Genomic DNA, 115,343 nt, shown 5'->3' on the forward strand with positions numbered 1-115,343 from the left:
AAAATGGTGCGATAAAAGACCCGCGTCATTTTTCACCCCGACTTCGTGACGTAAACCCGCCCACAGTTCAGCAGACTTCAGGGTGCTAAGCGACATGATTTTAACCATCAGCCTTTCCAGCGTAGTGCGCTGGGTGGGGGACAGCGGCTGAGCGCTCTGAGGGGACGGGGTGGTATTGTTCACGGTATGATCGCTGGGGATGGGTGCACCGGGGCCACTAAGAGGTTGCATGGCGAAATCCTTAACTCATGGGGCAAAATCCGGAGCGCCGGAAAAGTGTGATTCATTATAATAACAATCCGGCCCAGTGATTGACAGCATCACACGATTATCGCTTCAGGCGAATTGTGGCAGTATAGGCCCTCACCGTGATAATGCAGGAGCCTGATTGTGAAAATCCTCGTTGATGTTTTTTTGGTATTTAATAATCATCTGAAATAAAAGGACTTATTTCTTCCTGTATCCACGAGTTGACCACGCTTCGAACAAAAAGCCCCGCAATGTTTGCGGGGCTTTCTTTTGTCAGGGCATATCAAATGGCCATTTCGAGCTGGTTCAGGCATAAACCTGCAGTGTTTTTGATGGCAAAAAAAGAACACTTCTTTGAGTGACATTTTCTGCAATTCAACTTAGCGCGTTATTTCGCTATCGGTAAGTGGGATGTTTTCAACATGCCCGCCCGAGAATTTAATCCCCGTTACAACGCTTCTTTGTGACCCCTGTTTACCGGGTTCTTCGAGTATATATTGTACAATGTATTGCCCATTATCGGGGAATCGATAAAATCCGGGCGGAATGCACAAATTACCACGGTCTATGGTCAGATCAGGTGAGTCTTTTACTGACAACGGCTGTGGAGGTGTACCTCTGGGATTTATTGAGATCAGTGAGGGCTGGGAATTACCAGCATCTGGAACTCTGAAGCATATGTTTTCCCCAACCTTACTAACCGTTGTTGTTTCGTCTGCTTTTAATCGGTCACCTGAACCTGGGCATCCAGTCAGAAAAAAAATTGAGGTAATCAATAAAAGAGAATTTTTTTTAGTTTTATTCTTCATCATCATCCCCATGGAAAGTAGCGCATTGTTTCATTGTACTTTTGTTTGATCACTGCTTCGCTCAGGTCACCATCCAATGTAATATCGCCTCTTCTTCTGAGAGTTATCCATAAATGCATAACCGTAATTTTTCAATATAAAATGGTCTGCAATAATTTGGGCCTGTTGTTCCATTGGATAGCGCCTTAAAGGCCGGCCATCCAGCCTGTAGCGATAGCTGACAGCAAAACTGATTAAACCTCTCGCGATAACTTCATGCCTCTTTCACGTTGCCATACGTGGCTCATTTCATGAATGAAAAGGTGCTTATAGGGATAGTCAGCTACGGAACTGAAAGTCGGTATCAACACCGTCATACGCGCATTAAAAAACTCGCACCGAAACAGGTGACATCTTCGCCAGCCGCTCATGCCGATGTCGCCCTTATCGGCGAGCTGGATGAACAATGGAGCGTTGTTGGCAGCAAGGCCCGACAGCACTGGCTCTGGGATGCATACAATACAAAAACAGGCGGTGTTCTGGCTTACACCTTTGGCCCACGAACCGATGAAACGTGCCGTGAACTGCTTGCGTTGCTCGCTCCTTTTAACATCGGCATGATGACCCGCGACAACGGGGGCAGTTATGCCAGAGAAGTGCCGAAGGATAAGCCTCTGACCGGCAAGATTTTCACTCAGCGTATTGAGCGTAACAACCTGACACTGAGAACCCGAATCAAAAGGCTGGCTCGCAGAACCCTCTGCTCCTCACGCTCTGTTGAGCTTCATGAAAAAGTCATCGGTGCCTTTATCGAAAAATACATGTTCTACTAATCGAAGGCATCACCCTCTGTCTCAGCACCGGTACACGGCGGAGTGAGGGTAGTACACTAAGGGGTGAGCAGGTAGGTGGTACATAACTGCGTGACATTCCTGGAAACTAAAAATGGGAAAAAACGCACAGTCCCGATTTCTCAGGTTGTCTCTGATGCCATCAAGACAAGAGAGAGCGGCACCCTGTTTGATGTTAAGTACCGGGAATTTTGCCTGATCCTGAAGAGGGTTAAACCTGATTTGCCGAAAGGGCAGGCTGCACACGTGCTGCGTCATACATTCGCGAGTCATTTTGCGATGAACGGTGGGAACATTATCGCGTTACAGAGGATACTTGGCCACGCCATCATCCAGCAGACCATGGCTTACGCGCATTTTGCGCCTGATTATCTTCAGGATGCAGTAGCGTTTAATCCGCTGGGGGGAGGGCTAACTGTCCACACAGTGACCACATGGTAATGATTTTGATCGGTTTATAATGGCTTATTTGGGCGGTGTGAGAAATGGCCTGTTTGCATCATCGCCCATAATACTGATAAGGTTATGTGTATGTATTATAATGCTTTTACATATATTCCAGACTGTTGTAAGGCAGCCGCTACGGGTATGGGGAATTGATTTTTATGGAAGTAAAAAAAGTGCTCAAGATCCTCGTTGATGAAAATATGCCGTACGCCCGTGAGTTATTTAGCCACACGGGTAACGTGGTTGCTGTACCAGGACGTCCGGTGCCGCAGGCCGAACTGAATGATGCTGATGGGCTGATGGTACGTTCGGTCACTAAGGTCAACGCTGAGTTACTGAGCGGTAAACCCGTGAAGTTTGTCGGCACAGCCACCGCCGGGACCGATCATATCGATGAGGCATTTTTGCAGGAACAGGGGATTACCTTTTCTGCCGCGCCGGGATGTAATGCGATTGCGGTAGTGGAATATGTTTTCTCGGCTTTGCTGCTACTGGCGGAGCGCGATGGTTTCCTGCTACAAGACCGTACGGTCGGCATTGTCGGGGTTGGCAATGTGGGGAGGCGGTTGCAGGCCCGCCTGGCGGCGCTGGGCATTCGTACATTGTTGTGTGATCCGCCTCGCGCTGATCGGGGAGATGAGGGCGATTTCCTGCCATTGTCCACTCTGGTGAACGAGGCTGATATTCTCACTTTCCACACGCCGTTATTTAAACAGGGTGAATATAAAACCCTGCATTTGGCCGATGAAGCGTTACTGATGGCGCTTAAGCCTGGCACGATTTTGATTAACGCCTGCCGTGGGCCGGTAGTGGATAATGCCGCTTTGTTAAAGGTACTGGAGAAACGCCGCGATCTGAGTGTGGTGCTGGACGTTTGGGAACCCGAGCCGGAGCTGTCTCTGCCGCTACTGGACAAAGTGGATATTGCGACCGCGCATATCGCGGGTTATACGCTGGAAGGCAAAGCGCGTGGTACCACTCAGGTCTATGAAGCCTGGACGACATTTCTTGGTAAGCCGGAGCATATTGCGCTTGATACGTTGCTGCCAACGCCGGAATTCGCTAGCGTGACCCTCCACGGTAAGTTGGATCAGTCAACGCTAAAAAGACTGGTTCATCTGGTGTATGATGTGCGCCGCGATGATGCGCTGCTGCGTAAAGTAGCCGCGATAGCGGGCGAGTTCGATCGGTTACGTAAGCATTATCAGGAACGTCGTGAATGGTCTTCGCTACACGTAATCTGTGATTCGGAGCAAACGGCGACTCTGCTGGCGGAACTTGGCTTTAAGGCGCGTTTCCAGCCCGCTTCCTGACGTGAGTCTGGCAGCTTGTTAAGGTTGCTATAAGGTATTAGAAATAATCTTATTTTCTGGGCGGTGTTGTCACCGCCTTATGTTTTTGTGTCATTGTCTGGAGTAAACCAACATGTCTGACGGCTGGAACATTGCGCTATTGGGCGCGACAGGCGCCGTAGGGGGGGCGGTACTGGAACTGCTGGCGGAACGCCAGTTCCCGGTTGGTGAGCTGTATTTGCTGGCGAGCGAACGCAGCGCGGGCGAAAATTTGCGCTTTGCCGGTAAAACGTTGCTGGTTAACGATGCCAGCGATTTTGACTGGTCTCAGGCGCAGTTGGCATTTTTTGTCGCAGGACGAGAAGCCTCCGCGCGTTATGCCGATGAGGCGGCAAACGCGGGTTGCCTGGTGATTGATAGCAGCGATTTATTCGCGCTGGAACCGGATGTGCCGCTGGTGGTGCCGGATGTGAATCCACAGGTGCTGGCCGATTACCGTAACCGCAATATCATCAGTGTGGCGGACAGCATGACCAGCCAGTTACTGTGTGCTATCAAGCCGCTGGTTGATCAGGCCGGTCTTGGGCGCTTGCAGGTGACCAGCCTGATCGCCGCCTCGGCTCACGGTAAGGCAGCCGTAGATTCACTGGCGGGCGAGAGTGCTCGTTTGCTGAACGGTTTACCGGCTGAAGAGACATATTTTGGTCGTCAGCTGGCCTTCAACATGCTGCCGTTATTGGCCGATGCTGAAGGTAGCGTGTTGCAGGAGCGCCGTTTAATCGACCAGGTGCGCAAAGTGTTGCAGGACGCAGGTTTGCCGATCTCGGTGACAACCGTTCAGGCACCGGTTTTCTATGGCAATGCGCAAATTGTGCATATCGAAAACTTGCGCCCGATGTCGGCAGAAGAAGCGCGAGAAGTACTGATGCAGGCAGACGATATTGCTCTGTCTGATGAAGATGACTATCCGACTCAGGTGGGGGATGCCTCCGGCAACGTGCAGCTCAGCCTGGGGTGTGTGCGCAACGATTATGGCGTACCGGAGATGCTGCAGTTCTGGTCGGTGGCTGACAACGTGTGTTTTGGCGGCGCGTTGATGGCGGTGAAAACCGCTGAGAAGCTGGTGCAGGAGTATTTTTACTGATGTCCGAAGCAGTCTTGCCGCAGCAGGCCATCAAGCTGGCGCTGGGCATTGAATATGATGGCAGTCGCTACTATGGCTGGCAGCGGCAGCAGGAAGTACGATCGGTGCAGGAAAAACTTGAACAGGCGCTTGCCAGTGTGGCCAACCATCCGGTTAACGTGTTTTGTGCTGGACGCACGGATGCTGGCGTGCACAGTACCGGGCAGGTAGTGCATTTTGACACCACCGCGCAGCGTAAGGATGCCGCCTGGACGCTGGGCGTGAATGCTAATCTGCCGGATGATATTGCGGTACGTTGGGTTAAATCTGTTCCTGATGATTTTCATGCCCGGTTTAGCGCCACGGCGCGACGTTACCGCTATGTCATCTATAACAGTCGCTTGCGTCCGGCAGTCCTGCACCATGGCGTCACGCACTTTTACCATCCTCTGGATGTGGAAAAAATGCAACGCGCTGGACAGGTTCTGTTAGGCGAAAATGACTTCACGTCGTTCCGGGCGGTGCAATGTCAGTCACGCTCTCCCTGGCGCAATGTGATGCACCTGAATGTCAGCCGCTTTGGTGCTTACGTGGTGGTGGATATCAAAGCTAACGCGTTTGTCCATCATATGGTGCGCAATATTGTCGGCAGTCTGATGGAAATAGGCTGTGGAAATCAGCAGGAAAGCTGGATGGCAGAGCTGCTGGCAGCGAAAGATCGCACGCTGGCCGCAGCGACAGCCAAAGCTGAAGGGCTTTATCTGGTCGCCGTCGATTATCCTGAACATTTTGATTTACCACGTCCGCCGATGGGTCCACTGTTCCTCGCGGATTAAATCTGACCTGGAGTATCAAGGAAACTGCTATGGAACTGATTCATATCGTCATTGATTTTATTCTGCACATTGATGTCCATTTGCAAGCGATGGTTGCGCAGTACGGCGTCTGGATTTATGCCATTTTGTTTCTTATCCTGTTTTGCGAAACTGGGTTGGTTATTATGCCGTTCCTGCCGGGTGACTCGCTGTTGTTTGTGGCCGGTGCTCTGGCGGCAGTTCCGGATAGTGCGCTGAATGTACACATCATTGTGCTACTGATGGCGGTAGCGGCTATCGTTGGTGATGCGGTTAACTATACTATTGGCCGGTTATTTGGCGATAAATTGTTCAGTAACCCAAACTCGAAGGTTTTTCGTCGCAGCTACCTCGATAAAACACATCAATTTTTCGAGCGTCACGGTGGGAAAACGATTATCCTGGCGCGCTTCGTGCCGATTGTTCGTACCTTCGCGCCGTTTGTTGCTGGTATGGGTAAAATGTCCTATCGACATTTTGCGTTGTTCAATGTGGCGGGCGGCCTGATTTGGGTGCTGTTGTTCTCATATGCCGGTTACTTCTTCGGCAACCTGCCTGTAGTACAGCGGAACATACATTATCTGATTATTGCGATCCTGGTGGTATCGGCCCTGCCGGGCGTAGTGGAAGTTCTGCGCCATCGTCGTGGGGCTCGACAGACGAAATCGCAATAACACCTCGCTAAGCTGACGCCCGGTGACGAGATTTTTCCCACCGCATCGGGCGGTTCAGTAACCCTAAAAAGAGCGTGGGATAGGTCTGGGACAGATTTGGAAAGGTCGGCGTTGACCTGATTTATCGTTCGAAGTGGTGTGGTAACTCATTGATGAATATGTAGCGAATTGTCGTATTATGTGGTGTAATACCGTCTAAATGTTATACCAAAATTGGCGTTAACTCGTTGATTTAAAATGATTAATCACATATAGAGTCATCAATGAGCTGGATTGAACGAATTCTCAACAAGAGCACTATCACTCCTTCGCGCAAAGCCAGTATCCCGGAAGGTGTCTGGACCAAATGCGACAGCTGCGGGCAGGTTCTGTATCGCGCCGAGCTGGAACGCAACCTGGAAGTTTGCCCGAAATGCGATCACCACATGCGTATGCATGGTCGTGAGCGTTTGCATAGCTTACTGGACGAAGGATCGCTGGTTGAGCTGGGTAGTGAGCTGGAGCCAAAGGATGTGCTCAAGTTCCGGGATTCAAAAAAATATAAAGATCGTCTGGTGGCGGCTCAGAAAGAGACCAATGAGAAAGATGCGCTGATCGTGATGAAAGGTACGCTGTATGGCATGCCCGTTGTCGCGGCGGCATTTGAGTTTTCCTTTATGGGGGGCTCCATGGGATCGGTGGTTGGCGCGCGTTTTGTCCGTGCAGTCGAGCAGGCGTTGGGAGATCATTGCCCAATGATCTGTTTTTCTGCTTCCGGGGGTGCCCGTATGCAGGAAGCGCTGATGTCGCTGATGCAGATGGCCAAAACCAGCGCGGCGTTGGCGAAAATGCAGGAGCGTGGTCTGCCGTATATTTCCGTGTTGACTGATCCGACAATGGGCGGGGTTTCCGCCAGCTTCGCGATGCTGGGCGATCTGAATATCGCTGAGCCAAAAGCGTTGATTGGTTTTGCCGGACCGCGCGTTATTGAACAGACGGTGCGTGAGAAGTTGCCGCCCGGTTTCCAACGCAGTGAATTCCTGATCGAGAAGGGTGCGATTGATATGATTGTGCGCCGTCCGGTAATGCGTTTCAAACTGGCGAGTATCCTGGCGAAGATGATGAATTTGCCGGCACCGCGCGAAGACAGCGTGACTGAGATGGTGGCTGACGATGCACCCCAGCCATGAGCCTGACTGATGATGGAAGGGGTGAATAGCCCCTTTTACCAATGAACCGTAATGTTATGAACGGGACTAATGGATAATCTTCCTCAAGCCACGTCGCCTTTGGCTGCGTGGCTTCATTATCTTGAGAATCTTCATACTCAAGCTATCGAACTTGGGCTGGCTCGCGTTCAGCGTGTGGCGACACAGCTCAATCTGTTAACGCCTGCTCCAGTGGTATTCACCGTCGCCGGGACCAATGGCAAAGGAACGACCTGTCGGACGCTTGAAACATTGCTGCTGGCAGCGGGATACCGGGTTGGGGTCTACAGTTCTCCGCATCTGTTACGTTACACCGAACGGGTGCGCATTCAGGGTGAAGAACTGGCGGAATCCGAACACACCGCCTCGTTTGCTGATATTGAAGCAGGGCGTGGTGATACCTCTCTGACTTACTTCGAGTACAGTACGCTTTCTGCGCTGTGGCTGTTTAAACGCGCGGAACTGGATGTGGTTATCCTTGAAGTTGGGTTGGGGGGGCGCCTGGACGCCAGCAATATTGTGGACGCGGATATCGCCGTCATTACCAGTATCGCGTTGGATCATACCGACTGGCTGGGGCCGGATCGTGAAAGTATTGGTCGCGAAAAAGCCGGGATATTCCGTCGGGGAAAACCCGCCGTAGTGGGGGAACCGGAGATGCCGGCAAGCATTGCCACAGTGGCTGATACACTGGGAGCAAACTTGCTACGGCGTGGGCGCGACTGGTCTTTTACCGTGGGTGAGAACGACTGGTCATTCAGTGATGCGCAGGGCGCTTTGAATGGGTTGCCACTGCCGCAAGTACCTCTGCCTAATGCGGCAACTGCGCTGGCTGCGCTGAGAGTCTCTCCCCTGACGGTGGATGCCTCGGTTATTTACGCCTGGCTGGATAAAGCGATTTTACCGGGCCGTTTTCAAACGGTCTCGCAGGTTCCCCGAATTATTCTGGATGTGGCGCATAATCCTCATGCGGCGGCTTATCTTGCCGACCAACTGAGCACGTTGCCGAAAACGGGCAAAGTACATGCGGTAGTGGGGATGTTGCATGACAAAGATATTGCCGGAACGCTGGCTTGCCTGGCGACGCAGGTTGATTACTGGTACTGCGCGCCGCTGGATGGTCCACGTGGTGCCAGCGCAGAGCAACTCATGACGCATTTGTCTGAGGCCAGGGCCTTCCCCAGTGTGGCCGGGGCGTTTAACTGTGCTCGTCAGCAGGCGTTGGCGCAAGATATTGTGTTGGTGTGTGGTTCGTTCCACACCGTTGCACAGGTAATGGAAACGATGGAAACGGAGAGCGGCAGTGGCAAGTAAGTTTCAAAACCGTTTAGTCGGGACCGTCATTATTGTGGCATTGGGCGTCATTATTCTGCCAGGTTTGCTGGACGGTAAGAAAAAACATTACAAAGAAGAGTTCGCGGCGATCCCGCTGGTGCCGAAACCGGGTGATCAGCAGGAGACGGATATGGTGCCGCCGGTAACACAATCACTGCCGGCTCAGCCGCCGGAAGGCGCTGGTACGGCAGTGGAAGGGTACAGCAACGATAACACCTCACAGGCGGAGAGCGGTTCAACTGCGCCGCAGTCGACGAACCGCCCAACGGTTGTGTCGCCGCCGCCGATGCAACCGTCCAGGTCGGATCAGCAGCAAACTCAGGTTGAGAAAACGAAGCCGGTAGAAAAACCTAAACCGACGGTGGCGCAGAAACCGAAACCGAGTGAAAAACCGCAGATTCAGCCGACAGAACCGCAGCAAACGCAGCCTGTTCCGCAGGAGCGTGCGCCAGTTGGTCAGGCTTATGTGGTGCAACTGGGGGCGTTGAAAAATGCCGCCAGGGCAAGTGAAATTGTCGCGCAGTTACGTCTGTCGGGTTACCGTGCTTTCACGGTGCCTTCCACGCCAGTCCAGGGGCAAATCACCCGGATCTACGTGGGACCGGATGCATCAAAAGCGAAGATGCAGGCGGCAGTCAGCGAGTTGAAAGGGATCTCAGGGCTGAGTGGCGTAGTGAAACCTTACAGCGCTCGTTGATTGACGGTTGGTAGCCGCGGCGATGTAAAAACCAGAGAGTCTTGCTGGCGGTTTACTCAGCGGGACCGCTCAGGTCTGATTATTTTAAGTAAATCAGCAATTCATCTCTCTGGTGGTCATCGCTGGGGGGGCACCTGTTGTCAGGGAGCGTAATGGCTGATTTTTTTGTCTGGTTGTTTTCATCAAACGGGGAAAGGAAAACCCACGCAAACGTTTTCTTTTTCTGTTAGAATTCGGCCCGAACTCAGGTCGCCTCCCTCTGTTACCTATGCTGCTGCGGCGTCATTTGTCACAGAGGGATACGACCGGGGAGGGCAACGTAGCTGGAAGAGTTCATGGTCTGGATAGATTACGTCATTATTGCAGTTATTGGTTTTTCGGCTCTTGTCAGCCTGATCCGGGGATTCGTTCGGGAAGCGTTATCTCTTGTGACCTGGGGTTGCGCATTTTTTGTCGCCAGTCATTATTACTCCTTCCTCTCTGTTTGGTTTACCGGTTTTGAAGATGAACTGGTGCGAAATGGAATCGCCATTGCGGTGTTATTCATTGCCACATTGTTAGTCGGGGCGATTGTGAACTACGTAATTGGCTCGCTGGTTGAAAAGACGGGCTTATCGGGTACCGACAGAGTACTGGGTGTCTGTTTCGGGGGATTACGCGGCGTGCTGATCGTGTCAGCTATCCTGTTTTTCCTTGATACATTCACGGGTTTTTCCAAAAGTCCGGACTGGCAACAGTCCCAGTTGATTCCCCAGTTCAGTTATATCATCAGGTGGTTTTTTGACTATCTGAAAAGTACGTCGAGTTTTTTACCCCGGTAATTGAGCCGGGGGTGCGGCTTATGAGGAAATGACCCTATGTGCGGTATTGTCGGGATCGCCGGTTTTATGCCGGTCAACCAGTCGATTTATGACGCGTTAACGGTGCTTCAGCACCGTGGGCAGGATGCCGCAGGAATCGTTACCATTGATGCATTGAATTGCTTCCGTTTGCGTAAAGCCAACGGCCTGGTTAGCGATGTTTTTGAAGCACGCCATATGCAGCGTCTACAGGGTAATATGGGCATTGGTCATGTTCGTTATCCTACCGCGGGAAGCTCCAGTGCTTCAGAAGCACAGCCTTTTTACGTCAACTCGCCTTATGGCATCACCCTGGCGCACAATGGCAACCTGACGAATGCTCATGAACTGCGCAAACAGTTATTTGAAGGTGGTCGTCGTCACGTTAATACCACCTCTGATTCTGAAATTTTGCTCAATATCTTTGCTCAGGAACTGGATCGTTTTCAGCATTACCCGCTGGAAGCCGAAAATATTTTTGCGGCGGTGGCGGCGGTGCATCGGCAAGTTCGTGGCGCTTATGCCTGTGTGGCGATGATCATTGGTCACGGGCTGGTTGCCTTTCGCGATCCCAACGGCATCCGTCCGCTGGTTATCGGTAAACGTGGCCTGCCTGATGGTCGCACTGAGTACATGGTGGCCTCTGAAAGCGTGGCGTTGGATACGCTTGGTTTTGAATTCCTGCGTGATGTCGCCCCAGGCGAAGCGGTCTATGTCACCGGAAAAGGACAGCTGTTCACCCGGCAGTGTGCTGATAATCCACAGTGTAATCCATGTCTGTTCGAGTACGTTTATTTTGCTCGTCCGGATTCGTTCCTCGACAAAATTTCTGTCTATAGCGCTCGTGTACGCATGGGCACTAAGCTGGGTGAGAAAATTGCCCGTGAGTGGGAAGATCTGGATATCGATGTGGTTATCCCGATTCCGGAAACGTCCTGCGATATCGCGCTGGAAATCGCCCGTATCCTGGACAAACCATACCGACAGGGGTTTGTGAAAAATCGTTATGTCGGCCGTACCTTTATCATGCCAGGGCAGCAGTTACGTCGCAGCGCAGTTCGTCGCAAGTTGAACGCCAATCGCGCCGAGTTCCGTGATAAGAACGTATTGCTGGTGGATGATTCTATCGTTCGTGGTACGACCTCTGAGCAGATCATTGAAATGGCGCGCGAAGCCGGAGCGAAAAAGGTTTACCTCGCGTCTGCCGCACCGGAAATTCGTTTCCCAAATGTCTATGGGATAGATATGCCCAGCGCCACCGAGTTGATTGCGCATGGCCGCGAAGCAGAAGAGATCCGCCAACTGATAGGGGCTGATGCCTTGATTTTCCAGGGGCTTGACGATCTGATCGACGCAGTACGTGAGGAGAACCCGGATATCACCCAATTCGAATGCTCGGTGTTTAACGGTGTCTACGTGACCAAAGATGTCGACCAGCAATATCTGGAGTATCTCCAGTCGCTGCGTAATGATGATGCCAAAGCGCTGGCGCGTCAGAGTGAAGTTGAAAACCTGGAAATGCACAACGAAGGCTAATGCTCTCAGGTGGGTTAGCAGGTAGTATGATGGGCTGGAAGTGATTCCAGCCCATTTTTTTACTTCTGACCGGGAAGGGCAGAAACAGCGAAGGATTCTTATGAAACGACTTATTATTGGTATCTCAGGTGCCAGTGGCGTGATTTTCGGCATCCGTGCTCTGCAGGTGTTGCAGCAGGTTGACGGGGTGGAAACTCATCTGGTGATGAGCCAGGCCGCACGTCAGACTCTGGCGTTGGAGAGCGACTATACCGTACGTGAGGTTAACGCGCTGGCCGATGTGGTCCATGATGTACGCGATATTGCGGCCAGTATCTCCTCCGGTTCTTTTAAAACCGACGGTATGGCGATCCTTCCCTGTTCGATGAAAACCCTTTCCGGTATTGTTCACAGCTACAGCGATGGGCTGCTAACCCGGGCTGCCGATGTGATATTGAAAGAACGCCGTCGGCTGGTGTTATGCGTACGAGAAACGCCTCTCCATTTAGGTCACCTGCGGATGATGATGACGGCTGCCGAGCTTGGCGCGATCATTATGCCGCCGGTCCCGGCTTTTTATCATCGTCCAAAAAATGTGCAGGAAATAGTCGACCAAACCGTTAATCGCGTCCTCGACCAGTTTGAGATAACCCTCGATAAAGATCTGTTTACGCGCTGGCAAGGTGCATAGCTGCTGTCGGTTTGCACCAACTAAGTGCATTTGGTGCCGTAAAATCGCTTTTTGTGCAGGAAGTGCACCAAAATAAAACATGGTTGCCACACTGTTATGGCAAATCAACCAAAGGTTTACCCGCTGGGTGCGCGTTGGCGCCCGCTTGAGATGGATAGCTCTGGTTGCGCAGTAATGGGGCAGTCAGAAGCAAAAGTGGCACGAAACCTGCACATGACATTGGCGGTTACTGCGCTAAGCACATACGACTCAATAAAAAAGACCAAACTTGAGGGGAATCTATGAAAAAGCAGGTCCTTGCTCTTTCTCTGCTACTGGCCCTGGGGGGGAGTAGCGCATTCGCTGCTGGGCCAAAAACGCTGCGGATCGGTACCGATCCGACCTATGCTCCGTTTGAATCTAAAAACGCTCAGGGGCAGTTGGTTGGCTTTGATATCGATCTGGCGAATGAGATCTGCAAGCGTATGCAGACCAAATGTACTTATGTAGAAAGTGATTTTGATGCGCTGATCCCTTCACTGAAAGCGAAAAAAATCGATGCGATTATCTCTTCACTGTCAATAACCGAGAAGCGTCAGGAAGAAATCGCTTTCTCAGAAAAACTGTATGCAGCAGACTCCCGCCTGATCGCACCAAAAGGTTCGAAGATTCAGCCGACGGTGGCCTCGCTGAAAGGCAAAAACATTGGTCTGTTGCAAGGAACCGTGCAGGAAACTTATGCTAACCAGTACTGGCGTCCGCAAGGGGTTACTATTACGCCTTATGCTAACCAGGACCTGGTTTATCAGGATTTGGCCGCTGGACGTATCGATGCGGCTTTTCAGGATGAAGTCGCTGCCAGCGAAGGTTTCCTGAAGCAGCCAGCCGGTAAAGGTTACGCTTTCGCCGGGCCGTCAGTGAAAGATGATAAAATCTTTGGCGTGGGCACTGGCATGGGCATACGTAAAGAAGATACCGCGTTGAAAGCGGCTATCGACAAAGCGTTTGATTCCATGTGTAAAGATGGTACTTACCATAAATTAGCAAAAAAATATTTCGACTTTGACGTGTACGGCGGTTAAAAAAACCTGTCATGGGGGCCGGTCAGTTCGCTGACAGCGGCCCCCGTTTTGTACGCTATAGGCGGATAAAACGCGAAGTTACTACCAGGACAGGACATGCTTATGCTGTATGGTTATTCTGATGTTATTTTTAAAGGTGCGATGGTGACCCTGGAACTGGCCCTCAGTTCCGTGTTGCTGGCCGTGATCCTTGGTTTGATTGGCGCCGGGGCCAAACTTTCCCGCAATCGCCCACTGGCGTTGCTCTTTGAAGCATACACTACCTTGATCCGCGGCGTGCCCGATCTGGTGCTGATGCTGTTGATTTTCTATGGCTTGCAGATAGCCCTGAATCAGTTGACTGATCTGCTGGGCCTGGCACAGTTTGATATTGATCCGATGGCCGCAGGCATTATCACCCTCGGCTTTATCTATGGCGCCTATTTCACTGAAACTTTTCGTGGGGCTTATATGGCCGTACCGAAAGGGCAGATCGAAGCGGCGACCGCTTTCGGCTTCACCTCTTCTCAGACCTTCCGTCGTATTCTGTTCCCAGGCATGATGCGTTATGCGTTGCCAGGCATCGGCAATAACTGGCAGGTTATCCTGAAAGCGACCGCTCTGGTTTCGCTACTGGGGCTGGAAGATGTAGTGAAAGCGACGCAGCTGGCGGGGAAAAGTACCTGGCAACCGTTCTGGTTCGCTATTGTCGCTGGGGTGATTTACCTGATTTTTACCACGCTCTCCAACGGGGTGTTGTGGTGGTTGACGCGTCGTTATTCGGTGGGCGTAAGAAGGGCTGATTTATGATAGACATTATTCAGGAATACTGGAAAGCCCTGTTGTGGACCGACGGTTACCGTTTTTCCGGTGTGGCTATTACACTGTGGCTGCTGGTTATCTCTGTGGTGCTGGGCGGCAGCCTGGCGGTGTTGTTGTCAATTGCGCGTGTTTCATCGATTAAAGCGGTGCGATTCCCGGTCTGGCTGTTCACTTACGTCTTTCGTGGTACGCCGCTGTATGTGCAGTTGTTGGTGTTTTATTCCGGCATGTATACGCTGGAAGTGGTGAAAGGAAACGAGCTGTTGAACGCGTTCTTCCGTAGTGGGCTTAACTGTACGCTACTGGCGTTAACGCTGAATACCTGTGCCTACACCACGGAAATGTTTGCCGGCGCTATCCGTGCGGTTCCGCATGGTGAGATTGAAGCGGCGCGCGCTTATGGTTTCTCTACCTTTAAACTCTACCGTTGCATTATTATGCCTTCGGCCTTGCGTACTGCGCTGCCGGCCTACAGTAATGAAGTGATCCTGATGCTGCATTCCACGGCTCTGGCTTTCACTGCGACGGTACCCGACCTGCTGAAAGTGGCGCGCGATATTAACGCCGCCACCTATCAGCCTTTTACCGCGTTTGGTATTGCGGCAGTACTGTACCTGATTATCTCGGCTGTGTTGATTAGTCTGTTCCGCAAGGCGGAAAAACGCTGGCTGAAGCACGTTAACTCCTCATCGACCCATTGAGCAAAATTATGAGTAATAACAAATTAAACGTTACCGAACTACACAAACGTTATGGCGAACATGAGGTGTTGAAAGGGGTCTCTTTGCAGGCGAATGCTGGTGATGTTATTAGTATTATCGGTTCGTCCGGTTCGGGTAAAAGTACCTTTTTGCGGTGCATCAATTTCCTGGAAAAGCCCAGTGAAGGCACTATTTCCGTTAATAACCAGGTGATTAACCTGGTACGCGATACCGATGGTCAACTGAAGGTATCCAATAAAGAACAGCTGCGCGCACTGCGTACCAGTCTGACCATGGTCTTTCAGCACTTTAATCTGTGGAGCCATATGACGGTGTTGCAGAACGTGATGGAAGCGCCGATCCAGGTATTGGGCCTGAGCAAGGCTGAAGCGCGGGAGCGAGCGATCCGCTATCTGGATAAGGTCGGGATTGATGAACGCGCCCGTGGCAAATATCCGGTTAACCTCTCTGGTGGTCAGCAGCAGCGTGTTTCTATTGCCCGGGCGTTGGCCATGGAGCCGGAAGTGCTGCTGTTTGATGAACCTACTTCCGCACTTGACCCTGAGCTGGTGGGGGAAGTGCTGAAGATCATGCAGAAGCTGGCGGAAGAAGGTAAAACCATGGTGGTGGTCACCCACGAGATGGAGTTTGCCCGCCATGTCTCCAGCCATGTCATCTTTCTGCATCAGGGTAAAATTGAGGAGGAGGGGCCGCCACAATCGTTGTTCAACAATCCGCAAAGCCCCCGCCTGCGGCAGTTTTTGTCAGGGGCGCTAAAATAAATTCTGGTTATAGTGCACATTACCGCGGCTTGCATCATCCCTGTCGCTGACCTGAGTTAACTCACAGGGAGATGCTCTTGTCATCGGGCTGAAAAGCGAATGATTGTGGGGAAGCCGCGTGATGACATCAGTCCTTGCCTGGGGGCTGGTGTCATGGTCTGTCGCCGTGGCTCACACTACATCCTCCAGGGCTTGCCCAAGCTGAGCCCAGCGGAAGCTAAAACCAGATTCCACCAGCCGCGTTGGTAGTAGGTGTTGTCCACTGAGTACCAGCACCGCCGATTCTCCCATCATCAACTTGATTACCGCAGCTGGCGTGCGCATAAACGCGGGACGATGCAGAACATGCCCCAGCATGGCGGCAAACTGTTCGTTGCGCACCGCGCCAGGCGCGACCAGATTGAATGGACCATACAGGTGCTTATTCTCCAGCAGCCAGAGTATGGCGTTCAACATATCGTCCAGATGGATCCACGGCAGGTACTGCTTGCCGCTGCCCATAGGGCCGCCGATCCCCAGCTTAAAGGGGCGTTTCATTTTGTGCAGTGCGCCGCCTTCTTTCGCCAGCACCAGGCCCGTTCGCAACAGGCAAACCCGTGTTTTCTCGTTTTCCGCCATCAGCGCCAGCGCTTCCCAGCGGGCGCAAAGCCGGTGGGTGAATTCATCGCTGCTGGTATCATCCTCGGTCAGTAGCTGTTCTCCACGGTCACCGTAATAACCGGTGGCGGAACCGGAGATAAAGACTGATGGTGGAGAGCGACTGGCATTGATCAATGTGGCCAGTTGTTCGGTTATTTGCCAGCGGCTCTCGCAGAGCCGCTGTTTTTGTTGTTCACTCCAGCGCTTATCCGCAATCGGTTCGCCAGCCAGATTAATCACTGCATCAATCCCATCCAGATCATGCCGTTTCAAGTCTGACCACACATTCACCCTGTCACCCAGTTTGAGGCGGGCGTTGGCGACGTCACGAGTCACCACGCTAACGTGGTCACCGCGTTGCAGCAGACGTGGGATCAACTGACGACCAATCAGGCCAGTGCCGCCGGTCAGTAAAATATGCATAGTGTCTGTCCTTCAGCGATAAGGTAAAAAAATCAACCGCATTCGTTCAGCTTAGAAGATGTTTACCGGAACGTCGGCGCAGTACAGTCATTCACCGCACCACTAAGCCAGAGATGCCAGATTCAGGCCATTAGCCGGAAGGCTATTCTGAATGGTTAATCCGCTGTTCAGAGAGATTGCCTTCCGACAAAAAAGTGGGTAAACAAGATGCAGACACCACTTTCTGAGGATCTCAGAATGAATTATCCAACGGTTACGCTGTGGTCAGATGCCTGTTTTTTCAGTCCGTATGCGATGTCCGTTTTTGTCGCCCTGACTGAAAAGGGGATCCCGTTTTCCCTCCAACATATTGATCTCACCAGCCAGCAGCAGTTGGCACCGTCCTATAGTGACGTTTCATTGACTCGTCGTGTGCCGACTTTGCAGGTAGAGAACTTCCTGCTGTCGGAATCCTCCGCTATTGAGGAGTACCTGGAGGAGCGTTTTCCGGCCCCGGAATTTGAGCGTCTGTATCCACAGAACCTTGAAAAACGGGCCAGAGCACGTGAAATTCAGGCCTGGATACGCAGTGATTTTGCGTCACTCCGTCAGGAGCGCCCGACGGAAGTGTTGTTCGCCGGAGAAACATTTGCTCCATTGAGTGAATCGGCGCAGCAGTCGGCGGCTAAACTGATTGCGGCTGTAGAGCGTCTGCTGCCAGCGGGCCAGCAGAATCTGTTTGGCGAATGGTCAATTGCCGATACCGATCTGGCGGTGATGCTCAACCGGCTGGTGCTGCACGGTGATACGGTGCCGGAGAACGTGGCGAACTATACCCATTTTCAGTGGCAGCGTGCGTCGGTCCAGCTGTGGTTGTCAGAATATTCAACGCGCCTCTGAATAACACGCTGGGATTATAATTTTGTCCTGCACCGTGGCACACTGTGCGGGTAACAGTCAACGAGCGCTGAGGCGCCAGAACGAATAAGGATTACGCATGGTTGAGCAAGACAGCGGCACGGAGTGGGTGGATATCGTTAGCGAAGATAACGAGGTGATTGCACAGTCCAGTCGCGCGCAAATGCGGGCACAGTGTTTGCGTCATCGCGCGACCTACATCGTGGTTCACGATGGGATGGGTAAAATTTTAGTTCAGCGTCGCACTGAGACAAAAGATTTTATGCCGGGCATGCTGGATGCGACCGCCGGGGGGGTGGTGCAGAGCGGGGAAGAACTGCTGGAATCCGCTCGCCGGGAGGCGGAAGAAGAACTGGGTATCGCTGATGTGCCGTTCGCGGAGCACGGGGTATTCTACTTTGAAGATCAACACTGCCGCGTCTGGGGAGCATTGTTCAGTTGTGTTTCGCATGGACCGTTTGCGATGCAGGAAGAAGAGGTGGCGGAGGTGTTCTGGATGACGCCGGAAGAGATAACCGCCCGCTGCGATGAGTTCACCAATGATTCGCTGAAAGCGTTGTCATTGTGGTTGAGTCGCAATAATAATGAATCAGACCGCTCAACAACTGTCCCGCAGGCATAATTTAGGGATAATCGGTTGAGATTGCCACGTTTCCCCCCCGAGACGCGCCAGCAGCGCCCGCCCGGCTTCCACGCCAATCTGCCGGTGGGGGACTGACATCGTGGTCAGCGTCGGCTGGCAAACCTGGCTGACATCGCTGTTGCCAAACCCCACCACGGCCAGATCCTCCGGAACTTTAATGCGTCTTCTCTGGCACTCGTATAGTGCGCCACAGGCCAGTTCATCGGACAGACAGATCAGCGCATCCAGTTCGGGCCAGTTAAGCAAAAACTCCGGCAGTTGCTGCGCCCCCGTTGAAAAATTTGCGGGTGCGGCGGCGTTGATAACCCGGTGTGGCGACATATGGTTCAGGCGCATGGCTTTATGCCAGCCCTGCAGAAGCTGCTGGAAAATCCATTGTTCCTGATTGGCGCAAAGCAAACCGATATGCTGTCGTCCACGTTCGATCAGCGTTTGCGTCAGTCGGTACAGCGCTTCAACATTATCAATGCCGATATTCATATCCAGTGGATCGTTGCGGATGGCGCCGATTTCCAGCACCGGGATGGCGGCATTTTTCAGCCATTGACGGACGCTGTCGCTATGCTCCACGCTAAGCAGGATCGCCGCCGCCAGATTGCAGGACAACAGCGTTGCCAGTAGCTTCTCTTCCCGTTCAACCCGATGCTGTGATTCGGCCAGCATTATCTGGTAGCCTGCGGGTTGCAGGATCTGCTGCAGCCCGGCAAACATCTCGGTACAGCCGGCTTCCGCCAGACTCGGCACCACCATGGCAATGTTCCAACTGGAGGCCGACGCCAGACTACTGGCGGTTAGGTTGGGCAAATAACCCAGTTCACTGACCGCCGCTTCAATTTTTTCCCGTAGTTTGTCGGAGACTTGATCTGGGGTACGCAACGCACGGGAAACGGTCATGGTTCCCACCCCGGCCAGGTTGGCGACATCCGCCAGGGTCACGCGCCCGGTACCGCGCCGTTTTCGGTTTGGGTTTGTCGACATCTTAGCTATGCTCCAGGCCGCTTGACGGGCCCCTTCCTTGAAGTCATATCGCCGTGTAGCCACGGCAAAGAATGGCCTTAGTATACGCCGTTTTGCTCACGGATGAGCGGCTCCTGTATGAAACGGCATGAAATGATAGCGCTATCACAAATTAGCAATACTGCTGATGATAGCGCTATCTTTGTGAATACTGTCACGGATGGCGTGCTAACTGTTGATTACAGTTTATCCAGTTAAGGCTGACGGGAAGGAAACGATGCTTAGCAGATGGTTGAATGAAGACACCGTACAAGTAGCCGAAACGGCTGAAGACTGGCAGGCGGCGCTGAAGGTTTGTGCGCAACCCCTGTTGCAGCAAGGCGTGATTAACCAGGCCTACCTTCTGGCGATTATTGCGAGTCACCAGCAATTGGGCCCTTATTATGTGTTGGCTCCAGGACTGGCGATGCCGCATGCCCGACCGGAAGATGGTGCAAACGCGCTGGGGCTTTCTCTACTGAAGCTGCGGCAGGGTATCAGTTTTGCGTCGGCGGAAAACGACCCGGTGGATCTGATTATCTTGCTGTCTGCCCCGGATCGGCACCGCCATATTAAATTGATTGCTGCGCTGGCGGAATTATTCAGTGATGAAGAAAAGATGGCGCAGCTTCATCGCAGTGAAAATAAGGAGGATGTCCTGAGAATAATAACAACCTGTTAGTTTTTCCTTTATTAAAAATAGCCCTGTTTTACAACGTTGAATAATCAGCGTCGACCCTCTGCACCTCAAATATAACCAAGGTGAAATGATGAAAATTATGGCAGTTTGCGGCTCCGGCCTGGGAAGCAGTTTTATGGTTGAAATGAATATCAAAAAAGTGCTGAAGAAATGGGAGAGAGAGGCAGAAGTGGAACACGCTGATCTTGCTTCTGCCACTCCTGGCGCGGCGGATCTTTTCGTGATGGCGAAAGACATCGCTGAAAGCGCCAGTGTACCGGCGGATAAGCTGGTGGTGCTGGATAATATTATTGATATTAATCAGCTGGAAACCCGGCTCGCCGCCTGGTTTGCCACACATTAACGACGTGAGGAAGCGGCTATGTTTATTCAGGAGACGCTGAAGTTTGTGGTCGATATTCTCAAGGTGCCTTCCATTCTGGTTGGACTGATCGCGCTGATTGGGTTGGTGGCACAAAAGAAAAGCTTCCCGGACGTGGTAAAAGGAACGGTAAAAACCATTCTGGGTTTTATTGTGTTGGCGGGAGGCGCCAGTGTACTGGTGAGTTCGCTGAATCCGTTGGGGGGTATGTTTGAACACGCTTTTACTATTCAGGGGATTATTCCAAATAATGAAGCGATAGTTTCAATCGCATTGGAAAAATACGGTGCGGCTACCGCGCTCATTATGGCTTTTGGTATGGTGGCTAATATTATTGTCGCCCGTTTTACCCGGTTGAAATATATTTTTCTCACTGGTCATCACACCTTTTATATGGCTTGTATGATCGCCGTTATTCTTAGCGTGGCTGGATTCGACAGTATTTCGTTGGTGTTTACTGGCTCGCTGACGCTTGGCCTGATTATGGCTATCTTTCCGGCGCTGGCTCAGCGTTATATGCGTAAAATCACCGGGAATGATGAAATCGGTTTTGGCCATTTCGGTACGGTAGGTTATGTGCTGGCCGGATGGATTGGCAGCAAAACCGGTAAATCCTCCCGCTCAACTGAAGAGATGAGTCTGCCGAAAAACCTGAGTTTCCTGCGTGACAGTTCGATCTCCATTTCCCTGACTATGATCGCCATTTATATGATCCTCGCGGGGTATGCCGGCAAAGACTACATCGAAAGCCAGTTGAGCGGTGGTCAGAATTTCCTGGTGTGGTCGATAATCCAGGCGATCACGTTTGCTGCCGGGGTGTTCATTATCCTGCAAGGGGTGAGGCTGATTCTGGCGGAAATTGTCCCGGCGTTTACCGGCTTCTCGGAAAAACTGGTGCCTAACGCCCGTCCAGCGCTGGATTGTCCGGTGGTCTATCCCTATGCGCCGAATGCCGTACTGATTGGTTTCCTGTTCAGTTTCCTCGGTGGTCTGGTGGGGCTGTTTCTGCTTGGCCAGCTCAAACTGGTGCTGATCCTGCCCGGCGTCGTGCCGCATTTTTTTACCGGCGCGACCTCTGGCGTGTTCGGCAACGCCACTGGCGGACGACGCGGGGCGATGGCCGGGGCTTTCGCCAATGGTCTGCTGATCACGTTCTTACCGGTGTTGTTGCTGCCTGTGCTGGGGGCGATTGGTTTTGCCAATACCACCTTCTCGGATGCGGATTTTGGCGTAGTGGGCATTGTGTTGGGCAATCTGGCCCGTTACCTGTCAAAAGATCTGATCATGCTGGTCATGGTCAGTGTTTTTGCTCTGCTGGTGGCTCATAACTACCTGGGAAAGCGCGGAAGGCCGCAATCAGGTGAAAAACAAACGGAGGTGAAATGATGAATCAGCTTCAGGAATTGCGGGAATTTGCCCGCGCGATCAGGCTGGAAACGCTAAAGTCGCTGACCGGGCTGGGGTTTGGTCACTATGGCGGCAGTCTGTCGGTGATAGAGGCACTGGCGGTACTGTACGGTGATGTTATGCGTATTAATCCGGCTAATCCGCACTGGCCGGAGCGCGACTATTTTGTCCTTTCCAAAGGTCATGCCGGACCGGCGTTGTACAGTACGCTGGCGTTGAAGGGATACTTCCCACTGGAGAAACTCAGCACACTGAATCAGAACGGCACGATTCTGCCCAGTCATCCTGATCGACTGAAAACGCCTGGCGTTGATGCCACTACCGGTTCACTGGGGCAGGGGGTCTCTATCGCAGCCGGCATGGCGCTGTCACATAAATTAGCCCAGCGTTGTAACCGGGTATTTTGCATCCTTGGCGATGGCGAGTTGAACGAAGGGCAGTGCTGGGAAGCGTTTCAGTTTATTGCCCACCATAATTTGCACCAACTCACGCTGTTGATTGACTGGAATAAGCAGCAACTGGATGGCACCCTCGAAGAAGTGATTAAACCTTTTGATTTATCAGCTAAATTCCGTGCGTTTGGTTTTGAAGTACAGACAATTAAAGGTGACGACATCGCGGCGCTGTCGGCGGCCCTGCGTCCGGTACGCGATGCACAGCAGCGTCCGTTGCTTGTCCTGCTTGACAGCGTCAAAGGTCAGGGAGTGCCTTACCTGGAACAGCTCCCCAACTCACATCATTTACGCCTGACACCGGAGCAAAGAGTGGAAATCGACAAAGCTATTGCACAACTGGAGGCCTGCCATGTTTAACGTCGCCAGTATCGGACAAAAAGACACCCAGGAAATGCGCAAAGTGTATGCCGCCATGATACGGGAACAGGCCGGTCAGCAAGGGCCGGTGATTGCGCTGGAAGCGGATCTGATGAGTTCAATGGCCATGGACACAGTGCAGCGTGATTTTCCGCAGCAGGTGATTAACTGCGGGATCATGGAAGCAAACGTCATCGGTGTGGCTGCCGGGTTGTCACTGACTGGACGTACCCCTTTTGTGCATACCTTTACCGCGTTCGCCAGTCGCCGCTGCTTTGATCAACTGTTTATGTCTCTCGATTATCAGCACAATAATGTCAAGGTTATCGCTTCCGACGCGGGAGTGACCGCTTGTCATAATGGCGGCACTCATATGTCGTTCGAAGATATGGGTATCGTTCGTGGGTTGGCGCATTCGGTGGTGCTGGAGGTCACGGATGCCGCGATGTTCAAAGACATCCTCCATCAACTGCTCGGTCTGGAAGGGTTCTACTGGGTGCGCACCATCCGCAAGCAGGCGGCAAAGGTCTATGAAGAGGGGGCGAGTTTCACCATTGGCAAGGGCAATGTATTACGGGATGGTCGGGATATCACGCTGATAGCCAACGGCATTATGGTCGCGGAAGCACGTCAGGCGGCAGAGCAACTGGCGAAAATGGGGATCAGCGCGGCAGTCATTGACATGTTTACGCTCAAGCCGATTGATCGGCCATTGATTGAACGTTATGCCCGGCAGACGGGGCGGATTGTCACGTGCGAAAATCACAGTATTCATAATGGGTTGGGTTCGGCAGTGGCAGAGGTATTGGTTGAAACCTGCCCGGTGCCAATGCGCAGAGTGGGGGTGAAGGCGCGTTATGGCCAGGTGGGGACACAGGATTTTTTACAGCAAGAATATGGCCTGACGGCGGAGGCGATTGTGCAGGCCGCCCGGGAATTGGTTGCTGACTGAGTGACGGAGAGGTCGGCTCATTAGCATGATGAGTAACAGAACAGTGCTCTCCACGACAGAGAGCACTGGGGAGCTTTAACCGTAGGCCTGGTTTAATGGGCTGGGTTGCTCTGGCGTATTCTTTCACCACGACGTCGCAGTAGTTCCATGACTACCAGCAGTAACAGTGAGGCGCCAATCATCAGTGAGGCCGCCGCCGCAATGGTGGGGTCAAGATTTTCACGGATACCGGCAAACATCTGAATAGGCAGTGTACGTTGGCGAGGGCTGGCGAGGAACAGCGTGACCACGACTTCATCAAACGAAGCAGCAAAGGCAAACAGCGCACCAGAGAAGACTCCCGGAGCAATCAGCGGCAGGGTGACTTTGCGAAAAGCGAGGAACGGTGAGGCCCCCAGACTGGCGGCGGCTCGTGACAGATTGGTGTCGTAACTTTTCAATACCGCGACGACAGTGATCACGACAAAAGGGACACCGAGCAAGGCATGGGCCAGTACCAGCCCCAGATAGCTGTTGAGTAGCGAGAGTTTAGCGAAGAAGAAAAACATCCCCACCGCAATGATGACCACCGGGGCGACCATAGGTGAAATCAGTATCGCCATGACCAGCCCTTTACCGCGGAATTCCCCGCGGACCAGTCCCATCGCCGCCAGCACGCCCAGCACGGTGGCCAGTAACGTCGCCAGAGGGGCAACGATCAGGCTGTTGAACAGCGCATTCAGCCACTCCTGAGAATGAAAAAAAGTTTGATACCAGCGCAGTGAAAAATGGTTGATCGGGTAGCTGAGAAACGAGCTGGCATTGAACGATAACGGCACAATCACCAGGATTGGCACGATCAGAAAGAGTAACACTGCGACGGAATAAAAATTAAAAAAGATATTCCACAAGCGCAGGAGCTGGCTACCATTTTGTCTCATCATTATGTGTTCTCCTTAATGGGTCGCCGTTTCGGCAGAGGTACGGGTAACACGCACGTAAACGACGTACAACAGCATGACGATAATCAACAACTGGCTTCCCAGTGCGGCTGCCATTCCCCAGTTCATGGTGCTGTTGGTAAAGAAGGCCACGAAGTAGCTGACCATTTGATCGTCCGGGCCACCAAGCAGGGCAGGTGTGACGTAATAGCCTATCGCCATCATAAAGACCAGTAGTGCGCCAGCCGCCACGCCCGCGTAGGTCTGCGGTACATAAACACGCCAGAAGGCGATAAAGGGATGGGCGCCCAGTGACACGGCAGCGCGGATATAACTTGGGGAAATGCCCTTCATCACCGCATATAGCGGCAGAACGATAAACGGTAGCAGAATGTGGGTCATGGAAATGAACACCCCAATGCGGTTGAAAACCAGGGCCAGCGGATGGTCGATAATGCCGAGACCCAGCAGGGCGTGGTTAATCAGTCCCCCGGACTGCAGCAGAACAATCCAACTGGCGGTGCGCACAATCAGCGAGGTCCAGAACGGCAGTAACACCAGGATCATCAGCAGATTAGCGCGGTTTGTCGGTTGTTTTGCCAGCCAGTAAGCCAATGGATAGCCAATGCCGACGCAGAGCAGCGTGACCACCAGCGCTATCCACAGGGTTCGCAGTAGCACATTAATATACAGCGCCTGACTGGCCGGCAGTTTAGTTATCTCACCGGTTTTGCTGTCGACTTTGCGGTCGAATACTGCCAGCAGATAGTAGCTGGTCAGTGGTCTGGCGGCACGTTGCAGTGTCTGCCAGGTGGATAATTCTCCCCACAGCGGTTGTTTCGCTATCATTGTGTCTTTTACGTTGATGCCGTCAGCCGGTATCAGACGGGGAGCGGTAATGAGCAAACGACGGAAGCTGGGGTTTTCATAGCTGATGCGTTTGGCGACGGTGGCGATTTGTCCGTGTTCGCGCGCGCTAATCAGCTCTTTACCAAGTAAGGCATACAGGGATTCATCGGGCAGTTCCTTACCCGACCACTGTTGCAGTGCGACAGTGGTTTTTGGCAATGTATCGCTAAATTCAGGGTTTTCCACGCTTTTGCTGAGAATGGACAGGATCGGCAAGATAAAACAGACCACGACAAAAGTGAGCAATGGCGCTATCAGTAGCAGTGAGCGGCGAGTTTTTGCTCGATCCACCTGGCGTAACCGTTGGTTGAGGGACAACCGACTGTTGGCAGGGGAGAGACGGGGGGATCCTATAACCGTATTTTGGCTCATTGCTGGCTCCTTTTATGATCGGCTGTCGGGCCAGCGAGTTGGCCCGACAGGTCTGACTTACCTGGCCGCCCAGGCGTTAAAACGTTGTTCGAGTTCTTCACCGTGTTCCAGCCAGAAATCACTGCTGACCTGTAGTGACTGGGCAAGGTTTTCCGGCGCGGTGGGGAGGGTACGTAAGCGTTGCGGATCGAGCATTTTCCCGGCGTTGATATTGGTTGGGCCGTAGGGGATGTTTTCCGCGAACACTTTCTGATTCTCCGCCTGGTTGGCAAAGGCGATAAATTGTTCCGCCAGCGCTTTGTGCGGTGAGCCTTTGACGATGGCCCAGTTATCGAGATCATACAGTGCGCCGTCCCAGACGATGTTGAAATGATGCCCTTCATCCTGCGCCGCACCGATACGGCCATTGTAGGCGGAACTCATCACCACATCGCCGGAAACCAGCCACTGTAGTGGTTGCGCCCCCGATTCCCACCACTGGATATAGGGCTTGATCTGATCCAGCTTTTTAAACGCGCGATCGACACCTGCGGGAGTGGCCAGCACTTTATAAACGTCCTCACGTTTGACGCCATCAGCCATTAGCGCAATTTCCAGAGTATATTTGGCGCTCTTACGCAGTGCGCGTTTGCCAGGGAATGCGTTGATATTCCAGAAGTCGGCCCAACTGACCGGCCCTTTTTTCAGTTTGTCGGCATCATAGGTCAGCACGGTGGACCAGACAAAAATACCGGCACCGCATTCGGACACGCTGGCAGGAATAAAGTCTGCGGGTTTCCCTAATTTGTTCCAGTCCAGTGTTTCGAACAGGCCTTCCTCACAACCGCGTTGTAGCTCCGGGGTTTCCAGCTCCACCACATCCCAGCCGATTTGACCGGTTTCCACCATTGCACGGATACGGGCCATTTCACCGTTGTATTCTCCGGCGTCAATCGTCCCCTTACCGGCAGCGGTGAACGGTTTGTAGAATGCTTTGTCTTGCGCGTCCTTGTTGGTGCCGCCAAAGGAGATAACTGTCAATGTTTCTGCCTGCGCATGCAGCGCGAATGTCGCCAGAACCAGTGCCGCTAACATTTTAGCCATGCCAATACCCTCGTTGTTATGGTTATCAGCAGGTGAACCTGCTGACCTGATTAGGACTGTATTTGTGTTAAATCCTTTTGACTCAATGCGCTAAAATAGAAGAAAGCAGACCAAGCGCGCGTTTGAACTGTGCATCCGGAATGGTCAGGGGATACAGGAAGCGGATCACGTTGCCGTGTACGCCGCAGGTCAACAGGATCAGCCCCTGAGCCAGCGCTTTTTGCTGGATATCGTGAGCGATGGTGGCGGAGGGTTTGCCAGTGGCGGGATCGTTAAATTCAGCCGCCACCATTGAACCTCTGGCGCGTACTTCAGCCAGCGCCGGGTTACCGCTGTTGCTGAGGGTCTCCACCAGTTCGGCGCCAAGACGTAGCGCGCGATCACACAGTTGTTCTTCGGCGATAATGTCAAGTACCGCCAGTGATGAGGCCACTGCCAGTGGGTTACCGGCATAGGTGCCGCCCAGTCCGCCCGGCAGTGGGGCGTCCATGATTTCCGCACGTCCGGCAACGGCAGAGATTGGCAGGCCCCCACCGAGGCTTTTCGCCATGGTTATCAGGTCAGGTTTGGCTTGTGGATAGTATTCACAAGCAAACAGTTTACCGGTACGGGCGAAGCCGCTTTGTATTTCGTCTGCGATCAGCAGAATGCCATGCTGATCGCAGAGCTCGCGCAGTTTGTTGACAAATTGGGACGGGGCGATGTTAAAACCGCCTTCGCCCTGAATCGGTTCGAAAATAATGGCGGCAACATCCTGTGGACTGATGTCACAGCGAAAAATAGTCTCCAGACTTGCTATAGCGTCTTCAGTACTGTAACCCTGCAAAGCGTTAGGATAGCGAGCGTGAAATACTGCGCCAGGAAAAGGGCCAAAGCCGGTTTTATAGGGGAGCACTTTGCCAGTCAGCCCCATGGTCATCAGGGTACGGCCGTGGAACGCGCCAGTGAACGCGATAATACCGGCTCGTCCGGTTGCCGCTCGGGCAATTTTTACCGCATTTTCTACCGCTTCCGCACCGGTGGAGAAAAAGGTGGTTTTAGCCGGACCATCGATGGGGACTCGTTGGTTCAGGCGTTCGGCCAGCAGCAGATAGTTCTCATAAGGGATGACCTGAAAGGCGGTATGAGTGAAACAGTCCAGTTGATGGCGTACCGCGTCGACCACTTTCGGATGGCGGTGCCCGGTATTGAGAACCGCGATGCCGGCGGCAAAATCGGTATACTCTCGTCCCTGATGATCCCACAGCGTGGCGTTTTCCGCCCGAACGGCGTAAAAATTACACATGACGCCAACACCACGCGGTGTGGCAGCTAAACGGCGCTGTTGAACTTCACTGTTGCTCATGTTTTTACCTCATCAGATGGCAGCGCGTGGTTCGTTCCACGCACATTGGGCTATCTGTTTTTTACCGTTTTGTGGAATTTATAATCCAGAGCCAGTTTTTTTTATTTGGAGGTACCAATTTTGCGAACGTTACTTGGCGACCTTCTCGCACACCGTTTAAGTCAGGCTCCCGCCGGTGCGCTGAATAAGCGGTTGTACGATGTTTTGCAGGCCGCTATCCAGGAAGGTGCCATTGCCACTGGCAGCCGTCTGCCTGCTTCACGCGATCTGGCGAAAGAACTGAAGGTTTCGCGCAATACGGTGTTGGCGGCCTACGAACAGTTGCAGTCCGAGGGTTACCTGCAAACCCGTACCGGCAGTGGTACCTTTGTCTGTGAGCAACTGCCGGAGATCGTGCTGGAAAACAGCGAACCACTGCCAGCACAGGGCACGTCGTTTCATTATGTCAGCTTGTCCCGGCGAGGAACGCGTGTGCTTGGGCGCAGCGGAGCAGGTGCTTACCAATGGGGTGCTTTCATGCCCGGTGTTCCTGATGTTAGCCATATGCCACATGATATCTGGCGAAAAATTCAGCTGCGGCTCAGTCGCCGGATGCCGGTGGAGGCGCTGAGCTATTCCAGCCACGGCGGTTGCCTGCAATTGCAGCAGGCGCTGGCGGACTACCTGCGGGTGAGCCGTTCCCTGCATTGCAGCTATGAGCAGATCCTGATCACGGCTGGAACCCATCAGGCGCTGGATCTGTTGGCGAAAATGCTCTGCGATCCTGGGGATGGTGCGTGGATTGAAGAACCTGGCTATTGGGGATTTCGCAACGTACTGGCGGTGAACGGGATTGAATTGCTGCCCACGCCGGTTGATGAACAGGGGATGATGCTGCCGGATGTTGCCGCTCTGAGTGGGGTAACCCGCCTGCCAAGACTGATTTGCGTCACGCCGTCGCACCAGTATCCGTTAGGTGCGGTGATGAGTTTGCAGCGTCGTCAGCAACTGCTGGCACTGGCGAAGTCGTCAGGAAGCTGGGTTGTGGAAGATGATTATGACGGTGAATTTCGTTTTGGCGACAGCCCTATCCCGGCGCTGCAAGGGTTGTCGGCGGATGCCCCGGTAATCTATCTTGGTACCTTCAGCAAAACGCTCTATCCCGGCCTGCGCCTGAGCTATATGGTGGTGCCGAAGCCTCTGGCGGCGAGGATGAAAATGGCCTATTCCGAGTTGTATCGCGGCGGGAACGGTTTGGTGCAACTGACACTGGCTGAGTTTATCCGGGAGGGGCATTATGCCGCCCACGTACGTCGGATGCGCCAGCTCTATAGCCGTCGCCGCGCTGCGTTAGTGCAGGTGATCACTAACAGCCTGGGCTCTGCGTTTCTGGCGCAGCAAAGCAATGCCGGGCTGCACCTGATCCTGTCGCTGCCAGAGCACATCGATGACGTGGCGCTGGCCGCTGAACTGGAACAGAACGGTGTGTTGACCCGGCCGCTTTCAGCCTACTACTTGCAGGGCGCCAGCCGCCGTGGCTTGCTGTTGGGTTATGCCTGCGTCGAGGAACAGAACATGGCGGCCACCTTTGAACCGGTACGCAAGTGCCTGCAACGCCATCTGCAACCGGCCTGAAGTCATGCATTAAAATGAGGCGAGGCGCACTATGGTGGTGCGTCATGCTTGCCTGATCCTCTTGCTTTATTTTTGTGGATAAAATTTAAAAGAATTAAAAATAAATATAATCATATTGTTGTATGAGTTTTCTGCCTGTTTGTTTTCCATCGATTGCCAAATTCTGCTTGTCGAAAGGAAAAATGTTGTGATAGAGCTAAAAGAGCTCCCGACGGCCAGGTCTTCCCCTGCTAATGCTGTTGGTCATTTATCCTGTCTGGACGAGAAAATACCATGAGAAAGCTGGTCAGTTTTAGGAATATCAAGAAGAGCTACGACGGTGAAAAGCTGGTGGTACGCAATCTCAATCTGGAGGTGGAGGAGGGTGAGTTTCTGACTCTGCTGGGCCCCTCCGGATCAGGAAAAACCACCAGTCTGATGATGCTGGCCGGGTTTGAAACACCGACCGATGGTGAGATTTTTTTGCGTGATCAGCCGCTGCATACACTGCCGCCGCATCAACGCGATATCGGTATGGTATTCCAGAATTATGCGTTATTTCCACATATGACAGTAGCAGAAAATCTGGCTTTTCCGTTGTCAATTCGTCGTCTCAGCAAAGCCGATGTGAAAGAGCGAGTCAGTCGGGTACTGGATATGATCAAGTTGACCCCGCTGGCTGACCGTTATCCGGCACAGATGTCCGGTGGTCAGCAGCAACGCGTGGCGTTGGCGAGGGCACTGGTGTTTGAGCCGAAGCTGGTGTTAATGGATGAGCCGCTTGGCGCGCTGGATAAGCAACTGCGTGAGCATATGCAGATGGAAATCAAACAGTTGCATAAGATGCTGGGGTTGACTATTGTCTATGTCACCCATGATCAAAGCGAGGCGATGACCATGTCGGATCGTGTGGCGGTGTTTAACGATGGCATGATCCAGCAAATGGACCGTCCGGATCGGTTGTACGAACAGCCGACCAATGCTTTTGTCGCTCAGTTTATTGGGGAAAACAACTGCCTGCTGGCGACACAGATGGGCAGCCAGGAAAATTATTACCGCGTTCAACTGGATGATGGAACACAGTTGGATGCGTTAAAGGTACGACCGAGTTCATCCGGTAAAAAAATCCAGCTCAGTATCCGCCCGGAGCGGGTTAACGTGAATGCGCCGGAGGCCGGTGATCAACAGGTTAGCGCCCGTATTCAACAGTTTATCTACCTCGGTGATCATGTACGGATGCTGACTGAAGTCAGTGGACAGGGTAATTTTATGGTCAAACTCAGTCCGACGAAGATGGACAGCCGTTGGCAGGTTGGCAGTGAAGTTATGCTGTCATGGCAACCACAACATTTGCGTGCGCTGGATGTGATGATTCAGTAACACCTGGCGTAAAAAAGGCCGCAGCAGCGGCCTTGTATGCGTTTCTGTTGGCAACCAACTTACTGGTGGCTTTCAGCCTGTTTGGACTGGATAGCCGTCAGGGCGATGGTGTAGACGATATCGTCAACCAATGCGCCACGCGACAAGTCGTTAACCGGTTTGCGCATCCCCTGCAACATTGGCCCGATGGAGATCAGATCGGCTGAACGCTGTACCGCTTTATACGTGGTGTTACCGGTGTTCAGATCCGGGAAAATAAACACCGTAGCGCGACCCGCGACCGGTGAGTTTGGCGCTTTGGATTTGGCCACATCGGCCATGATCGCGGCGTCATACTGCAGTGGGCCGTCAATGACCAGATCCGGACGTTTTTCCTGTGCGATACGGGTTGCTTCACGTACTTTTTCCACATCACTCCCCGCACCGGAATTACCCGTCGAGTAGGAGATCATGGCCACACGAGGTTCGATACCAAAGGCCGCGGCAGAATCCGCAGACTGGATAGCGATTTCGGCCAATTGCTCTGGATTGGGATCCGGATTAATTGCACAGTCACCGTAAACCAGCACCTGCTCTGGCAGCAGCATGAAGAACACCGAAGAGACCAGCGAGCTGTTTGGTGCGGTTTTGATCAGCTGCAGCGGCGGACGGATGGTATTGGCGGTGGTATGAACCGCACCGGACACCAAGCCGTCCACTTCACCACGTTCCAACATCATGGTGCCAAGCATCACGTTATCTTCCAGTTGCTCTCTGGCGACCACTTCAGTCATTCCCTTGTTCTTACGCAGTTCGACCAGACGAGCAACGTAATTTTCACGTACTTTTTCAGGGTCGACAATCTCGATTCCTTTGCCCAGTTCGACCCCCTGCACCGCCGCGACACGCTGGATCTCATCCGGATTACCCAGCAAGATACAGGTGGCGATGCCACGTTCGGCACAGATAGCCGCCGCTTTTACCGTACGCGGCTCATCGCCTTCCGGCAGAACAATGCGTTTGCCCGCCTGACGGGCTAACTCGGTAAGCTGGTAGCGGAAAGCCGGTGGCGACAGGCGGCGGCTACGCTCAGAAGCGGCGGTCAGCGATTCGATCCATTTATCATCAATATAATTGGCAACGTATTCCTGCACCCGTTCGATACGTTGGGTATCATCGCTGGGCACTTCGAGATTGAAGCTTTGCAGGCTCAGGGAGGTCTGCCAGGTATTGGTTTTCACCATAAAGACAGGCAAGCCGGTAGCAAATGCGCGCTCGCACAGTTGCTGGATTGGCGCGTCAATTTTGTAGCCGCCGGTCAGCAGGATAGCCCCGATTTCTACGCCGTTCATTGCCGCCAGACAGGCGGCAACCAGTACATCAGGGCGATCGGCTGAGGTCACCAGCAGCGATCCCGGACGGAAATGTTCCAGCATGTGTAGCAGGCTACGGGCACAGAACGTGATCGACCTCACGCGGCGAGTATTGATATCGCCTTCGTTGATCACTTCAGCATTCAGGTGGCGGCACATATCAATAGCGCGAGTGGCTATCAGGTCAAAACTCCATGGTATACAGCCCAGTACTGGCAAGGGACTGTTCGCAAACAGCAGCTTTGGATCGATATTGGCGACGCTGGCCTTGCTGGAGTCATCAAAGATTTCCGACAGATCCGGGCGAGTACGGCCTTGATCGTCAACGGGAGCATTCAGCTTGTTGATGATGACCCCGGTAATGTTTTTGTTCTTACTGCCGCCGAAGCCACTTTGCGTTATCTCAATGCGCTCTTTCAACTGTGTTGGAGAGTCGTTGCCCAGCGACATCACGAAGATAATTTCTGCGTTCAGTGTCTTGGCGATTTCATAGTTCAGTGCGGAAGCAAACTGGTGCTTACGGGTTGGCACCAGGCCTTCAACCAACACCACTTCAGCATCTTTGGTGTTTTCGTGGTAACGCGCGATGATCTCTTCCATCAGCACGTCTTGCTGGTTCGAGCCCAGTAGTGACTCAACCCGGCTCATCTGCAGCGGTTCTGCCGCCGGGATAGAAGAGCTCTTACGAATGATATTGGTGGTGTGATCCGGGCAATCGCCGCCTAAACGCGGCTGGGCGATGGGTTTGAACACACTCAGACGCACGCCTTTACGTTCCATGGCACGAATAACGCCGAGGCTGATACTGGTAAGGCCGACGCTGGTGCCGGTCGGGATAAGCATAATAGTACGGGACACGATAAACCTCTCCGCTCATATCCTTTTATTGACCTCGTCGCGACAGGTTAATTCACTTCGGTTACTTACTGGAATAAGTATTTGAAGAGGCGTTAACGTGCTGCTTTTTGAGCTGTCAACAATTCTGGATATTTTGTTTGGTGTCGGAAAACAACACCGCCAGTAAAAACTGGCGGTGTGAGTATCTCTTAAGCCGTCAGGCGGCTGGCATCCTGGGCAATCACCAATTCTTCATTGGTTGGGATGACCAGGGTTGGTCGGGTGCCTTCTTTATTAATGAAGCCCGCTTTGCCGAAGCGAGCGTCCAGGTTGCGTTGGTGATCCACTTCAAAGCCCAGCAGCGCCAGTTTATTCAGTGTGAGCTCACGAACCATAGTGGCATTCTCACCGATGCCGCCAGTGAAGACAACCGCGTCCAGACGACCCTCCATCAGCGCCGAGTAAGAACCGATGTATTTCGCCAGGCGGTGGCAATACACGCTCATTGCCCGTTTCGCGTCTTCTTTAGTGGTGTAGTTCTCTTCCACATAGCGACAATCGCTGGTCACGCCAGTCAGACCCAACAGGCCAGACTCTTTGGTCAACATTTTATTGATGGCGTCAACACTCATCCCCAGCGTGTCGTGCAGGAAGAAGACAATGGCTGGATCGATATCACCGGAACGCGTCCCCATGACCAGGCCTTCCAACGGGGTTAGCCCCATTGAGGTATCCACGCACTCACCGTTACGGATTGCCGAGACAGAACCGCCATTACCCAAATGGCAGGTGATAATGTTCACCTGCTCCAGTGGCTTGTTCAGCATTTTGGCTGCTTCATGAGTAACATAGTAGTGGCTGGTGCCGTGTGCGCCATAGCGACGAACGCCATGCTCTTTATACAACGCGTACGGCAGGGCATAAAGGTAGGATTCTTCCGGCATAGTCTGATGGAATGCGGTATCGAAAACGGCGACATTCTTATCAGAAAGGTGCGGAAAATTTTTCATCGCTTCACTGATACCGATCAGGTGCGCCGGATTATGCAGTGGCGCGAAGGACGACGCATCTTTGATGCCCTGAAGAACATGCTGGTCGATGATCACTGACTTCGTCAGCTTCTCACCACCATGAACAATACGGTGACCTATCGCAGTGATTTGTGCAGACAGTTCAGGTTTTTGTGCCAGGATAGACTTAACAATGAAATTAAGTGCTTCGCTATGGGCTGCGCCAGCGCCCAGTTCCGCTTCCTGCTTAGCGCCTTCCATTTTCCATTTGATCCGGGCTTCTGGCAGATGGAAACATTCGGCTAAACCGGAGAGGAATTCATCACCGGTTGCCGGATCGATAATGGCAAACTTGAGTGAGGAACTACCGCAGTTCAGAACCAAAACTAACTTACTCGACATGGAAGGTCCCTATTGGTTAGATGTGGTGAAAAAAAACTCAGTCAGCTTATCAGCGTAGCGCATGAAAGCTGGTACATTAATGATGAATGTTATGCTGTCGGTAAATTTTGTCCGAAAGCAAAAAAATTGCATAAAAATGCCGAGATTTTTTGAATTTTGCCTCGCTCCCTGCGCGGGCTTCAGCAAACTGGCCGCACAAATGGTAACAGCCAGTAAATCAGCGGGGACAGGATAACCAGAGTGTCCTTTAAAGACAAAATATTTTGAAAGATGTAAGATAAAGTTGTTGTGTTGTGTTTTTTGTTTAACTTCTATCTCAAAAATTGAGGTCAGACATGGCTAATGAATCCGGCTCAGTCGGTTGGTTTAAACTGTTCCAGCATGGACAGCATTATATGAAGACATGGCCTGTCGATAAGCGCCTCGCTCCAATGTTTCCAGAGAATCGAGTGACGAAAGCTACCCGTTTTGCTGTCCGTTTTATGCCGCCGCTGGCGGTGTTCACTATGGCCTGGCAGGTTGCGTTGGGTGGACAGCTTGGTCCATCTGTCGCTACCGCAGTGTTTGCCTGTAGCTTGCCGATGCAAGGGCTTTGGTGGTTAGGTAAGCGATCGATAACGCCATTGCCACCAGGATTGTTGAACTGGTTCCATGATGTGCGGGAAAAACTGTTGGCTGCAGGCCAGGCGCTGGCGCCGGTAGAAGGTAAACCGACCTACCAGTCACTGGCTGATGTTCTGAAACGGGCATTCAAACAGTTGGATAAAACCTTTCTCGACGATCTGTAATGTCGCGGGGTTTTCTCCGCTGTTCAGGCGAAAACCCGGTTTACATCAAAAAAGCGTTGGTTTGTTATGCCGTGTTAATGCGGGTTATGCGATCCTTACGTCATCCCCTTCAACGTTATATCTTGTCCCTGCGACACAGGAGTGAATGATGGAAATGACCCATGCCCAACGGCTGATCCTCTCCAACCAGTATAAAATGATGAGCATGCTTGATCCGGATAACGCCGAGCGTTATCGCCGTCAGCAAACGATTATTGAACGTGGCTATGGTTTGCAAATGCGTGAACTCGATCATGAGTTTGGCCAACTAACCGAGGATGTCTGCCGCACCATTATCGATATAATGGAAATGCACCATGCGCTGCACGTGTCCTGGACCAATTTGAAAGAAGCTTCCGCGATTGAAGAGCGGCGCCTGGCCTTCCTTGGGTTTGATGCGGCGACGGAAGCTCGCTACCTCGGCTACGTACGCTTTATGGTTAATGTGGAAGGGCGTTACACTCATTTTGATTCTGGCTCCCACGGTTTTAATGCGCAGACGCCAATGTGGGAAAAGTATCAACGCATGCTGACAGTATGGCACACCTGCCCAAGGCAGTACCATTTGAGCGCGAATGAAATCGCGCAGATTATCAATGCCTGAGTGAGAAGGAAAAACGCAGTGAAGTGTAAAGGTTTTCTGTTTGATTTAGACGGTACGCTGGTGGACTCACTTCCGGCAGTCGAGCGAGCCTGGGCAAACTGGGCCCGGCGGCATGGTATTGCCGCCGATGAAGTGTTGAACTTCATTCATGGCAAGCAGGCTATCACCTCACTGCGCCATTTTATGGTTGGGGCTTCGGAAGAGGAAATCCAACAGGCGTTCTCCGCGCTGGAAAAAGCCGAAGCGGAAGACATTGATGGCATTGTTGCACTGCCAGGCGCGCTACAGTTGCTTTATACCCTAAACGAATTGGATATTCCGTGGGCGATTGTTACCTCTGGCTCTATACCTGTCGCCTCGGCTCGTCGGCGCGCTGCCGGGTTACCTGAACCGGAGGAATGGGTGACGGCCGAGCGAGTGCAGAATGGCAAACCAGCGCCGGATGCTTACCTGCTTGGTGCTCAATTGCTGGAACTGGAGCCGGAAGAGTGCGTAGTCGTGGAAGACGCGGCGGCCGGGATCCTCTCTGGGCTGGCGGCGGGCTGTCATGTGATTGCGGTTAACGCGCCGGTTGGTTCCCCCCGATTGGAAGAGGTGGATATGCTGATCAACTCACTGGAAGAGTTGATTATTCACAAAAGTCCGGACGGCACTATCGCGGTGCACCGGAAACACTAAATGATGATTTAACCTCGCATTAGCGGGGTTTATTTTATGGTAATTTTTGCCATGTTCTCCCTTCGCAAAGAGACTGATCGTGAATAAAGAGCTGATCTGGGTTCTCAGTCTGTTAGTCATCGCTATTCTTCTGTTTATCTGCGGCAAATTACGGATGGATGTGGTGGCGCTACTGGTCATCGTCGCTTTCGTCCTCAGCGGTACACTGACCTTACAGGAAGCCACGATGGGCTTTAGCGATCCCAATGTTATCCTGATTGCCGCATTGTTCGTGATTGGTGAAGGATTGGTGCGTACCGGTGTGGCGTTGAGAATGGGCGAATGGCTGATCAAAGTCGCTGGCAGTAGCGAAACTAAAATGCTGGTGCTGCTGATGGCAACCGTGGCCGGGCTGGGGGCGTTTATGAGTTCAACCGGGGTGGTTGCTATTTTTATCCCGGTAGTGATTGGCGTGGCGGCAAAAATGAACACCTCCCCCGGACGACTGATGATGCCATTGAGTTTTGCCGGGCTGATCAGCGGGATGATGACCCTGGTGGCAACGCCGCCAAATCTGGTGGTTAACAGTGAGCTGCTGCGCAACGGGATACCGGGATTCGGTTTTTTCGATGTCACGCCCATCGGGCTGGTGGCGCTGGTGCTGGGGATTGGTTACATGTTGGTAGCCCGGCTCTGGCTGGTAACGCCGACTCATCAGGATGAGGCTAAAAAGCGTGTCAGGAGGACCTTCCGCGATTTAATCCACGATTATAAGCTCAGCGGACGGGCACGAAGGTTAGCGGTGCGCCCCGGTTCGTCATTGATTGGTCGCCCGTTGGATGATTTGCAACTGCGCCAACGTTACGGCATCAATGTGGTTGGGCTGGAACGCTGGCGTAAATTCCGACGGGTGATGGTTCCGGTGACAGGCACCACCGAGTTTTATTCCAATGATGTTCTGCTGATTGATATGTCAGCGGCAGAGATCGATTTACGCGAATTCTGTAGCGAAAATCAACTGGAGCCGATGATCCTGCGGGGTGAGTATTTTTCAGATCGCGCGCAGGACGTAGGCATGGCGGAGGTGTTGGTTATCCCGGATTCGGAACTACAGGGAAAGAACCTGCGGGAAATCGCCTTTCGTACGCGTTTTGGCGTCAGCGTTATCGGGGTACGTCGCCGGGGGGCGGTGCAGGACGGGGCGCTGAATGATCTGGCGCTGGAACTGGGTGATATTCTGCTGGTGATCGGCGACTGGAAAAAAATCACTCAACTACAGCAGCAAAAGCGTGATCTGATTGTGCTTAATATGCCCGTTGAAGTGGACGATGTCGCGCCTGCCAGCAGCCAGGCGCCGCATGCAATATTTTGTCTGGCGCTCATGGTGGCGATGATGCTCACCAACGAAATACCCAATCCGGTCGCGGCGTTGATTGCCTGCCTGCTGATGGGGAAGTTTCGCTGTATCGATATGGATAGCGCCTATAAAGCTATCCACTGGCCGAGTATTGTTCTGATTGTCGGCATGATGCCCTTTGCACTGGCGTTGCAGAAAACCGGCGGCGTGAAGTTGATCGTTGACGGGCTGATGGACCTGGCCGGGGGCAGAAGCCCATATGTGATGTTGCTCTGTCTGTTTGTGCTGTGTGCCACTATCGGTCTGTTTATTTCGAATACGGCTACGGCAGTACTGATGGCGCCAATCGGCGTAGCTGCCGCGCAGCAAATGGGCGTCTCTCCCTATCCTTTCACGTTGATCATTGCCGTGGCGGCTTCAGCGGCCTTTATGACGCCAGTTTCATCACCGGTAAACACGCTGATACTGGGCCCCGGGGGATATCGCTTCAGCGATTTTGTGAAGGTTGGCGTACCGTTTACTCTGTTGATCATGGTGGTCAGTGTGTTGCTGGTACCGGTACTGTTTCCGTTTTAACCGCTTAAAGTGATTCCTGGCTTATCTCGTCCAGAGAAAGATTAAAGCTGGGAACAAACACCTCGACGAAATAGTCCATCTCTGGGCTGTGGCGTTCTGTCAGCGTTTTTTCCAGTCTCGCTTTGGCCAACTGAAACTCGTGGTTGCCAGCGGCGAGCTCTTCCAGACATTTCAGGTAGGCGCACAGCGCGTCGGCTTGTTTGACAATAGCCGTCTCGTCTTCACTGCGCTGATGTTCATCCAGCAATGGGCGATAAGCGTCACGCAGTTCTTCTGGCAACATCTCAATCAGTTTCAACTGGGCGATTTTCTCAATTTTCTTGTATTCATGTGCGATCTGCGCGTTGTAGTACTTCACCGGCGTAGGGAGATCGCCGGTCAATACTTCACTGGCATCATGATACATCGCCATCAGTGCGATGCGCTCGGCATTGAGATTGCCGTTAAACTTGTGGTTTTTTATCACGGCGAGGGCATGAGCCACCATCGCGACCTGCAGACTGTGTTCGGAGACGTTCTCCGTGCGCACGTTGCGCATCAGCGGCCAGCGGTTGATCAATTTCAGACGGGAGAGATGGGCAAAAAAATGACTTTGACTCATGGGGGGCTGTTTTCCTGTGTCTGGGGAACAGAGCCGAAAATCCGGCCCCGAAACCCCAGTATAACCTGATCACCCGGCAAGAAGCAGTGCTATCGGTAGACATCCTGTCGGGGAGCAGGGGAATTACTGATGATAGTTCTCAAGGAAACGGCCAAATTTACCCACCGCCATTTCCAGGTCATTCACATGCGGCAGTGTAACGATGCGCACATGGTCAGGCCACGGCCAGTTAAAGGCGCTGCCCTGAACCAGCAATACTTTTTCCTGCAGCAGGAAATCCAGTACCATTTTCTGATCGTCATGCAGGTTAAACTTGTTCGCATCGATCTTCGGGAACATATACAGAGCGCCATCCGGTTTCACGCAACTGACGCCAGGAATATCGTTGATCAGTTCCCACGCACGTTGGCGCTGTTCGTACAGTCTGCCTCCCGGCATGATAAATTCGCTGATGCTCTGATAGCCGCCCAGCGCGGTTTGAATGGCATGCTGTGCCGGGACATTGGCGCACAGGCGCATTGACGCCAGCATTTCCAACCCTTCAATATAACCCCTGGCATGCTTTTTCGGGCCATTAAGCACCATCCAGCCCTGGCGAAAGCCAGCCACACGATAGGTTTTAGACAGACCATTGAAGGTGATAGTCAGCAGATCCGGTGCCAGTGCGGCGATGGAATGGTGCTGTGCTGCGTCATAGAGGATCTTGTCGTAAATTTCATCAGCGAAAATGATCAAATTATGCTGACGGGCCAGTTCAACGACTTCTTGCAAGAGCGCTTTACTGTAGACTGCACCCGTTGGGTTGTTCGGGTTGATTATCACAATACCGCGAGTACGCGGGGTGATTTTACTCCGAATATCATCAAGATCGGGGAACCAGCCAGCTGACTCATCGCAGAGATAGTGCACGGCTTTACCGCTGGAAAGTGAGACCGCCGCAGTCCACAAGGGATAATCCGGGGCCGGAACCAGCATCTCGTCGCCGCTGTTTAATAGTGCCTGCATCGACTGAACGATCAGTTCGGACACGCCGTTGCCAATATAGACATCTTCCACGGTCATGTCGTGCATGTCGCGTGCCTGATAATGTTGCACAATGGCCTTACGGGCAGAGTAGAGCCCTTTAGAATCGCAATAGCCCTGCGCACTAGGCAGGTTGCGGATCACATCAACGAGGATTTCGTCAGGCGCTTCAAAACCAAATGGGGCAGGGTTGCCAATATTGAGCTTGAGGACTTTATTACCTTCTTCTTCCAGTCGCTTTGCTTCTTTTAACACCGGGCCACGGATGTCATAGCAAACGTTGTCCAGTTTGCTGGATTTATCAATTGGGATCATTTCTTATGCCTTTGACGGAACTGCATTCCTGCCGTGGAAAAATGAATCCGCACAATGTACTCCTCTCTAAAGCGCTTTTGAAGTGGGATCATGCGCTTTAGAAACATCCATTTGGCGTAGGCGGTGTTTTTATCGCTATTGGGTAAAATCTGGTGGATTTATGGGGGTGGTAGGATTGTCAAATTGTTCTTAATAAATTGATTGGAAAGTGAACTTGATGACAATCTGTTCTCCTGAGCGAAGGTGACACCAATGTTTGCGTCATTTCGTTGTCCGGATGGGTAACATGGCATTGAATGATAAATTTTTGTTCCAGCTGACCAAGCTAACAGCATTTGACCAATAAAATCTGACTTTATTGATAAGAATAATCTCATTTGGGCTTAAAAAGTAACCGACAGTATGTCAGGATAATGCCCATGGGAGTTTTACGCGGAGCGTTTCTGTATTCACAGACAAGATGTTCTCCCGTTTTTGGTCTTAAATGTTAAGATTAATTTATTATTGTTATACTGTGATTACAGTGTTCCGATTGTTCAATTTCTTATGGTTGTTTTACACTGACAGTACTGTGGGCCAGGTTTGCCTGTCAGACTGCGGAGTTAATTGACCATTTCAGCGCTGCTTTCCGCAATTTATGGGTTAGTGTTGCGTGCATTAGTGATGTATCAGATGTAAGAACCTGTTGGCGGCTCGATCTGCAATGCCTGTCGCAGATAATTATGGCCGCTGAGGTTGCAACATCTGCGGAAGAACGAGATATAGCGGAGACTTAACATCGCTCATATCACGCCATTGTTATCGCCATATCTCTTTGATACGGCTGGTAATGACACCAGGGTAGTTGTTATTAAAAATCTTATAAAGTGAAGAAAACATGACTAGTGCAAATCGTCCAATTCTCAATCTTGACCTCGATCTGCTGAGAACCTTCGTCGCTGTTGCCGATCTGAACACCTTCGCGGCGGCAGCGGCGGCAGTCTGCCGTACGCAGTCTGCCGTCAGTCAGCAGATGCAGCGGTTGGAACAATTAGTAGGTAAAGAGTTGTTCGCCCGTCATGGTCGCAACAAACTGTTGACCGAACATGGCATTCAACTGTTGGGATACGCAAGAAAGATCCTGCGTTTTAACGACGAGGCCTGTACCTCCCTGATGTACAGCAATATTCAGGGGGTGTTAACCATTGGTGCATCTGATGATACGTCAGATACTATTTTACCGTTCCTGCTAAACCGGGTGACCTCGGTCTATCCTAAATTGGCCATTGATGTGCGGGTGAAGCGTAATCCGTTCATGATGGAAATGTTAAATCAGGGTGAGGTTGACCTGGTGGTGACCACCTCCAGCCCGATGAATTTTACCTGGCAAGTATTACGGACGTCGCCAACGCTCTGGTACTGTGCGGCCGACTACATCTTCCAGCGCGGAGAAGCAATCCCACTGGTGCTGTTGGATGAGCCAAGTCCGTATCGTGATATGGCCATTGATCATCTCAACGAGGCAGGTATCCCGTGGCGCATTTCTTATGTCGCTTCAACGCTGGCTGCGGTACGCGCCGCTGTGAAGGCGGGGCTGGGGGTCACGGCCCGCCCGGTAGAGATGATGAGTCCTGAGTTACGTGTTATGGGGGCGGCTGAAGGCTTACCCGTTCTCCCGGATACGGAGTATTTACTTTGTCGTAATCCGGAAAGCGACAATGAACTGGCACAGGCCATCTTCAATGCCATGGAAGCGAGCAGTGATCCCTATAACCTGACCGCGACGGGACGCGACAGCGCTTCTTTCTCGGATGACGATGAATAAAATCTTCGCGATTTGTTGTGGCAATCGGATGATGATTTTTTAGAGGCGAATACAGCCTGAATAATTCACGCTGCAGTAAGAGGACCGGTGCGCGTTCTGCTGAGCCAGGACGGGTCAGTGAGTAGGGTGGCTCACATCGCAACGTACCTGCAGCCTGAAGTCGGTCGCATTTTAAAAGCCTTCCAGCGTCTAATGACACTGAAAGGCTTTTTTTATGGTTTTTTATCCCCAGTACCGGTGGGGATGTTACGCTTTTTTTCTCCTGTTGATGCCATAATATCACCTCCTCCCACGAATCATTTTGATGCGTTATCAATTCGCCGCCTCAGACCTTGAATTGATCTTGATCAATCTACAGGCCAGGTCAATTTTTTCTCATAAAAGATAAAAGTGTGTTCTGGATCAAAAAAATAACCCTATAAAGGGGCAGGAAAAAGACGTAATTCCTGCGAGAATAGAGTCTACTAAATCCACGATACATGTAGGGGAATATCCATTACACTTATATTCACTGGGTGAAACTGACTCGATTTAGCTCACTTAGTGCGCATCATATGTTAAATAAATGTATCTAATGTAAACTAATGTCTTGAGTGATTCGCTAAGGTTGCTGAAAGGTTATAGAAATAAGTGAAAAAATTATAAAATTGCTGCATAATCAATAAAGACAGCAGCCTTCATGCGGTTTTTTATTTTTCCTTTAAATCGTGTGGTGGGTAACCTGCCGACTATCAGAGCAGGACGCCAGACACCACGTGTTGAATATAAGCAGAGTGTATGTCAACAACTACCGAAGTCGTCGCTCATCACTGGGCGTTTGCCGTATTTCTCATCGTTGCGATCGGACTGTGTTGTGCAATGCTGGCCGGGGCATGGTTTTTGGGCGGAAAAGCACGTGGACGCTATACCAATACGCCTTTTGAGTCTGGGGCCGCCCCCGTCGGGACCGCCAAGCTGCGCATGTCTGCGAAGTTCTATCTGGTTGCAATGTTCTTCGTCATCTTCGACGTTGAAGCCCTCTATTTATACGCATGGTCGACCGCCATCCGCGAGAGCGGGTGGGTAGGCTTTGTCGAAGCCACTATTTTCATTTTGGTACTGCTTGCTGGTCTGGTTTATCTGGTGCGTGTCCGCGCTCTGGATTGGGCCCCGGCGCCCCGGCGTCTCGTGGCCAGGCCAACGACCATTTCGCACGCCAATCGTCATACGCAGTAACAGCGAGGCATAAAGATGGATTATACGCTCACCCGCGCAGACCCGGACGGTGAGAATGACCGTTACCCACTGCAGAAACAGGAGATCGTTAGCGATCCTCTGGAAAAGCATGTCAACCAAACCGTTTATATGGGCAAGCTTGAGCATGCTTTGCACGATATGGTGAATTGGGGACGTAAAAACTCTCTGTGGCCGTTTAACTTCGGTCTTTCTTGTTGTTATGTCGAGATGACCACCTCATTTACTGCGGTCCATGATGTCGCTCGCTTTGGCTCGGAAGTTATTCGTGCCTCGCCGCGTCAGGCTGACTTCATGGTGGTCGCTGGTACCTGTTTCACCAAGATGGCCCCGGTGGTGCAGCGTCTTTACGACCAGATGCTGGAACCGAAGTGGGTTATATCAATGGGAGCCTGTGCCAACTCAGGTGGCATGTACGATATTTATTCTGTGGTACAGGGTGTGGACAAGTTTCTGCCGGTTGACGTGTATATACCCGGTTGTCCACCGCGTCCTGAAGCTTATATGCAAGCGCTGCTTCTGTTGCAGGAATCGATCGGTAAAGAGCGCCGTCCACTGTCGTGGGTGGTGGGCGATCAGGGGGTTTATCGCGCCAATATGCCATCAGAACGCGAAAGGAAGCAGGGTGAACGCATCGCGGTCACGAATCTGCGTACGCCTGACGAGATTTAAAGTGCGTTATTAATGGATGTGGTCTGACTGATCTGGCGCATAAAAAATACAACACGCGCCCGCCTCATCCTGACGCTAACACCGAGTCACACACATGGTGAACGACTTATGACAGATTTAACCACGCAACAACTCGCACAGCCTGAATGGCAAACCCGCGATCATCTGGATGATCCAGTTGTCGGCGAGCTGCGTAATCGTTTTGGGCCAGATGCCTTTACCATTCAGCCAACCCGTACCGGTGTTCCGGTCGTCTGGGTGAAGCGTGAACAGTTACTGGAAATAACCGAGTTTCTGCGCAAACTGCCGAAACCGTATGTGATGCTGTATGACCTCCACGGAATGGATGAACGTTTGCGCACCCATCGCGCTGGATTGCCTGCCGCAGATTTTTCTGTTTTCTATCATTTTATTTCCATTGAACGTAATCGCGACATCATGCTCAAGGTGGCATTGTCTGAAAAAGACCTGCATGTGCCAACCCTGACCCGACTTTTCCCTAACGCAAACTGGTATGAGCGTGAGACCTGGGAAATGTTCGGCATTACCTTCGATGGTCACCCTCATCTGACGCGCATCATGATGCCGCAGAGCTGGGAAGGGCATCCTCTGCGCAAGGACTATCCGGCGCGCGCCACCGAGTTTGATCCGTTCGAGCTGACTAAGCAGACGGAAGACCTGGCGATGGAGGAGATGACTTTCAAGCCTGAAGAGTGGGGCATGAAGCGTGGCACCGCCAACGAAGACTTTATGTTCCTCAACCTTGGGCCGAACCACCCCTCTGCGCATGGCGCTTTTCGTATCATTCTACAACTGGATGGTGAAGAGATAGTCGACTGCGTGCCTGATGTGGGGTATCACCACCGTGGCGCGGAGAAGATGGGTGAGCGTCAGTCATGGCACAGCTACATTCCTTATACTGACCGCATTGAATACCTGGGTGGCTGCGTCAATGAAATGCCATACGTGCTGGCTGTTGAGAAACTGGCCGGGATCAAAGTGCCGGAGCGCGTTGAGGTCATCCGTGTGATGCTTTCAGAGCTGTTCCGCATCAACAGCCATCTGCTATACATTTCTACTTTTATTCAGGATGTTGGGGCAATGTCCCCGGTGTTCTTTGCCTTTACCGATCGCCAGAAAATTTATGATGTGGTGGAAGCCATTACCGGTTTCCGGATGCATCCGGCCTGGTTCCGCATTGGGGGAGTAGCGCATGACCTGCCGAAAGGGTGGGAGCGCTTACTGCGTGAGTTCCTTGACTGGTTGCCAAAACGTCTGAAGGCTTACGAACAAACCGCGCTGAAAAATTCAGTGTTAATTGGTCGCGCCAAAGGCGTTGCCGCTTACGGGCTGGATGAGGCTCTGGCGTGGGGAACCACCGGGGCTGCCCTGCGTGCCACAGGCCTGGATTTCGATGTGCGTAAATGGCGCCCGTATTCCGGTTATCAAAACTTCGACTTCGAGGTGCCGATTGGCGATGGCGTGAGTTGCGCTTATAGCCGGGTCATGCTGAAGATGGAAGAAATGCGTCAGAGTTTGCGCATCCTGGAACAGTGCCTGAAAAATATGCCGGAAGGCCCGTTCAAGGCCGACCATCCACTGACCACGCCGCCGCCGAAAGAGCGCACGTTGCAGCATATCGAAACGCTGATCACTCACTTCCTGCAGGTTTCCTGGGGGCCGGTGATGCCAGCCAACGAATCCTTCCAGATGATTGAGGCGACCAAAGGGATTAACAGCTACTACCTGACCAGCGACGGTAGCACGATGAGCTACCGTACACGTGTGCGTACGCCAAGTTTCCCCCATTTGCAGCAGATCCCTTCGGTGATAAACGGCAGCCTGGTATCCGATCTGATCGTGTACCTCGGCAGTATCGATTTTGTTATGTCAGACGTGGACCGCTAATTATGCACGATCAAAAAATTGCGATCGAAACGATCGAAGATAACGCGACTTTTGTGCTGAGTGCAGCTGAACATGACGCCATCGAGCATGAAAAGCACCATTACGAAGATCCTCGGGCTGCATCGATCGAAGCGTTGAAAATTGTTCAGAAGCAACGAGGATGGGTACCGGACGGCGCGATCAACGCGATCGCTGACGTCTTGGGTATCCCGGCCAGTGACGTGGAAGGCGTGGCGACATTCTACAGCCAGATCTTCCGTCAGCCGGTTGGTCGTCACGTGATCCGGTATTGCGACAGTGTGGTGTGCCATATCACCGGGTATCAGGGGATCCAGGCGGCGCTGGAAGAGAATTTGCAGATTAAGCCAGGCCAGACCACGGCGGATGGACGCTTCACGCTGCTGCCAACCTGCTGTCTCGGTAATTGCGACAAGGGGCCGACAATGATGGTGGATGAAGATACCCATGTGCACCTGACGCCGGAAAATATCGCTACTTTACTGGAGCAGTATCAATGACATTCAAAACGATCATTCGTACTGCGGAGACGCATCCGCTGACCTGGCGTCTACGTGATGATAAACAGCCGGTATTTTTTGATGAATATCGCAGTAAAAACGGTTATGCCGGTGCCGAGAAGGCACTGAAGACCATGTCGCAGGAAGATATTGTGACCGCGGTGAAAGATTCAGGTCTGAAAGGCCGCGGTGGCGCGGGTTTCTCCACCGGGTTGAAGTGGAGTCTGATGCCGAAAGACGAGTCGATGAACATCCGTTACCTGCTGTGTAACGCCGATGAGATGGAACCCGGTACCTATAAAGACCGCCTGTTGATGGAACAAATGCCGCATCAACTGGTGGAAGGGATGCTGATCGCCGCTTTTGCCCTGAAAGCTTACCGTGGTTACATTTTCCTGCGCGGTGAATACATCGAAGCCGCTGCGAATTTACGCCGGGCGATAGCGGAGGCAACTGCTGCAGGCTACCTGGGGAAAAATATTCTCGGCACGGGGTTTGATTTTGAGCTGATGGTTCACACCGGGGCAGGGCGTTATATCTGCGGCGAAGAAACCGCACTGATTAACTCGCTCGAAGGTCGTCGCGCTAACCCGCGTTCCAAGCCGCCATTCCCGGCCTCCGCGGGTGCATGGGGTAAACCGACCTGTGTGAACAACGTGGAAACCCTGTCCAATGTTCCGGCGATCATCGCCAATGGCGTTGACTGGTACAAGGGCATCTCAACCAGCGATGACACTGGCACTAAAATGATGGGCTTCTCCGGCCGGGTCAAAAATCCGGGCGTCTGGGAATTGCCGTTTGGCATCACTGCACGTGAAATTCTGGAGGATTATGCCGGCGGCATGCGCGAGGGTCTGATGTTTAAAGCCTGGCAGCCAGGGGGCGCAGGGACTGACTTCCTGACGGAGTCGCACCTCGACCTGCCGATGGAGTTCTCCAGTATCGGTAAAGCAGGCAGCCGTCTTGGTACCGCGCTGGCGATGGCGGTTGACCATGAAATCAATATGGTGTCGTTGGTGCGCAATCTGGAAGAGTTCTTTGCCCGTGAATCTTGTGGATGGTGTACGCCATGTCGTGATGGCTTGCCGTGGAGTGTCAAAATTCTGCGCGCGTTGGAGCGGAAAGAAGGGCAACCGGGCGATATCGAGACCCTGCTGCAACTTTGTCGTCAGCTTGGCCCGGGTAAAACTTTTTGCGCCCATGCGCCAGGTGCAGTAGAGCCGTTGCAGAGTGCGATTAAATATTTCCGTGAAGAGTTTGAAGCGGGCATTGCGCCACAGGTTTACAGCAATGTGCATGCTATCGCTGGCATTCAGGAGAACCTGCTGAAAGCTCGCTGGTAAAGCTAAGAATTAAGATGCGAGAAGTCATCGTTGATTTTACCCAATAACTTTCTGGTCACGGCAAGGCAACAAGAGAACGCATCCCCGGGCGCTACAAGTCAGTGACCGGGGGAAGATAACGCCGTTAACGCTGCTGTGAGCGGAAATGAAGGGTAAAGGAATTGTGTTTAACGCTCGGTAATCCGAGCCTTACGGAAGCATGTTCACTATGGCTACAATTCATGTAGACGGTAAAGAATATGACGTCGATGGGGCAGACAACTTGTTGCAGGCTTGCCTCTCACTCGGCCTTGATATTCCTTATTTTTGCTGGCATCCGGCGCTGGGTAGCGTAGGGGCCTGCCGCCAGTGCGCGGTGAAGCAATTTCAAAATGCCGAAGATACCCGTGGCCGCCTGGTGATGTCCTGTATGACACCGGCAGCGGAGGGGACTTTCATCGCTATTGATGATAGCGAAGCAAAAGAATTCCGTGAAAGCGTGGTGGAATGGCTGATGACCAATCATCCCCACGATTGCCCCGTTTGTGAAGAGGGGGGAAACTGTCATTTGCAGGACATGACCGTGATGACCGGTCATAGTTTCCGCCGCTACCGTTTCACTAAACGTACTCACCGCAATCAGGATCTTGGGCCGTTTATTTCTCATGAGATGAACCGTTGTATCGCTTGTTATCGTTGCGTGCGTTATTACAAAGATTATGCTGACGGTACGGATCTGGGCGTTTACGGCGCACACGATAATGTCTACTTCGGTCGTCCGGAAGACGGGGCGCTGGAGAGTGAATTTTCCGGTAACCTGGTTGAGATTTGTCCCACTGGCGTATTCACCGATAAAACTCACTCCGAGCGCTATAACCGTAAATGGGATATGCAATATGCCCCAAGCATTTGCCAGCAGTGCAGCATTGGCTGTAATACCAGTCCGGGTGAGCGCTATGGCGAACTGCGCCGGATCGAAAACCGCTATAACGGTACCGTCAACCAGTACTTCCTTTGTGATCGTGGCCGCTTTGGTTATGGCTATGTGAACCTGAAAGACCGACCTCGCCAGCCCATGCAGCGTCGGGGTAACGACTGGATCATGCTGAACGCAGAACAGGCGGTACAGGGGGCGGCCGATGTGTTGCGTCAGGCGAAGAGAGTTATCGGTATCGGTTCACCCCGGGCCAGTGTGGAGAGCAATTTTGCTTTGCGTGATCTGGTTGGCGCGGAAAACTTCTCTACCGGTATTCCTGCCGCTGAGCAAGCCCAGATGGAGCTGATGCTGAAAGTACTGCGCGACAGCGGCATTCATACGCCGGCGCTGCGTGAAATCGAAAGTTATGATGCGGTGCTGGTGTTGGGGGAGGACCTGACTCAGGTCGGAGCGCGCATGGCGTTGTCGGTGCGTCAGGCGGTGAAAGGTAAAGCGCGCGAGATGGCCGCCGCTCAGAAAGTGGCAGACTGGCAGATTGCTGCCATCATCAACATTGGTCAGCACGCCAAATATCCGTTGTTTGTCACTAACGTGGATGCCACCCGGCTGGATGACATCGCGGCGTGGAGCTATCGTGCCCCGGTGGAAGATCAGGCGCGTGTCGGTTTTGCTATCGCTCATGCGCTGGATGAGCGCGCGCCGGCGGTGGAAGGTCTTGACCGCGCACTGAGTAATAAGATTGACGTAGTGGTCCAGGCGCTGGCCAGCGCGAAAAAGCCGCTGATTATTTCCGGCGTCCATGCCGGCAGTGAAGCCATGATTCAGGCGGCGGCAAACGTTGCCAAAGCGCTAAAAGGCCGTGGTGCCGATGTCGGGATGACGTTGTTGGCCGATGCGGTTAACAGTGTTGGTCTGGGGATGATTGGCGGCCAACCGCTTGAAGCCGCATTAAGCGAACTGGAAAACGGTGCGGCAGATGCGGTGGTAATCATGGAAAATGATCTCTATCGCCATGTCGCGAAAGCGAAAGTTGACGCGGTGCTGGGTAATACGCCGGAGGTGATTGTTATCGATCATCAGCGTACCCCCACTACGGAGAAAGCGGGGCTGATCCTTTCCTCCGCCAGCTTCGCTGAAAGTGATGGTACGGTGGTGAATCAGGAAGGCCGGGCTCAGCGCTTCTTCCAGGTTTATGATCCGTCCTATTACGATACTAAAGTGGAAATGCTGGAAAGCTGGCGCTGGTTGCATGCGTTGCAGAGTACCATCAATAGCCGTGATGTGGACTGGACGCAACTCGACCATGTCATAGATGCCTGCGTTGCGACATTACCGCAACTGGCCGGTATTAAAGATGCCGCGCCAGATGCCAGCTTCCGCATTCATGGTCAGAAACTGTCCCGTTCACCCGTCCGCGCCAGTGGCCGTACCGCGATGCGCGCCAATATCAGTGTGCATGAACCGCGCCAGCCGCAGGATAAAGACACCATGTTTGCCTTCTCGATGGAAGGGAACAACCAGCCGGGAGCCCCCCGCTCGCAGATCCCTTTTGCCTGGGCTCCGGGTTGGAACTCCCCGCAGGCGTGGAATAAATTCCAGGACGAAGTGGGCGGCAAACTGCGTAATGGTGATCCCGGCGTACGTCTGTTTGAAGCCGGAGACAGTCAACTCGACTGGTTTGAGGGGGTACCTGCGGCATTTGTCCGTCAGGAACACCACTGGCGTGTGGCGCCTTATTTCCATCTGTTCGGTAGTGAAGAGATGACCCAACGTTCCGCTGTTATTCAGCAACGTATGCCTGAACCTTATGTGATGGTCAATCCAGAGGATGCCGCGAAGCTCGGCGTGAATGTCGGAACGTTGGTTGAATTCATCTGTGAAGGTGAAATTCTGCGTTTGCCGGTGCGTTTTTCAGACTCGTTGCAGGCAGGGCAGGTTGGTCTGCCATTGGGAATGCCGGGGATTCCGCCATTCCTGCTGGGCGCCAGTATTGACAATCTGCGGGAGGCAGCACAATGAGCTGGCTGACACCGGAAGTTATCGAGGTCATCATCGCGGTCGTAAAAGCGTTGGTTATCCTGCTGGTCGTGGTGGCTTGTGGCGCACTGATGAGTTTTGGCGAACGTCGTTTGCTGGGCTTGTTCCAGAACCGCTACGGACCCAACCGCGTCGGCTGGGGCGGGTCGCTGCAACTCGTTGCGGATATGATCAAAATGTTCTTTAAAGAGGACTGGACGCCGCCATTTACTGATCGGGTTATCTTCACCCTCGCGCCAATGATCGCTTTTACTTCGCTGTTACTGGCGATGGCTATTGTACCCGTGACCTCAACCTGGATGGGCGCTGACCTGAATATCGGTCTGTTGTTTTTCCTGATGATGGCGGGTCTGGCGGTGTATGCGGTGTTGTTCGCTGGCTGGTCCAGTAATAACAAATATTCCCTGCTGGGGGCGATGCGTGCCTCTGCCCAGACGCTGAGTTACGAAGTGTTTCTTGGGTTGTCGCTGATGGGCGTGGTGGCTCGGGCCGGATCGTTCAATATGGTCGATATCGTTAACAGTCAGCAGCATCTGTGGAACATCATCCCGCAATTCTTTGGCTTTATTACTTTCGCTATTGCCGGCGTCGCGGTTTGTCACCGTCATCCCTTTGATCAGCCGGAAGCGGAGCAGGAACTGGCTGATGGTTACCACATTGAATACGCCGGGATGAAATTCGGCCTGTTCTTTGTCGGTGAATACATCGGGATCGTGACGGTATCTTCGTTAATTGTGACACTGTTCTTCGGTGGCTGGAATGGGCCATGGCTGCCACCGTTCTTCTGGTTCGCTATCAAAACGGCATTCTTCATGATGATGTTCATTCTGATTCGTGCTGCGTTGCCGCGTCCGCGTTATGACCAGGTGATGTCGTTCGGCTGGAAAGTATGTCTGCCGTTGACGCTGTTGAACCTGCTGGCGACGGCCGCAGTGATTCTGTACAACGCGCAGTAAGGGGCGAAAGATCATGACATTAAAAGATATTTTGGTCGGATTCGGCACCACGGTGCGCAGTATCGTACTGATTGGTTTAAACGCCTTTGCGAAACGTGAAACCATGATGTACCCGGAAGAACCGGTGTACCTGCCGCCGCGTTACCGTGGTCGCATTGTGCTGACCCGCGATCCCGATGGTCAGGAGCGCTGTGTCGCCTGTAACCTTTGCGCGGTAGCCTGTCCCGTCGGCTGTATTTCGTTGCAAAAAGCGGAAATGGCGGATGGCCGCTGGTATCCCGAATTCTTCCGTATCAACTTCTCGCGCTGCATTTTCTGTGGCCTGTGTGAAGAGGCTTGCCCGACCACTGCGATTCAGCTTACCCCAGATTTCGAACTGGGTGAGTTCAAGCGTCAGGATCTGGTGTACGAAAAAGAAAACCTGCTGATTTCCGGTCCGGGTAAATACCCGGAATATAATTTCTACCGAATGGCGGGAATGGCGATCGATGGAAAAGACAAGGGTGACGCCGCTAACGAGGCTAAACCTATCGACGTCAAGGGCTTGTTACCTTAAGGAGCCAGGCATGGAATTTGCGTTTTATCTTTGCGGACTGGTGGCGGTGCTCACGACATTACGCGTGATCACTCACACCAACCCGGTCCACGCACTGTTATATCTCATCATCTCCCTGTTGGCGGTGGCTGGGGTGTTTTTCTCGCTGGGGGCATACTTTGCCGGCGCGTTGGAAATCATCGTTTATGCCGGGGCGATCATGGTGCTGTTCGTGTTTGTGGTGATGATGTTGAATCTGGGGGATGCTGTGCAGGCGCAGGAACGAGAGTGGCTCAAGCCGGGCGTGTGGCTGGGACCCGGTCTCTGTTCTTTGCTGCTGCTGCTGGTGATGGTCTACGCCATTCTCTCCGTTCATGGCCAGGGCATCGACGGCAAGATGATCGATGCGAAAGCCGTGGGAGTCAGCCTGTTTGGTTCTTACGTGTTGGCAGTGGAGCTGGCTTCTATGTTGTTGCTTGCCGGGCTGGTGGTGGCTTACCACATTGGTCGCGAACAGCGTCCGGGTGAAGTGTTGAGTAACCGCACTGGGGATGCCGTGCAAAGCAATCAGGAGGAACACGCATGATCCCATTACAACATGGCCTCATTCTGGCGGCCATCCTGTTTGTTCTCGGACTGACTGGCGTGATAATCCGGCGCAACTTGTTGTTTATGCTGATTAGCCTCGAGATCATGATCAACGCCGCCGCATTGGCGTTCGTGGTTGCCGGGAGCTATTGGGGTCAGGCAGATGGTCAGGTGATGTACATCCTGGCGATCAGCCTGGCCGCCGCAGAAGCCAGTATTGGTCTGGCTCTGTTATTGCAACTGCATCGCCGCAGTCAGAACCTCAACATTGATAAAGTGAGTGAGATGCGCGGATGAACCTTCTCTATTTAACCATTTTGTTCCCGCTGATTGGCTTTGTGCTGCTGGCTTTTTCCCGCGGTCGCTGGTCAGAAAATGTGTCTGCCAGCGTGGGCATGGGATCCGTCGGTCTGGCGGCCCTGGTGACGATTTATGTCGGCATCGACTTTTTCCATCACGGACAGGCGGTTTTTAACCAGGCGTTGTGGACGTGGATGCAGGTAGGGCACTTCAATATCAAGGTCAGCCTGAGTCTTGACGGTCTGTCACTGACGATGCTGTCGGTGGTGACCGGCGTTGGCTTCTTTATCCATATGTTCGCCTCCTGGTACATGCGTGGAGAAGAAGGCTACTCACGCTTCTTTGCCTACACTAACTTGTTTATCGCCAGCATGGTGGTTCTGGTGCTGGCCGATAATCTGATGTTGATGTATCTGGGTTGGGAAGGCGTGGGGCTTTGTTCCTACCTGCTGATTGGCTTCTACTATACCGAGGCGAAAAACGGCGCAGCGGCGATGAAGGCCTTTATCATCACGCGTATCGGTGACGTGTTCCTCGCTTTTGCTTTGTTCATTCTCTATAACGAGCTGGGCACACTGAACTTCCGCGAGATGGCAGCGTTGGCGCCGGCCCACTTTGCTGCGGATAACACCATGTTGCAGTGGGCAACCCTGATGTTGTTGGGCGGCGCGGTAGGTAAATCTGCTCAGTTGCCGCTACAAACGTGGCTGGCGGATGCGATGGCCGGTCCGACGCCGGTTTCTGCGTTGATCCATGCGGCGACCATGGTGACGGCGGGCGTCTATTTGATTGCCCGTAGCCACGGCCTGTTCCTGCTTACGCCGGAGGTCTTGCATCTGGTTGGGATCATCGGGGCGATTACGTTGGTGTTGGCGGGTTTTGCCGCGTTGGTGCAGACCGATATCAAACGTGTTCTCGCTTATTCCACCATGAGTCAGATCGGTTATATGTTCCTCGCCCTGGGTGTACAGGCGTGGGATGCGGCTATTTTCCATCTGATGACCCATGCATTCTTTAAAGCATTACTGTTCCTCTCTTCCGGTTCGGTTATCCTTGCCTGCCATCACGAGCAGAATATCTTTAAAATGGGCGGCCTGCGTAAGAGCATTCCGCTGGTTTATATCTGCTTCCTGGTCGGTGGCGCGGCGTTGTCAGCATTACCGCTGATTACCGCAGGCTTCTTCAGTAAGGATGAGATCCTTGCTGGTGCGCTGGCGAACGGACACCTTAACCTGATGGTTGCCGGGCTGGTCGGCGCGTTTATGACCTCGTTGTATACCTTCCGGATGATTTTCATCACTTTCCATGGCGAAGAGAAAATTCATGCTCATGCCGGTAAAGGGGTGACCCATCACTTGCCGCTGGTGGTACTGCTTTGCCTCTCAACCTTTATTGGCGCAATGATTGTGCCACCGCTCAAAGGCGTCCTGCCAGATACCACTGAGTTGGCGCATGGCAGCGTGGTGACGCTGGAAATGACCTCCGGCGTGGTGGCGATTGTCGGGATCCTGCTGGCGGCGGTCCTGTGGCTGGGGAAACGCTCGCTGGTGACGCGCATTGCCCACAGCGCGCCAGGTCGTTTCCTCGGTGCATGGTGGTTCGCCGCCTGGGGGTTCGACTGGTTGTATGACAATGTTTTCGTCAAACCTTATCTGTTCATTGCCTGGTTGCTAAAAAGCGACCCGCTGAATGTGCTGATGAACATCCCGGCACTGTTCTCCCGCCTGGCGAACAAAGGGTTGGTGGTCAGCGAAAACGGTTATCTGCGCTGGTATGTCGCCTCCATGAGTGTCGGGGCCGTGGTGGTCCTGGCACTGCTGATGGTGGTTTAACGGTTAGTGAGCTGGGATGGGGATTGCTCCCCAGCCCATTGTAAAAGTGTAGAGAATATTCCCCTAATAAATGGGCGTTATCGGCGAAGGGAGTTTTGTTACCGCCAGCGTGGAGCAACCGCAGCATACTTTAGTCTGTGAGGATTGCGAGCACTGCCGGAAGGCAAAATACCGGGTAAGATAGCCCAGGCGGGGACAATAGAAGGGAAGAAAACCGCCATGTTATTACCCTGGCTAATACTTATCCCGTTTATCGGTGGTCTGCTCTGTTGGCAGTTTGAGCGCTTTGGTAGCAAGGTGCCGCGTTGGATTGCGTTGATCGCAATGGGATTGACACTGGCGCTTTCACTGCAACTCTGGCTGCAGGGCGGTTATTCGCTGACCCAGAGCGCTGGCATTCCGCAATGGCAGTCAGAATTTCTGGTTTCGTGGATCCCGCGTTTTGGCATTAATATCCATCTGGCACTGGACGGATTGTCGCTGTTGATGGTGGTGCTGACTGGTTTGCTGGGCGTGATGGCAATCCTCTGTTCATGGAATGAAATTGAAAAATGGCAGGGTTTTTTCCACCTGAACCTGCTGTGGATCCTTGGCGGCGTGATGGGCGTGTTCCTTGCCATCGACATGTTCCTGTTTTTCTTCTTCTGGGAAATGATGCTGGTGCCGATGTACTTCCTGATTGCCTTGTGGGGGCATAAAGCATCGGACGGTAAAACGCGTATCACTGCCGCGACCAAGTTTTTTATCTATACCCAGGCCAGCGGCCTGGTGATGTTGATAGCGATCCTGGCGCTGGTTTTCGTGCACTATAACGTCACAGGGGTGTGGACCTTCAATTATGAAGCGCTGCTGAAAACCCCGATGTCGCACACCGTCGAATACTTGCTGATGCTGGGCTTCTTTATCGCTTTTGCGGTAAAAATGCCGGTTGTTCCGTTGCATGGTTGGTTGCCGGACGCGCATAGTCAGGCGCCTACGGCCGGTTCAGTCGACCTGGCGGGGATCCTGCTGAAAACTGCGGCCTATGGTCTGTTGCGATTTTCGCTACCGTTGTTTCCACAGGCATCAGCAGCGTTCGCGCCTGTTGCGATGTGGCTGGGGGTAATCGGTATCTTTTACGGCGCGTGGATGGCGTTCTCGCAGTATGACATCAAACGTCTGATTGCTTATTCCTCGATTTCGCATATGGGTTTTGTGCTGATAGCCATCTATACCGGCAGTCAGTTGGCGTTCCAGGGCGCGGTGGTGCAGATGATTGCCCACGGTCTTTCCGCGTCGGCACTGTTTATCCTGTGTGGCCAATTGTACGAGCGCCTGCATACGCGTGATATGCGCCAGATGGGGGGCTTATGGGCACGCATTAAATGGTTGCCGGGGTTATCGCTGTTCTTCGCGGTAGCGAACCTGGGGATGCCGGGGACCGGGAACTTCGTCGGTGAATTTATGATCCTGACGGGGAGCTTCCAGACAGTGCCGCTGATTATTATTGTGGCGACGTTTGGTCTGGTGTTCGCTTCTGTTTACTCGTTGATCATGATGCAACGTGCTTATTATGGCGCGCCAAAATCTAATACGCCGCTACGGGGCATGTCGCCGCGTGAATTTCTGATGATTATGGTACTGCTGGTGCTGTTGGTGCTACTGGGGGTTTACCCACAGCCGATTCTGGACACCTCACATGCTGCAATGAGTCATATTCAGCAGTGGTATACCGCTTCAATTTCAACTACAAGGCCGTAATTCGCCATGACAATAACTCCTCAACAATTGATCGCGCTTCTACCGATGCTGATCGTCGGATTGACGGTGGTAGTTGTGATGCTGTCCATTGCGTGGCGACGCAACCACTTCGTCAACGCCACACTGGCGGTCGTGGGTTTGAACCTGGCGCTGTTCTCGCTCTGGTGGGTGGGCCAGGCAGGCCCGATGGATGTCACACCGCTGCTGCGGGTCGATGGTTATTCGATGCTGTATACCGGGCTGGTGGTCCTTGCCAGCCTGGCGACCTGTACTTTTGCCTACCCGTGGTTGGCGACGTACCCGGATAACTGCGAAGAGTTCTACCTGCTGGTGCTGATCGCGGCTCTTGGCGGTGTGGTGCTGGCCAGCGCGAACCATCTGGCTTCGATGTTGATCGGTATCGAGCTGATTTCCCTGCCGCTATTTGGTTTGGTTGGTTATGCTTTCCAGCAAAAACGCTCGTTGGAAGCCAGTATCAAATACACCATCATGTCTGCGGCGGCTTCATCCTTCCTGCTGTTCGGTATGGCGCTGCTGTATGCCGATTCCGGCAACCTGAGCTTTGCTGCTTTAGGTAAGAGTCTGAACGACGGTATGCTGCATCAGCCGCTGTTACTGGCCGGACTGGGGATGATGATTGTCGGCCTCGGTTTCAAATTATCGTTGGTGCCGTTCCATCTGTGGACACCGGATGTTTATCAGGGGGCGCCAGCACCGGTTTCGACTTTCCTGGCGACGGCCAGCAAGATAGCTGTCTTCGGTGTGGTGATGCGTTTGTTCCTGTACGCGCCAGTGGCGGACAGTGAGACGGTACGACTGGTGCTGGCGGTGATGGCTTTCGCCTCGATCCTGTTCGGTAATGTGATGGCTATCTCGCAGAGCAACATTAAGCGCCTGTTGGGTTACTCTTCTATCGCACATATGGGTTATCTGTTGGTGGCGTTGATTGCGATTCAGACGCATCAGCTTTCGCTGGAGACGGTGGGCGTGTACCTGGCGGGCTATCTGTTTAGTAGTCTCGGTGCTTTCGGCGTCGTGAGTTTGATGTCCAGCCCTTATCGGGGGCCGGATGCGGATTCTCTGTACTCATACCGAGGTCTGTTCTGGCACCGTCCGATCCTGTCGGCGGTGATGACCGTGATGATGTTGTCGCTGGCCGGTATCCCGATGACGTTGGGTTTTATCGGTAAGTTCTACGTCATGGCCGTCGGCGTGAGCGCCCATCTGTGGTGGCTGACTGCGGCGGTCGTGGCTGGTAGTGCTATCGGGCTTTACTACTATCTGCGTGTGACGGTAAGCCTGTACCTGAATCCGCCTGAGCTGCTTCATCGTGATACCCCGGCTAACTGGGCTTTCACTGCGGGTGGCGTGGTGGTCCTGATTTCGGCGATCCTGGTACTGGTGCTGGGTATCTATCCTCAGCCGTTGATTTCGCTGGTTCAGCTAGCGCAACCGCTGATGTGATTCGTTTTCCAGCAGTGATAAATGGGCTCCCAGGAGCCCGTTTTTTGTCTGAAAAAATCCCCTGAAAACGTGTAGAGTAATAAAATTGACACCCGCAGTGAGAAAAGGGAAATGGATGTTAACTGGCTGGACCTGCACCACAGTGAGCTTACGGTAACTCAGCTTTACCAGATTTTGGCATTGCGTAACGCGGTGTTTATCGTCGAGCAACATTGCCCTTATCAGGACGTGGATGGTGCTGACCTGAACGGTGAAAACCGCCATCTGTTAGGCATGCTGGATAATCAATTGCTGGCCTATGCCCGGCTGTTGGCTCCTGAAACTGATGATAAGCCGGTGAAAATTGGTCGGGTGATCGTCTCCGGGGAGGCCCGTGGGCTGAGCCTGGGTTATCGGCTGATGGAACAGGCGATCACGCTCTGTGAATATTACTGGCCACAGTACACTATCTTGCTGTCAGCACAGGCGCATTTGCAGGGGTTCTATGCCCGTTTCGGCTTCCAACCGGTGAGCGAACCTTATCTGGAAGACAATATTCGGCATATTGATATGGAAAAATCATGCCTGACTGAATGAGTCAACGCTGGGAAACGGCCTTGACTCATAGTGACAGGGGTTTTCTTAACGGGCCGTCATCTGGCGGTCATCGATGTATTTTCGCCGGTCTGGCGCGGGGGGGAAATACTGATACAGCCAGGTCTCACTCAGTGTTTCATCTTTGGTACGCAGGAACAGACGCATGTTCACCGGCTCAACGGAATCGCTGTTCGGGTACCAGTCAAACAGGATCCGGTAGCCATCGATTGGCTCGACATAGAGGATTTCCACCTGCTTAATGCTACCTGAGGTCACATTGATGACCGGTTCGATACCTTTTGGTGCTGCCGCGTTCAGATCACCGCCGACAAAATCAACCGCAAAGCGCCGCGCCCAGACCTCCGGATAGTGTTCGCCCGGCGCCCAGCCTTCCGGGAAGCCGCCCATACCGGTTCGGGTCGCCCTGACCCGCGCTAACGCACTGGATACTGGCGGCATGCCGCTCCAGTACAATTTGTAGCTGAAACTGTGCTCGCTGCCAGCCTTAATCGTATCGGCTGGATGCCAGAAGCAGACAATGTTATCCAGCGTTTCACCGGTGGTAGGGATCTCCATCAGATTGATCGCGCCTTTGCCCCATTTGCCAACCGGTTCAACCCACAGACTCGGCCGCTTGTTATACCAGCCAATCACATCCTGATAGTCCTGGAAATCGTGATCCAGTTGCAGCATGCCGAAGCCACGTGGATTTTCATCCTGGTAAGCATTAAAAGTCAGGCGTTGCGGGTTATTCAGCGGGCGGCAGATCCATTCACCAACCCCGGTCCACATCGCCAGACGATCGGAATCATGGATTTGCGGATGGATCGTGTCGCACATGCGGCGTTCATTGGTGCCGCAGCTGAACATGGTGGTCATCGGCGCAATACCCAGTTGGGCTATATCCTTACGGGCATAAATATGGTTTTCCACCTCCATCACCACGCGTTTTTGTTCGCAGTGGATGATGAATTTGAACGCGCCAGTACAGCTTGGGCCGTCCAGCAAGGCATAAACGGTAAAGCTGGTCTCTTCCGCTTTCGGTGTTTCAAACCAGAACGCAGTAAAGTCAGGGAATTCTTCTTTGCCATTACTGAAGGTATCAATCGCGACACCGCGGGCAGAGAGGCCATACTGATAAGTGTCATCAACGGCGCGAAAATAACTGGCGCCGAGGAAGGAAACGATATCTTTGCTGGTCAATTCAGGTTTCTTGAAGGCCCGGAAACCGGCAAAGCCCAGGTCGGTTTTACCTTCCAGTTGTTGGGTATCCACATCGGCATTGTGGTAGTTAAACAACTCAGGTCGGAAGTGAATTTCGCGGGCCTCACGGCTGGCGGCATCAACGGAAAACATCCGTAATCGACGTTTAAAACCCATGCCGACATGGAAGAACTGGACGTCAAGTTGACGATTGGGAATATCATTCCACAGTGAATGGTTAGCGTCGTACTGGATGGCGTTGTAGGCCTGCGGCGTTAGCGTTGCCAGCGTTTCTGGCAACGGGGCTGGCGCGCCGCCATAGGGTTGCTTAGCCTGTTGGGCCGCCATCTTTTTGAGCGTCTCAAAACTAAATTGCTTCGCGTTACCATCGGCAATGCTGCTATCTGCCCAGGCGGCCTGCGCAAACAGCGTTGATAAACCGGACATTCCGCTGACCGCTGCGCAAGCCATTGACGCTTTCATAAACATTCTTCGATTCATGCCAGAAATCATATCCTTTGCTGAACGGAGTTTGTAAAGACTGCGTGCTGTTGCACTCAGGGGCTGACTCGTGCGCCCGCAGCCTTGATTTACCTGAATTATGGAACAGGCTGTAGCGAGATACGACAGCGTGCCATGACGAAAATTCAGTTACCGGAAAACTTATCAGATAAATCCAATAAAAGCAGTGTATTCCTGTGATTAAGGCTGTCTGGGCGCCGGTTCCGGAGGATTCTTGTTACTGTGCTGCCGCAGTGTTTCGGTGATAAATTTATGCAGGGGAGCCTGACGATTGGCGTGGCGCATCACCACGATCAGCTCGCGATAAAAGGTCAGCTCGCCCAGCGATACAATGCGTACGCCGGAAGGACGATCGACCCACAGTCCGGCCAGCGGCACCAGCGCGACACCGAGCCGCATTTCGACCATTTTTACGATCGCATCTATTTCATCAATTTCCAGGGCCAGTTTGGGATCGAGACGTTGTTCGCGTAGAAATTGTGTGACCAGACGGCCGCCAAATGAGGTGCGATCGTAGCGGATAAAAGGATTATCGCGGATCAGTCTGAACACATCGTCTCCGGCCACATCCGGCGGCACAATCAATACGAAAGGCTCTTTTTGCAGGGTTTCAGCGTACAGATCTTTGGTCAGCGCAACGCCGGGTTTGATAACCACCGCCAGGTCGATGTTACCCGCCTCCACTTGGGTTAACAGGTTGAAAGAAACTCCTGGGATCAGCTTGGTTTCCAGCTCCGGAGCCTGTTGACGCAGATTGACCAGTACGGCAGGGAGAATGCCGGTTTGTACCGAAGCGATAGCGCCAATTTTAATCGCCCCGCGATAGTCACTGAGGCTTTCGGGTTGCGCCATACGGTTAAAAAGAGTGAGGATTTCCCTGGCCATCGGCAGTAGGCGGATGCCGTTGGCATTCAATGCCACGGCACGGCCTGAGCGATCAAACAGCTTCATGCCCAGCGCACCTTCGAGTATCCGCATCTGTGCGCTGACAGCTGACTGTGTCAGGCCAATCTGTTGCCCGGCAGCGGCGAAAGTGCCGGTCTGGCTGATGGCGATAAAGGTTTTCAGTTCCCGCAGCATGATTTCAGACTCACCAAAATAATTGTTGAATTATCGTAAAAATATTCGCTTTTCAAAAAAAATATTATCTATAGCATTGATGAAATACAACGTATTCGGAGATGATTATGTCCCTCAGCCCGTTTCACTTGGCGATCCCGGTCACTGACCTCGCCGCTGCCCGCCATTTTTATGGCACCGTCTTTAATTTGTCTGAAGGTCGCTCCAGCGATAAATGGGTAGATTTTGACTTTTATGGCCACCAGTTAGTGATTCATGAGCATCCGAAAACCGCCTCGCAGGAATCAGTGCATAAAAATGCCGTTGATGGACACGGTGTACCTGTGCCGCATTTCGGTCTGGTACTGAGTTGGGAAGACTGGGAAGCGCTGGCGGCGCGTCTGCGTGATTTCCAGATTAAGTTTGAAATTGAACCTTATGTGCGGTTCAAGGGACAAGTGGGTGAACAGGCCACGATGTTCTTTTACGATCCCAGCGGCAATGCGTTGGAGTTTAAAGCCTTTAAAGATATCGGGCAGATGTTTGCAAAATAGCGTTTCCGCTCTCTTCCTGAGCTGACGGATTGCAGACCCATTCTGGACACCGGCCATCATGGCCGTTTTTTTTGCCTGCCAGCCTCATCGATGACATTTATTATCAGTTAATTCCTGGTCACCGTACGGGCAGAACCGCTAAAAGTGTCTATAGTTACTGGAAATTGTTATCCGCGCAATGGAGGAATAATGACGACGACCACTGAACCACAAGACTCGCATCTGGACGATGACCTGGCTTTGCTGACTGAAACGTTGGAAGAAGTGCTGAAGTCTTCCGGAGACCCTGCGGATCAGAAATATATTGAGCTTAAGGCTAAAGCCGAAAAATCGCTGAGCGAGGTTAAGTCGCGCATCAGTCATGCGTCTGATGCGTATTACTATCGTGCTAAACGGGTGGTATACCGAGCCGATGAATATGTTCACGAGAAGCCGTGGCAGGGGATCGGTGCTGGCGCAGCCCTCGGGCTGGTTGTGGGATTATTGCTGGCGCGTCGCTAAGTCACTCGCGGGTCGGACAGCGTACAGAGACGGGTGTTCTTCGGGGGCCCGTTTTTTTATTGCATGCGACCCGTTCACCGTGTGCCGAACAGCGCAGACCGCCAGACAGCGAAGCGGTCGGTGGCCGATTGGAACGGCACACCACGAGCCGGAAACCTTATTGATACTGTCCTGAATCAAAATGGCGCGGGAAAGGGGATCTTATACTGCGCTTTGCTCGTTTGATCTGGGGTGGTTTATGTCACACAGTATCTTTAATCGTCGCTGGGCCGCCGTTATCCTTGAAGCCTTAACACGGCATGGTGTGCGCCATCTCTGCATTGCGCCGGGGTCCCGTTCAGCACCGTTAACGCTGGCCGCCGCGGACAATCCCTCATTTCTCTGCCATACCCATTTTGATGAGCGTGGGATGGGGTATCTGGCGTTGGGGCTGGCGAAAGCCAGCCGACAGCCGGTGGCGATTATTGTCACCTCCGGTACGGCAGTCGCCAACCTCTATCCGGCGGTGATTGAAGCTCGCCTGACGGGGGAACGGTTGATCGTGTTGAGCGCGGATCGGCCGCAGCAACTGATTGACTGTGGTGCCAATCAGGCTGTTGAGCAACCGGGGCTGTTCGGTAATCATGTCAGCGGCTCGCTTAATCTTCCCACGCCTTCTCCTGATATTCCTGCGAGCTGGTTGGTTTCAGCCGTCGACGCGCTGATGCAGCAGCATCCTGCTGGCGCCGTACATCTCAATTGTCCTTTCGCTGAACCGTTGTACGGCGGTGATCCTGCTGCTTTCAAAGCCTGGCATGCGTCATTGGGACACTGGTGGCAGGGCGACCAGCCGTGGGTCGCCATGCCGATGTCGAGCACGGTTACCATTCAGGCGGACTGGCGTGAATGGCGGCAGCGCAACGGACTGGTGATTGTTGGCAACGTGACGGCGGAAGAGGGAACGGCGCTGGTTAAGTGGGCTGGTGAACTGGGCTGGCCGTTGATTGCCGATGTACAGTCTCAGGCGGGGGCGTCTTTCCCCTGTGCTGAGATTTGGTTGCAGCAGTCAGTGGCGAGAGAGGCTCTGGAGCAGGCGCAACTGGTTGTACAGTTTGGCAGTCACCTCACCGGAAAACACCTGACCTCCTGGTTGGCGGAATATCAGCCGGAGGCGTACTGGTTGATTGAGTCTATGCCGGGCCGGCGTGATCCCGCACAACACCGTAGTTGTCGGATAGTGGCGGATATCGGTGACTGGCTGGATGCGCATCCTGCTATTGCGTTACCGGCCTGGTGTCCTTCGCTGGAAAAACTGGCCAGTGAAACCTTTCGCACAGTGCAGCAAAAACTGTGTCATTTTGGCGAGGCACAGTTGGCGGCCAGACTGTCAGAACTGTTGCCGGTGGATGGCAGCCTGTTCCTCGGTAACAGCCTGACCATCCGGCTGGTTAATGCTTTCGCCAGGTTACCGGTCGGGTATCCGGTTTATGCTAATCGCGGCGCCAGTGGTATTGACGGACTGTTGGCCACCTCTGCAGGTGTCCAGTTGGGCACTGGAAAGCCGGTGTTGGCGGTGATGGGTGATCTTTCGGCGCTTTACGATCTCAATAGTTTGGCGCTGTTGCGCCAGGTGACGGCGCCGCTGGTGCTGATTGTGGTCAACAATAATGGTGGGCAGATTTTCAGCATGTTGCCCACGCCAGTCGCCGAGCGGGAACGTTTTTTCGCCATGCCTCAGCACGTGAATTTCGCTCCGGCCGCGGTGATGTTTGGCTTGCATTACCACCAGCCGCAAAGCTGGCTCGCACTGTGTGATGCGGTTGAGCAGGGATGGCAACATGATGGTGCTACGCTGATTGAACTCAGAGTGGATGAGGAACTGGGCGCGCAAAGTCTGGCCACAGGAGGTACGTTGTTATGATCCTCCACGCGCGCTGGCAAGGCGCACATCACGCTGATCGGCCGGTATTGGTGTGGTTGCACGGTTTTTTGGGCAGTGGGGACGACTGGCAGCCCGTTCAGGCTTATTTCAGCGACTGGCCGCAGCTCAGTATCGACCTGCCGGGACATGGCGGTTCCCGCGCCCAATCGATCAGGGATTTCGACCAATTTTGCACCCAACTGACCGCGACCTTGCAACGCCATCAGGTGCGACGTTACTGGTTAATTGGTTACTCACTGGGCGGTCGGCTGGCGATGTTGTATGCCTGTCGATATGCCGTTGGCGGTTTACAAGGGGTGGTCGTCGAAGGGGCGCATTACGGCCTTGACTCGGCATCGGCACAGCGCGAGCGGTTGGCGAATGATGAGGGTTGGGCGCAAAAATTCAGTCAGCAGCCGCTACGTCAGACGCTCGACGAATGGTATCGCCAGCCGGTGTTTGCCAGCCTCACGGTCGCACAGCGGCAACAGATGATCCGGTTACGTAGCAACAACCATTATCAGGCTCTCGCCCGCATGCTGCGGGCGACTTCTCTTGCCCGTCAGCCTTATTTGCTGCCAGAGCTACAGCGTTTGCGCCATCTGCATTATCTGTGCGGCGAGCAGGACCCAAAATTCTGTCAACTGGCGCAGCAGGCTTCGCTATCCTTTGATGCTGTTCCCGCCGCAGGTCACAACGCTCACCGTGCTAATCCGCAAGCCTTCGCTGCTTTACTGGCAGCCAGGCTCCGTCATTTTAAGGAGTTATTATGATCTATCCCAGCGAAGAGCGGCTATATGCCCCGGTTGAATGGCGCGATTGCAGCGCAGATTTTAACGATATCCGCTTTGCCAAATCGATTGATGGTATCGCCCGAATCACCATCAACCGTCCCGAGGTTCGCAATGCATTTCGCCCACAGACGGTGAAGGAAATGCTACAGGCATTGCATGATGCCCGCCACGACGAGCATATTGGGGTGATTGTGCTGACTGGCGCCGGTGAGCAGGCGTTCTGCGCCGGAGGCGATCAGAAAATTCGCGGCGACTACGGCGGTTATCGCGATGAGGCTGGGGTTCATCACCTCAACGTACTGGATTTCCAGCGTCAGATTCGCACCTGCCCTAAACCGGTAGTGGCGATGGTGGCGGGGTATGCCGTGGGCGGTGGTCACGTTCTGCATATGATGTGTGATCTGACCATTGCTGCGGACAACGCACAGTTCGGCCAGACCGGACCGAAAGTGGGGTCCTTTGACGGCGGTTGGGGGGCGGCTTATATGGCACGCATTGTCGGCCAGAAAAAAGCGCGTGAAATCTGGTTTCTGTGCCGGATGTACAATGCGCAACAGGCGCTGGAGATGGGGCTGGTGAACACCGTGGTGCCGCTGGCCGAGTTGGAGCGAGAAACGGTGCGCTGGTGTCGTGAAATGTTGCAGAACAGCCCGATGGCGTTGCGCTGCCTGAAAGCGGCGTTGAACGCGGATTGTGACGGTCAGGCGGGACTACAGGAGCTGGCGGGTAATGCCACTATGCTGTTTTATATGACAGAGGAAGGGCAGGAAGGGCGCAATGCGTTCAACCAGAAGCGCGAACCTGACTTCAGCAAATTCAAGCGTAATCCGTAATGCGTGGCGCGACGTTATGGGCTTATTGCCTTCCTCTGGAAGCCGGAACCGTGCTACGTGATCGACGGGTAAAAGAGCGTTGCGGGTTGTTGGTGCGGCTGACGGCAGACGAAGGTGAAGGTTGGGGCGAAATCGCGCCATTGCCTGGCTTTAGTGCAGAGACGCTGGCTGAAGCACGGAACGATGCAATCAGGTGGCTGGCGAGCTGGTGTTCGGGGGAAGCGCCAGGGGAAAGCCAGCACCCCTCTGTGGCTTATGGTCTGAGCTGCGCAATGGCTGAACTGGCCGGAGAACTTCCTGACGCTGGCAACTATAACAGCGCCATGTTGTGCACGGGCGATCCGGACAAACTGTTTAACTCCCTGCAACAGCAGCCGCTGGCGAAAATGAAGGTAGGGATAGTCGAGCCGGTACGCGACGGGATGATGGTCAGCCTGTTGCTGGAGGCGTTGCCGGAGCTGACTCTGCGTCTGGACGCCAACCGGCAGTGGAGCCTGGACAAAGCCCGACAGTTCGCCCGTTTTGTTTCCAGCGAATTACGTTCCCGTATTGCCTTTATCGAGGAACCTTGCCACACACCGCAAGCGTCGCGAGAGTTCGCCCGGGAAAGCGGCATCGCGCTGGCCTGGGATGAAACCGTCCGTGAGGTGGATTACCCACTGGTTGCCGAGCCTTATCTGCGGGCAATCGTTATCAAGCCAATGCTGACCGGCAGCCTGAGTAAAGTCCGGGCGCTGGTGGCACAGGCAGAGCAGGCCGGGATCGCTGCTATCATCAGTTCCTCGCTGGAATCCAGCCTTGGACTGGCGCAACTGGCGCGTCTTGCCGCCTGGCTGACGCCCACATCGCAGCCTGGGCTGGATACGCTGAACGTGATGCGACAGCAACTGGTGCGTAGCTGGCCGGACTGTCCATTGCCGTTGATTCTGGAGGGAGAGCTGGAGGTCGTATGGCAGCGCTGAGTGACTGGCCGTGGCGCCACTGGGCGCGTATACGACCAGAGCAGATAGCGATGGTGGTAGAGGGGCGCCATTTGAGCTGGGCGCAACTGGCGCAACGGGTTGAAGAGATGGCTATGGGGTTTATCAGTCAGGGAGTGCATGCCGGGAGTGGTGTGGCCATAAAGGCCGCGAACAGTGAGTTGACGGTGCTGGCTTACCTGGCCTTGTTGCTGTGTGGTACGCGTTTGTTGCCGCTTAATCCGCAGTTTCCCCCATCTCAACTGGCGGCGTTATTACCGTGGCTGGATATCGATTTCGCGCTGACGCTAAGCGGGGAGCCGCTGCCTGACATTGCGGCGTTGACCTGGCAAAGTCAGGCTGGACGAGTGGAGCATAACTGGGAACCCGCGGCACTGGCGACTCTGACGCTGACTTCCGGTTCAGTTGGGCAGCCTAAAGCGGCAGCCCACACTTTCCGGGCGCATCTCGCCAGCGCGCATGGCGTGGTGACGGAAATGAACTTTACCGCGGAGGCGCGTTGGTTGCTTTCTTTGCCGATGTGTCATGTTTCCGGGCAAGGGATAATCTGGCGCTGGCTGGCGGTTGGGGCATGCCTGGTGTTACCGGGCAGTGCGCCGCTGTTTCAGGCGTTGGAACTGGCGACATTTGCTTCATTGGTACCCACTCAACTCTGGCGCTTGCTACAGCAACCGCGTTTCCCCAGGAATTTGCAAAAGGTGCTACTGGGGGGGGCGGTGATCCCGCCAGCGTTAACACAGCAGGCGGAGGAGGCCGGTATCGCTTGCTGGTGCGGTTATGGCATGACTGAAACCGCGTCCACCGTCACCGCCAAAAGGGCGGATAGCCGTGGCGGCGTGGGTCTGCCGCTGGCGGGGCAGACAATTCGGGTGGTTGATGGGGAAGTACAGATTCAGTCCGACGCGCTGGCATGTGGCTACTGGCGGCAGGGCCAGTTGTTGCCATTGACCGGTCATGACGGCTGGTTCGCCACGCGTGATGGTGGCTACTTCGACGAGGATGGACTGCATCTGGTCGGACGCCTGGATAACCAGTTTTTTTCGGCCGGGGAAGGGATCCAGCCGGAGCAGCTCGAAGCCGTGTTGCTGGCACATCCAGGGGTCGAGCAGTTGTTTATTGTGCCAAAAGAGGATCAGGAGTTCGGGCATCGCCCGGTGGCGTTGGTGAAGTTAAAAGCTGGGGCGACGTTAGCGGAGCTGGAAGCATGGTCGAAAACACGGCTGGCTGGTTTTCAGCGGCCGGTAAGGTGGTATGTGCTGCCAGATCTGCATCATGGCGGCATTAAGGTCTCACGCCAGCAGTTGGCGGCGTGGGTGGCGAAGCAGGAACAGGGGCTAAATGCACAATGAGCAAAAAATGACATTGTGTTTATCCGGTGGGCTTCATACAGTGAACCCACCAGACGGACCCGGAGAACCCTATGATAAGAGTCGAGATGCTTGCCACCGGTGATGAGGTGCTGCACGGCCAGATTGTTGACACTAACGCAGCCTGGCTGGCTAACAGCCTGTTCGAGAATGGTTTGCCGATGACCCGCCGCGCCACGGTAGGGGATAATATTGACGAACTGGTCAGGATATTGACTGAGCGGAGTAAGGTGGCTGATGTGTTAATCGTCAATGGCGGCCTTGGGCCCACCAGTGATGATCTGAGCTCGCTGGCGGCAGCGAAAGCGGCTGGCGTTGAGCTGGTGATGCAGCATGAGTGGCTGGCCAGGATGACGGCTTTTTTTGCCGCGCGAGGCCGGAAAATGGCAGAGAGTAACCGTAAACAGGCGGAAATTCCGGCTGGGGCTGAAATGCTGGATAACCCGGTGGGTACCGCTTGCGGTTTTGCGATGACGCTCAATCGCTGCTGGATTTTCTTCACGCCAGGCGTTCCTTCTGAATTTAAAGTGATGGTAGAAGAACAAATTATTCCGCGACTGAAGGCCCGCTATACCCAGAAGGATCCGTTGCTTTGCCTGAGAATGACCACGTTTGGGCGGGGAGAAAGCGATCTTGCGGCTGAAATTGAACCATTGCCGATGCCTGAAGGCGTGGTGATGGGGTATCGTGCGTCGATGCCAGTCATTGAACTGAAGCTGTTTGGTCCCAGTTCAAAACTGGCTGAGATGCAGCAGGTCTGGCGGCAGGTACGCGAAATCGCGGGCGAAAGCGTGATTTTTGAAGGGAGTGAAGGGTTGCCAGAACAGCTCGCCCGGCGGTTGCAAGAACGGGGAGCGTCTCTGGCTATCAGTGAGCAGTTCACCGCAGGATTATTGCAATGGCAGTTGGCATCAGTGGCGGCACCACTGAAGGCGGGAGAGGTATTGCCGTCGCAGCATGAAATGTTAGCAGCATTAATTCAGCGCGCTCAGCAGCTTGCCGCGAGCAGTCAGGCCACCTTGTCGCTGGTGGTGGGCGGTATGGAGGATCAGCACATCGGTTTGGCGTTATATACCCCACAAGGCAGTTGGGGGGTGAAAGTGAAGTTCAACAATACGCGCCATGGTCTGAAAGCCCGTCAGGATGTGGTGGCGATGATGGCGCTGGATATGCTGCGTCGCTGGTTAAATGGTATGGCGGTTGCCAGCGGACACGGCTGGATTGATGTGGTCGAAACGTTGCGCGGTTGATCTCACATTTCGATCTCAATATCTCCCCTGGCGGTACAACAGCAGGGGAGGATCTCGTCGTCTTGCACACAAGCCAGCGGGGGCGTGACGTAACAAACTTCGCCTTTCAACAGCCGGGTGCGACAGGAACCACAGTAGCCTTCCCGGCACTGATACTCTACCGGTATTTGGTGTGATTCCAGAGCATCCAGCAGCGAACGATGTTCTTGTTGGCAGTATAGTTGCGTGCCGGAGGCACGCAACGTAATAAGCGAACCGGCCATCTACAACTGGAAGTCGTCGAAGTCGTTTTCGCCCACTTCAGAGTCTATCTGACCGACCAGATAAGAACTCACTTCCACTTCCTGCGGTGCGACCTGCACGTTGTCAGACACCAGCCACGAGTTAATCCATGGAATGGGGTTGGAACGGGTCTTGAACGGTAACGCCAGACCGACCGCCTGCATGCGGATGTTGGTGATGTATTCGATGTACTGCCACAGAATATCTTTGTTCAGGCCGATCATCGAGCCATCACGGAACAGATATTCCGCCCACTCTTTCTCCTGTTGTGCCGCCAGCAAGAACAGGTCGTAGCATTCCTGTTGACACTCTCTGGCGATTTCCGCCATCTCAGGATCGTCTTCACCGCTGCGCAGCAGGTTGAGCATGTGCTGAGTACCGGTCAGGTGCAGTGCCTCATCACGGGCGATCAGGCGGATAATTTTCGCGTTGCCTTCCATCAGTTCACGTTCCGCAAAGGCGAAGGAACAGGCAAAACTCACGTAAAAACGGATGGCTTCCAGCGCGTTAACGCTCATCAGGCAGAGATAAAGCTGTTTTTTCAACTGGCGCAGATTGACGGTAATGGTTTTACCGTCAATCTGGTGGGTTCCTTCCCCCAGCAGATGCCAGTAGCTGGTCAGCTCAATCAAATCATCGTAATAGCCGGAGATATCTTTGGCACGTGACAGGATCTGTTCGTTAGTGACGATATCGTCAAAGACGATAGCTGGATCGTTCACAATATTACGAATGATATGGGTATAGGAGCGCGAGTGAATGGTTTCGGAGAATGCCCAGGTTTCGACCCAGGTTTCCAGCTCAGGGATTGAAATCAGTGGCAACAAAGCAACGTTCGGGCTGCGTCCCTGGATTGAATCCAGCAAGGTCTGATACTTCAGATTGCTGATGAAAATATGTTTTTCATGGTCTGGCAGACCTTGATAATCAATGCGATCACGGGAGACGTCGACTTCTTCCGGGCGCCAGAAGAAGGAGAGCTGTTTTTCGATCAACTTTTCAAAAATGTCATACTTCTGTTGGTCGTAACGAGCGACGTTAACCGGCTGACCGAAGAACATGGGTTCGGTCAACTGGTCGTTTTTATTTTGCGAGAAGGTAGTGTAAGCCATGAATTATAATCCATTAACACCAGGCCGATGGGGCTGGCCAGCACAAAGAGTCATGGGGCGAAAGGTGCCGCCCCGCACTAGTGATCAAATCTTGCAGGCGCCGCTTTCACAACCATCGTCCTGAATGGACGGAGCCAGGTCATCCTGCGCATCTTCCGCACCATCACGGGTGTTCTGGTAGTACAGGGTTTTCACGCCGAATTTATAAGCGGTGAGAAGGTCTTTCAGCAACTGTTTCATCGGGACGCGTCCCTTGTCAAAACGAGTGGGATCATAGTTGGTATTGGCTGAAATCGACTGGTCGATAAATTTCTGCATCAGTCCCACCAACTGCAGGTAACCTTCGTTGTTCGGCATATCCCACAGTAGCTCGTAACGGTCTTTCAGCTGTTCATATTCCGGCACAACCTGACGCAGGATGCCGTCTTTTGATGCCTTGATACTGATATGACCGCGCGGTGGTTCGATACCATTAGTGGCGTTAGAAATTTGTGAAGAGGTTTCAGACGGCATCAGGGCAGACAGCGTGGAGTTACGCAGACCATGGGTTTTGATCTCCTCACGCAGCGCTTCCCAGTCCATGTGCAGCGGCTCATTGCTGATCGTATCCAGATCTCTCTTATAGGTGTCAACAGGCAGGATGCCTTGCGCATAGGTGGTCTCGTTGAACCACGGGCAGGCCCCTTGCTCTTTTGCCAACTCGTTAGAGGCCTTCAGCAGATAGAACTGAATGGCTTCAAATGTTTTATGTGTCAGGTTGTTGGCGCTGCCATTAGAGTAGCGTACACCATGTTTCGCCAGATAGTAGGCAAAGTTGATGACCCCAATACCCAGGGTACGGCGGCCCATAGCGCCACGTTTCGCGGCTGGAATAGGGTAATCCTGATAATCCAGCAGGGCATCCAACGCACGGACGGCGAGGGTGGCCAGTTCCTGCAAATCGTCCAGGCTGTCAATCGCTCCCAGGTTGAAGGCAGATAACGTACACAGCGCGATTTCGCCATTTTCGTCGTTGACATCATCCAGTGGTTTAGTTGGCAGCGCGATCTCCAGGCACAGGTTAGACTGGCGAACGGGAGCGACAGATGGATCAAACGGACTGTGCGTATTGCAATGGTCAACGTTTTGGATGTAGATACGGCCAGTAGACGCGCGTTCCTGCATCATCAATGAGAACAGATCAACTGCTTTAACCCGCTGTTTGCGGATACTTTCGTCTTTCTCGTATTGGGTGTACAGGCGTTCAAACTCATTCTGGTCGGCAAAAAATGCATCATACAGGCCAGGTACATCAGAAGGGCTGAACAGGGTGATGTCTTCACCTTTTAACAGGCGGGTGTACATTAACTTGTTAATTTGTACCCCGTAGTCCATATGGCGGACACGGTTGCCTTCAACCCCACGGTTGTTCTTCAGTACCAGTAGACTTTCCACTTCCAGGTGCCATAGCGGATAGAACAACGTCGCGGCACCACCGCGTACACCGCCTTGTGAACAGGACTTAACGGCGGTCTGGAAATGTTTATAGAACGGGATGCAGCCAGTATGGAAGGCCTCTCCGCCACGGATTGGACTGCCTAATGCCCGAATACGGCCAGCATTAATACCAATACCGGCGCGCTGAGAAACATATTTCACGATGGCGCTGGAGGTGGCATTAATAGAATCCAGACTGTCGCCACACTCGATCAGTACGCAAGAACTGAACTGGCGAGTCGGGGTACGTACGCCGGACATGATCGGCGTCGGCAGCGAGATTTTAAAGGTAGATATCGCGTCGTAGAAGCGCTTCACGTAGTCCAGACGGGTTTCCCGTGGGTAACCCGAAAACAGACAGGCGGCGACCAGAATGTACAGGAACTGGGCACTTTCATAGATCTCGCCGCTCACCCGGTTTTGCACCAAATATTTGCCTTCCAACTGCTTCACTGCGGCATAGGAGAAGTTCATGTCGCGCCAGTGGTCGATAAAGCTGTCCATCTGTTCGAACTCTTCCGCACTGTAGTCTTCCAGCAGATGGTGGTCATATTTTCCCAGTTCGACCATCCGTTTCACCTGGTCGTACAGTTTTGGCGGTTCAAACTGACCGTAAGCCTTTTTACGCAGATGGAAAATGGCGAGTCGGGCAGCCATGTATTGATAATCCGGCGCTTCACGGGAAATCAGGTCCGCGGCGGATTTGATGATGGTTTCGTGGATATCAGAAGTTCTGATCCCTTCGTAGAACTGGATATGAGAACGCAGCTCAACCTGAGAAACGGAAACGTTTTGCAGGCCTTCTGCTGCCCAGTCAAGCACGCGGTGAATTTTGTCGAGGTTAATGCGTTCAGTGCGGCCATCGCGTTTAGTGACAAGCAGGCTTTGATTCATGTCGCGTAATGTCCTGTCCGTAAAGTCGAAAGTATCCCCCGTTTATGCACAACTTACTCAGGTGTGAGTAACTCTGTGGATAAACACTATATATAGGGGGTGAAGGAATCGTTGGTAACAATATGATGAGTATTTTAGTAATTTCTCAGTGCTTAACAAGGCTTGATTTTCTCAAGGAATTATTGATCAAAGGCTGACTTTTTCCTGAGACCGCGTGTCTCAAGGCTCGGCGGCGATGTCAACTGATTAAGAAATTTTTTGGAAAATCGGACAACCGTGATTTTCTTGTTCAGAGCTGAAAATCGCCGGTTTTTTTTGTGCAGAAAATGCTTTTTAGCAACCTGAATAGATCCCGCTGAGCCCTGAAAAATCTGAGTGTAGTGCGCTTAAAATGATCCTGCCGCAGAACGTCGTTTACAGGTTGAGAGGAAAACGATCTGGCTGCGGCAATACGATAAGAGATCCTTATGATTATATGGGGCGTCACCCATATTCAGACTAATCCGTCGGACAGTGGGTATGAACCATATAGTTAACATCCACGCCCGCCGCCAGTTTGAAGGTGTTGGTCAGCGGATTGTAATGCAGACCAATGATATGACATTCACGCAGCGGGGTTTCATCTACCCAGTTCAGTAATTCTGCCGGGCGGATAAACTTTTTGATATCGTGGGTGCCTTGAGGAACCATGCGCAGGATATATTCCGCGCCGATAATCGCCATCAACCAGGACTTGCTGTTGCGGTTGAGGGTAGAGAAGAACACCTCGCCACCAGGCTTGACCAGACGGGCGCAGGCGTGAACGACTGAGCGCGGATCTGGAACGTGTTCCAGCATTTCCATGCAGGTGACGACATCATACTGGCCGGCAAACTGCTCTGCGTGCTCTTCTACGGTCTGCTGAATGTAATCCACTTTCACACCGCTTTCCAGTGCATGCAGGCGGGCGATTTGCAGTGGTTCGGCGCCCATATCCAGCCCGGTCACTTCAGCCCCTTCCCGGGCCATACTTTCCGCGAGAATGCCGCCGCCACAACCGACATCCAGTACTTTTTTGCCGAACAGACCGTTGCTGTGCTGAGCAATATAACCCAGGCGCAGAGGGTTGATACGGTGCAACGGTTTGAATTCACCTTCCATATCCCACCAGCGGGATGCAACCGCTTCAAATTTAGCGATTTCATGGTGATCGACGTTAGCTATCGGCTTGTTTTGCTCTGCTTTCATTCGTGCTTACTCTCTGAAAAATTTGCAAGCAGTATACCTCTTTCCTTAGCCGGAGGGGCAATGCTCCGTTTCTATGCCGCTCAGTTGCCATTAAAGCGTGCAAAACGATGCTTTCCATTCACCAGCAGGCCTAAAGGTGGTATACTTTCGCACCTTTGAATCCGGGTATAATTTAGAAGGAAAGTGCCTCAATGAGTGACCTGGCCAGAGAAATCACACCGGTCAATATCGAAGAAGAGTTAAAAAACTCCTACCTCGATTATGCCATGTCGGTCATCGTTGGCCGTGCATTGCCAGATGTTCGCGATGGTCTGAAACCAGTACACCGTCGTGTACTTTATGCCATGAACGTGCTGGGCAATGACTGGAATAAACCTTATAAAAAGTCTGCCCGCGTTGTCGGCGATGTCATCGGTAAATACCACCCTCACGGCGACACCGCCGTCTATGACACGATTGTGCGTATGGCGCAGCCATTTTCGCTGCGTTACATGCTGGTAGACGGTCAGGGCAACTTCGGTTCCGTTGACGGCGACTCCGCCGCAGCAATGCGTTATACCGAAGTCCGTATGTCCAGAATCGCCCATGAACTGCTGGCGGATCTGGAAAAAGAGACCGTTGACTATGTGCCGAACTACGACGGTACCGAGCAAATCCCGGAAGTCATGCCGACCAAAATCCCGAACCTGCTGGTTAACGGTGCTTCGGGGATAGCTGTGGGGATGGCGACTAACATTCCTCCGCATAACCTGACGGAAGTGATCAACGGCTGTCTGGCTTACATCGATGATGAGAACATTAGCATTGAAGGGCTGATGGAGCACATTCCCGGGCCGGACTTCCCCACTGCCGCGATAATCAATGGTCGGCGAGGCATTGAAGAAGCCTATCGCACCGGGCGCGGGAAAATTTATATCCGGGCCCGGGGTGAAGTGGAAGTTGATGCTAAAACCGGTCGTGAAACCATCATCATCCACGAGATCCCTTATCAGGTGAACAAAGCGCGCCTGATTGAGAAAATGGCCGAGTTGGTGAAAGAGAAGCGCCTGGAAGGGATCAGCGCGTTGCGTGATGAGTCAGATAAAGACGGCATGCGCATTGTGGTTGAGGTCAAGCGCGATGCGGTTGGCGAAGTGGTGCTGAATAACCTCTACTCGCTGACCCAATTGCAGACCTCTTTCGGTATTAACATGGTTGCCCTGCATCAGGGACAACCGAAGATTATGCCGCTGAAGGATATTCTCGACGCCTTCGTGCGTCATCGCCGTGAAGTGGTGACGCGACGTACCATTTTTGAACTGCGTAAAGCACGTGACCGCGCCCATATTTTGGAAGCGCTGGCGATTGCGCTGGCTAACATCGACCCGATTATCGAACTGATCCGTCGGGCGCCGACGCCAGCCGAAGCAAAGGCGGGTCTGATTGCGCGTTCGTGGGATTTAGGCAACGTTGCCGCCATGCTGGAGCGAGCCGGTGACAATGCTGCCCGCCCTGAGTGGCTGGAAGACGAGTTCGGTATCCACGACGGTCAGTACTATCTGACCGAGCAGCAAGCCCAGGCGATTCTGGATCTGCGCCTGCAGAAACTGACCGGTCTTGAGCATGAAAAACTGCTGGATGAGTATAAAGAGCTGCTGGAACAGATCGCGGAATTGATCCGCATCCTTGAGAGCGCCGAGCGTTTGATGGAAGTGATCCGTGAAGAGCTGGTACAAATCCGCGACCAGTTCGGCGACCCGCGTCGTACTGAAATCACCGCTAACAGTGCTGACATCAATATTGAAGATTTGATCAACCAGGAAGACGTGGTTGTCACCCTGTCGCACCAGGGCTATGTGAAGTATCAGCCGTTGACTGATTACGAAGCCCAGCGTCGCGGCGGAAAAGGTAAGTCTGCTGCACGTATAAAAGAAGAAGATTTTATTGATCGTCTGTTGGTTGCCAACACCCATGACACAATCCTGTGCTTCTCAAGCCGGGGGCGTCTGTACTGGATGAAGGTTTATCAACTGCCGGAAGCGAGTCGTGGCGCACGTGGGCGCCCAATCGTCAATCTGTTGCCGCTGGAAGCGAATGAGCGTATTACGGCGATCCTGCCGGTGCGTGAATACGCCGAAGGGTGGAACATTTTCATGGCGACTGCCAGCGGTACGGTGAAGAAAACCGCACTTACCGAGTTCAGCCGTCCACGTAGCGCCGGCATCATTGCCGTCAACCTGCGTGAAGACGATGAGCTGATCGGCGTGGCGTTGACGAATGGCAATGATGAAGTGATGTTGTTCTCCGCTGCGGGTAAAGTGGTCCGTTTCGCCGAGCAGGCGGTGCGTACGATGGGGCGTACAGCTTCAGGTGTGCGCGGTATCAAACTGGCGTCAGGCGATCGTGTTGTGTCGTTGATTGTGCCGCGTGATGACGGTGCAATCCTGACTGTCACGCAGAATGGTTACGGTAAACGTACCGCTAACAGCGAGTACCCGACGAAATCCCGTGCAACACAAGGTGTTATTTCGATCAAAGTGACTGAACGTAACGGACCGGTGATTGGTGCGGTACAGGTTGTCGACAACGATCAGATAATGATGATCACTGATGCCGGCACACTGGTGCGTACCCGTGTATCCGAAGTGAGTGTGGTGGGACGTAACACCCAGGGTGTTATCCTGATCCGCACGGCGGAAGACGAAAACGTGGTTGGTTTGCAGCGTGTTGCCGAGCCAGTGGCGGAAGAAGAGTTGGACACGATCGACGGTAGTCTGGCTGAAGGGGACGAGGATATCGCCCCGGAAGTGGAAAACGAAGATGATGTGCCAGAAGGCGATGAGGACGAGTAATCGTCAGTGCTTTCAGTACCAGAAGCCGGTTCAGTGGAACCGGCTTTTTTACACCGGACGGGATGGGGGTAACAACTGGCTTTTTTACTGTTCTGGCGGTAGTGTATCGGGAGCAAATTTATTTATGCCCAGCTTACCTATAGGTTTCGCTTGAAATATTTAGTCTCGTTCAGAACTACGTTAAGGATTTCTCGCTATCTGTTCCGGGCGCTGGCGCTAATGCTTTGGACGCTGGGCGCGCTGCTGACGACGTTTTACATCATTGATGTGCTGCATGAGAAAGAAGCTCAGGTGCATAAGGAGTTTAATGCCAATGTTGAGTTGGCTCAGTGGTACGTTCGCCACTCAATGGATGTGAGCCGTGAACTGAAGTTTATCGTCGAAAACCGCCTGAATTCTTCCGCTAACGGACTGGATGTGTTGAACGGTGTGTTCCCAGGGAAAGTCACGCTGCCACAGTTTTATCCGCTATATTCTGATTCAGACTGTAACGCCATGAGTAACACCTGGCGTAATTCTCTGGAGTCGCTCAGTTACTTCTTGCACTACTGGAGAGAGAATTTCGTCTCGGCCTATGAACTTAGGCGGGTGTTCTTCATTGGCGGGGATAGTTTGTGTCTGGCTGATTTCGGCCTGGGTAAGGCTTCTGCCGACCATGAACGCGCGCTGAAATCACTGCATGAACGCATCCTGAAATACCGTAACGGCAACGACGACGAACGTAAGAATAGCAGCTTTTGGATTGCACCATCCAGTCAGATGGGGAGCGGCTATTATTACATGGTGACCCCGGTGTATATCGCCAGCAAAATGGCGGCATTGCTGGGGATTGAACAGACTATTCGTCTGGACGATTTCACCACTCCGGGGACCTTCCCGCTCAGTGTGGCACTCCTTGATAGCAGTAATCAACGAGTCATGTCTTCTTCCCGTGCAACGGCCAGTATTTCGTTTGACGACTTGCCTGATGACGATAACTGGTTCGGCTATATCAACGGCTATAAGCAACTGGTGCTTAAAAAGACACTGACGCCTTCTTCGTTAAGTGTGGTCTACATGGTGCAGACTAACGAAATGGTCGAGAAGCTGAAGATTTTGATCATTAACGCCATGCTGCTTAATGTAATCAGCGCCATTATTTTGTTCACTCTGGCCTGGCTGTTTGAACGTCGGATGTTTTTACCCGCCGAGGATAATGCTCTCCGCCTGGAAGAGCATGAGCAGTTCAACCGCAAAATTGTCGCCTCGGCTCCGGTTGGTATCTGTATTTTACGTACCAGCGACGGTACCAATATTCTCAGTAACGAGTTGGCACATAACTATCTGAACATGCTGACCCCGGAAGATCGCCAGCGACTGACTGAAATCATCTGTGGTCAGCAGGTGAATTTTGTCGATGTGTTGACCGGTAGCAACACTAACCTGCAAATCAGTTTTGTGCATTCTCGCTACCGTAATGAAAATGTGGCGATCTGTGTGCTGGTGGATGTCAGCGCGCGAGTGAAGATGGAAGAGTCGCTGCAGGAGATGGCGCAGGCCGCCGAACAGGCCAGCCAGTCTAAGTCGATGTTCCTGGCGACGGTTAGCCATGAACTCCGTACGCCGCTGTATGGCATCATCGGAAACCTCGATCTGCTGCAGACGAAATCATTGCCGAAGGGGGTTGAGTCACTGGTCACGGCAATGAATAACTCTTCCAGTCTGCTGCTGAAAATCATCAGTGATATTCTCGATTTCTCGAAAATTGAATCCGAGCAACTACGCATTGAACCACGCGAGTTTTCCCCGCGAGAAGTGATAACTCACATTACTTCCAACTATCTGGCGATGGTGGTGAAAAAGCGCCTGACGCTGTGGTGCTTTATCGACAGCGACGTACCTGTCACCCTGGAGGGCGATCCTCTGCGCCTGCAACAGGTGATTTCAAATCTGCTGAACAATGCCATCAAATTCACTCATACCGGCGGCATAATCCTGCAGGCATTTGTTAAAGATGGTTATCTGGCTTTTCGTGTGCGCGACACGGGTGTCGGTATTCCAGCGAAAGAAATTCCCCGTCTGTTCGATCCGTTCTTCCAGGTGGGGACGGGGGTGCAGCGTAACTTCCAGGGGACCGGGCTGGGGTTGGCTATCTGTGAAAAGCTGATCAACATGATGGACGGCGATATTGAGGTGGATTCCGAGCCTGGGATGGGGAGCCAGTTCGTGGTGCGTATCCCACTGTATCACAGTCAGGTGATGATACCGGTTCTGCATGAGGGATTGCTGGGTAAACAATGCTGGCTGGAGCTACGCAACGACATACTGGCGGTATTTCTGGAGAAACTACTGGCGCAGCACGGCCTCACGGTTAGGCGTTTACAGGAAGACACTCAGTGCGAGGCGGATGATGTGATCGTGACGGATTACGACTATCAGGCCCAGCAAACAGTACGCGCGGTGATCCGCTTTGATAGCTATCACAATGATGGCCCGCAGGAAATAACGTCTGGCCGCTGGGTTTACGGTACCACTACGCCGCATGAACTCCCCGTGTTGCTGGGGCGTATCTATCGTGTTGACGTGGATATACCTGATCCACAGCCAGGCTTGCCGGAAGCGGAGGAGCAGGATGTCAGCAATGAGGATATTCTTATCCTGGTAGTGGATGATCATCCGATTAACCGAATGCTGCTTTCCGATCAGTTGGGTTCGCTGGGCTATCGGGTGAAAACGGCCCAGGACGGTGTTGATGCGCTGAACGTACTGAGTCGCAATGAGATTGATATTGTGCTGACTGATGTGAATATGCCGAACATGGATGGTTATCGCCTGACCCAGCGTTTACGCCAGTTGGGGCTGACCTTCCCGGTGGTGGGCGTTACCGCAAATGCCCTGGCGGAAGAGAAGCAGCGCTGTATGGAAGCCGGAATGGATAATTGCCTGTCCAAACCGGTTACATTGGATACGCTACAACAGACCCTGGCATTTTATGCCGAACGAGTACGTAAGAGCCGGGAAAGTTGATTTCAGACAACAAGTAAAAGGGACGAATGTAAGAATTCGTCCTTTTTACCCGCAAACGCCTTGCTTAGTCTCTGTCTACCGGCATGGTGCTGACGGAAGACAGGTAGTTCAGCAGTGCGATATCGTTATCGACGCCCAGTTTCATCATGGCTGATTTTTTCTGGCTGGAAATTGTTTTGATGCTGCGGTTGAGTTTTTTGGCGATCTCCGTGACCAGGAACCCTTCAGCAAAGAGACGCAATACCTCACTTTCTTTTGGTGAAAGACGTTTGTCGCCATAGCCGCCGGCGCTAATTTTCTCCAGCAATTTAGCCACACTGTCCGGTGTGTACTTTTTCCCTTTTTGCAGGGCGGCCAGCGCCTTAGGCAGATCAGTTGGGGCGCCTTGTTTCAACACAATCCCTTCAATATCCAGATCCAGGACTGCACTGAGGATCGCCGGATTATTGTTCATTGTCAGCACAATGATCGACAGATCAGGGTAGTGACGTTTGATGTATTTAATCAGCGTAATGCCGTCGCCATACTTTTCACCTGGCATCGACAGATCGGTAATCAGCACATTAGCGTCCAGTTTGGACAGACTGTTGATCAATGCAGTGGAATCTTCGAACTCACCAACAACGTTGACCCATTCAATCTGTTCCAGCGATTTGCGAATGCCGAACAGAACAATAGGATGATCATCGGCAATGATTACGTTCAAGTTATTCATTTATTGGTTACCTTGCTGCAGCAGTTCGTTGACGTAGTGGTCAATCTCACTGGTGGTATTTTTAATGTTTGAATCGTCACACTCGGTAATGTGCTGTTCCAATGTTTCACAAAGCTGCTTGCCCGATATCAAATTAAGCATAGCAAACACGCCTTTCAGGCGATGTGCAGTCTGAGCCAGCGAACTCCAGTCTCTCTCCGTTGCTTCATTATACAATCTCTTCACATCATCTGGTACTGTATCTACAAAGAGCTGAAAGTATCCTGGCGCGAAAAGCTGCGCCGTGTCCTGCTTTTCTTCTGGTTCATCCAGGGCCAGTTGTTGTTCAATGAGCTGCAGCAACGCATCCTGCATCGCGCTACTGAGGTTAAAGTTGACCTTGAATTGGTTACGTGACAATGCGCTGTAGCCCGGTTCGTCATCGGTGAGGAGTAATGACCACGGTGCCAGCTTCACGGGTTCATCCGTGAGCAGGACATCATGTTCCTGCCCGGAAAAACGCTCATCCGGAGTGATACAGCTCGCTCCCCAGTTTTCCAGTTGGCGAACCACAATCTTCCGGGTATCGTCCACGGTGATATCAATCAGCGCGGTCAGACCTTCCAGTAGCTTTTCTTCCTGTGCCTGGTGATGCTCCTGCGGTGCATGGATCTGGATACTGCAGCGTGTACCGATATCGGGACGCGCCACAATGTCCAGATGGCCGCCTAACTGCTTACAAAGCTGTTTGCAGAGGAAAAAGGCCAGTCCGGAGGCCTGGCCAAATCGATCCTGGCTGGTTTCGCCCAGGAATGGGAAGTCGGTATTACCCATCTCGTCTACAGTCAGGCCGGCACCGGTATCCACTATTTCAATCGCCAGACGATCCGGGCGATCTGCCGGGTGACTGACCTCAATGCTGATTCGGCCCCAGGTCGTGTTGGTGATGGAATAATGCAGTAATGTGGTCAGAATTTTATACAACGCACGATGATCGCCGAAGCGGTTTTCATCGCTGTTCAGGCGATTATTGACCAGTAAATGCAGGCCTTTACGCCGCATTGAGGGCAGGGCTTCCATGACCAGCTCATCCAGCAGGGTCTGCATATTAAAAGCCCCCGCATCAGGTGCCCAATCGTGGGTCTCCAACCGGTTAAGGAGGATGATATCATCCACCAGTCGACTCAGTGCGAGGGAATCTTCCAGCGCATCGGTGAGTTCGTCGTTCGGCTGGGTTTCGCTGAGTGTCTGTAACTGACTGATCACGCTATTTAGCGGTCGATTCAGCGCATGACCGAGATTTTGCAATAATTGCTGACGAGTTTGATGATTTTTATCCAGTATCTGTTGCGCCTTCTGCAACTTTTTGTTCACCAACAGCTCACGGTCCTGGTCGCGCATCATAAACAATTGAGTGCCAGGAGAGAGCATACTACGTGCGTGGCGGATTTCATAAACCTCGTTGTTAACCGTGGCCTGCAGTACACCCTGATGTTGATCGGACATGGTGATGATTTTTTGCAAGTTCAGGTGTGGCAGCAGATGCTCGGCAATCTTGTTGCTGATGATAGTGCGGTTATTGGCAAAATCATACACCAGCAGGCCGACGGGCAGACTGCTAACAATTTCTTCATTCAATATTCGTAGCGAATCCAGCTCAGCGCTCTGGTTTTCACTCGGGCGCAAGGACTGCTGGCGCAGCATTAACAGGCCACCCAATGACAGCAGCAACAGGACAAAGTCAGCCAGCAACGGCCACATCAAATTTTTCAGCGTATTCACCAACAGTTCGCTAATTGGCATGCGATACACCAACTGCAGCGGAGAACTGCTCAGAGATGCGGTGATCTCTACATTTGGGCTGGTCAGTGCCACTTTAACGCTGCTATTTGCATCATCAGCATCCGTATTGCCTGTCACGTTGCTGCTATCCTGCTTGAGCTGGAGGTTCTCCAGCGGCATATTCAGTGGGAGCAGATCATTAATTGGCAGATCAAACGCCACCACGGTAGCCAGATGGCCTGGTTGATTAAAGGTCGTGCGTATAGTGAAGTAGTGATCGTTTTGCCAGGTAAAACGGCGCAGCGGTGAGAAACTTTCCCGCTCATCCAGCGTATTGGCCTGCTGCAACATTTCCGCCCGGCGGGCATCGACAATATTACTGATAATGCTTTCTTTGTAGCGTGTCGCCATATCTTTCAGCGGTAGCGTTGAAATCAAGATCAGGCTGTTATCCTGGCCGTTCAGAAAGTACATAGACCAGGTGTTGTTTTCTGCGCCCCACAGCGTGTCGAGATAATTAGACATTCGCAGCGTCATATCCAGCGTGCTGCTGTCATGAGAACCGAAAATTAGCGCTTCGGTTTTACGGCGGGGTTTCTCAAGGTAGTAAACATCAGGACGCAGTCGCGTTTCCTGCAGGTTGTTAGGCGGTGAACCCGCTGCATTTGCCGCTAGGTTTTCATAAATCTGCCAGGTGGCGAAACGATAGGCATCAATGCGTTTTTGCATCGCATGGGTGATATCCGCCATGGCGTAGCGTTTATCTCTCAGCCAGGTATTGACGGTGTTTTGGATCATAAACCCTGATGAGAGCAGCAACACCAGAATGAACATCACAAAAAAGCGCGTGGCATTGCCGGAAGTCAGAGGTAATTTGTATGGCAACATAGCGTCGTGAAGCACCCCAGGTTAACGTGTAATCAGCCGGGCGCTGGCGGCCACGGTTAACAGCAATATAGCGATGATGCTGAAGGCTGTCGTCAGGCTGTAGCACTGCGAGATAAACCCTGTCAATGCAGGACCAGCAAGAATACCTGCATAACCAATCGTTGTCATGGAAGATATCGCCAGATTAACCGGCATGACTTGTTGATTTCCCGCTGCACTGAACATGATCGGTACGGTATTTGCGGCACCGAATCCCACCAGAGCAAAGCCAGCCAGAGTCACAGTGATACTGGGGACACAGACGGCCAGCAACAAACCCGCCGAGGCGCACAGTGTGCCGCAAAACAGGGTCATAGTCCGGCCAAAATAGTTTACGATGCGATCGCCCGTCAACCGACCAAGGGTCATCGCGACGGAAAATAGCGTGTAACCCAATCCGGCTTGTGAGGTGGGGAGTCCGCGAGCCTGAGTGAGGAACAAGGCGGCCCAGTCAAGAATTGAACCTTCGGCCAGGAACAAAATAAAACACATCAGCCCCAGAAACAGCACCCAACCATGAGGTATGACAAATATCGGTCCATTATCCGATTGTACCCGTTGGGTCAGCAGATGACGTTGCGAGAAAGCATAAATGACAATAATCAGTGCGACGACAAGGGTCACCGCGGGTAAAGGCGTCAGGCCGAGCGCCAGACCCACGCTGACTATACCGGCTCCCGCGATGCCGCCAATACTGAAAAAGCCATGGAAGCCGGACATCATGACCCGGCCGGTCGCTTTTTCGACCTCTATGGCCTGAATGTTCATCGCCACATCAACCAGTCCAATAGCGGCGCCGAAAAGTGCCAGCGTTAGCGCCAGGTGATAAGCAGTGGACAGGGTGGCGAGCAGGGGGAGGGCCAGCAAAATAAACAGGCTGCCGCAGGTAATCACTTTTTTACAACCGACCCGGCCAACCAGCATTCCGCTTAGTGGCATTGCCACCAGCGAGCCAAGACCCAGAAACAACAGGAGTGTTCCCAGAGAACCATCGCTGAGCTGAGCGCGATTTTTAGCATAGGGAACCAGCGGAGCCCAGGCGGCCATACCGATACCAGCAATAAAAAAAACCGCACGGGTAGCATGCTGAGTCGCTACTGTGCTGGCACTTGCTTGTCGGGCATCCAGTGTTGTCATCATTTCCATTGAGGGCTTGTCGCGATTAACGCCACTTTTACCATAATAAGTGAATTTAAAGAAGTTTACCCAGCAAACAAAGTCCGATCAGGATTGATCCTGACGTTCATTGTCACGGCGATGACAACGAATACGGCAGGAAAATCTTCCGCTTAAAACGAGCGAGTAATCCACTCTGAATATGCTTAATAATAAATCTATGGCCATTAAAAATATCACTGGTGAATTAATGTATTTCACATAGTTGTAATTTGTAATTAATATGTCGCATCGTCGTTTATTTTGCATTTTGTGCTGATATGAGAGAGACAGTGTACAATAAAATGTAGAGATATTATAAGAAGGAATAAACAGTTTTGCTTAAAGAATTAATATGAATAAGACGAATAAAAAAAAGCCGAACACAAGGTTCGGCAGAATTAGGGTAATACAACTCATTCGGGGTGAATGAAGGTAATAATGAAATAAAATGATGATAGCGAAACTATTATATAATCCGATGACTGTTTCCTTTTATCATTCAGTGCTCACACGTATAACATTCGATAACAAAATGATTTATTGTGGTTTAATTTAAATTTTGTTTATTTGTGCTATATTGATTAGCAATATGTGCTGCTTATAAGTTCCGCTATAATTACAAAATGAAATACATATGTTTCATTTTGAAACATATTAGGAAATTTAGTATCATTTTCTTCATAGATTATTACTGTCCGCACACTAGTATGGGATGTCGGCTGAATTTTCGACATTCAGCACGCAGTGGCAAATAAAGCGTATAACTAGAGGGTAATAAAATGAAACTTCGAGTTCTCTCCCTGATGATCCCAGCGATGCTGATCGCCGGTTCAGCAGGCGCCGCGGAAATCTACAACAAAGACGGTAATAAACTTGATCTTTTTGGTAAAGTAGATGCACTGCACTATTTCTCCAGTGATGATAGTACCGATGGAGACCAGTCTTATCTGCGTTTTGGTTTTAAAGGTGAAACTCAGATCTCTGACCAATTGACTGGCTATGGTGAGTGGGAGTATCAGGCAGCACTGAACAACGCTGAATCTGAAGGTACCGCTAACAGCTATACCCGTGTTGGCTTTGCAGGTCTGAAATTTGGCGATGCGGGTTCAATTGACTACGGTCGTAACTACGGCGTGCTTTACGATATCGCTTCATGGACTGACGTCCTGCCTGAGTTCGGGGGAGATACCTATGGCGCGGATCAGTTCATGTTCCAGCGCTCGAACGATCTGGCGACTTACCGTAATAATAATTTCTTTGGTCTGGTTGATGGTTGGAACTTCGCGGTTCAGTACCAGGGCAAAAACAGCAGTGCGACAGAATCCTCCAATGGTCGTGACGTTCTGGGTCAGAATGGCGATGGCTGGGGGATGTCAACGACTTATGATCTGGGGGCTGGTTTCGGGATTGGTGCAGCGATGTTTAGCTCTGATCGTACTACCGAGCAAAATGGTGGTACACCTGGCAGCGCGACTATCCTGGGCCGTGGTGATAAAGCGACCGCTTATACCGGTGGTCTGAAATACGATGCGAACAACATTTACCTGGCTGCGATGTATACCCGTTCATACAATGCCACCCGCTTTGGTTCAAGCGATGCGGATGTTTACGGTTATGCGGATAAAGCGAACAACTGGGAACTGGTTGCTCAGTATCAGTTCGACTTTGGCCTGCGTCCTTCCCTGGCCTTCGTCACCTCGCGTGCCAGCGACATCCAGGGCTACGGTACGCAAAATCTGAAAAAATATGTTGATGTAGGCGCGACTTACTACTTCAATAAAAACATGTCTACTTATGTTGATTATGAAATCAACTTGCTGGATAACAACGAGTTCACCAATGCTGCCGGTATCAATACTGATAACGTTGTGGCGCTGGGGCTGGTTTACCAGTTCTAAATTCGGCAGGGAGCGCAAATGGCGCTCCCGCTTTTCTTCTTGCCAGTACTCCTGTATTCCTGCCTGTTTTCCTCTTCCTTTCTGTAGCTTTATCCCCTGGTGATGTGGACTATTGAGCTGTTTCTGGTTGTTCTTCTTGTGTTGCTGGTAGCACGAAAAGATAATAACGCTGCGGCAAAGCACCCGGAGGATCTCCTGGTAATGTGTATGACCGCGAGGGCATTCAGGCCGCTTGCTCCCCTGCAGCTGCCAGTGATTTTGGCCATATCAATGGCTTGAAATCCGCATTAAACACCGGTTTCTTTCCGTTGCCATACCGACTATTTAAATGGGTTATCATTTTAATAATGAAGAAAATATTTATATATTTTATTGTTTTTCCTGTGTTTATTATAATTTCTGGCTGCGAACGGCATAACCAGGGCACGTCCGAACCGACGCTGGTGTTAGAAGGGCGCACGATGGGAACATTCTGGCGGGTGAGTCTTGCGGGAGTGTCGCCTGAGCGCAAAGATGAGTTGCAGAAAAAAATTCAGCAGCAACTGGATGGCGATGATCAACAGCTGTCCACCTGGAAAAGTGACTCGGTGCTTTCTCGCTTTAATCAGTATCGTGGGAATGCACCACAGCCGATCAGCGATAACATGGCCGATATTATCACCTGGTCATTGCGTATCGGACAAAAAACCCATGGCGCGATGGATATCACGGTTGGGCCGCTGGTCAATCTATGGGGGTTTGGCCCTGATAAGCAACCCGTTAAAACCCCAGACCAGGCACAGATCGATGCTGCTCGTGCATTGACCGGTCTGCAGCATTTGCATGTTATTCAGAGTGTGGAAGGCGCTTATTTGCAGAAAGACCTGGCCGGACTGTATGTTGACCTTTCCACGGTAGGCGAGGGATTTGCCACTGATCATCTGGCGCGTCTGATGGAGAAGGAGGGGATTAACCGCTACCTTGTTTCTGTTGGTGGCGCGGTGCTGACCCGTGGGATGAACCCGCAAGGGGAACCATGGCGGGTGGCGATTCAAAAGCCGACGGATAAAGAGAATGCCGTGCAGGCGCTTGTCGATCTACAAGGACACGGCATCAGTACTTCCGGCAGTTATCGGAACTATTATGAGCTGGATGGCAAACGGATTTCTCACATTATCGATCCCACGACGGGGAGACCGATCCAGCATAAGCTGGTTTCCGCCACGGTGATTGCCACCACGGCACTGGAAGCAGATGGTTGGGATACCGGATTAATGGTGCTTGGCGAAGAAAAAGCCAAAGCGCTGGCGCTGCGCGAGAATCTCGCGGTTTATCTGATAATCAAACAAGGTAATGGTTTCACTACCTGGATGTCGCCCCAATTTAAAGCTTTTATCGTGCAACAATAAAGGTAAGCGCCTGAGGAGGCCACGTGCTGGATTTATTTAGTGAAGAGGCTCCCTGGTCCGAACCGCTGGCAGAGGGGGCGGTCATTCTGCGCCGACGTGCACGGGATGAAGCAAATACCTTGATGGCCCTGGTGACTGAGATTGCGGCAAAAAATCCTTTTTATCACCGCATTACGCCAGGTGGTCACCGGATGTCGGTGGCGATGACTAATTGTGGGGATTTCGGCTGGTCAACCGATTCCCGGGGCTATCAGTACAGCGAGCGTGACAGTATGACCGGTCATCGCTGGCCGGGCATGCCTGAACTGTTTCGGCAAATGGCCACGATCTGTGCGGCAGAGGCCGGTTTTACTCACTTTACCCCTGATGCCTGCCTGATTAACCGCTATGAGCCCGGCGCGAAGCTGACCCTGCATCAGGATAAAGACGAGCAGGACCTGACGCAGCCGATCGTGTCGGTTTCTCTTGGCCTGCCAGCGGTTTTTCAGTTTGGCGGTTTTGAGCGGGGCGATGCGACTCAGCGGGTGCTGCTGGAGCACGGTGATATTGTGGTCTGGGGGGGACCTTCCCGCCTGTGCTATCACGGTATCCTGCCGCTCAAACCCGGGCTCCATCCGCTTACCGGGGCTTTTCGCTATAATCTGACCTTCCGTCGCGCCTTTCGTTAGTTGTCCAGAACGCGAGGGAATTGTTATTGATATCATCTGACTTCTGATTAAACTGCAGCCTGCGCAAAATCGACCTGGATGGTGTCATGGAATTGCTCCGCGTTGTTTACCAGCAATATCGTTGGCCTTTTGTAGCGGTTATCCTTCTCAATTTACTCAGCGCTCTCCTGGGCATTGGGGTCATTGCTTTTATCAATCGTGAGCTGATTGTTTCGTTTAACGCCTCGTTGAGGGTTCTGCCCGAGTTTCTGGGCCTGTTGGTGTTGCTGATGGCGGTGACACTGGCTTCCCAATGGGCGTTGACGCTATTGGGCCACCACTTTGTGTATCGGCTGCGTGGCGAGTTTATCAAACGTATCCTTGATACCCGGCTTGAACGGATCGAGCAGATCGGCAGTCCACACCTGCTGGCGGCGCTGACCAGTGACGTGCGTAATATCACCCTCGCTTTTGTTCGCCTGCCCGAGTTGCTCCAGGGGATTGTTCTGACCATTGGTTCCGCCATTTACCTGGCCTGGCTATCGATGGCGATGCTGCTGATTACCGCCGTCTGGCTGGTCATCACTATCGTTGGCGGCTGGCTGCTGGTATCGAAAGTTTATCGTCATATGGCCAGGTTGCGTGATATTGAAGATCAGTTGTATACCGACTATCAGAACATCATTGCCGGACGTAAAGAACTGGCATTGAACCGCCAGCGCGCGCAGATGATTTATGAGACGGTATATCAGGAGGATGCGCGGGCCTGGCGTCACCACATTGTGCGTGCTGATACCTTCCACCTTAGTGCGGTAAACTGGTCCAATATTATGATGTTGGGCTCGATTGGCCTGGTGTTTTTTATGGCAAACAGCCTGGGGTGGGCGGATACTGCCGTGGCGGCAACCTACTCATTAACGCTGTTATTCTTGCGAACGCCATTGCTTGCGGCAATCGGCGCATTGCCGACGTTGCTGAGTGCGCAGGTCGCTTTTAACCAACTCAACACTTTCAGGCTTGAGGAGTATCAACCTGATTTTGCCGCTCCGGCTGGTGCAAAAAACTGGCAGACTCTGGAACTGCGCGAGTTGCGATTCCATTATGGTGATCGCGGATTTGCAGTTGGCCCGATAAATATGACCTTGAAACGGGGCGAACGGGTGTTTCTGATTGGCGGCAACGGCAGCGGTAAATCCACCCTGGCCATGTTGCTGACCGGGCTGTACCAGCCGACATCCGGGCAGATTTTGCTGGATGGTGAAGAGATCGATGTGGCAAACAATGAACATTATCGTCGGTTATTCTCGGCGGTTTTTACCGATGTACACCTGTTTGACCGGCTGATTAACGATAAAGGCGAGCCAGCCGATCCGCTGAAAGTACAACAGTGGCTTGAACGCCTGAAAATACAGGACAAAATCACGTTGTCAGGCAACCGGGTGCTCGATCTTAAGCTGTCAAAAGGTCAAAGCAAACGTCTGGCGTTGCTGTTGGCCATTGCCGAACAGCGTGACATCCTGCTGCTGGATGAATGGGCCGCCGATCAGGACCCACATTTTCGCCGTATTTTTTACCGCGAGTTGCTGCCGTGGCTGAAAGCAATGGGGAAAACTGTCTTCGCTATCAGCCATGATGACCATTACTTTCAACACGCAGATCGCTTGTTTGAGATGCGTGAGGGCAAGTTAAGCGAGTTGGTTGGGCAGGAAAGAGAAGCGGCCACTCGGGATGCGGTGAAACGTACGGACGTCGCCAATTGATTAGCAGAATGCGGCATATGTACTGCAAATATACTTGTTTGTCAGCTAGATAATGTAAGGGTAGGGTGGTGGTGACAGTATTCTTCTGCTGTCCTGGACTTCCCCGTCGTCTTGCCAAATGGTCTGTACCGGTCTGAGTTTGTCTCTGGCCGGTTTTTTTATGCCCATGGTGTAACCACCCAACTGAGCACTTCGTCTTGTTGGAATTGCACATGTCCACGAAAAAGTCGTCCGGCAGGAAAATCTGTAGAGAAATGGCGGGTGAGCCTGAGAACAATGGTGCTGGCGGCGGGGGCGCAATCGACGATCTCCGCGGAAGTAAAGTCCATAAATTCTCGCAGGGAGGGAAAAATCGCTTTATACAGACTTTCTTTTATTGAAAATGCTATGGTCAGTGCGTGGGTAAAAGGTAATCCACTGCGCTGTAAAACGGCTTTCTCTTTCTCACTGATAATCATTTTTTGTATGTCATCAGCCGTATTACTGCTTATCAATTGTTCACAATCAACCCCCAACAGTTTGCGGCAGGTCGCCTGAGCCAGTAACAGGCAGACACGGTGCTGGGTATGGGAAAGTGAACCGATAATGCCGAGAGGCCAGACAGGTGCGCGTGTGACATCATTGCTGAGTACGAAGTTATCAATGCCCATCAGACTGAGTGCAAAACGCGCGCAAACCCGGCTGGCAAGATACTCGGCCCGGCGTTTTTTGACCGCCTTGTGCAGATGAGCGGGAAGGGAGAGATCAAAATCATTAAACAGGGATTCACAAAAATGCTGTGGATGGTAGCTCGCTCGCAACAGAAGAACATCGGGATGTTCGGCAGGAGAAAAGGTGGCAATGTCACTTAAAAAATTCAGCGCGGCAGGCGGAATGACCAGGTCGAATGCCGGGTCACAGGGTAACAGATGACGGGCTGTCAGTGGGTTATCCATACTTATCTACTCTGCTTATTTCATCAGAGCATGATTTAATCAGGTTAGATTCGTGATAGCAAAAAGTAATCGACAGATGGGAGACGATGACTCTTTTAGTGAAGGGTAAATGTTTTTCAGCGAGACGACAAAATGATCGTTGCCTTGAGAAATTTTAGCGCCCAGAACGCACCAGTGACAAAAATCATGCCCGCAGACTTGTCGCTGTGTTGATGCTGCGCCGGGGCGACACTATCAGTATTCGTTATCTTAAATAATTTTCTGTATTATCAAGGCTGGCAAATTATCTTTTCTGACAGATAAAAAGGCGTTTTACAGTGCCAATTTCCGCGTATATGTGGTTAAAATATGTACAATGCTGTCGCTAAAGGACAGACGTTAAAATCTGCTGAAATTCGGTGGTATAGAATCAATCACGCAGGTCAGGAGAAATGTTATTTTGTGATGCCCGCAGAGGGCGTAAAAATCACAGGTGTTAATCCTGGTATGCCAGGCACAAAAATGACCGGGAACGAGCAGATAAATTACATGAATTCGATTTCTCTGATGTACGATAAAATTACCCGGCGTTATGTGGATGGTAATATCCAATATACTGACGACTGGAATGTTAAATCATAATGAAAAAGGAGCGCCGCTATCGGTGCACTTTTCTAATTACTGCCGTATGTTTTTTTATCCTTCCTTACTACGCGGATAATTTAATTGGCGTTCAATGAATCTAATTATGATCTGATAAGAAATTATAGTGATAAGGGGACACATAATTAAAAGTGAAATGCCTGTAATGCCTTCGATATCTGGACTTTTAAAAAAGTCAGCTATTTTTCTCCAAAAATCATAATCGGTCAATCCTACTGGTGAAGATGGATGAAGAAAAAAGGGTCAAGTATTCAATGTGTTGACATGTCTGTATAATTCTCGATTTTACGGGTAAGGATTTATGGCTCTGGTTGACGTGAAATGTCCCTTTTGTGAACGTATTGATGCTGTTAAAAAACATGGGAGCGGTAAGGCCGGGCACCAGCGTTACCGCTGTCAGTCATGCTGTCGTACTTTCCAGCTTAATTACGCTTATCGAGCCTGCCGGCCGGGTATGAAAGAGCAAATTGTTGACCTTGCAATGAACAATGCCGGTATCCGGGATACCGCACGGGCGTTACATATCAGCATTAATGCTGTCGTGCGCACGTTAAAAAACTCTCGCCCCGATGTGTAACCACTCTCCCTCTGGATAACCTGCAAATTCAGCTCATTTGCAAAGTTGATGAAATGTGGTCATTTGTGGGAAGCAAAAAGCGGCAACGCTGGCCTTCTGGTGTACAGATAACTTCAGCGCCTGGGACATGCTGCCGGATAAAAGACACATACTGGCAAACGCATTGAACGTGAAAACCTGAACCTTCGTAACCGGTTAAAGCGACTAAATCGCAAGACTCTCGGATACTCAAAATTAGCGGAAATGCACGATAAGGTTATCGGCACATTCATCGAGCGTGAGTATTACCTACAATAACCAGATCTACACATTGAATACATGACCATCTGCTGAGTTACGCGCACCGGACGGCGCCGAAACTTGTAGTTAAAGCCGCGGGCGGAAAATTACATAAATGCCTCGCCGTACTGTCAACACTGGCATTTGAAGAATACTCCCGATCTGCGGCCACGGTCAGCGAATGCCAGCATTGCTATGGTTTTTTTTCAGTGTGGCGCGATGTTGTGAAATATCCTGGCTACATTAATAAGCAAACCGGTGAAATAGTGATAGAGCCGGGAACGGAGCACCGGTGTGTAAGAGAAAAATGCGCACACTGTGGTGGAAAAGGTCGAATGGTTGCCCGTTGTCGCTGCAACGGTACTGGCCGTGTGCGTGACGTTGAAAAATCAGCACTGCAGAGTGTACCGGTAGATCGAGAGTGTGAACGTTGTAATGGTCGGGGGTTCAGGAGGACGCTGGGAACAAGGGTGTACAGGGCTATACATACACTGTTACCAGAGTTACAGGAACGCATCTGGAATAACAACTGGCTCCCATTTTTTGATCGGCTGGTGGAAAAATGCAGGGATGAGGAAACCCGCGCTGATATTGCGCTCAGGAAAGCAACATCATAACACTTTCCATAAAATTGCTTTTTGCGGGATGGTAGCAGTCCGTGTACACTATTATCCTGTTTTTTCTGAGGAATTAAGAGAATGAAAAAGTGGTTGTTTTTTTGCGTTCTGATGGCCGTTTCTACATTAGGTAATGCAGCGAGTAATGCCGACAATGAAGCATACTCGGCCCCCCCACTTCCAGACAAAGAAATTGTTATGCAGGTCTATGATGCGCTTAGATCAGAAGCTGCCGATCCTCAAAAAGATAAATTTATTAAAGATCATAAATTGCAAGGCAAGATGTCGGGATATATTGACGCTTTCGATATCGATAATAACCGACTGAAATTCACTGTAACCCGACTCGCATCGGAAAGAATGACAAAAGCCAAGGTAAAGGTTGTTTTTCAGGGTAGTCCATCAGATGATTTTAAAAAATATATGGAAAATCCTGTTTATGATGAATACTACAAAGTTAAAAGCAGTAAAGGGGTAACTGCTATATATGAAGCATTTAACATGCCATCGGCTGATGAAGGCTTCAGAGGTATTGGTATTGGGTCAGTATATATTGTTGATTATGAAGGCTAAAAATTAAAAACATAGGGGCGTTTCACGCCCCCATGATTCATGAAATTTGGAGCGCCTTTTTTGCTTTTTTTAGTGCGTCTCGTCTTCTTTCCCTTCCTGTAGGTCCGCCATTTATCAGATGGCATATTCCATCAAAATCATCCCTGTCAGCTTTAGTGTTTAATCCTCTGCTAACCCAAAACGCACACGCAGTCCTTACGGCGATGGAAAAATTGGTTGCGACGGTCTCAGGATGATTAACCAGATCTTCGCCTAATATTTTTCCATACTTTTCGTAATTTTCTCTACCTGTAAGATGCAGCAAACCACGCCCGATAAATTTAGGTCCATCTCCGGGAAGGTGATTGCCTACCCTTCGCCCGGCATTGGTTGTTGGTTCGTATTTTTTCCCGTCAGTATCCTCTCGGAGCGCCAGAAATCCCGCCGTTTCACAGCAAGCCTGAGCCAGAAAATGGGCTACGCGTAATTTATTCCGGTTTATATCATAGACTGAAAACCAGTGGTTCATATGAAATGGAAGCGCGTAGCAGTCAGTTTGCTGGATATTTCTCTTATTTATATTACTTATATACAGCGGAGCGGCTACCTTTAAAAGCAGTTCCGGAGTTATCGTAATCATGCCGTTGTTCGCTCGTTCCATGCATCAGTAAACTGTACATTGCCATCACAGTACTTCCAGGTGATTTTTTCGTAGCGTAGGGAAACGTGCTCTGTATGATTGGTTTTTTCTTCATCAGCCATTGATGGACTGACGGAAACAACCTTAACGCCTTCCAACAACATATTAAAATATTCCTTCTCTTGTCCTGCATCATTGATGTGGTACCAGCGGATTTCGGCTGATTTCAACTTCTGTCCTGTAGCTACAGCCTTGTATAAATAAGGAGAAGAGGAATCGAACACCTTTTCAATCATCATTGCACCATGAACGCGGGTACCGGTCAACTTTCCGGTGTTGTCATCGGTAGGGATGTGTAGTGGATCGAATGCTTGATTATAAAACACAGGCTGTTTTCAATAGTACTGTGCAGAATCTGACGCTCGACATGAACTCCGCAACGAGTGCCTCTGGCTCTAACTAAGCAATACTAATATACACCCGTCTTTATGGCGGGTTTTTTATTGCCTATGGAATGTGTCGGCACGTAGCGCAGCCTGGTAGAAAAGCATTAGTGAGCGAATAGCGAGCGATAGGAGCAGGGCGACTAACAGTCATGCGGGTGTATTCACAGCAACTGTGAACGGAGTGAAAAAACAGCAGTCATAGCAGCGTTTGATTCTCATCAAACGCTGCTATGACGGGGATATTTATTGGTCGGCACGAGAGGATTTGAACCTCCGACCCCGGACACCCCATGACAGCGCCCCTATCTCGTCTCAGCCCTTTCCCCACGCGGCTTCCGGGGCTTTTCACTGTGTTTACAAACAGTGCATTTTTTACATATTTCACGCTATATACATCAATGAGTTAACAGGGGGTTTCACCCCCTATGTTTTTCATCCACTGGCGAGTTAACCGGCTTTAATTTCAGCGTGCGGAACGGCGATCCACTCCAGATGATTCTCCGTATAAATCTGCGTTGATTTTGCGTCGCTGTGCGCCATTCTCGCCTGCGGATTTATGCCCTGGACACTAAACAGGTGGGCGGCCAGCGCGCGGATCTCGTGGAATGTTGGCCGCTCTTTTTCAGGTAGATGCGCAGCCACACCAGCCAGGTCCCGAGTTTCAGAAAACGACCGGCTCAGGTAGTCCGGGGCCACCTGTGTGGGATGGTTCACCTCTTTACTGAGTTTATTATTGCGGTCGCGGATCCGGTGAACAACGTAAGGGCTGGCGACGTTATCGCGGCTTTCGTCAATAATGCGCTTGAGTTCGGGGCCAATGGGGATAGCGACGTGGGACGCCTCTTTGTGCTGCACTTTCTGGCGATGGATAAACAGCGTGCCATAGATACCGTTTGCTGGCTGTTCAAACCAGACACAGCCACACACGCCGTTTTTAGGGCAGGGAATGTTATAGAGGATCCGCGACACTTCCAGCCTGGCCTGGGTGGTCTGTAGAGCCAGATCCATTGCTGTGCGTAAAAACGGCTCAGCAATCGCATGAATTTTATTAAAATCGGGCAGTGTAAGGCGCCGGCGGGTTTTTCCCTCGACGCGTTTTTTCTTTTTGCGCGTCGCGGGGTTATCAAACATTAGCGATTCATCGACAGCGTAACTAAATAATTTACTCAGAAATGCAATTTTGCGATTCTGGACGTTTGCAGACGCCTCCGCGTGATACTCATTGATATAGCCGTTAACGTGTTCCAGCTCGATATCACAGGCAGGCATTGTAAAATATTTTTTAACGCGCTCAATGTCGTTATTCCATTTATCCAGTGTATCGGTAGCTGGCTGTTCCTCTTTTATTGCTCTCTGCAACAGATGGTCTGCGTGTTCGCTAAAAGGCAGTGCCTCGCCGGATATCCCGCCGGACGCTCTTATTAGTGAATTGATACTAATGCGACTCTCTGGCCGCATTTGATAATTATATTCACGCGCTATTGCTATTGCGATAGCGCGATCTTTCCCCATATCTGCTCTTTTCCCAGTAATGAGGGTAAGGCGGTAAACCCCTTTGCTTTTATCATACCCAAGGTATTCTGGGAGATTGCGATATTCTTTTTTCCGTGGGCGCGGTGACATTTTTTAGGTCTCGTTAATTAACCGACGAACAGCCATATTTACATCGGACTCAACGCCCCATTTTTCAGAAGAGCAGATCCAGACATGGCCATCGACAATTCGCCCTTTGACGAGATTGTCCCGGACCCATTTCTTAATAGTCCTGGTGTCTGGCTCCGATCCCGCTTCAAATTCACGTTTAGCCCACTGAGTGGCCTTCATTAATTTGCTCACGTTGTATCCTCCACGCTTATTACTACCCGCTGCAACGAGATTTTTATTTATTCATTCCAATCTAACAATTCCTCATTAAGTCGGTCGTCCGCGACGTCTTGATTGATAATGTCACTATCAAGCTCAATACTGGTAGCCGCGAAATCACGCGCACAGGCTCTGCGGTGTTTTTTATTACCCATCATCCATTCAGGTTTTTTAAGTTCTTTGTTCCATGCTCTAACCATGTATTTCATTGCTGATTTAGACATGATGCTCCCCCTTTACGAAAACAACCCAATGCGTCCTGTCACCCTTGCCCGTCCTTTGCCAAATAACCGGATGGTGATCGGTTAGGGGGAGTATCTGACCTATGGGAATATGGGTTTCATTCCACTTAAATATAAGGACGCCGTGTGGACGCAATACGCGAAATGCTTCAGAGAAACCAGCCCGGATGTCATCGCGCCATGTGTTTTTGTCCAGTACTCCATATTTTTTGCGCATCCAGCTTTTTTCGCCGGCGCGGGCAAGATGAGGGGGATCAAACACCACAACTGGGAACTGGTTATTAACAAACGGCATGCGGCGAAAATCTGCAACAACATCTGGACGGATATGGAGCGCGCGACCATCGCATAGCTCATGCGTCTCGCTACGAATATCAGAGAACACCCCGCGGGGATCTGATTTATTAAACCAGAACATCCGCGAGCCGCAGCACATATCAAGGATAGGGCGATCATTCCCCCTCTCGTTATTGCCGCGCAGGCAGTCGCTAGCCTGCCAGTAACCCCGGCGCGACATATATTCCGGCACGCTCCTTACTAACTCATGGTCAGGACTAGCTTTTTTCAGCGCGCGCACTAATCGGCGAATTTGCATGCTCAAATTTTCCAGCGCATCTGCTGCGGGGGCAGGGTGAAGATATGACGTTTCAAAAAGATCTATGTCCATAACTATTCCTCGATACGACGCCGCGCGCCGCGGTATTCCGGTTCAGGATTGTACTGTGGCCGCTCGATAACATTTCTCAGTATTACCTGCCAGTTTTTGCGGTTGTTCAGCACCCAGCGGCCATCGTCCGTATCAAAAAATTTCGAATCAACCGGCACAGCAATTCGCTCTATGACATCGCAGGGAACTGCGACGGCACAACGACCGCAGTTGTAATATCCCAGTTTTGAACGGATCCGCGATTCGGGATAACGCCCAGCGTTCTCAATGCGCCCCACATAGCCACAATCATTAGCCGCCCACAGGATTATGTAGCGATCAGAGCGTTGGTTATGGTTCACGCTGATAACGAAATACTCGCGCTCATTCATGACCAACACCAGGTGCTGATTTAAGCCGGACCTCGACAGGGCCATCGCGATAATTACCAACAACATAGCCGTCCAATTCCCGGATCTCCTGTTGTGTTAAGTTGTGCCATTTGGCGATCACATAACGACCCTTCAGTACACCGACATAAAACGAGTGCGCGCTGGTGGATCCATAGCTATAGCCGTTATCACTGAGCCATTGCTTACACGCCTGCCAGGCGGCAAATGTGCCGTGTTGATAGAATTTTTTTTCAAACATAGCCACTTCAGTCATTATGCTGCCTCCCTTAACTCTTCATAGCGCTGCAGGAACATGGCGCGCGCCTGTCGGGGGTTGCGTGGAGAAATGATGAAATCAGTACAGGGGATCCCGTCCAGTACAGGCCACGGCGTGCCGTCGTCGAGATCGAAATCACGGCGCTCTGTTGCCAGCATAATCAGATCGGCATATTTGACCGGCACGCTATGAATCAGAGGCAGTCCAAACCGTTCCCGGATCCCGGCATCAATACGCGCCTCGATCTCCCGGTAGTCAGGAAGCAGGGCTTTCAGCGGCGCGGAAATATCATTGCAGTATGCCTCAGCAGCATCATGCAACAGGGCTTCAAGGGCGTACTCTGGTGGTACAATGTTACTTACGTGGACAGAATGCTCAGCAACGCTATAAAACGCGTCGAGGTGGCCAGTAAATCGGCACAGGTTCGACAGTGCGCTGGCAATATCATCAATAATAAAAATATCCGGATCGATATATTTAAAATTGAAATGCTTTCCCGATAATGTTTGAATCCATGACATATGGTCGTTCTCCACACGTTGTTAACCGCTACTGCAATCACGATTTTGGGTTGTGCGAATCCCTCGCCGGGTGGCGATAATTAAAGGAATTGCGCTTCACTAATTACCCTGACTCGCAGGGCAATTAAGGTAGAATAATTACGCTTTAAAGTTACCAATAAAGGTTTCCACTGGCTCCCCATCGAGCTTGCCGATCAGTAGGTCGCGGAATTCGTTGGCGATCGCTTCTTCCTGCGCTTCCAGCTGAACAATGCGCAGAACAAAGCGCGGCTCGTCACCAGTTAGCAGACTGTTTCGAAGGCTAAAGGCGCGTTCGCCAAGCCCTTCATATGGAACGCACTTAAATTCAAACGCTACCGGCATAACGTCTTTACTACTGGCCTCAACGCTCTGCATTAGTGATTTTTTGCCACTGAAATCACCGTCTTCATGATCTTGCTGAGTGGCCTGTTGAATAGTGATGCGTCGAACGGACTGGGCTGCCTGAGAAATCTGCATAGTGTTACCATCTGCATCAAATGCCAGAAGATAATCACTCCAGTCTTCCAGCCATTCAGCGATTTGCTTTTGCCTCAGGCGGTCGCCGTTAATCGCCAGCAGCGCGCGGAAAGGCGCAGTCTGCTTCAGGGTGATTGCGGCAACGTTATCAGCGTGACCCGGATTCTCCAGTGTGCCAATATTGAACACGGATCGCGCAGTCATATTGTCCGCATCGATAAAGCAACGGGCCGGTTTATCGATACTGGCATACCCTTTAGAATAACGGGCAAAATCATCAATGCTGGTTGTTGTCATGGCTCCACGGAAACGAAAGCGTTCAAGAGAAAATCGCTCAAGGCTTTCAATGCCCGTTCCTGCAGGAAGTAAAGCTGTGGGGCAAGCCAGATTGTTAATATCATTCAGGTGATAACCAGAAAGAACCAGATCTTTGACCTGCTGAAAAGTACCGCTGTCTACCTGAGACATATAAATTCCTTTATTAACAAATAATCGAATAAGTGTCAGTGAATTAGTTATCAGCGGTTCACTGCGCCGCTTTAAGCTTTCCGTCTGTAGCGCCGTTGATAGTGAACAGTTGCCCCTGATCCTCCTGCAGGATGGTGAGCTTGCCCCCTTTGTTAACCCACATTGGTGTTTCAGTGGTGTCTTCTTCAGTGGTTTTTCCGCGTGGGGTTGGGCATACGTACTGCAATTTATGCTTGATTTTTACGCGTTTTTCTTCGACAGAATTACCCATACGTTCCATGTCGAATGTCAGGACAAGTTTGCCTTTGTTGCCGTTGTTCAGAACGCCCAGCGCGGTGGTATTCAGCGCGGCGGCGATTTTGTTCATGAACACGCCGGCATCCAGTTCCCCCAAGAAATCAGGAACCACGGTCATGCGATCATTACTCATAGTATTTCCTCTCGGTTAAGCGGTGGTCGCTGTAATTTCCCCACACAATAAGTGCTGACCTCACAGCCAGCCCGGTTGGAGTGCCAGTCAATGCGACGAAGTTATCAACTGGGCGGATCGATTTACTGTGGCGCCGCCCCGTGAGCCCACAATTATTTATCAGCTTTACTGGCGGCTATAACGAGGCTGAACGCCAGCAGGCCAATGCCGCACCCGATAACCATTGCCAAAATTCCTACGATGCCCAAATAGAACACGAATCCCTCCACGTTTTTTTTGATTAGTTAAAAAAGGGCGGCGCCGGTAGAACATTATCTTCTCTCTCCCCTGGTGTTGGTTGAAGATCCGGCAACCGCCAAGACTACACACAGCAATATCAGGCCTGGTTGCTTCTCCACCTCAGACGGCAGTGGTATCTTGGAGTTCTCACATATCCAAGAAGATAAACAGATGACTGCTGACTATTTAAGTGTTCGCCTTGATGCCATTGAATACGCGATAAAGCGAATTTCAATAGCAATTAGCGAAGGTACTTCCCCAGATGAATACGTATCAGAAATCAACTCCCTCAAACAAAAACTTAATTCAGACACACTTACCCCCCACCAAGAATCACTGATAAGACAAACGGTTATGCTTCTGGCCCCTCTTTCTGGCGACCCTTGGGACCCGTTTTGAAATAAATGTTATCAAGCGCTTTTATCTTTTGCCGCGTCCTTTCGGCGCATTTGATTTTGTGTTCTTCTATTGAATCAGCCAGTGCCGAAAGCGCAGCGGCCTGAAAGCGTAAAGAGTCGCCATTCCCCGAGAAATCGGCTTTGATCTTTCCATCCACGATCAATTCCACTTTCATAAAATCACCTTATTAAATCTTCTATCTTGCAAACCCGTCAGGTTTCCTGCCTGCTGTTGCAGGCGCTATCGGGGTTAGTTATCGAAAAAGAACACTATGCGAACTTTTTCAGCATCAACACGCTCTTTTTGCCACCAGTATTCAATGGCTCTACTCTCCAGCGCCTCATGGATCCAGCGCAGTGCATCGACCGTATCCATCCATTCCCTGTGCACATGTCCGGGAATGTTTGTATAACCGCACCAGGAGCGGGGGGGATTCCTTTATCATCCAATTCAGCAGCCTGCTCCGTTGTAATCATCCCGTTAAATGGCATGGGTTGCAGGTCCGCGCGAAATGCCCGGATTTCTGCCAGGGTGGCATAACTATGAGAATGCCCATCATCGCCCCAATGCTCTGATATTGATTTTGTATATTCGCAGGCATCATCAGGGATCCCGCGCGGATCGGAAATTTTGGGGGTTTCTTCTGAGTAGGAGCGAACACCGCACAACTGTGAGAACGCCGCATAATTTCTGTCAGCACATAGCTCTATGCGTAGATACTCGGCTTCTTCGGGCTGTCCGAAATATGGATTTTTTCGGAAATGATCGTAATTAACCCAAGATTCCTTTCCATCTACTGCGTGTTTGATCTCAACCATCATGTGAATATCGCAACCCATTACCTGTCCCTCTGCGGTCGTGTAATAGCGAATCATTCGGCTTTCATACGCCCCTAGCGTCCTGCCTCTTCGCTGTTGATGGAATTATACTAGGCTTAGCCTAATGTTATGTCAATAGGCTAAGCCTAATGATTGGCGCAAAAAAAATATCACATGCAAATAACCATGTGATATATATGAATTTAATATATTAATATTGTGGGTTAGATGGTTTTTTCACCGTTTTTGAAAATCAATTTAAGTCCCTGTTTTTCCGGAAAACTCTCGCTCTAATCTGTTTTCTTCATCTTTGAGCCATTGACGAGCTTTGGAATCTAGCGCAATAACATAAGCTCGCGCATCCGCATCTGCCCATGCGGGTTCATTTTCGGACTCAGGTGATAACAGATAATCAATAACCGCCTTGCGCTCTTTTGGTGCTATTTTGTATAGCTCTAAAACTCGATTGGAGGACAACACATCTGTATCTACAGGTACAGATGTATCGCTTATGAGGGAAGATTTCAGCCCCCAATGCTCTGGCCCAACCACATCAGAAAAGTATTTCCATAACTCGGGAAGTTTTTCTTTTGATATTGATCCCTTGCCTGTCCAGTCATAAAGAGACGGCGGTTTTATTTTGAAATGACGAGCTATCTCCGCCTTACTTTTGGCAGTTCCTTTAATTAATTTCTTTTCGATGGCCTGCTCTATAGCTCGGCCTAAATCTTTACCGCTAAGCATTGCCTAATGATCCATTCTTTTACTGCGTTAGGCAATTCCTATTGACTATAGCTTAGGCTTAGCCTAACATTATTGAACCGTATGTAAGGTCTCGGAATGTGATGAAAAAACTAAAAACCAATCTGGCAATAGAGAAAGCTTGTCAGAGTGTTGGTAGTCAGGCTGCACTGGCCAGATGTTTAGGTCTATCTCCACCAACAGTTAATCAATGGGTTAGTGGAAAAAGACCAATACCAGCAGAGCGTTGTCTTGATATTGAAAAAGCAACTTTAGGGGCTGTTACGTGCGAAGAACTGCGCCCGGATGTTGACTGGGGCTATCTGCGAGAAACAGCACGGCAACAGGCAGCAGGAGCAGCCTAACGTTTATTGATGAGCAATAAAACCACACAAGGAGGGTGTTAACTGTGGGAAACAACAAATGGAAATTTGAAAAACAACCAGCATGGATTGTGAACGCAATCAGAAAAACGATCACTGCGCTACCCGGTGGCTATGACGAAGCCGCAGAGATCCTGGGTGTTGGTAAATCCACGTTATTTAATCGCCTGCGCACAGATGGTGATCAGATATTCCCGCCAGGCTGGGCGATGGTGCTGCAACAGGCTACTGGCTCAACTCATATTGCTGATGCGGTTTCGCGGAATTCTAACAGCGTCAACGTGCCGCTGGTGGATCCGGGTGATGTTGATAACGGTGACATCAACGATCGCTTGTTGGAGTCTATCGAACTGATCGGGCGTCATTCTCAATTTATCCGGCGGGCTGAAGCGGTTGGTGTGATTGACGAAAAGGAGAGGGATAAAATTAACGAAAACAGTTATTTAGTTATGACGAAGTGGCAGGAGCACTTAACGCTGTTGTATCGCGTTTATTGCCCGCCAGAAAGGATGAACGCCCCTGATTGCAGTCTGAGGCGTTCTGATGCGGCTGAGTGTGGAGAATTTACCGCGTGAGCATTTTATACACAAAACAAACGGTTCCGCAATTGCGGTGCCGGGTTATTCCGGGCGTTGGCCGTTATTTGTTTCGGTATGAGCAGATGATAGACGGGCAGTGGGTTTCGTGTAACCACAGATTTGTCATGAAAACTGTGGGTAGGTTCAACCGCCTGGGCGCGCGCCAGCGGAAACAGGCCGGATTGCCTGATGCTCAGGAAGCAATCCGGAAGGACGGCGAGGGGGATTTATTGAAAATGAACTTATTGAGCCGTGGATCGCCAGGTACCGCGACCGACGCGGCGTTATTGTTGAGACGGTCGGGATTGATACAACAAACCAGCGCGTTATTTTCCGGCGCCCAAACTACGATCATGAGTGCGTATGTCCGCGGCGCGACTGGAAGAAAAAATTTAAGAGAGTGGAGGGCTGACGCTCTCAATTGCAGCAAAGTAAAGGTGATTCAGTGAGCAGTAAATTACACGGATTGGTCTGGGAAGGCTGCGCGCACAGCGGAATGATCCTGTCGCGCGTCGCAGTCATGGCCCGCCTCGCCGATTACAGCAATGATGAAGGGTTGTCCTGGCCGTCAATTGAGACAATACAGCGGCAGATTGGCGCAAAGAGCAAAGCGACGGTATCTGCTGCAATAACTGAGTTGGAAGCCGCCGGCTGGCTGGTTAAAACAGGGCGCCGGGTCAATGGTCGCAGTTTGAGCAACCTCTATCATCTGAACATTGAAAAGCTGGAGGCGGCGGCGGCGGCGGCGGCGGCGGCGCGGCAGGCGGTAAAACAGAAAAAACGAAACACCCCCCCAAATATTGACCCCCTAATAAATAACCCATCAAATATTGACCCCCCAGCGGTTGAGGGGTCAACGGTTGAGGGATCAAATATTGAAAAAGAGAGCCCGGAGAGGGGGTCAATAGTTGGCCCCGATCCGTTATTAAATTCAAAACAAGATCCGTCAGATAAAAAGATCTCTTGTCAGGCTGGCTCGCCTGACGACCCAGCTCAGCGAGTTCTCGATTATTTCAACAACGTGACGGGTTCCAGATATAGGGACGGCAAAACCACTATGGGTTATATCCGTGGGCGGCTGTCTGATCCGGAATTTGTCGCAGATGATTTGATCCTGGTGGTTGATTACCTGACGGCAAAATGGCTCAACGATCCACGGATGTGCGATTACTTGCGACCCAAAACGATTTTTAGTCCTGAGAATTTCCCGGATTATTTTGAGAGAGCGCGGCGCTGGAACACCAGCGGGCGCCCGGCGTGCGTCGATGGTCGGTGGTTAAAACCCGGCGAGTCGCCGACAGTACCGGTTGACGCAGTTGAACGGGACGCGGCATTTACCCGACTGGTCGCCCAGGGTCATAAACCCGCTGGCCGCGTTGAAGAGTTGGCAAAAATTGCAGCAGGCAAGATCGGCCTGGGACGGATGAACGAGAACACCGCCCGCGCATCCTGGAAATCAATTTGGGCTCAGGCGGTGGCCCAGGCGCACGAAGAACGGACGAGGATCCCATCATGAAAATTTTAGTCACAGATTTGATTACTCAGCACCTGGAACAACGTGAAATGAATGTGTTTGAACTGCACGCGGAGATCAATAAAACCCGCGCAACACACATCGGTTCGCTACGCAGCCGCCTGGATTACCTGCAGAGCAAAAACATACTGACGCGCCGCGCCGGCGAGGCAGGACCGGTCTACACGTTGAACAAAACCCCGACATCCCTGGGCGGTAGCCCCCGAACCAGGGAGTTAGATTCATTGCTGGCCGCCGCCCGGCGTCGGTGCAATGCAGGGGAGGATGGCGTGTGACCAGTTGCTCCGTTGTTTTTCCTCCAGATGTACTGGATATAAACCCATATATTGAACAACTGAATGAACTAAAAAAACAGCCATCTCATTTTTTGAAAAATGTAGGCGATCAGTGGTGTACACCGGAGCTGCTGTTTTGGGGCATCAATGCAATGTTTGGCCCTCTGGTGCTTGATTTGTTTGCTGACGACTGCAGCGCAAAATGTCCGGCGTGGTACACAGCAGAAGATAACGCGCTAACCCAGGACTGGTCAGCACGCCTGGCTGATCTTGGTGGTGCTGCGTTCGCCAATCCGCCCTATAGCCGATCTCAATACCACGACAGGCAGGTTGCGCGCTGTGGTAACGCCGTTCCGCCCCCGTTTGCACGCGCGCTGGTGGAGGCCAACCTGCCCGAGTTATGCACAGGTCATTCTCAGGAGGTTGCATGACAGATGAAACTGACATTCCTGATAATAGCGAAAACGTTCTAAAATTTACTGGACGTTTCGACAGTAGTAGCGATATCAGGGAAATGCGTAATTTTGTTGCGGTGCCACCAGCTAAAAGCCGTGATCCCCGCTGCACCCATGCGCATTTGCTGGTGGATGATTATTTACGTCAACTGACATGCCGCCGCTGCGGTGCGGTTGTCGATGCATTCGACTGGATTAACTCCGTGTGCAAAGGTGAAACAACTGTTGATTTCGAGTTGCGCCAGCTACGCCAGGAGATAACCGATCACCGGCTCGGGCTGGAGAGGCTAAAACGTGAAGAGGTTAACTGTCGGGGCCGTATCAGAACGGCGCAATTTAAACTGAATGACATCAAGATGGCTACAGAGTGCGCCACGAAAGAGCTGACTTTTTTAACAGACCGGCTGGAGCAGGTTAAAAATTTACGGGGTACCAGGTGATGAATGCGTTTAATAAAAACCGGTTAACGCCTCGCCAGCAGGAGGTTTACAACAAACTGGTTGAGCTGGTGGATCGGAATGGCTATCCGCCAACATGCATGGAATTAGCCACAGCCATGGGGCTGGCGTCCGCGAATGCCGCTGCGGGGCATCTGGCGGCGTTTAAAAGGAAAGGACTGATAAAGATTTCGCGCGGCGCCGCGCGGGGAATATCGATCATAGGCCGCGATAGTCCAGCGGCTCAACGTGACGAGGCGCTGACCGTGATTAGTGATTTACTGTCTGATGCTGATGGCGCTGACGAGCGCGCGCGCCAGTTGCTGAGCAGGGTACGGGACGGGATTGCATGAGAGCGCTGTTAACTCCAGATGTTGCCCCGCGCGCCGGGATCGTCGTGTTTAAACCTGGTCGTGATCTGTTGCCGATGTTTAGCAGTGGTCGCCGTGTGCTGATTAGCAGTGAACCGGAGTATTTGCGCGCGCTACCGACAGGGCTGATTTCTGATACTGACCAGCCACTCGCTGATGATCCCGCGTTGATGCCGTTTTTTTCCTCTACAGAGGTGATAGCGGCCGCTGGCGGCCGGGATAACCTGGCCTGGTGGGTTCATGGGCTGAAAACGTGCCAGTGGAACGGGGCTGATAGTCACACCCACCAGCATACAGTACGGCTGGCTGGCGCTGGCGCAGTGTGTTTGTGTGAGTATCACGACAACAAACTCAGAGAAATGACGCTGCCCCGCCTCGATGCGCTGGCGCTGGCCAACGCAGCGGCCTGGATAATTCACGCTGCCCGCATAGCGCTGACATTGCCGGAGGGTCACCAGCTGACGTTACCAGAATTGTGCTGGTGGGCGACGTTGCGCGGTGTGATAGATGCTATGCCGGACGCGCCAGCCAGGCGCGTACTAAAACTGCCCCCGGCGAAAATTGAAACCGGCGCGATGCAGGAGTCCGCGATCTGCCCCGAGCGGGCGGCAACTGAGATCATCCAGAAGGCCGCAGCGCGGGTACTGGCGTTGCGCATCGATCCTGAATCTCCTGAGTCCCTGATGCTTCGACCGAAGCGGCGGCGCTGGGTCTGTAAGAAGTGGACGCAATGGGTTAAATCTCAGCCGTGTATGTGTTGCGGCGGTCCCGCCGACGATCCTCATCACATTATTGGTTATGGCATGAGCGGGATGGGAACAAAAGCCCATGATATTTTTACTATCCCTCTCTGCCGGCGGGAACATGATGAACTGCACCGGGATCCGAGGGCATTTGAAGAGAAGCACGGTAGCCAGTTGGAATTGCTGTTTCGCCTTCTCGATCACGCCTTTGGTTGTGGGGTGATCACGATCGCAAAAATGCAGGAGTTAGCGGCGTGAAACTGGAATCAGCGGTTAAATATTTCAATCCAAAAAGCCCCTGCGTTGATGCAGCGGTACCAACAACTGGCGACAGTCTGAGTGGCACTGATTTAATGGCGGCCATTGGGTTCTGTCAGTCTAAATCCCGTTTCGGGCTGGCTGCGTTTCTCGCTAAAGCAGGGATCAGCGACGATGATCGCAAGCGGGCAATCGGGTATCTGCTGAGTTACGCGCACCGGACGGCGCCGAAACTTGTAGTTAAAGCCGCGGGCGGCAAATTACATAAATGCCTCGCTGTACTGTCAACACTGGCATTTGAAGAGTACTCCCGATCTGCGGCCACGGTCAGCGAATGCCAGCATTGCTATGGTGTTGGTTTTGTTTCAGTGTGGCGCGATGTTGTGAAATACCCAGGCTACATTAACAAACAGACGGGGGAAATGGTGATAGAGCCGCGGACGGAGCACAGGTGTGTAAGAGAAAAATGCGCACACTGCGGCGGAAAAGGCCAAATAGTTGCCCGTTGCCGCTGCAACGGTACTGGCCGTGTGCGTGACGTTGAAAAATCAGCGCTGCAGGGTGTACCGGTAGATCGAGAATGTGAACGTTGTAATGGTCGGGGGTTCAGGAGGATGCCGGGAACCAAGGCGTACAGGGCTATACATACACTGCTACCAGAGTTACAGGAACGCACCTGGAATAACAACTGGCGCCCATTTTTTGATCGGCTGGTGGAAAAATGCAGGGATGAGGAAACCCGCGCTGATATTGCGTTCAGGAAAGCTAGCGGGGGTTAGTAACCCTTTTTCTCGCGGACGAATAATATTAGTAGTAATATGCTACATGTTCACATAACAGGAAGTTTTTATATGAAAAAGTATTTTATATTCATACTACTAGCCTTTTATGCAATAAGTAATGCAAGGGATAAACCGGGTAATCCAGTCTGTACGACTAATGAAATTGTGGTCGGTGTGGCATCATACCTACAGGCATTAGGAATTGAAGAAAATCCTAGCTATGCAGCGTATTTTAAGCAAGTTGATCCTGACAATAAGAAGTTAAAATTTTCTGTTGAATTATTAGCTTCTGAAAAAATGACCAATGATGATATATATAAAGAAATTGTTTCGTCTATGACTGATAAAGAATTTAAAGATGATATCAAGCCCGGAGGGACTATTTACAAGAGATACATGGATCATGTTATCTATAAGCAATATTATGAGTTAGCGAATCAGCAGGGCTTTAAGGCTATTTCAGAGCGTTTTATGATTAAGGATAAAAATCTCAAAGGGGATAGCATTTGGTCATGCTCTGATGTCGGTACGGTTTTTATTGTGTCTGATTCTTTTTAAATCGTTAATAGCGGAGGTAATAAGCTGTATTAGCTCAGACTTGATCTGACGGTTTTCACTGGCAGTACACAATCAAATCTGACAGTCTGCTTTGAGCGAGCAACGGACGTTCAGTATTCATAACTATTTTAGTACCTGGATTTGACCCTATATATCCACACTCTTTTTGATAGTTCCGATTTTTCATATATTAGTGAGTACTCTTTCGGCACACTTGAGAGGCGTATTCCTGATCCAAATAGCGCCTCATTCACCGCAAAAAACTCTTTGTGCCCTTTTTCCTAAGCTGTCCTAGGTGGTTCACCAATGCTCTTCAATAGCGCATTGTATTGATGCGGATCTGCCGTATAAATCTTCTCCAACACGTAGTTTGCCACCTTGGAAATTTCTGGAATCTCCACAGGTTTAAATCCACGATCAGGAATCGATTCGAGATGTGAAAACTCGTTATTAAGTCTATTCACAAGAGCTATTGCAGTCGGATCTTCTTCGCCAAAGAATTTCTTGATCCGTTCAAAGGCATCGTTCTTGTCATCTTGGTGCGGGAACTTAAAGAATAAAAATGCCTCAAGGAACTTACGGAGGTTGTTACCAAATCCATAAAATGGTTCATGAGATTCATTCGCTCCGCCTTGATTGCGGCACTTGTAAATCTGATGAAATAGGTAGTTAAATTCTGTGATGTAGTCTCGCAGATAAGAGGGCATCAGGGATATCTGACTTGCGCCTCCGTTTCTCTCCACGATGAAATGTTGGCATCCGCCGTGATTCTTTTCATTAGGAAGTGATATTTTCTTTAGATACTTCAAGAAATCTAGGTTGTGGGTGGATATAAAAAGCTGCTTGTAGCGATAGCTGTTTGTTCCATCTGCATTCTTGATGGGTTTCGCAATCAGGCTTTCAATCAAGCTGAACATGAAGAAGATGTGATTCCCGTCTAGGCTGGAGATTGGGTCATCTATATAAATGATCATAGCCTTACCTTTGCTGTCTGGCTCTTCCAGCTTGGCTATGAAGTAGCAGAAAGCAATCAGACTGCATTCGCCTTCGCTCAAGTTATAGGCTGATTCACCATTTCTGGTGACTTCAAACTTAACCGAAGTCTTCTCAACATTGTCTTTGGCTTCAAGTTTGATTCCATCGTGACCAAAGAAGTGACTGAGCAAGTCATTCACTCGCTTCGCGCCCTTGCTTTCATCCATCTGTTGGCCTTGTAGACGGGTCACTTCGGCTTCTTGTTCGATAATATCGACTTCTGTCTCGGTAAATGCAGTGTTGGCATTGTCAGCATCTGTTTTGAGACTGGTAATACGGATCAACTCAGTATCGTAGGTAATGTCTCCGATAAAGGAAGCCACATCGGTGAGCCGAAGAGATTCGCGTGCAGTTTTTTTATCTTTTTCCAGTGAACTTGTACGGCTGTTGTTTCTAGCGATCAGCTCATTGATGTCGCCCACGCATTGCTGAATTGCAGTCGAATAGTGAATGTAAACAGGTATGGCAACCTGCTGAAAAATGGTGTTCTTTCTCTTCTCCAATGCAGCCTTCAGAGCTTCGAGAGCCTGCATGTAGCCTTTCAGGTAATCATCAAGTGCTCTTTTTCTGGCTTCAAATGAGATTTTTTCTTCTGCATAGAACTTATCGGCAGTCAAAGTCAAGAAGTTAGGAATGGCTTGGATTTCGGTGGCGATGGAAGTCAGGCATGAATCGATACACGACTCCAGATCAGAGGATTCCTTACTGAAGTGAGAGTCTAATATCTGCCAGATATCATGAGGAAGATTCTGACGACAGAAGGCGCAAGTGTCCCGCTTATCTTTATGTAGCGGTATGCCTTGCTTCACCCACGTTTGAAGAGCCGCATCATTCAACAGTTCCTGAATTGCCGTAGTTGGCTTGATCAATCTTGAAAGGAGTTCTTCAGCCACCTTGTTTATTGCCTCAATGTTGAGGTTTATTGATACGGTCTCAGTGATATCAGGTAGGGCTTCTTGCTTCAAAAGGTTGACTTTGGATGCTTGTTCTTCGGTTGTCAGCGGTATGAAGCTAGGTTTTTTGACTGAGTCAATGTCTCTTTTGATGCTTTCTACGTTGTAGACAGCAGGGCCGTAGATGCGGTTCTGCTTAATCTTTCTGTTGGCATGATAACGAAGTTTATCCTCTAGATCATTAAACGCAGTAGTATAATCGTGTTTCGTTCGATCCCGTTCTTTCTTTTTGGCTTCAAGTTCATGTCGGAGGCCCGCCTTCGATTCAATACTGCCTAGCTTAGTTTGGATTGCGATAATGGCATCTTCGATCTCTTTATTCTTTTCACCAACGATAGCAAACGTCTTGATCTCTCCGTCGGTTTGATTGACCAAAAAGCTTAGATTATCGCTCACAAAGTCCCGATTGTAGACACGAACATCGTAGCTATGACCGGCAAGGCCTGCCTGTGTAACATCACCTTTATCACCGCGAATAATGAAATTTGGGTCTATATAGTTGTGTGGAATGCGCCCTGTTTCCAAAGCACGGAAAATCCGCGAGAGTGTAGTTTTACCAGAGTAGTTTCGTCCGTAGAGAATGTTGAGCCTCTTTAAATTCTGGACGGTGTTGCCTGCATCCTTAAGGCTCTTTCTCCAACTGAATCCTGTAAAACTGCCAAAACTATCAATGTCAACCTGACTGAACATGAATACTCCTATAGCGCTGGCTATTGGTTGCCGATTTGTAAGTGAAACAGATTGTTTATCTAGTTTACTTTGAGGTTTAAGCCGGTATTGACATGATAATATCCTTATTTTTTCTTTAAAATCAGTATAATGATAATTATTTCGGTTATTCTGTCCAGTAGGAAGTTGCTATAAACTCAGTCCAGTTAACAAAAATCAAAAAAAAGTTGTTTTTTTCCGAAACTGGCATACCATGGCTAAATAGTGGGATTTTTATGAGTATATTCCACTAACGAAACATAAACCTCGCTACCTGGCGGGGTTTTTTTGTGACCTGAGATAGACCTGCCCGGATGCTAAAGCGCCCCAAATTATGGATTGGGGTTACTTATACAAGCTGGCGGTGGAGGAGTGCTGCGGCCAACTATTGCGTTTACTGGCCTATGGAAAATACTGCAAATAAAACCAGTATTAAGCTGGTCAATGCTGATTGTCTGTATTTCATCGCTACTCTGCCTGATAATTCCATCGATCTAATTGTTACGGATCCTCCCTATTTTAAAGTCAAGCCGGATGGCTGGGATAACCAGTGGGCAGGGGATGAGGATTATCTCCGCTGGCTTGATAGCTGCCTTGCTGAATTTTGGCGAGTGCTGAAACCGGCTGGCAGCCTGTATCTGTTTTGTGGTCATCGGCTGGCCTCCGACATCGAAGTCATGATGCGTGAACGGTTTAATATACTGAATCATATCATATGGGCAAAACCATCAGGTCACTGGAACGGCTGTAACAAGGAAAGCCTGCGGGCCTATTTCCCTTCTACTGAGCATATATTGTTTGCTGAGCACTATCAGGGGCCGTACTTACCCAAAAATGACGGCTATGCGGGGAAATGTAGTGAAATCAAACAGCATGTGCTGACACCGCTTATTGCCTATTTTCAGGATGCTCGGGAAGCTCTTGGCGTTACCTCGAAACAAATTGCCGTGGCCACCGGCAAGAAGAACATGGTTTCGCACTGGTTTGGTTCCAGCCAGTGGCAGTTGCCGGGTGAAGCGGATTACCTCAAATTGCAGAAGCTTTTCACCCGGATCGCTATCGAGAAGCATCAGCGTGCCGAACTGGCGCAGCCTCATCACCACTTGGTGGCAACGTACCAATCACTGAACCGTAAATATTCAGAATTGCTGGAGGAGTATAAATCCCTCCGGCGGTATTTTGCCGTTTCAGTGGCAGTGCCATACACCGATGTCTGGACGCATAAACCCGTCCAGTTTTATCCCGGCAAGCATCCCTGTGAAAAACCGGCTGAAATGCTGAAGCAAATCATAAGCGCAAGTAGCAGATCCGGGGATGTTGTTGCGGATTTCTTTATGGGGTCAGGTTCCACCATTAAAGCGGCCCTGACGCTGGGGCGGTCAGCTATCGGCGTTGAGATCGAAAAGTCACGCTTTATCCAGACTCAGGCGGAAATCAATAAAATACTATGAATTCACCCTGCGGCAGACGTGCCGGGACACTATCGCTTATGGCGTCGGGGTGACCTTACTAATTAAAGGCTCGCATTGTGCGGGCCTTTTTCTTTTGCGCCCACGATAATTTCCCCATCCCTGTGTTTTCGGGGGCGTACTTTTTTCCATAATCGCCCGCCAGGGGGATGGAGTCATGAAAATGCCAGATAAAAACCCCGGCGTGTGGGTCAATTTAATGTTGTGGATGTATAGCCACCAGGATGAAGCCGGATATGCGGCACTGGCTGGTGGCATGGCGCTACTACGTGCCGCGTATGTCGGCAGAGACAGTAAAACACGGCGGGTAATTGATGCGGCTATTTGCTCAGTATTTGCCTTTTTTCTTCAGCCAACGCTTGAAATCTTCATTCACTCAGCAGGCGCGATAATTCCCGCCCTGAATTTACCGGTTAGTAAAGAGATAGCCCAGGTGCTGGCTGTGTTCCTGGGTTTTTTAGGCACAGATTTTATTTCTTCGCGGCTGAAAAAACAGATTGATAAACGACTGGGGGAACCTGATGAAAATCAGTGATAACGGAATTAAGTTCATTAAGCAGGAAGAGGGGGAAAAATTGTCGGCCTATTTCGATTCTGTCGGAATACTAACCATCGGCGTCGGTCATACCGGCAGCGTAAACGGGAAACCAATTACAAAAAACACCCGGATCACCGCTGACCAGTCTACCCAACTGCTGTTACAGGATCTGGCTACAGCTGAGCGGGCAATTGAAAAAAATGTCACCGTTCCCCTGACGCAAAATCAATACGACGCGCTTTGCAGTCTGATTTTCAATATCGGGGCAGGTGCCTTTGCCACCTCGACAGTGAAGAAAAAACTTAATTCAGGAGATTACCAGGGCGCGGCAGAGGCATTTCTGATGTGGAAACGCGCTGGCAACAACCCCGATCTGCTGTTGCCTCGCCGGGAAAGGGAGCGGAGGTTATTTCTGACATGATCGCATTCATTAAAAACTACTCCGGTGTAATCGTTATAGCTCTGATTTGCCTTGCGCTGTGGTGGCTGGATGCCCGTAATTCACAGCTGGCGGCTACAAACGAGCGATTAGAACGTCTGGCAGACAGCAAAGACGTGCAGATCCACCAGCTTCGCGGGGAAAACAATAACCTCGCGGCCAGCATTGCGGATTTTATCGCTGCTGTTGAGCAGCAAAATGAATTGCTGGAGTCAGTA

General features: G+C 51.7%; 110 protein-coding genes and 6 pseudogenes (2 of these 116 cut by a window edge). 77 read left to right on the forward strand and 39 right to left on the reverse strand.

From position 1 onward, the window contains the following. The 3 genes and pseudogenes from flk to EH228_RS20475 form a co-directional block, all read right to left on the reverse strand. Window positions 1-231, reverse strand: the 5' portion of a protein-coding gene (gene flk / locus EH228_RS08285) for a flagella biosynthesis regulator Flk (RefSeq protein WP_152321211.1). Its footprint begins 795 nt before the window's first position; 231 of the gene's 1,026 nt are visible here — the first part of the coding sequence; the start codon lies at window positions 229-231; its stop codon lies off the left edge, out of view. Between the two features lie 398 nt (window positions 232-629). Further along, window positions 630-1,058, reverse strand: coding sequence for a putative T6SS immunity periplasmic lipoprotein (locus EH228_RS08290; protein ID WP_152321212.1), 429 nt, complete (start codon window positions 1,056-1,058; stop codon window positions 630-632). A 2-nt stretch (window positions 1,059-1,060) separates the two neighbouring features. Next, window positions 1,061-1,369: pseudogene (locus tag EH228_RS20475) on the reverse strand (type IV secretion protein Rhs); the annotation flags it as partial. Window positions 1,370-1,376: 7 nt separating this feature from the next. Here EH228_RS20475 and EH228_RS08305 point away from each other — a divergent pair. The 16 genes and pseudogenes from EH228_RS08305 to hisP all read left to right on the forward strand — a co-directional run. Beyond that, window positions 1,377-1,870, forward strand: a pseudogene (locus EH228_RS08305) (IS1 family transposase); the annotation flags it as partial. A gap of 14 nt (window positions 1,871-1,884) precedes the next feature. Beyond that, window positions 1,885-2,329: pseudogene (locus tag EH228_RS08310) on the forward strand (tyrosine-type recombinase/integrase); the annotation flags it as partial. 164 nt (window positions 2,330-2,493) lie between these two features. Beyond that, on the forward strand, window positions 2,494-3,648 hold the full coding sequence (gene pdxB, locus EH228_RS08315) for a 4-phosphoerythronate dehydrogenase PdxB (RefSeq protein ID WP_152321213.1): 1,155 nt from the start codon (window positions 2,494-2,496) through the stop codon (window positions 3,646-3,648). A gap of 112 nt (window positions 3,649-3,760) precedes the next feature. Further along, a complete protein-coding gene (locus EH228_RS08320; RefSeq protein ID WP_152321214.1) occupies window positions 3,761-4,771 on the forward strand; it encodes an aspartate-semialdehyde dehydrogenase in 1,011 nt (336 codons plus the stop codon). Then, complete coding sequence (gene truA, locus EH228_RS08325; RefSeq protein WP_152321215.1) at window positions 4,771-5,586, forward strand: tRNA pseudouridine(38-40) synthase TruA; 816 nt, start codon at window positions 4,771-4,773, stop codon at window positions 5,584-5,586. The genes EH228_RS08320 and truA overlap by 1 nt, the downstream gene beginning before the upstream one ends. 29 nt (window positions 5,587-5,615) lie before the next feature. Continuing rightward, window positions 5,616-6,278, forward strand: a complete 663-nt coding sequence (locus EH228_RS08330; protein WP_152321216.1) for a DedA family protein — start codon at window positions 5,616-5,618, stop codon at window positions 6,276-6,278. Between the two features lie 263 nt (window positions 6,279-6,541). Further along, window positions 6,542-7,447: an acetyl-CoA carboxylase, carboxyltransferase subunit beta gene (gene accD, locus EH228_RS08335; protein WP_152321217.1), complete on the forward strand. Its 906-nt coding sequence runs from the start codon at window positions 6,542-6,544 to the stop codon at window positions 7,445-7,447. Between the two features lie 69 nt (window positions 7,448-7,516). Next, on the forward strand, window positions 7,517-8,779 hold the full coding sequence (gene folC, locus EH228_RS08340) for a bifunctional tetrahydrofolate synthase/dihydrofolate synthase (protein WP_152321218.1): 1,263 nt from the start codon (window positions 7,517-7,519) through the stop codon (window positions 8,777-8,779). After that, window positions 8,769-9,497: a cell division protein DedD gene (gene dedD, locus EH228_RS08345; RefSeq protein ID WP_152321219.1), complete on the forward strand. Its 729-nt coding sequence runs from the start codon at window positions 8,769-8,771 to the stop codon at window positions 9,495-9,497. The genes folC and dedD overlap by 11 nt, the downstream gene beginning before the upstream one ends. Before the next feature lie 335 nt (window positions 9,498-9,832). Then, complete coding sequence (gene cvpA / locus EH228_RS08350) at window positions 9,833-10,318, forward strand: colicin V production protein (protein WP_152321220.1); 486 nt, start codon at window positions 9,833-9,835, stop codon at window positions 10,316-10,318. A 36-nt stretch (window positions 10,319-10,354) separates the two neighbouring features. Beyond that, a complete protein-coding gene (gene purF / locus EH228_RS08355; RefSeq protein WP_152321221.1) occupies window positions 10,355-11,872 on the forward strand; it encodes an amidophosphoribosyltransferase in 1,518 nt (505 codons plus the stop codon). A gap of 100 nt (window positions 11,873-11,972) precedes the next feature. Continuing rightward, window positions 11,973-12,542, forward strand: a complete 570-nt coding sequence (locus EH228_RS08360) for a UbiX family flavin prenyltransferase (RefSeq protein ID WP_152321222.1) — start codon at window positions 11,973-11,975, stop codon at window positions 12,540-12,542. 281 nt (window positions 12,543-12,823) lie between these two features. Beyond that, on the forward strand, window positions 12,824-13,603 hold the full coding sequence (gene argT / locus EH228_RS08365) for a lysine/arginine/ornithine ABC transporter substrate-binding protein ArgT (protein WP_152321223.1): 780 nt from the start codon (window positions 12,824-12,826) through the stop codon (window positions 13,601-13,603). Between the two features lie 102 nt (window positions 13,604-13,705). After that, window positions 13,706-14,392, forward strand: a complete 687-nt coding sequence (locus tag EH228_RS08370; protein WP_152321318.1) for a histidine ABC transporter permease HisQ — start codon at window positions 13,706-13,708, stop codon at window positions 14,390-14,392. Beyond that, the gene (locus tag EH228_RS08375) at window positions 14,389-15,105 is read left to right on the forward strand and encodes an ABC transporter permease (protein WP_152321224.1); all 717 of its coding nucleotides are present in this window, start codon (window positions 14,389-14,391) and stop codon (window positions 15,103-15,105) included. Before EH228_RS08370 ends, EH228_RS08375 begins: the two co-directional genes overlap by 4 nt. Before the next feature lie 8 nt (window positions 15,106-15,113). Next, a complete protein-coding gene (gene hisP / locus EH228_RS08380) occupies window positions 15,114-15,887 on the forward strand; it encodes a histidine ABC transporter ATP-binding protein HisP (RefSeq protein ID WP_152321225.1) in 774 nt (257 codons plus the stop codon). 171 nt (window positions 15,888-16,058) lie between these two features. Here hisP and EH228_RS08385 read toward each other — a convergent pair whose 3' ends face one another. Then, window positions 16,059-16,949: a TIGR01777 family oxidoreductase gene (locus EH228_RS08385; protein ID WP_152321226.1), complete on the reverse strand. Its 891-nt coding sequence runs from the start codon at window positions 16,947-16,949 to the stop codon at window positions 16,059-16,061. Between the two features lie 237 nt (window positions 16,950-17,186). Here EH228_RS08385 and yfcF point away from each other — a divergent pair, with 237 nt between their 5' ends. Together yfcF and yfcD are read left to right on the forward strand one after the other, a co-directional pair. Further along, entirely contained in the window at window positions 17,187-17,828 is a 642-nt protein-coding gene (gene yfcF / locus EH228_RS08390) for a glutathione transferase (RefSeq protein ID WP_152321227.1), read from the forward strand. Window positions 17,829-17,925: 97 nt separating this feature from the next. Next, a complete protein-coding gene (gene yfcD / locus EH228_RS08395) occupies window positions 17,926-18,468 on the forward strand; it encodes an NUDIX hydrolase YfcD (protein WP_152321228.1) in 543 nt (180 codons plus the stop codon). Here the strand turns inward: yfcD and EH228_RS08400 are convergent. Continuing rightward, window positions 18,445-19,467 carry a LacI family DNA-binding transcriptional regulator gene (locus tag EH228_RS08400; RefSeq protein ID WP_152321229.1) on the reverse strand — a complete coding sequence of 341 codons (1,023 nt, stop codon included), beginning with the start codon at window positions 19,465-19,467 and terminating at the stop codon, window positions 18,445-18,447. The genes yfcD and EH228_RS08400 overlap by 24 nt on opposite strands. Before the next feature lie 256 nt (window positions 19,468-19,723). Here EH228_RS08400 and EH228_RS08405 point away from each other — a divergent pair, with 256 nt between their 5' ends. The 5 genes from EH228_RS08405 to EH228_RS08425 all read left to right on the forward strand — a co-directional run bounded on the left by EH228_RS08405 (window position 19,724) and on the right by EH228_RS08425 (window position 23,717). Next, on the forward strand, window positions 19,724-20,167 hold the full coding sequence (locus EH228_RS08405) for a PTS sugar transporter subunit IIA (protein WP_152321230.1): 444 nt from the start codon (window positions 19,724-19,726) through the stop codon (window positions 20,165-20,167). Between the two features lie 88 nt (window positions 20,168-20,255). Next, the gene (locus EH228_RS08410; RefSeq protein WP_152321231.1) at window positions 20,256-20,528 is read left to right on the forward strand and encodes a PTS sugar transporter subunit IIB; all 273 of its coding nucleotides are present in this window, start codon (window positions 20,256-20,258) and stop codon (window positions 20,526-20,528) included. An 18-nt stretch (window positions 20,529-20,546) separates the two neighbouring features. Further along, window positions 20,547-21,932: a PTS ascorbate transporter subunit IIC gene (locus EH228_RS08415; protein WP_152321232.1), complete on the forward strand. Its 1,386-nt coding sequence runs from the start codon at window positions 20,547-20,549 to the stop codon at window positions 21,930-21,932. Beyond that, window positions 21,932-22,765 (forward strand): transketolase, encoded by an 834-nt coding sequence (locus EH228_RS08420; protein WP_152321319.1) that lies wholly within the window; start codon window positions 21,932-21,934, stop codon window positions 22,763-22,765. The genes EH228_RS08415 and EH228_RS08420 overlap by 1 nt, the downstream gene beginning before the upstream one ends. After that, entirely contained in the window at window positions 22,758-23,717 is a 960-nt protein-coding gene (locus EH228_RS08425) for a transketolase family protein (protein WP_152321233.1), read from the forward strand. Before EH228_RS08420 ends, EH228_RS08425 begins: the two co-directional genes overlap by 8 nt. A 92-nt stretch (window positions 23,718-23,809) precedes the next feature. Here EH228_RS08425 and EH228_RS08430 read toward each other — a convergent pair whose 3' ends face one another. From EH228_RS08430 to EH228_RS08445, 4 genes are all read right to left on the reverse strand, one after another. Next, window positions 23,810-24,637, reverse strand: a complete 828-nt coding sequence (locus EH228_RS08430) for an ABC transporter permease (protein WP_152321320.1) — start codon at window positions 24,635-24,637, stop codon at window positions 23,810-23,812. A 15-nt stretch (window positions 24,638-24,652) separates the two neighbouring features. Continuing rightward, window positions 24,653-25,918 carry an ABC transporter permease gene (locus EH228_RS08435; protein WP_152321234.1) on the reverse strand — a complete coding sequence of 422 codons (1,266 nt, stop codon included), beginning with the start codon at window positions 25,916-25,918 and terminating at the stop codon, window positions 24,653-24,655. Between the two features lie 57 nt (window positions 25,919-25,975). Then, window positions 25,976-27,001 (reverse strand): ABC transporter substrate-binding protein, encoded by a 1,026-nt coding sequence (locus EH228_RS08440; RefSeq protein WP_152321235.1) that lies wholly within the window; start codon window positions 26,999-27,001, stop codon window positions 25,976-25,978. A gap of 82 nt (window positions 27,002-27,083) precedes the next feature. Continuing rightward, window positions 27,084-28,346: a 4-aminobutyrate--2-oxoglutarate transaminase gene (locus tag EH228_RS08445; RefSeq protein WP_152321236.1), complete on the reverse strand. Its 1,263-nt coding sequence runs from the start codon at window positions 28,344-28,346 to the stop codon at window positions 27,084-27,086. A gap of 120 nt (window positions 28,347-28,466) precedes the next feature. On the opposite strand from EH228_RS08445, the gene pdxR reads away from it, so the two are divergent. Continuing rightward, window positions 28,467-29,960: a MocR-like pyridoxine biosynthesis transcription factor PdxR gene (gene pdxR, locus EH228_RS08450; protein ID WP_152321237.1), complete on the forward strand. Its 1,494-nt coding sequence runs from the start codon at window positions 28,467-28,469 to the stop codon at window positions 29,958-29,960. A gap of 273 nt (window positions 29,961-30,233) precedes the next feature. After that, complete coding sequence (locus EH228_RS08455) at window positions 30,234-31,319, forward strand: ABC transporter ATP-binding protein (RefSeq protein WP_152321238.1); 1,086 nt, start codon at window positions 30,234-30,236, stop codon at window positions 31,317-31,319. 59 nt (window positions 31,320-31,378) lie between these two features. Here the strand turns inward: EH228_RS08455 and pta are convergent, their stop codons facing one another. Together pta and ackA are read right to left on the reverse strand one after the other, a co-directional pair. After that, on the reverse strand, window positions 31,379-33,529 hold the full coding sequence (gene pta, locus EH228_RS08460; RefSeq protein ID WP_193323305.1) for a phosphate acetyltransferase: 2,151 nt from the start codon (window positions 33,527-33,529) through the stop codon (window positions 31,379-31,381). 188 nt (window positions 33,530-33,717) lie between these two features. Beyond that, window positions 33,718-34,920: an acetate kinase gene (gene ackA, locus EH228_RS08465; RefSeq protein WP_152321239.1), complete on the reverse strand. Its 1,203-nt coding sequence runs from the start codon at window positions 34,918-34,920 to the stop codon at window positions 33,718-33,720. 335 nt (window positions 34,921-35,255) lie between these two features. Here ackA and yfbV point away from each other — a divergent pair, with 335 nt between their 5' ends. The 4 genes from yfbV to EH228_RS08485 all read left to right on the forward strand — a co-directional run bounded on the left by yfbV (window position 35,256) and on the right by EH228_RS08485 (window position 38,941). After that, window positions 35,256-35,708 (forward strand): terminus macrodomain insulation protein YfbV, encoded by a 453-nt coding sequence (gene yfbV, locus EH228_RS08470; RefSeq protein WP_152321240.1) that lies wholly within the window; start codon window positions 35,256-35,258, stop codon window positions 35,706-35,708. Between the two features lie 148 nt (window positions 35,709-35,856). Continuing rightward, window positions 35,857-36,351, forward strand: a complete 495-nt coding sequence (locus tag EH228_RS08475) for a YfbU family protein (RefSeq protein WP_152321322.1) — start codon at window positions 35,857-35,859, stop codon at window positions 36,349-36,351. A gap of 18 nt (window positions 36,352-36,369) precedes the next feature. Continuing rightward, entirely contained in the window at window positions 36,370-37,029 is a 660-nt protein-coding gene (locus EH228_RS08480; RefSeq protein WP_152321241.1) for a sugar phosphatase, read from the forward strand. A 79-nt stretch (window positions 37,030-37,108) separates the two neighbouring features. Next, a complete protein-coding gene (locus EH228_RS08485; protein ID WP_152321242.1) occupies window positions 37,109-38,941 on the forward strand; it encodes an SLC13 family permease in 1,833 nt (610 codons plus the stop codon). 4 nt (window positions 38,942-38,945) lie between these two features. Here the strand turns inward: EH228_RS08485 and yfbR are convergent, their stop codons facing one another. Together yfbR and EH228_RS08495 are read right to left on the reverse strand one after the other, a co-directional pair. Next, window positions 38,946-39,542, reverse strand: coding sequence for a 5'-deoxynucleotidase (gene yfbR / locus EH228_RS08490; protein WP_152321243.1), 597 nt, complete (start codon window positions 39,540-39,542; stop codon window positions 38,946-38,948). A gap of 123 nt (window positions 39,543-39,665) precedes the next feature. Beyond that, a complete protein-coding gene (locus EH228_RS08495; RefSeq protein WP_152321244.1) occupies window positions 39,666-40,880 on the reverse strand; it encodes a pyridoxal phosphate-dependent aminotransferase in 1,215 nt (404 codons plus the stop codon). Between the two features lie 877 nt (window positions 40,881-41,757). Between EH228_RS08495 and lrhA the strand changes: the two genes are divergently transcribed. From lrhA to EH228_RS08570, 15 genes are all read left to right on the forward strand, one after another. Continuing rightward, the gene (lrhA, locus tag EH228_RS08500; RefSeq protein WP_152321245.1) at window positions 41,758-42,684 is read left to right on the forward strand and encodes a transcriptional regulator LrhA; all 927 of its coding nucleotides are present in this window, start codon (window positions 41,758-41,760) and stop codon (window positions 42,682-42,684) included. 777 nt (window positions 42,685-43,461) lie between these two features. Next, on the forward strand, window positions 43,462-43,899 hold the full coding sequence (locus EH228_RS08505; RefSeq protein ID WP_152321246.1) for an NADH-quinone oxidoreductase subunit A: 438 nt from the start codon (window positions 43,462-43,464) through the stop codon (window positions 43,897-43,899). Between the two features lie 15 nt (window positions 43,900-43,914). After that, window positions 43,915-44,589: a NuoB/complex I 20 kDa subunit family protein gene (locus EH228_RS08510; RefSeq protein ID WP_152321247.1), complete on the forward strand. Its 675-nt coding sequence runs from the start codon at window positions 43,915-43,917 to the stop codon at window positions 44,587-44,589. 108 nt (window positions 44,590-44,697) lie between these two features. Beyond that, entirely contained in the window at window positions 44,698-46,497 is a 1,800-nt protein-coding gene (nuoC, locus tag EH228_RS08515) for an NADH-quinone oxidoreductase subunit C/D (protein WP_152321248.1), read from the forward strand. A gap of 2 nt (window positions 46,498-46,499) precedes the next feature. Then, complete coding sequence (nuoE, locus tag EH228_RS08520) at window positions 46,500-47,015, forward strand: NADH-quinone oxidoreductase subunit NuoE (protein ID WP_152321249.1); 516 nt, start codon at window positions 46,500-46,502, stop codon at window positions 47,013-47,015. Next, complete coding sequence (nuoF, locus tag EH228_RS08525; protein WP_152321250.1) at window positions 47,012-48,358, forward strand: NADH-quinone oxidoreductase subunit NuoF; 1,347 nt, start codon at window positions 47,012-47,014, stop codon at window positions 48,356-48,358. Before nuoE ends, nuoF begins: the two co-directional genes overlap by 4 nt. Before the next feature lie 208 nt (window positions 48,359-48,566). Next, window positions 48,567-51,293, forward strand: a complete 2,727-nt coding sequence (nuoG, locus tag EH228_RS08530) for an NADH-quinone oxidoreductase subunit NuoG (protein WP_152321251.1) — start codon at window positions 48,567-48,569, stop codon at window positions 51,291-51,293. Further along, entirely contained in the window at window positions 51,290-52,267 is a 978-nt protein-coding gene (nuoH, locus tag EH228_RS08535) for an NADH-quinone oxidoreductase subunit NuoH (protein ID WP_152321252.1), read from the forward strand. The genes nuoG and nuoH overlap by 4 nt, the downstream gene beginning before the upstream one ends. A 13-nt stretch (window positions 52,268-52,280) precedes the next feature. Beyond that, window positions 52,281-52,823, forward strand: a complete 543-nt coding sequence (nuoI, locus tag EH228_RS08540) for an NADH-quinone oxidoreductase subunit NuoI (RefSeq protein ID WP_152321253.1) — start codon at window positions 52,281-52,283, stop codon at window positions 52,821-52,823. 10 nt (window positions 52,824-52,833) lie between these two features. After that, the gene (nuoJ, locus tag EH228_RS08545) at window positions 52,834-53,388 is read left to right on the forward strand and encodes an NADH-quinone oxidoreductase subunit J (RefSeq protein WP_152321254.1); all 555 of its coding nucleotides are present in this window, start codon (window positions 52,834-52,836) and stop codon (window positions 53,386-53,388) included. After that, window positions 53,385-53,687, forward strand: coding sequence for an NADH-quinone oxidoreductase subunit NuoK (gene nuoK, locus EH228_RS08550; RefSeq protein ID WP_034916091.1), 303 nt, complete (start codon window positions 53,385-53,387; stop codon window positions 53,685-53,687). The genes nuoJ and nuoK overlap by 4 nt, the downstream gene beginning before the upstream one ends. After that, the gene (gene nuoL, locus EH228_RS08555) at window positions 53,684-55,522 is read left to right on the forward strand and encodes an NADH-quinone oxidoreductase subunit L (RefSeq protein ID WP_152321255.1); all 1,839 of its coding nucleotides are present in this window, start codon (window positions 53,684-53,686) and stop codon (window positions 55,520-55,522) included. The genes nuoK and nuoL overlap by 4 nt, the downstream gene beginning before the upstream one ends. Before the next feature lie 219 nt (window positions 55,523-55,741). Continuing rightward, window positions 55,742-57,262: an NADH-quinone oxidoreductase subunit M gene (nuoM, locus tag EH228_RS08560; protein ID WP_152321256.1), complete on the forward strand. Its 1,521-nt coding sequence runs from the start codon at window positions 55,742-55,744 to the stop codon at window positions 57,260-57,262. 6 nt (window positions 57,263-57,268) lie between these two features. Beyond that, the gene (nuoN, locus tag EH228_RS08565; RefSeq protein WP_152321257.1) at window positions 57,269-58,726 is read left to right on the forward strand and encodes an NADH-quinone oxidoreductase subunit NuoN; all 1,458 of its coding nucleotides are present in this window, start codon (window positions 57,269-57,271) and stop codon (window positions 58,724-58,726) included. 111 nt (window positions 58,727-58,837) lie between these two features. Beyond that, entirely contained in the window at window positions 58,838-59,302 is a 465-nt protein-coding gene (locus tag EH228_RS08570) for a GNAT family N-acetyltransferase (RefSeq protein WP_152321258.1), read from the forward strand. Between the two features lie 45 nt (window positions 59,303-59,347). Here the strand turns inward: EH228_RS08570 and EH228_RS08575 are convergent, their stop codons facing one another. Further along, a complete protein-coding gene (locus tag EH228_RS08575) occupies window positions 59,348-61,006 on the reverse strand; it encodes a glucan biosynthesis protein D (protein ID WP_152321259.1) in 1,659 nt (552 codons plus the stop codon). A 201-nt stretch (window positions 61,007-61,207) separates the two neighbouring features. After that, on the reverse strand, window positions 61,208-62,107 hold the full coding sequence (locus EH228_RS08580; RefSeq protein ID WP_152321260.1) for a LysR substrate-binding domain-containing protein: 900 nt from the start codon (window positions 62,105-62,107) through the stop codon (window positions 61,208-61,210). 107 nt (window positions 62,108-62,214) lie between these two features. On the opposite strand from EH228_RS08580, the gene EH228_RS08585 reads away from it, so the two are divergent. The 8 genes from EH228_RS08585 to EH228_RS08620 all read left to right on the forward strand — a co-directional run bounded on the left by EH228_RS08585 (window position 62,215) and on the right by EH228_RS08620 (window position 70,265). Beyond that, window positions 62,215-62,640: a VOC family protein gene (locus EH228_RS08585; protein WP_152321261.1), complete on the forward strand. Its 426-nt coding sequence runs from the start codon at window positions 62,215-62,217 to the stop codon at window positions 62,638-62,640. 189 nt (window positions 62,641-62,829) lie between these two features. Then, on the forward strand, window positions 62,830-63,141 hold the full coding sequence (elaB, locus tag EH228_RS08590; RefSeq protein ID WP_152321262.1) for a stress response protein ElaB: 312 nt from the start codon (window positions 62,830-62,832) through the stop codon (window positions 63,139-63,141). A gap of 238 nt (window positions 63,142-63,379) precedes the next feature. Beyond that, window positions 63,380-65,041, forward strand: coding sequence for a 2-succinyl-5-enolpyruvyl-6-hydroxy-3-cyclohexene-1-carboxylic-acid synthase (gene menD, locus EH228_RS08595; protein WP_152321263.1), 1,662 nt, complete (start codon window positions 63,380-63,382; stop codon window positions 65,039-65,041). Next, complete coding sequence (menH, locus tag EH228_RS08600) at window positions 65,038-65,814, forward strand: 2-succinyl-6-hydroxy-2,4-cyclohexadiene-1-carboxylate synthase (RefSeq protein ID WP_152321264.1); 777 nt, start codon at window positions 65,038-65,040, stop codon at window positions 65,812-65,814. The genes menD and menH overlap by 4 nt, the downstream gene beginning before the upstream one ends. Then, window positions 65,811-66,668 carry a 1,4-dihydroxy-2-naphthoyl-CoA synthase gene (menB, locus tag EH228_RS08605; RefSeq protein ID WP_152321265.1) on the forward strand — a complete coding sequence of 286 codons (858 nt, stop codon included), beginning with the start codon at window positions 65,811-65,813 and terminating at the stop codon, window positions 66,666-66,668. The genes menH and menB overlap by 4 nt, the downstream gene beginning before the upstream one ends. Next, window positions 66,668-67,630, forward strand: a complete 963-nt coding sequence (gene menC / locus EH228_RS08610) for an o-succinylbenzoate synthase (RefSeq protein WP_152321266.1) — start codon at window positions 66,668-66,670, stop codon at window positions 67,628-67,630. Before menB ends, menC begins: the two co-directional genes overlap by 1 nt. Continuing rightward, window positions 67,618-68,997 (forward strand): o-succinylbenzoate--CoA ligase, encoded by a 1,380-nt coding sequence (menE, locus tag EH228_RS08615; protein WP_152321267.1) that lies wholly within the window; start codon window positions 67,618-67,620, stop codon window positions 68,995-68,997. The genes menC and menE overlap by 13 nt, the downstream gene beginning before the upstream one ends. 71 nt (window positions 68,998-69,068) lie before the next feature. After that, window positions 69,069-70,265 (forward strand): nicotinamide mononucleotide deamidase-related protein YfaY, encoded by a 1,197-nt coding sequence (locus EH228_RS08620; RefSeq protein WP_152321268.1) that lies wholly within the window; start codon window positions 69,069-69,071, stop codon window positions 70,263-70,265. A 2-nt stretch (window positions 70,266-70,267) separates the two neighbouring features. Here EH228_RS08620 and yfaE read toward each other — a convergent pair whose 3' ends face one another. The 4 genes from yfaE to ubiG form a co-directional block, all read right to left on the reverse strand. Then, window positions 70,268-70,528 carry a class I ribonucleotide reductase maintenance protein YfaE gene (yfaE, locus tag EH228_RS08625; RefSeq protein WP_152321269.1) on the reverse strand — a complete coding sequence of 87 codons (261 nt, stop codon included), beginning with the start codon at window positions 70,526-70,528 and terminating at the stop codon, window positions 70,268-70,270. After that, window positions 70,529-71,659: a class Ia ribonucleoside-diphosphate reductase subunit beta gene (gene nrdB / locus EH228_RS08630; protein WP_152321270.1), complete on the reverse strand. Its 1,131-nt coding sequence runs from the start codon at window positions 71,657-71,659 to the stop codon at window positions 70,529-70,531. It lies immediately after the preceding gene. An 84-nt stretch (window positions 71,660-71,743) separates the two neighbouring features. After that, window positions 71,744-74,029 (reverse strand): class 1a ribonucleoside-diphosphate reductase subunit alpha, encoded by a 2,286-nt coding sequence (nrdA, locus tag EH228_RS08635; RefSeq protein WP_152321271.1) that lies wholly within the window; start codon window positions 74,027-74,029, stop codon window positions 71,744-71,746. Between the two features lie 498 nt (window positions 74,030-74,527). After that, complete coding sequence (gene ubiG / locus EH228_RS08640; protein ID WP_152321272.1) at window positions 74,528-75,256, reverse strand: bifunctional 2-polyprenyl-6-hydroxyphenol methylase/3-demethylubiquinol 3-O-methyltransferase UbiG; 729 nt, start codon at window positions 75,254-75,256, stop codon at window positions 74,528-74,530. A gap of 191 nt (window positions 75,257-75,447) precedes the next feature. Between ubiG and gyrA the strand changes: the two genes are divergently transcribed. Both gyrA and rcsC read left to right on the forward strand, forming a co-directional pair. Continuing rightward, window positions 75,448-78,087, forward strand: a complete 2,640-nt coding sequence (gene gyrA / locus EH228_RS08645) for a DNA topoisomerase (ATP-hydrolyzing) subunit A (protein ID WP_152321273.1) — start codon at window positions 75,448-75,450, stop codon at window positions 78,085-78,087. A gap of 150 nt (window positions 78,088-78,237) precedes the next feature. After that, on the forward strand, window positions 78,238-81,093 hold the full coding sequence (gene rcsC / locus EH228_RS08650; RefSeq protein ID WP_152321274.1) for a two-component system sensor histidine kinase RcsC: 2,856 nt from the start codon (window positions 78,238-78,240) through the stop codon (window positions 81,091-81,093). Between the two features lie 64 nt (window positions 81,094-81,157). Here the strand turns inward: rcsC and rcsB are convergent, their stop codons facing one another. Genes rcsB through EH228_RS08665 form a run of 3 tightly spaced genes read right to left on the reverse strand, consistent with a single transcriptional unit; the run spans window position 81,158 to window position 85,633 of the window. Continuing rightward, a complete protein-coding gene (rcsB, locus tag EH228_RS08655) occupies window positions 81,158-81,808 on the reverse strand; it encodes a response regulator transcription factor RcsB (protein ID WP_152321275.1) in 651 nt (216 codons plus the stop codon). Then, complete coding sequence (gene rcsD, locus EH228_RS08660) at window positions 81,809-84,457, reverse strand: phosphotransferase RcsD (protein ID WP_152321276.1); 2,649 nt, start codon at window positions 84,455-84,457, stop codon at window positions 81,809-81,811. Between the two features lie 21 nt (window positions 84,458-84,478). After that, on the reverse strand, window positions 84,479-85,633 hold the full coding sequence (locus EH228_RS08665; protein ID WP_152321323.1) for an MFS transporter: 1,155 nt from the start codon (window positions 85,631-85,633) through the stop codon (window positions 84,479-84,481). A gap of 800 nt (window positions 85,634-86,433) precedes the next feature. Here EH228_RS08665 and ompC point away from each other — a divergent pair. From ompC to EH228_RS08685, 4 genes are all read left to right on the forward strand, one after another. After that, window positions 86,434-87,552 (forward strand): porin OmpC, encoded by a 1,119-nt coding sequence (gene ompC / locus EH228_RS08670; RefSeq protein ID WP_152321277.1) that lies wholly within the window; start codon window positions 86,434-86,436, stop codon window positions 87,550-87,552. Between the two features lie 347 nt (window positions 87,553-87,899). Beyond that, window positions 87,900-88,940, forward strand: a complete 1,041-nt coding sequence (apbE, locus tag EH228_RS08675; RefSeq protein ID WP_152321278.1) for an FAD:protein FMN transferase ApbE — start codon at window positions 87,900-87,902, stop codon at window positions 88,938-88,940. A gap of 23 nt (window positions 88,941-88,963) precedes the next feature. Beyond that, window positions 88,964-89,608 (forward strand): DNA oxidative demethylase AlkB, encoded by a 645-nt coding sequence (gene alkB, locus EH228_RS08680; protein ID WP_152321279.1) that lies wholly within the window; start codon window positions 88,964-88,966, stop codon window positions 89,606-89,608. Between the two features lie 86 nt (window positions 89,609-89,694). Then, window positions 89,695-91,347, forward strand: coding sequence for a multidrug ABC transporter permease/ATP-binding protein (locus EH228_RS08685; RefSeq protein WP_152321280.1), 1,653 nt, complete (start codon window positions 89,695-89,697; stop codon window positions 91,345-91,347). Window positions 91,348-91,505: 158 nt separating this feature from the next. Here EH228_RS08685 and EH228_RS08690 read toward each other — a convergent pair whose 3' ends face one another. Beyond that, a complete protein-coding gene (locus EH228_RS08690) occupies window positions 91,506-92,282 on the reverse strand; it encodes a 4'-phosphopantetheinyl transferase family protein (RefSeq protein ID WP_152321281.1) in 777 nt (258 codons plus the stop codon). A 348-nt stretch (window positions 92,283-92,630) separates the two neighbouring features. Between EH228_RS08690 and tssD the strand changes: the two are divergent. From tssD to EH228_RS08710, 4 genes and pseudogenes are all read left to right on the forward strand, one after another. Continuing rightward, window positions 92,631-92,903: pseudogene (gene tssD, locus EH228_RS08695) on the forward strand (type VI secretion system tube protein TssD); the annotation flags it as partial. A 322-nt stretch (window positions 92,904-93,225) separates the two neighbouring features. Then, a pseudogene (locus EH228_RS20820) lies at window positions 93,226-93,798 on the forward strand (IS1 family transposase). A gap of 317 nt (window positions 93,799-94,115) precedes the next feature. Next, complete coding sequence (locus EH228_RS20825) at window positions 94,116-94,397, forward strand: antitermination protein Q (RefSeq protein WP_152321282.1); 282 nt, start codon at window positions 94,116-94,118, stop codon at window positions 94,395-94,397. Window positions 94,398-94,478: 81 nt separating this feature from the next. Next, a complete protein-coding gene (locus tag EH228_RS08710; protein WP_152321283.1) occupies window positions 94,479-94,970 on the forward strand; it encodes a hypothetical protein in 492 nt (163 codons plus the stop codon). Window positions 94,971-95,007: 37 nt separating this feature from the next. Here EH228_RS08710 and EH228_RS08715 read toward each other — a convergent pair whose 3' ends face one another. From EH228_RS08715 to racR, 14 genes and pseudogenes are all read right to left on the reverse strand, one after another. After that, window positions 95,008-95,589, reverse strand: coding sequence for a glycoside hydrolase family 19 protein (locus EH228_RS08715; protein ID WP_152321284.1), 582 nt, complete (start codon window positions 95,587-95,589; stop codon window positions 95,008-95,010). Beyond that, window positions 95,586-95,948: pseudogene (locus EH228_RS08720) on the reverse strand (Hcp family type VI secretion system effector); the annotation flags it as partial. The pseudogene EH228_RS08720 and the gene EH228_RS08715, both read right to left, overlap by 4 nt. Before the next feature lie 534 nt (window positions 95,949-96,482). After that, complete coding sequence (locus EH228_RS08725) at window positions 96,483-97,658, reverse strand: tyrosine-type recombinase/integrase (protein ID WP_152321286.1); 1,176 nt, start codon at window positions 97,656-97,658, stop codon at window positions 96,483-96,485. A gap of 3 nt (window positions 97,659-97,661) precedes the next feature. Further along, the gene (locus tag EH228_RS08730) at window positions 97,662-97,871 is read right to left on the reverse strand and encodes a hypothetical protein (RefSeq protein WP_152321287.1); all 210 of its coding nucleotides are present in this window, start codon (window positions 97,869-97,871) and stop codon (window positions 97,662-97,664) included. 47 nt (window positions 97,872-97,918) lie between these two features. Continuing rightward, on the reverse strand, window positions 97,919-98,122 hold the full coding sequence (locus EH228_RS08735) for a hypothetical protein (RefSeq protein ID WP_152321288.1): 204 nt from the start codon (window positions 98,120-98,122) through the stop codon (window positions 97,919-97,921). After that, the gene (locus EH228_RS08740; protein ID WP_152321324.1) at window positions 98,115-98,576 is read right to left on the reverse strand and encodes a class I SAM-dependent methyltransferase; all 462 of its coding nucleotides are present in this window, start codon (window positions 98,574-98,576) and stop codon (window positions 98,115-98,117) included. The genes EH228_RS08735 and EH228_RS08740 overlap by 8 nt, the downstream gene beginning before the upstream one ends. A 233-nt stretch (window positions 98,577-98,809) precedes the next feature. Further along, window positions 98,810-99,178 carry a hypothetical protein gene (locus tag EH228_RS08745; RefSeq protein WP_152321289.1) on the reverse strand — a complete coding sequence of 123 codons (369 nt, stop codon included), beginning with the start codon at window positions 99,176-99,178 and terminating at the stop codon, window positions 98,810-98,812. Then, on the reverse strand, window positions 99,171-99,452 hold the full coding sequence (locus EH228_RS08750; RefSeq protein WP_152321290.1) for a hypothetical protein: 282 nt from the start codon (window positions 99,450-99,452) through the stop codon (window positions 99,171-99,173). Before EH228_RS08750 ends, EH228_RS08745 begins: the two co-directional genes overlap by 8 nt. Further along, window positions 99,452-99,976: an HD family hydrolase gene (locus EH228_RS08755; protein ID WP_152321291.1), complete on the reverse strand. Its 525-nt coding sequence runs from the start codon at window positions 99,974-99,976 to the stop codon at window positions 99,452-99,454. Before EH228_RS08755 ends, EH228_RS08750 begins: the two co-directional genes overlap by 1 nt. Window positions 99,977-100,114: 138 nt before the next feature. Further along, window positions 100,115-100,942 carry a YfdQ family protein gene (locus tag EH228_RS08760; RefSeq protein WP_152321292.1) on the reverse strand — a complete coding sequence of 276 codons (828 nt, stop codon included), beginning with the start codon at window positions 100,940-100,942 and terminating at the stop codon, window positions 100,115-100,117. A 58-nt stretch (window positions 100,943-101,000) separates the two neighbouring features. Continuing rightward, a complete protein-coding gene (locus tag EH228_RS08765) occupies window positions 101,001-101,372 on the reverse strand; it encodes a hypothetical protein (RefSeq protein ID WP_152321293.1) in 372 nt (123 codons plus the stop codon). A gap of 631 nt (window positions 101,373-102,003) precedes the next feature. Next, window positions 102,004-102,225: a hypothetical protein gene (locus EH228_RS08770; RefSeq protein ID WP_152321294.1), complete on the reverse strand. Its 222-nt coding sequence runs from the start codon at window positions 102,223-102,225 to the stop codon at window positions 102,004-102,006. Between the two features lie 94 nt (window positions 102,226-102,319). Next, a complete protein-coding gene (locus EH228_RS08775) occupies window positions 102,320-102,925 on the reverse strand; it encodes a hypothetical protein (RefSeq protein ID WP_240116258.1) in 606 nt (201 codons plus the stop codon). 201 nt (window positions 102,926-103,126) lie between these two features. Continuing rightward, window positions 103,127-103,612, reverse strand: coding sequence for a DNA-binding transcriptional repressor RacR (gene racR / locus EH228_RS08780; RefSeq protein ID WP_152321295.1), 486 nt, complete (start codon window positions 103,610-103,612; stop codon window positions 103,127-103,129). A 101-nt stretch (window positions 103,613-103,713) separates the two neighbouring features. On the opposite strand from racR, the gene EH228_RS08785 reads away from it, so the two are divergent. Together EH228_RS08785 and EH228_RS08790 are read left to right on the forward strand one after the other, a co-directional pair. After that, window positions 103,714-103,974 carry a transcriptional regulator gene (locus EH228_RS08785; protein ID WP_152321296.1) on the forward strand — a complete coding sequence of 87 codons (261 nt, stop codon included), beginning with the start codon at window positions 103,714-103,716 and terminating at the stop codon, window positions 103,972-103,974. A 44-nt stretch (window positions 103,975-104,018) separates the two neighbouring features. After that, entirely contained in the window at window positions 104,019-104,567 is a 549-nt protein-coding gene (locus EH228_RS08790) for a YmfL family putative regulatory protein (protein WP_152321297.1), read from the forward strand. Window positions 104,568-104,763: 196 nt separating this feature from the next. Here the strand turns inward: EH228_RS08790 and EH228_RS20715 are convergent, their stop codons facing one another. Next, window positions 104,764-104,925 carry a hypothetical protein gene (locus tag EH228_RS20715; RefSeq protein WP_338030647.1) on the reverse strand — a complete coding sequence of 54 codons (162 nt, stop codon included), beginning with the start codon at window positions 104,923-104,925 and terminating at the stop codon, window positions 104,764-104,766. On the opposite strand from EH228_RS20715, the gene EH228_RS20720 reads away from it, so the two are divergent. From EH228_RS20720 to EH228_RS08835, 9 genes are all read left to right on the forward strand, one after another. Next, on the forward strand, window positions 104,875-104,982 hold the full coding sequence (locus tag EH228_RS20720; RefSeq protein ID WP_338030648.1) for a DUF4222 domain-containing protein: 108 nt from the start codon (window positions 104,875-104,877) through the stop codon (window positions 104,980-104,982). The genes EH228_RS20715 and EH228_RS20720 overlap by 51 nt on opposite strands. A 33-nt stretch (window positions 104,983-105,015) precedes the next feature. Continuing rightward, a complete protein-coding gene (locus EH228_RS08800) occupies window positions 105,016-106,086 on the forward strand; it encodes a conserved phage C-terminal domain-containing protein (protein WP_152321298.1) in 1,071 nt (356 codons plus the stop codon). Next, window positions 106,083-106,379, forward strand: coding sequence for a hypothetical protein (locus tag EH228_RS08805; RefSeq protein WP_152321299.1), 297 nt, complete (start codon window positions 106,083-106,085; stop codon window positions 106,377-106,379). The genes EH228_RS08800 and EH228_RS08805 overlap by 4 nt, the downstream gene beginning before the upstream one ends. 92 nt (window positions 106,380-106,471) lie before the next feature. Beyond that, a complete protein-coding gene (locus EH228_RS08810; protein ID WP_240116259.1) occupies window positions 106,472-106,810 on the forward strand; it encodes a phage N-6-adenine-methyltransferase in 339 nt (112 codons plus the stop codon). Beyond that, window positions 106,807-107,274, forward strand: a complete 468-nt coding sequence (locus EH228_RS08815) for a hypothetical protein (RefSeq protein WP_152321300.1) — start codon at window positions 106,807-106,809, stop codon at window positions 107,272-107,274. The genes EH228_RS08810 and EH228_RS08815 overlap by 4 nt, the downstream gene beginning before the upstream one ends. Continuing rightward, the gene (locus EH228_RS08820; RefSeq protein ID WP_240116261.1) at window positions 107,274-107,624 is read left to right on the forward strand and encodes a LexA family protein; all 351 of its coding nucleotides are present in this window, start codon (window positions 107,274-107,276) and stop codon (window positions 107,622-107,624) included. Before EH228_RS08815 ends, EH228_RS08820 begins: the two co-directional genes overlap by 1 nt. Next, window positions 107,621-108,643 (forward strand): DUF968 domain-containing protein, encoded by a 1,023-nt coding sequence (locus EH228_RS08825; protein ID WP_152321302.1) that lies wholly within the window; start codon window positions 107,621-107,623, stop codon window positions 108,641-108,643. The genes EH228_RS08820 and EH228_RS08825 overlap by 4 nt, the downstream gene beginning before the upstream one ends. Next, the gene (locus tag EH228_RS08830; RefSeq protein ID WP_152321303.1) at window positions 108,640-109,422 is read left to right on the forward strand and encodes an antitermination protein Q; all 783 of its coding nucleotides are present in this window, start codon (window positions 108,640-108,642) and stop codon (window positions 109,420-109,422) included. Before EH228_RS08825 ends, EH228_RS08830 begins: the two co-directional genes overlap by 4 nt. A 72-nt stretch (window positions 109,423-109,494) precedes the next feature. After that, window positions 109,495-109,983 (forward strand): hypothetical protein, encoded by a 489-nt coding sequence (locus EH228_RS08835; protein WP_152321304.1) that lies wholly within the window; start codon window positions 109,495-109,497, stop codon window positions 109,981-109,983. A gap of 281 nt (window positions 109,984-110,264) precedes the next feature. Here the strand turns inward: EH228_RS08835 and EH228_RS08840 are convergent, their stop codons facing one another. Then, window positions 110,265-112,661 (reverse strand): AAA family ATPase, encoded by a 2,397-nt coding sequence (locus tag EH228_RS08840; protein ID WP_152321305.1) that lies wholly within the window; start codon window positions 112,659-112,661, stop codon window positions 110,265-110,267. A gap of 422 nt (window positions 112,662-113,083) precedes the next feature. Here EH228_RS08840 and EH228_RS08845 point away from each other — a divergent pair, with 422 nt between their 5' ends. The 4 genes from EH228_RS08845 to EH228_RS08860 form a co-directional block, all read left to right on the forward strand. Continuing rightward, complete coding sequence (locus EH228_RS08845) at window positions 113,084-114,130, forward strand: DNA-methyltransferase (RefSeq protein WP_152321326.1); 1,047 nt, start codon at window positions 113,084-113,086, stop codon at window positions 114,128-114,130. 181 nt (window positions 114,131-114,311) lie between these two features. Further along, window positions 114,312-114,683 (forward strand): phage holin, lambda family, encoded by a 372-nt coding sequence (locus EH228_RS08850; RefSeq protein WP_152321306.1) that lies wholly within the window; start codon window positions 114,312-114,314, stop codon window positions 114,681-114,683. Beyond that, the gene (locus EH228_RS08855; RefSeq protein ID WP_152321307.1) at window positions 114,670-115,107 is read left to right on the forward strand and encodes a lysozyme; all 438 of its coding nucleotides are present in this window, start codon (window positions 114,670-114,672) and stop codon (window positions 115,105-115,107) included. Before EH228_RS08850 ends, EH228_RS08855 begins: the two co-directional genes overlap by 14 nt. Continuing rightward, a protein-coding gene (locus tag EH228_RS08860; RefSeq protein WP_152321308.1) for an Rz lytic protein crosses the window boundary here: on the forward strand, window positions 115,104-115,343 show its start. It continues 243 nt past the right edge of the window; 240 of the gene's 483 nt are visible here — the first part of the coding sequence; it begins with the start codon at window positions 115,104-115,106; its stop codon lies beyond the right edge, outside the window. Before EH228_RS08855 ends, EH228_RS08860 begins: the two co-directional genes overlap by 4 nt.

This window comes from Erwinia endophytica (assembly GCF_009295515.1).
In the GTDB taxonomy this organism is placed as follows: Bacteria; Pseudomonadota; Gammaproteobacteria; order Enterobacterales; family Enterobacteriaceae; genus Erwinia; species Erwinia endophytica.

Coding starts and splice junctions, on each gene's coding strand:
- EH228_RS08290 (WP_152321212.1), bottom strand. CDS start 1,058: ATGAAGAATAAAACTAAAAAAAATTCTCTTTTATTGATTACCTCAATT.
- pdxB (WP_152321213.1), top strand. CDS start 2,494: ATGGAAGTAAAAAAAGTGCTCAAGATCCTCGTTGATGAAAATATGCCG.
- EH228_RS08320 (WP_152321214.1), top strand. CDS start 3,761: ATGTCTGACGGCTGGAACATTGCGCTATTGGGCGCGACAGGCGCCGTA.
- truA (WP_152321215.1), top strand. CDS start 4,771: ATGTCCGAAGCAGTCTTGCCGCAGCAGGCCATCAAGCTGGCGCTGGGC.
- EH228_RS08330 (WP_152321216.1), top strand. CDS start 5,616: ATGGAACTGATTCATATCGTCATTGATTTTATTCTGCACATTGATGTC.
- accD (WP_152321217.1), top strand. CDS start 6,542: ATGAGCTGGATTGAACGAATTCTCAACAAGAGCACTATCACTCCTTCG.
- folC (WP_152321218.1), top strand. CDS start 7,517: ATGGATAATCTTCCTCAAGCCACGTCGCCTTTGGCTGCGTGGCTTCAT.
- cvpA (WP_152321220.1), top strand. CDS start 9,833: ATGGTCTGGATAGATTACGTCATTATTGCAGTTATTGGTTTTTCGGCT.
- purF (WP_152321221.1), top strand. CDS start 10,355: ATGTGCGGTATTGTCGGGATCGCCGGTTTTATGCCGGTCAACCAGTCG.
- EH228_RS08360 (WP_152321222.1), top strand. CDS start 11,973: ATGAAACGACTTATTATTGGTATCTCAGGTGCCAGTGGCGTGATTTTC.
- argT (WP_152321223.1), top strand. CDS start 12,824: ATGAAAAAGCAGGTCCTTGCTCTTTCTCTGCTACTGGCCCTGGGGGGG.
- EH228_RS08370 (WP_152321318.1), top strand. CDS start 13,706: ATGCTGTATGGTTATTCTGATGTTATTTTTAAAGGTGCGATGGTGACC.
- EH228_RS08375 (WP_152321224.1), top strand. CDS start 14,389: ATGATAGACATTATTCAGGAATACTGGAAAGCCCTGTTGTGGACCGAC.
- hisP (WP_152321225.1), top strand. CDS start 15,114: ATGAGTAATAACAAATTAAACGTTACCGAACTACACAAACGTTATGGC.
- EH228_RS08385 (WP_152321226.1), bottom strand. CDS start 16,949: ATGCATATTTTACTGACCGGCGGCACTGGCCTGATTGGTCGTCAGTTG.
- yfcF (WP_152321227.1), top strand. CDS start 17,187: ATGAATTATCCAACGGTTACGCTGTGGTCAGATGCCTGTTTTTTCAGT.
- yfcD (WP_152321228.1), top strand. CDS start 17,926: ATGGTTGAGCAAGACAGCGGCACGGAGTGGGTGGATATCGTTAGCGAA.
- EH228_RS08400 (WP_152321229.1), bottom strand. CDS start 19,467: ATGTCGACAAACCCAAACCGAAAACGGCGCGGTACCGGGCGCGTGACC.
- EH228_RS08405 (WP_152321230.1), top strand. CDS start 19,724: ATGCTTAGCAGATGGTTGAATGAAGACACCGTACAAGTAGCCGAAACG.
- EH228_RS08410 (WP_152321231.1), top strand. CDS start 20,256: ATGAAAATTATGGCAGTTTGCGGCTCCGGCCTGGGAAGCAGTTTTATG.
- EH228_RS08415 (WP_152321232.1), top strand. CDS start 20,547: ATGTTTATTCAGGAGACGCTGAAGTTTGTGGTCGATATTCTCAAGGTG.
- EH228_RS08420 (WP_152321319.1), top strand. CDS start 21,932: ATGAATCAGCTTCAGGAATTGCGGGAATTTGCCCGCGCGATCAGGCTG.
- EH228_RS08425 (WP_152321233.1), top strand. CDS start 22,758: ATGTTTAACGTCGCCAGTATCGGACAAAAAGACACCCAGGAAATGCGC.
- EH228_RS08430 (WP_152321320.1), bottom strand. CDS start 24,637: ATGAGACAAAATGGTAGCCAGCTCCTGCGCTTGTGGAATATCTTTTTT.
- EH228_RS08435 (WP_152321234.1), bottom strand. CDS start 25,918: ATGAGCCAAAATACGGTTATAGGATCCCCCCGTCTCTCCCCTGCCAAC.
- EH228_RS08440 (WP_152321235.1), bottom strand. CDS start 27,001: ATGGCTAAAATGTTAGCGGCACTGGTTCTGGCGACATTCGCGCTGCAT.
- EH228_RS08445 (WP_152321236.1), bottom strand. CDS start 28,346: ATGAGCAACAGTGAAGTTCAACAGCGCCGTTTAGCTGCCACACCGCGT.
- EH228_RS08455 (WP_152321238.1), top strand. CDS start 30,234: ATGAGAAAGCTGGTCAGTTTTAGGAATATCAAGAAGAGCTACGACGGT.
- ackA (WP_152321239.1), bottom strand. CDS start 34,920: ATGTCGAGTAAGTTAGTTTTGGTTCTGAACTGCGGTAGTTCCTCACTC.
- yfbV (WP_152321240.1), top strand. CDS start 35,256: ATGGCTAATGAATCCGGCTCAGTCGGTTGGTTTAAACTGTTCCAGCAT.
- EH228_RS08475 (WP_152321322.1), top strand. CDS start 35,857: ATGGAAATGACCCATGCCCAACGGCTGATCCTCTCCAACCAGTATAAA.
- yfbR (WP_152321243.1), bottom strand. CDS start 39,542: ATGAGTCAAAGTCATTTTTTTGCCCATCTCTCCCGTCTGAAATTGATC.
- EH228_RS08495 (WP_152321244.1), bottom strand. CDS start 40,880: ATGATCCCAATTGATAAATCCAGCAAACTGGACAACGTTTGCTATGAC.
- lrhA (WP_152321245.1), top strand. CDS start 41,758: ATGACTAGTGCAAATCGTCCAATTCTCAATCTTGACCTCGATCTGCTG.
- EH228_RS08505 (WP_152321246.1), top strand. CDS start 43,462: ATGTCAACAACTACCGAAGTCGTCGCTCATCACTGGGCGTTTGCCGTA.
- EH228_RS08510 (WP_152321247.1), top strand. CDS start 43,915: ATGGATTATACGCTCACCCGCGCAGACCCGGACGGTGAGAATGACCGT.
- nuoC (WP_152321248.1), top strand. CDS start 44,698: ATGACAGATTTAACCACGCAACAACTCGCACAGCCTGAATGGCAAACC.
- nuoE (WP_152321249.1), top strand. CDS start 46,500: ATGCACGATCAAAAAATTGCGATCGAAACGATCGAAGATAACGCGACT.
- nuoF (WP_152321250.1), top strand. CDS start 47,012: ATGACATTCAAAACGATCATTCGTACTGCGGAGACGCATCCGCTGACC.
- nuoG (WP_152321251.1), top strand. CDS start 48,567: ATGGCTACAATTCATGTAGACGGTAAAGAATATGACGTCGATGGGGCA.
- nuoH (WP_152321252.1), top strand. CDS start 51,290: ATGAGCTGGCTGACACCGGAAGTTATCGAGGTCATCATCGCGGTCGTA.
- nuoI (WP_152321253.1), top strand. CDS start 52,281: ATGACATTAAAAGATATTTTGGTCGGATTCGGCACCACGGTGCGCAGT.
- nuoJ (WP_152321254.1), top strand. CDS start 52,834: ATGGAATTTGCGTTTTATCTTTGCGGACTGGTGGCGGTGCTCACGACA.
- nuoK (WP_034916091.1), top strand. CDS start 53,385: ATGATCCCATTACAACATGGCCTCATTCTGGCGGCCATCCTGTTTGTT.
- nuoL (WP_152321255.1), top strand. CDS start 53,684: ATGAACCTTCTCTATTTAACCATTTTGTTCCCGCTGATTGGCTTTGTG.
- nuoM (WP_152321256.1), top strand. CDS start 55,742: ATGTTATTACCCTGGCTAATACTTATCCCGTTTATCGGTGGTCTGCTC.
- nuoN (WP_152321257.1), top strand. CDS start 57,269: ATGACAATAACTCCTCAACAATTGATCGCGCTTCTACCGATGCTGATC.
- EH228_RS08570 (WP_152321258.1), top strand. CDS start 58,838: ATGGATGTTAACTGGCTGGACCTGCACCACAGTGAGCTTACGGTAACT.
- EH228_RS08575 (WP_152321259.1), bottom strand. CDS start 61,006: ATGAATCGAAGAATGTTTATGAAAGCGTCAATGGCTTGCGCAGCGGTC.
- EH228_RS08580 (WP_152321260.1), bottom strand. CDS start 62,107: ATGCTGCGGGAACTGAAAACCTTTATCGCCATCAGCCAGACCGGCACT.
- EH228_RS08585 (WP_152321261.1), top strand. CDS start 62,215: ATGTCCCTCAGCCCGTTTCACTTGGCGATCCCGGTCACTGACCTCGCC.
- elaB (WP_152321262.1), top strand. CDS start 62,830: ATGACGACGACCACTGAACCACAAGACTCGCATCTGGACGATGACCTG.
- menD (WP_152321263.1), top strand. CDS start 63,380: ATGTCACACAGTATCTTTAATCGTCGCTGGGCCGCCGTTATCCTTGAA.
- menH (WP_152321264.1), top strand. CDS start 65,038: ATGATCCTCCACGCGCGCTGGCAAGGCGCACATCACGCTGATCGGCCG.
- menB (WP_152321265.1), top strand. CDS start 65,811: ATGATCTATCCCAGCGAAGAGCGGCTATATGCCCCGGTTGAATGGCGC.
- menC (WP_152321266.1), top strand. CDS start 66,668: ATGCGTGGCGCGACGTTATGGGCTTATTGCCTTCCTCTGGAAGCCGGA.
- menE (WP_152321267.1), top strand. CDS start 67,618: ATGGCAGCGCTGAGTGACTGGCCGTGGCGCCACTGGGCGCGTATACGA.
- EH228_RS08620 (WP_152321268.1), top strand. CDS start 69,069: ATGATAAGAGTCGAGATGCTTGCCACCGGTGATGAGGTGCTGCACGGC.
- yfaE (WP_152321269.1), bottom strand. CDS start 70,528: ATGGCCGGTTCGCTTATTACGTTGCGTGCCTCCGGCACGCAACTATAC.
- nrdB (WP_152321270.1), bottom strand. CDS start 71,659: ATGGCTTACACTACCTTCTCGCAAAATAAAAACGACCAGTTGACCGAA.
- nrdA (WP_152321271.1), bottom strand. CDS start 74,029: ATGAATCAAAGCCTGCTTGTCACTAAACGCGATGGCCGCACTGAACGC.
- ubiG (WP_152321272.1), bottom strand. CDS start 75,256: ATGAAAGCAGAGCAAAACAAGCCGATAGCTAACGTCGATCACCATGAA.
- gyrA (WP_152321273.1), top strand. CDS start 75,448: ATGAGTGACCTGGCCAGAGAAATCACACCGGTCAATATCGAAGAAGAG.
- rcsB (WP_152321275.1), bottom strand. CDS start 81,808: ATGAATAACTTGAACGTAATCATTGCCGATGATCATCCTATTGTTCTG.
- rcsD (WP_152321276.1), bottom strand. CDS start 84,457: ATGTTGCCATACAAATTACCTCTGACTTCCGGCAATGCCACGCGCTTT.
- EH228_RS08665 (WP_152321323.1), bottom strand. CDS start 85,633: ATGACAACACTGGATGCCCGACAAGCAAGTGCCAGCACAGTAGCGACT.
- ompC (WP_152321277.1), top strand. CDS start 86,434: ATGAAACTTCGAGTTCTCTCCCTGATGATCCCAGCGATGCTGATCGCC.
- apbE (WP_152321278.1), top strand. CDS start 87,900: ATGAAGAAAATATTTATATATTTTATTGTTTTTCCTGTGTTTATTATA.
- EH228_RS08685 (WP_152321280.1), top strand. CDS start 89,695: ATGGAATTGCTCCGCGTTGTTTACCAGCAATATCGTTGGCCTTTTGTA.
- EH228_RS08690 (WP_152321281.1), bottom strand. CDS start 92,282: ATGGATAACCCACTGACAGCCCGTCATCTGTTACCCTGTGACCCGGCA.
- EH228_RS20825 (WP_152321282.1), top strand. CDS start 94,116: ATGGTTGCCCGTTGTCGCTGCAACGGTACTGGCCGTGTGCGTGACGTT.
- EH228_RS08710 (WP_152321283.1), top strand. CDS start 94,479: ATGAAAAAGTGGTTGTTTTTTTGCGTTCTGATGGCCGTTTCTACATTA.
- EH228_RS08715 (WP_152321284.1), bottom strand. CDS start 95,589: ATGATTACGATAACTCCGGAACTGCTTTTAAAGGTAGCCGCTCCGCTG.
- EH228_RS08725 (WP_152321286.1), bottom strand. CDS start 97,658: ATGTCACCGCGCCCACGGAAAAAAGAATATCGCAATCTCCCAGAATAC.
- EH228_RS08735 (WP_152321288.1), bottom strand. CDS start 98,122: ATGTCTAAATCAGCAATGAAATACATGGTTAGAGCATGGAACAAAGAA.
- EH228_RS08740 (WP_152321324.1), bottom strand. CDS start 98,576: ATGTGCTGCGGCTCGCGGATGTTCTGGTTTAATAAATCAGATCCCCGC.
- EH228_RS08745 (WP_152321289.1), bottom strand. CDS start 99,178: ATGAATGAGCGCGAGTATTTCGTTATCAGCGTGAACCATAACCAACGC.
- EH228_RS08750 (WP_152321290.1), bottom strand. CDS start 99,452: ATGACTGAAGTGGCTATGTTTGAAAAAAAATTCTATCAACACGGCACA.
- EH228_RS08755 (WP_152321291.1), bottom strand. CDS start 99,976: ATGTCATGGATTCAAACATTATCGGGAAAGCATTTCAATTTTAAATAT.
- EH228_RS08760 (WP_152321292.1), bottom strand. CDS start 100,942: ATGTCTCAGGTAGACAGCGGTACTTTTCAGCAGGTCAAAGATCTGGTT.
- EH228_RS08765 (WP_152321293.1), bottom strand. CDS start 101,372: ATGAGTAATGATCGCATGACCGTGGTTCCTGATTTCTTGGGGGAACTG.
- EH228_RS08770 (WP_152321294.1), bottom strand. CDS start 102,225: ATGAAAGTGGAATTGATCGTGGATGGAAAGATCAAAGCCGATTTCTCG.
- EH228_RS08775 (WP_240116258.1), bottom strand. CDS start 102,925: ATGATTCGCTATTACACGACCGCAGAGGGACAGGTAATGGGTTGCGAT.
- racR (WP_152321295.1), bottom strand. CDS start 103,612: ATGCTTAGCGGTAAAGATTTAGGCCGAGCTATAGAGCAGGCCATCGAA.
- EH228_RS08785 (WP_152321296.1), top strand. CDS start 103,714: ATGAAAAAACTAAAAACCAATCTGGCAATAGAGAAAGCTTGTCAGAGT.
- EH228_RS20715 (WP_338030647.1), bottom strand. CDS start 104,925: ATGATCGTAGTTTGGGCGCCGGAAAATAACGCGCTGGTTTGTTGTATC.
- EH228_RS08805 (WP_152321299.1), top strand. CDS start 106,083: ATGAAAATTTTAGTCACAGATTTGATTACTCAGCACCTGGAACAACGT.
- EH228_RS08815 (WP_152321300.1), top strand. CDS start 106,807: ATGACAGATGAAACTGACATTCCTGATAATAGCGAAAACGTTCTAAAA.
- EH228_RS08820 (WP_240116261.1), top strand. CDS start 107,274: ATGAATGCGTTTAATAAAAACCGGTTAACGCCTCGCCAGCAGGAGGTT.
- EH228_RS08825 (WP_152321302.1), top strand. CDS start 107,621: ATGAGAGCGCTGTTAACTCCAGATGTTGCCCCGCGCGCCGGGATCGTC.
- EH228_RS08835 (WP_152321304.1), top strand. CDS start 109,495: ATGAAAAAGTATTTTATATTCATACTACTAGCCTTTTATGCAATAAGT.
- EH228_RS08840 (WP_152321305.1), bottom strand. CDS start 112,661: ATGTTCAGTCAGGTTGACATTGATAGTTTTGGCAGTTTTACAGGATTC.
- EH228_RS08845 (WP_152321326.1), top strand. CDS start 113,084: ATGGAAAATACTGCAAATAAAACCAGTATTAAGCTGGTCAATGCTGAT.
- EH228_RS08850 (WP_152321306.1), top strand. CDS start 114,312: ATGCCAGATAAAAACCCCGGCGTGTGGGTCAATTTAATGTTGTGGATG.
- EH228_RS08855 (WP_152321307.1), top strand. CDS start 114,670: ATGAAAATCAGTGATAACGGAATTAAGTTCATTAAGCAGGAAGAGGGG.